This is a genomic window from Bacillus sp. V2I10 (genome assembly GCF_030817055.1).
In the GTDB taxonomy this organism is placed as follows: Bacteria; Bacillota; Bacilli; order Bacillales; family Bacillaceae; genus Bacillus_P.
In genome coordinates this window covers 1726358-1841700 of sequence record NZ_JAUSYV010000001.1, presented here as the reverse complement: position 1 = coordinate 1841700, position 115343 = coordinate 1726358, and the positions used below count along the sequence as shown (strand labels likewise).

The following is a 115343-nucleotide window of genomic DNA, read 5'->3' as shown; positions in this document are numbered from 1 at the left end:
ATTTAGGGAAGTAAGCGCGCCTGAAAGCAAAAATACGAGCATAAACCCGATAAAGCTGAGTGCAAATCCTTTTTTCAAGCTTGTCCCATTCAGAGTCACTATTATTCCGCGATTATTACGAGAATGCTTCATCTTCTTCCTCCTTCAAAGCTTGCCTGCTTAACTATATGCAGGAGCCGGAGAAAGTAGACTATTTTTTAATGGGTATATGACCTCGCGTTGCTGCTGTCCACCTGCTGATGAAGTGCCTCATTCAGCCCATTTGCCACTACAGTTGCCATGTCATCAATAAATGTATCCACTTCTTTTGGAGTCACCATTAAATTATGCCCAAGCGGAGATAGAACTTCATGAATCAGTCTTCTTTTTTCTTCATCTTCAAGGGTTCCAATAATCCCAAGGAACTGCTGTCTATGTTCATCAGAAGGAAGATCTTCATCAGACAGCACCCTCTTTTCTCCAAATGACATCCCAGCGGGAGTGAGGGACTTAGAAGGGCGGTCTCCTTCCTTCATCTCTCTTCCGAAGTGCTTTAAGATAAAGTCAATCGTATCACTTGTTATCGATACCGCATCAACAACCGTCGGAATCCCAAGCGCAATAACAGGAATGCCCAGAGTATCCATGCTCAACTCTTTTCGTTTGTTTCCTACACCAGATCCGGGATGAATGCCGGTGTCTGAAATTTGAATGGTTGTATTTACACGCTCTATCGATCTTGCAGCCAGCGCATCAATGGCAATGACAAAATCCGGTTTGCTTTTTTCAATAATACCGGTAATAATATCACTTGTTTCAATCCCGGTAATTCCCATTACTCCAGGTGAAATAGCGCTTACTGGCCTGAAGCCTTCCTGTACATTTTCAGGCTGCAGCTGAAATAAATGACGTGTAACAAGAAGGTTTTCAACAACACGGGGACCAAGCGAATCTGGTGTTACATTCCAGTTGCCAAGTCCCACAACTAGACAGCTTGCATCCTTTGGAATCTTCAGACCATCCATAAAACTGCTGAATTCTTTTGCAAAAACGTCGACAACTTGATTTTGCAAAGCTGTATCTTTTTGGCGAATTCCCTGTACTTCAAGTGTCAAGTAATTTCCCGGTTTCTTTCCCGTAAGCTCTGCACCCTTCTCAGTAATTTGGAGAGATGTTATTTTAACTCCATTATCGTTCTGCTCTTTGACAATAACGCCTTCCATTTCGGGTGATTTCTTTTCAGGCTCAGATGTTTTAGATTCAGCTGCCATATCGCGTGCTTCAATGGCCAAATCTGTTCGAACTGAATACATACTCAAATCTAAAGGTTCTTTCACTATCATAACCTCCTGGCTGCATAGTCTTTCTTATTATGTATTTTTGCCTTAATTTGCAGGTTTCATTCTTGACATGTATAAGCCGTGATAATTTCCTTTACAATTATATTGCAATCTATATGTCCGTTTGATAAAATATCACTTGTTCTTATTATTGATGAAAATGTCGAGTATAATAGATCTCGAATGCTTTTTAGGAGGTGAAACGAATGCCAAACATCAAATCTGCAATCAAACGCACAAAAACTAACGCTGAGCGCAATGCACACAATGTAACAATCAAATCTGCAATGCGTACTGCTATTAAAAAAGTAGAAGCTCTAGTTGTTAACAATGATGCTGACAATGCAAAAGCTGCACTAGCTGTAGCTTCTAAAAGAATTGACAAAGCTGCTCAAAGTGGTCTAATCCACAAAAACGCTGCTGCTCGTTACAAATCTCGTTTAACGAAATCTGTAAACGGTCTTTCAGCATAATAAAAAAATCCTCTTCCCGAGAAGAGGATTTTTTTTATGGACTTTATTTGAATAAGCGGAGTAGAAATAATTCAACAGCAAGTCTTTTGTCCGTTTTTCCGGTTTTCATTTCATAGTCTGCGTCACCAAGCTGATTCATGATCGATGTCAGTTCTGAGGATTGAAAAAGCTGTGCCTGCTGCATGGCCAGTTTCACACGGAATGGGTGCACCTTGAGGTTTCCCGCAATTTGCTGCTGTCCATATCCCAGAACAGACAGCTCTTTCACTTGAAGAATCAGTCTGAATTGATTAATCAGCAAGGATAAGATTTTTATCGGTTCCTCGTTTGCTTTCAGCAGATCATAAAAAATCTGCATGGCACGAGTTCTGTCTTTGCGGATAACCTTCTCAATCAATTCAAAAATATTCTGCTCAAGTGTTCTTGAAACAAGGGAAGAAACAATGTCTTCCGTTATTGTTCCGCCTTCACCCGCATATGTACCCAACTTTTTCATTTCTTGTGAGATGGCCATTAAATTGCCGGCTGACAGCATATAAAGCTGATCTCTTGCTGAATTTTCAAGTGCAATGGCATTTGCATCTGCCAATTCATTCATCCACTTCTTTGTTTCATGCTCAGAAAATCCATTTATCTCTACAGCTTCTGTCATTTTTTTAACAGCTTTTGTAATTTTTTTTCTTTCATCAAGTTTTTCGTAGGGGGCCACAATAACCAAAATGGTGTATGGAGCAGGACTTTTTAAATATTCCTCTAATTTTTCGATGCGGTGTTCTATTTTTTCTTTCTTTTTTTCACTCGTTAAAAATTGAGGATTCTTAAGAATAACCACTCTTTTTTCACCTAAAAAAGGAAGTGTTTCTGCATCTTCAATGGCGGACTCCAATGGGGTCTCTGACAGGTCATACTGTGCAAGATTAAAGTCCATCTCAGAAGGATCCAACGCAGCTTCAATAATAAGCTGAACGGTTTCCTGAATAAGGTAAGATTCCTTTCCAAGAAGCAGGTATGCCGGCTTCAGCTGTTTATTTTTTAAATCTTTCCAGACGTTTGATATCATTTTATCACCCAGTTTCAATCATTCTTTTCTAATCCTATCGGTACCCTGCCTGTTTAGCAAGTGCGGATTATATAAATGGGCAAAATGAATAGGGAACAGGCTCAGCCGGTTCCCATATATATAAACGCCACCGCATATGCCCCAGGATACATATGCAGGTAAGCGATCAATATGTTGTATATATTTTTCTCACTCTGATGAGTTTCTATTTGTGTAAAGTGTTGTCAAAACCTGATTGGAAAATGATAGATTTTTTAAATGATTTGGCTTATACTATAAGGCATATAGGAGGGGTAAATTGTGAATGAATTTGAAAAGAATGTTCAAAGCAAACGCAACGATGCAGTAGACTCAGGAGTTGGATTTGTCGTTTCTTTTGGCTTTTTTGCCACTATTTTCGTATTAGCGACAGTTATTAAGTTAATCGGTTCATGACAACCCTTACATAGAGACTGCAGAGCAGTCTCTTTTTCATTGTCCAGCACAAGCGCCTGACTTCTCGGTCAGAACGGATCTGCCTGACAGAACTGCCCAAGGCGCTTCCGCTTTTCTAATTGCAAAAATCATTTATCTGATACGTTATCGTATGGAGGCTGAACGGAAAACGTTCCACTATCTCCACTAAATTTAAAAGTAATCGAACCATGATCCTTCGTTTGAAGAATTTCCATCCCATATTTCTGAAGCAGCCCGATCACTTCATTATGAGGATGATGATACCGGTTGTTCTCCCCTGCTGAAATTAAAGCAATCTTTGGCTGAAGCTGCTTTAAAAACGAATCTGAAGTAGACCCCTTGCTTCCATGATGTCCAACCTTTAATACATCGGTTTTTAATCCTTTATATTTTTCTAGAATACGCTTTTCTCCTTCGTGCTCAAGATCACCTGTAAACAGCCAGTTTAAGCCCCCAATCTTAGCAAATATAACGAGTGAATCGTCATTTTTACTCTCTGACAACGCGATTGGAGATACGATGTTCAATTTGAAAAATGAGTCAGATACAGCGTCCCCGCTTTTCAATACGGACACCTCGGTTCCTTTACTTTTCGCTTTATCAATGATTTCCTGCTCAAATTCTCCTCTTAAAAAACCATATGGCACAATCAGCTCTCTGACACGAATTTCATCAAGAAGTTTGGTAACCTCACCCGCATGATCTGCATCTCCATGAGTCAAAATCAATTTATCAAGTGTTCTTTTGCCTTTTGATTTTAGAAAAGGAATAAGAGTATCTTCAGCGATCGAATAAGGATTGCTTTTTTCTTTCCATTTTTCCTGATTAAATGAGAGTATGCCGCCCGTATCAATTAAGTATGTCCCCTGATTATGCGGTGCTGAGAGATAAATGGAGTCACCCTGACCGACATCAAGCATCACGATCTCGCCTGTCTGTACGAAATACTCCGATTCGTACTGATAAAAAAGGAGAAGGACAATGAATAAAACGAATAGCCGCATTTCTATCAATCGATTGGACTTCTCGTAAACGATAAAAGCCAGGCAAAGGAATACGGTAAATAGAAAAAGAAACAGAAAAGATGGTTTGCCAAACAGAAGCATGAAGGAAGGCAAGCTGTTGATAAACAGAACAATGTTATTGCTTATTTTCAGCAAAAGATCCGTTACGGCTATGAGGATTGAGCCTAATGGAGAAAAAATAATCATCCCAAACACTGAGGCCAGTGATAAAGGGAGAATGACCACAGAATAAAAAGGCACAAATAGAATATTCATTGGCAGGCTTAAAATGGAAATTTGATAAAAGCTGTACAAAATAATCGGAAGGGATGCGAGCTGGGCTACTGACGAAACTGCCAGCAGCTGATAAAAGCGGTTGGGGATTTTTGAAAAAGCCCGGGCTGACAGGATGAGCGCAATACTTACAGAAAAGGACAATTGAAATCCAACATTAAATAAATAATATGGATCAGCAAATAGCAGAACAAGGAACGTAACAGAAATAACATCAATCGTGGAAAGCTGCAGCTTCATTTGTTTTGATGCAAGATAAAGCATGCTCATCCCTGCAGCCCTGAGAACGGAGGGTGCCCCTCCAGCGATTATGCAGTAAACCGGCAGGGACAAGATTAAAAGAAGTTTCGTTTTTTCATGTGTCATTCCCGTTCTGATCAGAAAATAGTATAGTCCAGAAACTAAAATACCGACATGGAGACCAGAGATTGCAAGCAAATGAACGATGCCCAGCTCCTGATATGCCTTGTTTATATCCTCGGAAATATGAGAACGTTCCCCGTACAAAAGAGCTTGTACAATCCCTTTGGATTCCTTTGGAAACACATCAGAAATAAATTGAATTCCATCTTGTCTGTATTCTTTCAATTTTTCTACTAATGTTTGATCTGAATTCCTGCATTGATCAATAGAATCGGCAGTCAGCACCCAATGGATTCTATTGTATTTTAGGTAATCTGAATAATCAAAAGCATTCGGGTTCGTTGCATGTTTAGGGGGCTTTAATTCCCCTTTAAATGTACAAGATGTACTTATTTCCAATAGTTTGAACCTGTTTTTCTCTTCCTCTGAACTGAAATAGTATACGGCAGTTATCTTTTCTTTGTTAACATTTATAACACCTTTCAATTGATTCCCGTCTATTTCAGGAAAGTCAGCGAATTTGCCTTGAACAGTAATTCTGCCTTCAGCGAATCCTGTAATATTGCCTTTTTCTTCTGCGTAAAAATGAAGAATGAAGAGGGTGAAAATGCCCATACAGCCAATCAGCAAAGTCATTTTTTTGCGTAAAAGAAGATGTGCATAAAAGAGAAGTATAATGAAGAGGGAAATCGGGTCGAATGGAAATTTTGCAGCAGCAACGGCTAAACCGGCTGCTGCCGCAAAATAGATGAGCTTTCCTTGATAGCTTATTTTAGACATGCCGAAATTATACGTTGCTTTTGAACAGCTTTTTTGCTTTTTCTAAAAGCGTATTCCGCTCAGGGTCATCATTTAATTTTTCAAGCAATTCATCAATAAATTTTCTCTGTTCGGAAGCTAAAGGGTCCTCATTCGTCTCAACCTGCTCTACATGAACACCTGCTTGTTCAAATAGCTCGGCTGCATACGGGTGATTTTTGTAGCTTTCAGCAAAATAGACCTTTTTGATGCCGCTTTGAATAAGGGCTTTGCAGCATTGCAGACAAGGAAAATGTGTTACATATATTTCTGCTCCTGCGGTCGGCACGCCAAATTTAGCACATTGCAGCAAAGCATTCATTTCTGCATGAATGGTTCTCACACAGTGATTATCGATTACATAGCATCCCTCATCAATGCAATGGACACCTCCTGCAATCGAACCGTTATATCCTCCGGCAATAATGCGCTTGTCCCTGACGATTGTTGCTCCTACTGCAAGGCGAGTACATGTGCTTCTTAGCGCAAGCAGATGACTTTGTGCCATAAAATACTGATTCCAGGAAATTCTGTTCATGTTATCCCCCATTTGTAGAAGTAGCTGTAGCTCTTCCTTTAGTGTATCGATAGAAGGAAAAGCCCGTCAATTCATTTTACAGAAATACTGTCTTTAAATTTTTCGAATGATTTTTCTCCTATCCCTGGAACGTTCATGAGATCCTCAATCGTTTTGAAACCTCCCGCTTCTTCCCGGTAAGAAAGAATGGCTTCCGCCTTTGCCGGGCCAATTCCTGTGAGCGTCTGGAGCTCTTCTGCTGTTGCATGATTAAGATTGACCTTCTGTTCTCCCGCGTCAACTCCAGCTGCTGCAGGCTGCTGAACGTTATCTTCTGCTGTCTCTCCGAGTTTTGGGATATAGACAACCATTCCGTCTTCAAGCATCGCTGCAAGATTGATTTGGACCGCATCCGCAGCTTTCGTTAAGCCGCCAGCTTTTTCAATAACATGATGAAACCTTTCTCCATGCTTCATTTCATATACACCAGGCTTTTGAACTTCCCCTTTTACATCAACAATGACTGTCTGCTCTTCATTGGCAGCATCTGAATCGGGATCCTCTTCTAAAACCTGTTCTCCGATTAATAAAGAAGCTTCATCTTTGTCCATTTGAGTGCTTTGTTCGGAAGGAATTGAGTTTTGCTGCATTTGATACAGAAACAGAGCTGCAGAAATTCCTATTAAACCAAGTAAGTATTTATATTTTTTTAGAATTTCCATTCATTACTCCTTCATGTGATTCATATTTTTTTAACTTTTTTCATAAAGTGTAGGAGAAAGTATGTTAAAGGAGGGGATGAAACATTGAACGCAGGCTTTATTGGAACAGGGAATATGGGGAAAATATTAATTGAAGCGTTTATTGAATCGAATGCACTTAAGCCCTCAGCCATTCATATTACAAATCGTACGTTTGAGAAAGCTGCAAACCTGAAAAAACAGTATCCAAGAATAAACTTATATTTAACGCCTGATGAAATCGCTCGGCAATCTGAGCTTATTTTTATATGCGTAAAGCCGCTTGACATTTACCCCCTTTTAGTTAAATTATCACCCTATTTACGAAAAGATCAGTGCATTATCTCTATAACTAGTCCCATTAATGTTGAGCAGCTTCAGTCTATTGTTGATTGTCAGGTCGCCCGTGCCATACCAAGCATTACAAATCGGGCTCTATCAGGTGTTTCTTTACTTACTTATGGAAACTGCAGCCCATCTATGCGGAAGTCAATCGAAGAATTATTTCAGGCCATTTCAAATCCTTTTACAATTGAAGATCACATAACAAGAGTTTCATCCGATATTGTCAGCTGCGGCCCGGCTTTTTTCAGCTATCTTCTCCAAAGATTTATTGATGCGGCAGTCAGAGAAACGGAAATTACAAAACATCAGGCTGTCCAGTTAACGAGTGAAATGGTAATAGGGCTTGGAAAGCTTTTAGAGAGCGAACTGTATACACTTCCAACTTTACAGGAGAAGGTGTGTGTAAAAGGCGGTGTAACAGGTGAAGGCATCAGTGTAATGGAGGCTGAAATTGGTGAGGTGTTTGAGCACTTATTTCAGAGAACCCACAGGAAATACAATGAGGACTTAAGAGAGGTAAAAGAACAATTCGAAAGGTATGAGTGATACCTAAGGAATTCTCCATCAAATTATATTTTCCTTCCTGCTCATAAAAAAAACCATCGAAAAAATCCGATGGTTTTTTATTTCTTTGCAGCAACAAAAAAGATTCTCTCAGAATGTTGTTCAGGAGGCTGATTTTTAAAATCTGCACTGACCTCAAGCAAAGTAAATCCAGCTTGACCAAGCATCTCTTCATATTGATTAACAGAATAAGTTCTTTGAATATGATATTCGTCGAATCGCTCATACATTGAGCCCCGTCTTACAAAAAAGGACAAATCGTGTTCAATGCTGTCCGGCGCATCTCCAATAAAGCTGTTCCATATATAGCTGACTTCATCGTTATTATCAGCAAATGTAGCTTCATTAAATATTTCATGTATTTTGTATAATGAATGCACATCAAAAACAAGAATCCCGCCAGGAGCAAGCTGCTCAAATGCAGCATGCAATGCCGCATGAACATCTTCTTCCGACTGAAGGTAATTAAGAGAATCACAGCATATGAAGATGCCGTCAAATAATTGTCCAAGTTCACCGGGCAATCTCATATCATGCTGAAAATAAGGAATGCTTAATCCCATTTCAGCCGTTTTCTGAAAGGCAATCGACAGCATTTCTTCGCTGATATCCATACCTGTAACTTGGTAACCTTTTTGTTTCAGCCTGATGGAAATTTCTCCAGTTCCGCAGCCTAAATCAAGCACATTGGTCCCGCCATTTCCGAACATGAACATCCTTTCATGAAGAAATTCTGTCCAAAGCGTATAAGGAGCCTCTTTCATCAGTTCATCGTAAATCTCGGCAAACCCTTTATAAATCATTGTGTAAGGACACTCTCCAGATTTTCAGAAGGTGCATCTCCCCAAAGTTTTTCAAGCTTGTAATAGTTGCGCTCGTCTTTATGGAAGACGTGTGCAACTACATCACCCATATCAATCAGAACCCATCGCGCCTCATCAAACCCTTCTAGACGTTTCACTTCAATGCCGTTTTGTCCCGCTTGATCCTTCATCTCTCGTGCAATTGCCTGAACTTGTTTATCTGAATTTCCGTGACAAATTAAGAAGTAATCTGCAATTAATGAGATTCCTTCCATTTTCAGAGCTACGATATCTTCTCCTCTTTTGTCATCTGCTGCTTTTGCTACAATTTCCAGCGTTTCTTTACCAGTCAATATAATGTTCCTCCTTTTTCTTCAAAAACCAAAAAATTATAAGATTGCAGAGTCTGCGGATAAATTGGCTGATTTTTTTTCAGCAAAAATAAAATCGTATTTTTCATTGACACTATCAGCGCTTTGTTTAAATCGTTCTTTGCAAGTTCTCTTACTTCATCTGCACCGGGAAAGATTCTGCCCGGTTCAATATAATCTGCTACATATATAACTTTATCAAGCAGCGTCATATTTTCTCTTCCTGATGTATGATACCTGATTGCATCCAGAATTTCTTTATCCTTAATTCCTGCTTCTTTTTCTGCAAGATAAGCACCAACAGGAGCATGCCATAGTTCCGGACTGTGAATCAACAATTCCTTAGTCATATTCTGCTCGATAATGATTTGTTTCATCTCATCTTTTCTGCGAAACTTTGCATAATCATGAAAAATGGCTGCTGTCTCGGCTTTTTTCACATCTGCTCCATATAGCCTTGCGAGTACAATTGCCGTTTCCATTACTCCGATTGTATGCTCATATCTGTGATCTGTTAAATGTTCCTTCACTAGTGCTAATGCTTTTTCACGGTCCATATAAGTGATTCTCCTCAATATAGCCTCTCACTTCATCCGGCAGTAAATAATCTGTGGCATGCCCAAGTCTTATCCGCTCTCTAAGCATAGTAGAAGATACTTCAAAGATTGGCGCATCGACTTCAATGATTGGATATTCTGTATCTGATTCAAAGCCTGCACGTTTAACGCCAACAAATTGAACAAGTTCAATCAGCTGATCAACTTTATGCCATTGGGGCAGAAACTCTATCATGTCTGCCCCAATAATAAAATAAAACGAGCAGTCTGGATATTGGTTTTTCAGCAATATAATTGTATCGTATGTGTACGACGGGCCATTTCTCTCAAATTCAATGCTCTGTACCTTAAACCCTGGCCGCTTTTCTGTACACAACTGAAGCATTTGCAGCCTATGTATGCTGTCAGTTGTGACGTCACTGTCCTTGTGGGGCGGATTTTGGTTTGGCATAAACCAAATTTCATGAAGATGAAGAGAATGCAATACTTCACTTGCCATTAATAAGTGTCCAAAATGGGGAGGGTCAAATGTACCTCCAAATATTCCGATTTTCCTCATCATCTCCACCTCTCTATTTATCTAGGCAGCTTAAGTTGTTTATTTTCTTTTGATTCTTTATATAAAACAATTGTGTTCCCGATCACTTGAACAAGCTCAGCTTTTGCCCCTTTTGACAGCGCTTCTGCTACTGAATCTCGATCCTCTTCACAGTTCTGAAGAACACTGACTTTGATCAATTCTCTGACTTCAAGCACATCAGCGATCTGCTGGATCATATTTTCATTAACCCCGCCTTTCCCCACTTGGAAAATCGGGTTTAAATGATGTGCTTCTGCACGTAAAAAACGTTTCTGTTTACCAGTTAACATGTAAATCCTCCTAATTGTTCGTAAACTAATTCACTCATTCTTGCTGTATCGGGCTTTTCACCGGTCCAAATTTCAAATGAAAGAGCTGCCTGATGAACAAACATCCCGACTCCATTCAATGTTTTTGCTCCGGCCTCTTCTGCTTCCTTTAAAAGGGCTGTCTTCACAGGATTATAGACGATGTCACTCACAATAGAACCTTTTTTAAGGTTTGTCACCTCAAAAGGCTTCTGCGAAGTATTCGGGTGCATCCCGATCGAAGTTGTCTGAATGATGACATCAAAGTTTGAAAGTCTCTGCTCTGACTCGCTGAGCGAAAGAACACTTCCGGCACTTCCGGCAGGACATTCCTCCATAAGCTGCTCTGCTTTTGAAAGGGTTCTGTTGGCAAGATCAATGTTCGCGCAGCCTTCAGCAGCCAGAGTAAAGTAAATCGCTCTTGCCGCTCCGCCTGCGCCAATAATTAAATATCTCTGCTCGTGCAGAGGCTTGTTCAGAAGATGTTTTAAAGACTGTAAATATCCCTGACCATCTGTATTATACCCTACTAAACAGCCATCTTTATTAAGAACGGTATTAACCGCTCCGAGGAGTTCAGCACTCTTATCAAGCTTGTCTAAAAATGGGATAATGGAAACCTTATGCGGAATTGTCACATTAAAACCCGCTATTCCTAAAGCCTTCATTCCTGCTATCGCAGCCTGTAAATCATCTTTCTCAACATGAAAAGCATGATAGGAAGCTTTTATCTCTTTTTGCAAAAAAGCATCATTGTGTATAAGCGGTGACATGGAATGCCCGACAGGACATCCAATCAGTCCATATACTCTATTCATAAAGTCTCTCCCAATCAGATTAATGATGGTCTTAATGTAACATTTACACCTTTAGGGGCATACGCCGTTACTTTCTTATTCCCTTCGTTTACCGTCACCCAGCCAAGTCCGGAGAAAACAATATCTGTTTTATCTTCCTTGATTGTAAATTCATGTGCAGTAAGTTCAGGGAATTCTTCCAGCTGCTCCATTCTTGGAGGCGTAAGCATATCGCCTGCGTGCCTTTTGTACAGATCATCTGCATTTTCCTGTTTCGTCCGATGAATATTCAGTTCGGAAGGGACATAGCATGTCAAAGAAGTTCTTCCGCCGCTTAAATAATCCAGGCGTGCAAGTCCGCCGAAGAATAAAGTCTGCATTTCATTTAATTGAAAAACCTTTGGCTTGACTTCCTTTTTAGGAGACAAAAGCTTGAGGTCGTTTTTATCTACGAAATGGGCCATTTGATGATGATTAATGATTCCAGGTGTATCATATAATGAGGACCCGTCATCAAGCGGGATCTCGATTAAATCGAGAGTAGTACCTGGGAAGTGAGAAGTCGTAATAACGTCTTTTTCTCCCGATACTTCTTTAATAATCCGGTTAATAAACGTAGATTTCCCAACATTCGTACAGCCCACTACATATACATCCTGACCTTCGCGGTATTGCTCAATCGCATCGGTTACTTCCGGAATACCCTGTCCTCTCGCAGAACTGATCAGGAAAACATCAACAGGATTTAATCCAAATTCCTTCGCTTCACGCTTCATCCAGCTGATTAATTTTTGCTTCTTAACGGATTTCGGCAAGATATCCGCTTTATTTCCAACAAGCAAAATTGGATTTCCTCCAACGAAACGCTGAAGACCATTCAGCCAGCTTCCGTTGAAATCAAAAATATCCACGATTTTCACGACAAGAGCATTTGTATCTCCTATACCGTGCAGGATCTTAAGGAAATCTTCATCAGTTAATGAAACATCTTGTATTTCATTGTAATTTTTCAGACGAAAGCATCTTTGGCAAATCATAACTTCCTTTTGCAGTGTACTCTCAGGCGCATATCCAAGCTCGTCCTGATTTCCCGTTTGAATCTTTACACCGCAGCCAATGCAAACAAATTGTTCTTCTATCACTAGTTTAATCCTCCCATTGAATTAAGCCTTTTCTTTTAAGAGCAGCTAAAATTCTGCGTTCAATTTTACGGTTAAACCTTGTCACAAGACCATCCGTAGAAGCTACTGGCACAACTAAAATGGTATGAAAACCATTGCGGTTTCCTCCGAGAACGTCTGTTAAAAGCTGGTCACCAATGACAACCACATCTTTTTTTTCCAGATTCATATTCTTCACAGCACGTCTGAACGCTTTGCCCATAGGCTTTCTCGCTTTATATATAAATGGAATGTTTAGCGGGTCTGAAAATGATTTCACCCGTTTTTCTACATTATTAGATACAATCGTTACAGCGATTCCATGATCTTTCACATCTTTAAACCATTCAATCAGCTTTGGTGTAGCGCTAGGACGGTCCCACTCCACAAGGGTATTATCCAAGTCTGTAATAATCCCTTTCACTCCGCGCTCTTTTAGAGCCGTTGGAGATATTTCAAAGATATTTTTTACATATTCACCGGGCAGGAATAGTTTTAACATTATATAAACACCTCATCGAACATTTTTTGGCCAAATTACATCATATCTGATTTTGCACGTTCTTTCAAAAGAAACTTGACATCCGAGGAAATCAACTGAAAGTATTCAATAAATTTTTCGACAAAACTTGTAAAAAATCAACACCTGTGGATAAGATTATACACATTATACACTCATATAAATTCCTCTACTAAAGAAATTATAAACAAGATATTAACAGCTTATCCACCATCTTCTGTGGATAAGAGAACGATTGTTCTATTTTTTAATTCGTGTTAAATTAAATTTACTAGCAGAAAATAACATATTAGTATATGCATGGTGTTGATATATAGAACCCTTACCTTATCCATAATTGGAGGTGCAAGCCGGAAATTCGGCGAAAAGTGATGCGTAAACTATCTGATGAACTATTGATTGAATCGTATTTTAAAGCAACAGAGATGAATTTAAGCGAAGATTTTATTGAATTGATAAAAATTGAAATTAAACGCCGCTCTCTGACTCACGTTTTAAAAGCGTCCAGCTAGCTTTTAAAGCGTGAAGTCCCCTCTTTTCATTTTTTCACAGCCAATACCTCTCCTGCTTTCACTTCCTTCTTCAGTGCAACTGAATCTGCAAAATCAGTTTTGTGTTTTTCAAACAGCAGAACAACTGTAGATCCAAAAGAAAAATAACCCAGCTCTTCTCCTTTTTGCACCTTTTCATTAGCATGAGTTAATTGAATCGTATTTATAAACATTGCCCCTATTTTAACAACTGCAAGATGATTATGATCTTCTTCTTTAATTTCTGTAATAGTCCGGAAATTCTTTGACAGTGGTGATTTTCCGTACATTAAGCCCCATCTGTTAACTGGATAGGATTTATTCCCGAGCTCATACTGTTTAACAACCGTTCCTGAAGCCGGACTATGTATGCGGTGATAATGACTCGGACTCAAATACAGAACAATAAACGAACCATTTATATACTTCTCTGCTAAAGCAGGATCTTCAAGCATATCGTGAATAGAATAAGGCTGATTTTTGACAATAATGGCATCATGTGAAGAAATAGTGCCGAATTGTTCTATGACGGCATCAACAGGACTTATGATATGATTTTGGTTATCATCAAATGTTCTTGCATCTTCTTTTAATTCCCGAATAAAAAAATCATGCAGAGACGGATAGGCATCTAACTGCTTTTTAGCTTCATTTACATTGACTTGATAAATCTTCACATATGACGGAATAATAAAACGGCTGCGGGATGATTCAGCAAATTTCATGATAAACTTTGAAACAGGCAGAGAGTTTGTTAATTCAATTAGATTTTGGTACAGTTTTTTTTTCAATTTAGTCCTCCAAAAAAAATTACTTTACTACATTGATTTTGATGCATAGAATAAAAGTAGGCTTAAATGGTCATTTATGCAATTATAAGGAAGTGCAATTATGTTTTTTATAAGTTATGTAGACGCAACAGTAAAAAAAATAAAAGCAAATACTGCCAATCTTCTTACGCTCGTCAATCTCGGCCTTGGCGGTTTTGCGATTCTGTATACAATAAATGATGTCTTAAAACTAAGTCTATTGCTTATTTTTCTCGCAGCACTTGCAGACCGGTTTGATGGGATGGTTGCCAGAAAGTTTAATATTGAATCCGAACTCGGTAAGCAATTGGATTCAATGAGTGATATTATATCATTTGGTGTAGCCCCCGCACTACTTCTTTATAAAGGAATTCTTTTTGAGTTAGGTGCTCCGGGCGCATTTTTTATCGTCTTATACATTGGATGCGGCGCTTTCAGACTGGCAAGGTTTAACATATCTGACAACTGCGGCTTCTTCAATGGGCTTCCAATTACAGCAGCAGGGTGTATTCTGACGTTAAGCTATCTTTGGAAGGATTTCATGCCGGCTTACTATTACATGTTTTTGCTTATGATTTTATCATTTTGTATGATTGCTTCATTCAAAATCAGAAAAATGTAGAAACACCTCATTCGATGAGGTGTCAGAGTATAGACAAACCCCTTTTCCAGAGAAATTATTGAAGAAAAAGGGGTTTTTGTTTCTTGAATTTTGCATATATTGATATCTATTCAAAAAAATCATACTATATCTTGAACCTCATCTAGATAAAGAAAATAGCTGCCGACTTTGTCGACAGCCTGACACCTCATTCGATGAGGTGTCAGAGTGTAGACAAACCCCTTTTCCAGAGAAATTATTGAAGAAAAAGGGGTTTTTGTTTCTTGAATTTTTGCATATATTGATATCTATTCAAAAAAATCATACTATATCTTGAACCTCATCTAGATAAAGAAAATAGCTGCCGACTTTGTCGACAGCCTGACACCTCATTCGATGAGGTGTTTTTTTTGGCTATTTGCAGTAGTTATTGTAGTAATAACCTCCTCCAAGAACAAGGAGAAGAATCAGAAGTACCACAATAAAGGCATACCAGTAGCCAAAACCGGTGTATGGTGCATAAGGATATGGGTACGGATATAAAGCAGGCGGTCCATAAAAGGGTGAACACGAGCGCATTAGAGAGACCTCCTTTATCTGACTGTACTGATAAAATATGTGACATGCATCTACTTTGTATAGGCAGCTGCCGCCGATAACAGTGTTTTCACCTGGTTTTCAAAAAAATTGTGCCTATTTTGTGAAAAAAGGGTTTACAATATCTTCTATTGTGGATATAATTACCAATGTAATCAAATTTATGAAAAGGGAGGTCGAATCAAATGTTGATCAGTCAATTAGAAATGAACCAATTAAATATCTCTCTATTCGACCGAACTGGTGCACAATCCTAATTTAGTATTGTCCTTTCCGCCACAGGTTGAGTAGTATCTGCCTGTGGCGTTTTTATGCTCATTTTCATATGAACGTTTCACGCCACAGGTATGCCCTGTGGCATTTTACATTTTAAGGAAAATATTTAAAGGAGGTGATAGGTATGACCATCCACTTATTATTTGTTACTTTAACAATTAAACGAAAGCAAAAATCAATCGATCAAGTGCAGCATGAAGAACAAGTTTTCAAGTCATATGAAGCAATGATGAACAAATGCTTTCAAATGTACAACGGCAACTAATCTATATTTTCACCACAACCATAAATAGAAAGGAGAGAGTTAAAATGATGATTCAAATGGTTTTAAGAATGCACCTCAATGTGGAGAAGGATACTGCATAGGCGCACCATCCATACATCCGCTGCATCTATCATTTCATTTATTATCAAAAAAAAGCGAAGAAACCTCACAGGTTCTTCGCTTTTTTATCCTTTGCTTTTTTGCTGGTTTTTCTTTTCTTTTTCTGCCCGGTAAAATTCATGAAACATCTTCATTAAGGCCCTTTTCTCGATTCTTGAAACATAACTCCTTGAGATCCCAAGCTCCTTCGCAATTTCCCGCTGCGTTTTCTCCTTCTGAAGATCTAGCCCGAACCTTCCGACAATTACTTCTTTCTCCCGTTCATCAAGAATATCAATGAATTCTTTCACTTTTTCAAGCTCCATATTCAGCTGAATGGTATCAATGACATCTTCTGATTCTGACTTTAAGACATCTATCAGGCTTATCTCGTTTCCTTCCTTATCCTGTCCAATAGGATCATGCAGGGAAACATCTTTCTTTGTTTTCTTCAGTGCTCTCAGGTGCATGAGAATCTCATTTTCAATACACCTTGCAGCATAGGTTGCAAGCTTTGTTCCTTTTCCTTCCGAGTAGCTTTCAATGGCTTTTATCAGGCCGATTGTCCCGATAGAAATAAGATCCTCTGAGTCCTCGCCGGTGTTTTCAAATTTCTTGACAATATGTGCTACAAGCCGCAGATTATGTTCAATCAGCATGTTGCGGGCATGTTCATCCCCAGTCGCCATAAGCCTGAGATACTTCTTTTCATCATTTGCTGACAAAGGCTGAGGGAAGGCATTGTTTTTTACATATGATACTAGAAAGACTAATTCCTTTAATAAGTATCCTAAAGCTGCTAAAACCCCTGACATTGACCCACCTCCACATACAGAATGTAGGCTTTAGCCTATAAAACATTTGTATGTAAAGCGGGGCATGTTTGTGTCTGTACTAAGAAAGATTGTACGGAATTATCCTGTATTTATTTAGAATTAAAACGCATACATTGTGACACTTTTGAGAACCCTATTGATTCTTCCATTTATTTGATTAATAATGGATTTTAGTGATTTGGAGGTGCTTTTTTTGAAAAAGTATTTGTCTCTTGCCGCTTTTCTTGTGATTTTACTATTAATGAGCTGCGGAAATCGATCAGAAAGATATACGATTGTGGCCTTTGGCGACAGCAATACGCGCGGCGCCAACTGGACCATCCGCAATTATCAAGATACAGATAAATGGGTAAATTTAATAAAATCCACTTTGCCTGTGAATAACGGGCAGGCTTTGATCCATAATGCCGGGGTTGGCGGTGAAACCACTGAGGATGCAAGGAAACGCTTTAAGCGTGATGTGCTGAAAATGGATCCGAATTTGGTTTTCATCATGTTTGGAACAAATGATGCAGTCATTTTGCCGAATGGGAAACCTAAAGTAGACCATGCACGTTTTAAAGAAAATCTTCTCTATTACGTGCGAGAAGTAAGGCATGCCGGCGGCACTCCAGTCCTTATGACCTGTTTGCCGATTGTAGAAGGAAAGGGCAATGACAAACTATACTACACCCGCTATCCGAAGAAGCTTTATGCTCATACTGATGGAGCCAGGAACTGGCATAACTCATACAACGATATTACCCGCGAAGTCGCATATAAAAATGATGTTACTTTAATAGATAATTGGACAAATATGGTGAAGTTTGCCGGCGGAGATTCGGATGAAGCTTTATTAAATTCAGGAATCATCGATCCATCAGGCAATCATATGACGCCACAGGGAGCAGAACTAATTTATTTATCCATCCTTGAAAGCAAAGTGCTCAATTCTAAGTAAAAGAACCCATCCTAAGGCTGGAATGGGTTCTTCTTTTTATATAAAATTACAGACAGAAAGCATGCATGTTCCTTCTTTAAGCATCTTCCTGCTCATCTAAACGCTTCTTATATGTGATGGATCGTTTAAAACAGAAAAAGGCTGCTGCCAAGAAGACTGAAGTCGTCCCCATCATCACATATTCTTTTATTGCACTGGGTTCTTGGCCCTGTGCGGGAATCAGCATGCCCATATATAAAAAGACACTGACTGCAAGCAGCACAAATGCGTATCTCTTGTAATCTGTCATTAGGTGCCGAACATGTTTTTTATTCATTTTACTTTTCACCTGCCATAAATGTGTCTCTACTAAAACATAACATATAGCAGCGGTGATTTATGCATGTAAATTCCGGCAAAAGAGGAATTAGTTTAAAGCATTTTTTAAGTCTTCAATTAAATCCTCTGAATCTTCTATACCTACAGAAATTCTTACTAAACCATCTGTTATGCCTAGCTCCATGCGGCGTTCTGCAGGAATCGAAGCATGCGTCATTTTAGCAGGCACGGAAATTAAACTCTCAACAGCACCTAAGCTTTCAGCCAATGTAAAATACTTAACTTTTGACAAGACTTCTTCTGCTTTCTCTTCGCTTCCTACATCAAATGAAACCATTCCGCCGAAACCTGATGCCTGTTTTTTGGCAATTTCATGGTTTGGATGATCTGCAAGACCTGGATAAAACACCTTTTTAACAGCTGGATGATGAACAAGAAACTGGACGATTGCAGCAGTATTTCTTTCATGTGCCTCCATGCGCAGCGCAAGAGTCTTAATGCCGCGAATAAGAAGCCATGAATCTTGAGGCCCCAGAACTCCTCCAGTGGAGTTTTGGACAAAGTGAAGCTGTTCAGCCAGCTCCTCAGAGTTAACGACAACAAGCCCTCCTACAACGTCACTGTGGCCGCCGATGTATTTTGTTGCACTATGAAGGACAATATCTGCTCCCATTAAAAGAGGAGTCTGCCAATACGGAGTGCTGAATGTATTGTCTACAATCGTAAGCAGCCCATGTTTTTTAGCCAGAGAGGCTGCAGCTTCTACATCCGTAATTTTAAGAAGCGGATTTGTTGGTGTTTCGATAAATAGCGCTCTTGTATTTTCTTTGACCGCTCCTTCAATGTTTGATAGATCACTTGTATCAACAAATGTAGAATCAATGCCAAGACGGTTTAACACTTTAGTCATAACGCGGTATGTTCCGCCATAAACGTCATCTGTTAAAATAACATGATCTCCGCTGTTAAAAAGCATCATAACTCCTGTTATTGCAGCCATACCTGAACCAAAAGCAAAGCCAGCGTGTCCTTCTTCAAGATCCTTAATCAGCTCTTCTAATGCGTGTCTTGTAGGATTACCGGTACGTGAGTACTCAAATCCTTTATGATTTCCGACTCCATCCTGTTTGTATGTGCTGACTTGATAGATTGGCGTTGATACGGCTCCTGTATGAGGATCTCCGACTATACCCCCATGAATCATCTTTGTTTTGCGTTTCATCCTATATTCCTCCTTCATAGATTTTTTTACTTAAGTAACGCTCACTGCTGTCAGCGAAAATGGTTACAATGTTTGTTCCCGATTTAGCTTTTTCTGCCTCTATTAGTGCTGCGTGAAGTGCTGCTCCTGATGAGCTCCCAACTAAAAGACCTTCTTTTATAGCAAGCTCCTTTACACGGTTAAATGCATCTATATCTAAAACGGTATGAATGCTATTAAAATATGACTCGTCCATATAACCTGGCAGGAATTCCATGCCGATACCTTCTGTTTTATGCGGGCCCGATTCACCGCCATTTAAGATGGAGCCTTCAGGCTCGACTATGGCAGTCCTGATATTTTCGTTCTTTTCTTTTAAATATTGGGCTGTGCCCATGAACGTACCGCCTGTGCCCGCTCCAGCCACAAATATATCAATGCGGCCATCCAGCTGCTCCCAAAGCTCGGGACCGAGCGTTTTGTAATAAGTAAGGGGGTTCGCGGGATTGGCAAATTGCTGCGGACAATAAGAACCAGGGATCTCTTCAAGTAGTTCTTGTGCTTTTTTAATAGCTCCCTTAATTCCTTCACTAGTTGGAGTATTGACCACCTTTGCTCCGAGAGCTCGCATAATATCCTGCTTTTCCATGCTGAATTTCTCAGGAACGCATACGACAACATTGACTTTGCGGTGAATCGCAGCAAGGGCGAGACCGATTCCGGTATTGCCTGCTGTAGGCTCGATAATGGTTCCGCCCTCTTTTATTTTGCCGGTTTTAATCGCCTCATCTATCAATTCAACGCCAAGACGGTCTTTAATGCTGCCGCCCGGGTTAAAAAATTCAAGTTTTGCAAAAAGGCGCACTCCTGCAGGCAGTTCAAATTGTGTAATCTCCATCAGCGGTGTATGCCCTATAAGTTCTTCAATGCCCTTTACAACTTTCATTTTAATCACTCCCCAGAGTTAAAAAGAGGATCACCCCGTCTATTAGCTTTTTAAAGCACTCACAATACTTAAAACAAGCTGTGCAGAGTTCTTCGCTGCTGTATCTAAATACTGTTCAAATGAAACATCAGATTCTTTGCCGGCAATATCAGATAATGATCTGATAATGACAAATGGTACACCAAATTGATGCGATACTTGAGCAATAGCTGCTGCTTCCATTTCTACTGCATAAAGGCTGTCAAATTTAGTGCGGATATATGCTACTTTTTCCGGATCATTCATAAATGAGTCACCCGTTGCAATCAGTCCTTTTACAACTTGAATGCCTGTTTGCCCTTCAGCTTGTTGGGCTGCAATTTCAACCAGCTTTGAATCCGGTAAAAAAGCTGGCGGCATTCCCGGCACCTGCCCGTATTCGTAATTGAATGCTGTAACATCAACATCATGGTGTCTCACTTCAGATGAAATGACTACATCCCCTACATTCAATGATTGATGAAAACCGCCTGCTGATCCTGTATTGATTACATAATCAGGCTTATATCGGTCAAGTAAAAGGGTTGTGCTCACTGCAGCGTTTACCTTTCCGATCCCTGATTTTAATAAAATCACATCAATTCCTTTGTATGTTCCTGTTGTAAATTCACTGCCTGCAATTGTTTCTGAAGAAGGATTTTCAAGCTGTTCTCTTAATATAGATACTTCCTCTTCCATTGCTCCGATAATTGCTGCTTTCATCATTTAGTCAAATCCTTTCCAAAAGGCGAATTATTGTTTCACTGCTTTCATTAACCAGACAAATTCATTCATTTGTGTAAAGGTAACTTCAAAAGAGTTGCTTTCAAAAATACGGCGCATGACAGAATGTGTTGTGTAGTATTCAGATTCAAGATCATTTGCCAGGTTTAAGAAATGCTGCTTTTTCGATTTTTCGATCATGGCTTGATACGCCTTCTGATCGGTAAAAACAGTGTCAGCAAAAACTATTTTACCACCTTTTCCAAGAAGACTGCTATAGATTCGGACAGCTTTCTCCTTTTCTTCATCTGTTAGATGATGAAAAGCATATGTGCTCACAATCGTTTCAATCTGTTCCTCAGGAACTGGAAATGTCAAAAAATCTCCGTCGCTGATGTGCACCGTACTGCCAAGCTTTTCTGCCGCCTTTTCACGCATTGTTTTCGATGGTTCAATTCCAAATACTTTTTTCCCTCTATTCAAAAGCTCATTCGTTAAATTCCCGGTACCTACACCAAATTCAAGAACCGTTTTTCCAGAAAGCTGTGTGACAGCTTTAAGAATTTGATCATAGCCTGCAAAAACTTCTTTGTATTCTTCATCATGTCCACCGACAGTTGAATCATACGAATGTGCCCAATCCTCAAATAACTCTACAAATTCTCTGCCCATTTATGCCACGCTCCATTATATGCTGCAAATTTAATAATTCCTATCTGTATACTATGAATTAAAAATTGAACTGTTCTTAATTTACCATAATCCCTTTCATTAAGGCAATGAAAAGACTTTCCATCGGTTATTTTGGTAAAATAATAGGGCATGAGAATGGAGGATTGCTTAATGTTTAAATTGGAGTTTATAAAAGATAAAGTAGAATTTTTTGAGGCAGAGAAAATCACAGATTTGGAAAGAAAGATCAATGAGCAAATCGAGGTAAATAAAGCCATTTTGCTTGAGCTTCATTCTGTTGCCCATCAAATGCATGTGACAGAGGAAGGCAGAAGGTTCTATAGTGCTGCTGTGCATTTTAAAGCTAAATAAATGAGAATAGTGCAAGCGCTCGTTTACTCAGGAAGGGAAGATAAGAATGCGGCAGAAAAGTCCGGTTTTGACTTTTTGCCGGTTTTTTTCTGGCCGAGGTGTTGGGTAATGGAACTAGACATTCAAGCGAAAAAAAGGTGAGACCCGGATATACCGGGTCTCACCTTTTACATTACCTTGTTTCTGTTTGCTTTAATTTTTCCACCTTAACAGGCTTCCAGCCCTCATTTTCCACCCAGGTAATTTCTACTTTGAAGTTCTGCGTTTTGTCCTTGGATGAAATGGTTCCTTTGGCATCATTAGGACTTCCGTTATTGCCGATAAACCAGATTGTCATATCTGATTCGCTTAAGCCGGTTGCATAGCTCATCGCTTTAATCATTTCCGCCCAGTCCTGTGAATTCTTGTCATACTGAGCTGCATGAGGTCCAGTTTGTGAAGTGCCTACTGGTTTCCAGCCCGGATTTTCTATAATCTGGTCAACATTGGAATTCGGATCTCCTTCTGTGACCACTTCTTCCCCTGCTTCTGATTCTTCTGGCTGTTCTTTTGCATTCTCTTCTTCTTCAGCAGCATCCACTTCTTCGCTGCTGTCTTGATCTGATTCAGCGTCTTCTTTCGCTGTTTGTTCTTTATCTTTTTCTTCTTTATTTTTTTCGTTTTCGATTTGATTTGAACCCGTTTCTTCTTCCGTATTTTTTGATGCCTGTTCACTGTCATCTCCGCCAAGCATCAGCTGCGATCCAATAACAAGAATAAGGATGACGACGATGCCAATTAAAACGTTCAGGACAACATTTGCTTTTCGGCGCTTATCACGATTTTCAAAACGAGATCCTTTACTTAGTTTGCTCAAGTGCATTACACTCCTTTATCCCTCTAACATTCTGTTTTATTCTATCATTAGAATGAATTTCTATCTAGTAGAAGCATTTTCTAGCCGTGCCAATTCATTAGCCATGTCATAAAAAATACTATTTGCCGAAGATTGCGCACTATGTGTATCAAGCTCTACTACAACCATGGCATATTTAGGCTGATGTGAAGGAAAAAATCCTGCAAACCATTTATGTACTGTACCTTTTCCTGTTTCTGCAGTCCCTGATTTACCTGATACCTCAAATGGCAAACTTTGAAACCTTCTGCCGGTCCCTTCTTGATCCGTTACGACTAATCGAAGCAGGTGCTGAAGCTTTGCAGCTGTATAAGGTGAAATATTGTCGCTTTCCGGTTCTTTATTCGGAAACTTAAACATGGTAGTGCCATTTTTATATAAGATACTATCTGCAATTTTCACCTGTTTTTTTTCGCCGCCCCGAGCGATTGCAGTCATCATGTTTGCCACTGACAGCGGTGTGACCCGGACATTTTTTTGTCCGATTGCTGTTTGAGCAATTGCCCGTTCTGCAGTTTTGTCCGTCTTATCTCCCCATAAATGCGGATTTTTCTCTTCAGGAAATTGCTTAAAATCTTCATAATGATACACCGGGCCGCTCCAGCCGGCTTTTTCGGTTAATCCCAGCTTTCCTGCATATTCATCTATTGTGTCTGGGTCTTTTTCCATTAACTCGTTAGCAATTGATGTAAATGTATAGTTGCAGCTTTCCGCAAAACTTCTTTCTAAATTTAAGCTGCCTTTATCGTTTTCTTCATCAGGTTCACCGTACATATTCAGACTGCAGTCATATATTCTGTTCTTATCAATTCCGTTTTCAATCCCAGCTGCAGCAATGACTGTTTTAAACACTGAACCGGGTGCAATTGGAGTGAGCATCAGATTCGCATAGGTTTCATGCTCAGATCGGTTCATTTCGGGTTTGCTGACCATGGCAAGTACTTCGCTTGTCTCTACATCAAGCAGCACGATGCCCCCTTTTTTCACGTTATACCGGTTCATAACATCATTCGCAATATCCTGCATAGATCTGTCTATAGTTGTTTTAACGCTTACAGGATAAAAAGGATTGGCATCAGCAATATATTTAACATTAATGCCGAACAGCGGATTTCCGTCCCCGTCAACGTGGTACAATAGTTTCGTTTCGGCATCCGGAAGCAGAAATTCATCAAATGCCTTTTCGAGTCCTGTAATCCCAAGCTGAGTTTTCGAAGATAAATTTTTCTTGTCTGGATATTTTTCTCTAAGTACTTCAGCATTTTCCCCTGTTATACCGATAAAATGATCAGCTGCCTGCCCTTTCTTTTTTGTTTGCTGGTAAATGGCAAATACACCTGGGATCTCCAAATCATTGATTTCTTTTATGGCGGATTCATTCAGCTCGAACCCTTCTTTTGATCCCAAGAGCAGCGGTTTATCGGCTTCTTCTAATAATCTCTCCAATTTGAATCCTGGCACATTGACAATTGCTGATAGTTTACTGATTGGCCAGTCAATCTTATTCAGAAACGGAAACAATACAAGCTTGGCCTCCTGATCGTGTCCAAGAGGGCTTCCATTTCTGTCTACAAAACGACCTCGCCCATCATCAATCATGACTTCCTGTGTTCGCTGACTGACGCTTTCCTCAATCAAATTTATGTTTCTGTCTGTAAAAGATTCTGTGTGAATCATCTGGATATCTGCAAGTCTCAAAATTAACGCAAGCATGGATAAAAAAATGCCAATCGCAATGAATTTCATTCTTTTTCTTGTTTTCATAGAAAAACACCTCGTCAGTAATTAGTGTCGACGAGGTGTTTTTTTATTAAACCTATATTATTTAACGTTTGTAATTTTCACATGCATTTCTCCGCCAGGAGTCTGCACATTGACTTCATCTCCAACTTGACGGCCCATCAGGCTCTTTGCAATCGGAGAATCATTTGAGATTTTGCCTTCAAATGGATCTGCTTCAGCGCTTCCTACGATTGTATATGTTTCTTCATCGCCATTTGGAAGTTCAACAAATGAAATTGTTTTGCCAAGTGTGACAACATTTGTATCGGCATCTTCCACGATGATCTTCGCATTGCGGATCATGTTCTCAAGCGTAGTCACTCGTCCTTCAACAAAAGCCTGCTCTTCTTTCGCTGAATCATACTCAGAGTTTTCTGAAAGGTCCCCGAAGCTGCGGGCAATCTTGATTCTTTCGACTACTTCTTTACGCTTAACGGATTTTAAATATTCCAATTCCTGCTCAAGCTTTTCTTTACCTTCAGTTGTCATAGGAAATACTTTTTCTTGTGCCATGATCTCACTCCTTCTAGTATAACTGTCCCCCAAAAAAATTAGGTATGTAAAAATGCACTGTGATTATGGGGAGGGCGAAAACTTTCAGCCCTCACACTGCAATATGCATATGCTGAACTTTTCAGGTGATCTTGTGAGGAATAGCCTTAAATGTAGCTTAAAAGCAAGCCTGCGGCTTGCTTTCCTCATAGAGCATACAATGCTCAAGTTTACTTTAAATGAGAATTTTTACTCAGTCAATGATGAACCCTGAGAAACTTTAACAGCCTATACATAATATGGTCACAGTAATCTTTATCTATGCTATGTTATTACAAAATTGCATTTAGTTCAAGAATTGTTTGAATTTTTGTAACCATAAGGTCAATCGCTACGTGATTTTGACCGCCTTCTGGTATGATGATATCCGCATAACGCTTAGTAGGCTCAATGAACTGATTGTGCATCGGCCTTACAACCGAAACATACTGCTCAATCACGGAATCAATTGTTCTTCCGCGTTCTTTAATATCACGGAGCATTCTTCTGATAATACGGATGTCTGCATCTGTATCCACATAAAGCTTCATATCCATCAAGTTGCGGAGTCTCTCGTCTTCTAGGACCAGGATCCCTTCAAGAATTATCACATCTTTAGGTTCTACTAAGAGAACATCTTCTGAACGAGTATGAAGCTTATAATCATATACAGGCTTCTCAATAGCTTCGTAATTCAGAAGCTGTTTAATATGCTCAATTAAAAGCGTGTTATCAAAAGCAAGCGGATGATCATAATTTGTATTCAGTCTCTCTTCATATGGAAGGTGACTTTGATCCTTATAATAGAAATCCTGTTCAAGCATCAGAATGGAATGTCCTTTGAAATGCTCATAAATGGATTTTGTAACGCTTGTTTTGCCTGAGCCGGAGCCGCCGGCAACGCCGATTACAATGGGCTTTTCCCCCATTTGTCACTTCCCCTTTCGCATCATGTTATTTGGGAAGACTTTTTGATCCGCTTTAAACTTCACAATTTGCAGTGGATGACGGGCAGCATCGAGCTCATTGCCGTCTTCATCCCATAGTTTATCAATGGTTTGCGTAAAGTTCGAAATTTCAGGACCAAAGAATTCGACTTCATCCCCTGGTTTGAAGTAGTTGCGCTGCTGAAGGGTAACCATACCTGTTTCCTCATTGTAATCAAGGACAAGTCCTGCAAAGTCAAAAGTCGTTTTCTTTCCATGAATTCCAAACATTTGCTCCTCTGTACCTGGAACACCTTCAAAGAATGCTGGCGCAGTGTCACGATTAGCACATTTATCAAGCTCATCAAGCCACTCTTTTTGAATGACGAAGTTCTCAGGATCCGCACAGTATGCATCAATGACCTTGCGATACACACTTACGACTGTTGCTACGTAGTGAATGGATTTCATGCGCCCTTCAATTTTCAGGCTGTCAATTCCAAGCTCAATCATTTTTGGAATGGATTGAATTAAATTTAAATCTTTTGGGCTCATCGCAAATGCTGCATCATCTTCACTAAACAGCGCTTCTTCACCATTATCAGCAAGTTTATAGAGATCATAATCCCAGCGGCAAGACTGACAGCAGCCACCGCGGTTTGAATCCCTTGCAGTCATATGGTTGCTTAGTACACAGCGTCCGGAATAGGCTATGCACATTGCACCATGGATAAACGTTTCAATTTCGATATCCACTTTTTCTTTCATTTCTTTAATTTCTTCAGCGCTCGTTTCGCGGGCAAGCACCACGCGCTCGAGACCTTCCTCTTTCCAGAACTGAACAGCTTTCCAGTTTGAAAGAGATTGCTGGGTGCTTAGGTGAACCTCAAGCTTTGGCGCTACTTTGCGGCATGTCTCAATAATCATCGGATCGGCTACTATGATGCCCGCTACACCTGCATCCTGCAGACCCATTAAATAATCTTCAAGACCGTCCATGTTTTCATTATGTGCAAAAATGTTTGTCGTTACATAAATTCTTGCACCATATTTGTTTGCAAATTGAACACCTTCAGCCATTTCTTCTTGTGAAAAGTTGTCTGCATTTGAACGCAGGCCAAATTCTTTTCCGCCGATAAAAACAGCGTCAGCCCCGTAATGCACGGCAATTTTAAGCTTTTCTAAATTTCCGGCAGGAGCCAGCAATTCAGGTTTTTTCGTAATGACGCGTTTGCCGTCTATAATTTGTGAGATGTTATTTTTAACAGTAACCATCCTTATTCCTCCTTCATTTCTTATTTTTCAGTACACTGTTTCCTTAAAGAAAAATCCTGTATCTAAAGGCCGGTTCTCAGGCTGAATTTCTTCTATGTCCGCAAGCAGCTGATCTTTTACATCTTCATACTGTTCACGGTCCTGGGTGCATAAATCCATAGCTTGGCGGTATTTTTTTGTAACCTCGATTAAATACTCAGATGTCTGAAGGACACCATCGATTTTAAACGAGTCAATTCCAGCATCAATCATATCTGAAAGCTCATCAATAATGCATATATCGTTGGGACTCATGATGTGGGTGCCGTTTGCATCTTCATAAATCGGGTACTTATTGCTGCGCTCTTTATCATGGAGGAACATCGTTTTTTCATCTTGGATGCTCTCAATTTTCATAGCTTTGCCCTGGTATTCATAGTAGTTTCCGATCAGGGAGCGTTTTGATTGGAACATGCATGTCATACCATGTACCTGCACTTCAATCTCCACTTCTGCATTTTCTTTTGTTTCAATGATTGATTCCATGCTTAATTCCCGTGCTAAAACAGCGCGTTTTGCGCCTTTTCTGCCCCAGTAATTGCACGTATACCAGTTGGTTGCTGTCGTTTCTGTATTCCAATGAAGCAACATATCAGGTGCTGCTTCCCGTGCAGCCATTAAAACAGCCGGATCACCAAACACGACCGCATCTACTTTTATCTCATTTAAGAATCGAAGATAATCATACAATTCTTCAATTTTCTCATTATGAAAAATGGCATTCATTGCAGCATATACTTTTACGTTTTTTGAATGAGCAAGAGATGTTGCTTCTTTCATTTGATCGCGGTTAAATTCACCTGCAAGACGGAGACCATAACGCTGTTCTCCGATAACGACTGCTGTAGCGCCTGCTTCAGCAAGAGGGAGAATATCTTCAACTTTTATCGGTGTTACAATTAATTCTGGTTTATTCATCTTTTTCACCTCGTTTTATACTTACAGCCATTCCGTCACCCACAGGAAAAATTGCTGTGTGATAGGATTTGTTTGACATCAGCCATTCATTGTATGTCCGTATTTTTCTTAAAAGCGCCCGCCGTCTCCGATGAAAGGACATATCTTCTTCTTCAGATGCAACTAAGCCTTTGAATAAGACGTTGTCTGTAATTATGCAGCCGTTATCTGAAAGCATTGGTTCGTACATTTCAAAGAAGCGCATATACTGTCCCTTTGCTGCATCAATGAAAATCACGTCATAAGGACCTTTTTCTTCTATCTGTTCTCTAAGCTCCAATGCGTCTCCATGCAGAACAGTAATACGGTCTGCTAACGCATTTGCTTCAATATTTATGGCTGCTTGCTTAAATCGTTCTGCATTTCTTTCAGCCGTTACGATTTCTGTTTCAGGGAGCGCTTTGCACATACGAATCGCAGAATAGCCGATTGCAGTGCCGATTTCTAAAATCTTTTTGGGATGTTTCAGCAAAAGCAGACTAATCAGAACTTCTATCCCTGTCTTTTCCATAATTGGCACAGCGTGATCAAGCGCGTATTGCTCCATTTGCCTGACTGCTTCGTCTTGATCAGGAAGAAGGCTCTCTATATATGATAAAATCGTGTCGTTTTTCATTGTCTTCTCCTTCAAACGGTGCGTTGTTCACCGTTAAAGTGTGTCTTAAGTCATGAAAATAAGAGTTCTTTCAGAGAACTCTTGTCATTATTTGTTATTTTGTTTATCTTTCTCTACACAACTCGATATATTTTACCACAACAGAAAAGGGAATGCGAATATTTTCACGTTCCCTTCTGTTCTTTATTTATTGGAAATATGCTCTGCTTTAGCTTTGTTGTGCTCTTCAAGTGTTTTCGTGAAAATGACTTCACCTTTTTTTGTTGCCAGGAAATAAAGAAAATCTGTTTTTTCAGGCTCCAATGCCGCTTTCATGGATTGATCTCCGGGATTTGCAATTGGTCCGGGAGGAAGTCCTTTCACCTTATACGTATTATAGGGTGATTTCACTTCTAGATCTTTATAATAAACTCTGTCCTTATGCTCCCCGAGTGCATACAGCACAGTAGGATCTGTCTGTAGTGGCATTTTCTTTTCAATCCGGTTGTAGAATACACTTGATATTTTATTCCGGTCAACTGATTTTGTAGCTTCTTCTTCAATCAGAGATGCCATTGTAAGAAATTGATGGACCGATATTTTCTTCTCTTCAAGCTGCGGAAGATAAGAGATTATAACAGTATGCGTCTTTTTAATCATCTCTTCTAAAATAAAATCAAGGGAAGGCTTTTTCTCATAAAAAGGATAGGTCGCAGGATACAAATAGCCTTCAAGAGGATATTTAATATTCTGTCCATAGATATCTTTCGTGATGGTTTCCGGATATTTCTTTTGCATCGCAGCTATGAACTCTTTATTATTCATCCTGCTGAGGACTTCTTTTTCGGTAAACCCTGAATGTTTGGCTATCGATTTAGCAATGTCCCTTATTTGGATTCCCTCGGGAACTCGAATTTGGAACACAACATCCGTAATCACTTTACCGGATTTAAGACTTGCCACGATATCTTCGATTTCCATCGAGGGTGTTAATTTGTAGTCTCCCGCCTGAAATCCTGACTCATTTTTAAATTTCACATAGTATTTAAATACTCTTTTATCCTTAATGATTTTCTTTTCTTCTAAAATGGCTGCAATTGAGGAAACGGATGATCCTATTGGAATGTTTACATTAATTGCATTTTTGTCCTTTTCATCTACAGGCTGCAGCGCAGACTTTATATATAAATAGCCGCCACCGATTAATCCTGTCATTAAAATGACTAAAACAACAAAAATCACAAGGACTATTTTTCGGATGACTTTAGCTTCCTGCTGTTTTTCAAGGAGTTTATTTTGGATTGAATGTTTGTTCGAATCAGCTTCTGACATTATAAGACGAGTCCCCCTTTCATCAAAATGATTATACTACATAATCATTGTTTTTTCGCCAAATTCCAGCATATTTTTTAAGGAAAGGTCACATTAAGAGTGAAAATTCATTATCGTTCCAGGTTTGGCAATCCTACCATAGAACTATTATCTCCTATGATAAACATTTTTCTTTTTCAGGCACAAAAAAACCGTCCTAAGACGGTTTCTTACTTTTCTTCCTCTTCGTTATCAAGGAATGTATTCAGCATCTCTTCTACAAGATCCCACTCTTCTTCTGTTTCAATCGGTGCTAATTCTCCATCTACCCCGTCTGCTGTCGGTTCGAAGCTTGATGCATGAATTTCGATTTCCTCTTCATCATCCTGCTCGCCAAGAGGGTAGTAAAGCACATATGATTTTCCAAATTCTTCAGATGCAAATGTGAAAAGAATTTCACAAAGCTGTTCATTTCCATTTTCGTCTACTACTGTAATTTGTTTTTCTCCGTGTTCCATTGCAGTCACCTCATCTATAGTTTGCTGTCAGTTTAATTCAGGCTATCTAAGTATCCCTGCAAAATCATCACTGCAGCCATTTTATCAATTACTTTTTTTCTTTTCTTTCTGCTGACATCTGCTGAAATCAAAACTCGTTCAGCCGCCATGGTGGACAATCTTTCATCCCATAGTATAACCGGGATCCCAAATTTTTTCTCAAGCTTTAAAGCAAATGTCTGGCTTGCTTCACCTCTTGGTCCAACCGTTCCATTCATGTTCTTTGGGAATCCAAGAACGATTTTTTCTGCTTGATGCTCGTTCACAATCTGAGTGAGACGCTCCAGCCCGAAGTTGCCGCCGGCTTCATCAATTTTAATCGTCTCAAGCCCCTGTGCTGTCCAGCCAAATTCATCGCTGACAGCAACTCCAAGGGTTTTGGAGCCAAAATCCAAACCAATAATTCGCATATTAATCCTCTCTATGATGGTGTAAGTACGATTTAACCAATTCCTCAATGAGTTCATCCCGTTCAAGCTTGCGAATTAAATTTCTTGCATCGCGATGACGGGGGATATATGCAGGATCTCCAGAGAGCAGGTACCCAACGATTTGGTTAATCGGATTATAGCCTTTTTCTTTCAAAGCATCGTATACAGTGAACAGGACTTCATTCACATTTGTTTCCACTGCTTCCTCAGAAAAGTTAAACTTCATCGTTTTATCAAAGGAACTCATCACTCGCACCTCTTTCCCAGATTCACCTGTGGAATCTGCTTGTCCATTCATACTACCATTCTACACTAACTATTGAAATTATAAAACGGATTTCACTTTCTGGCGAAATCTTTAGAGAAATTCCGCCAGAAAGCAACAGGTTCATTGATCCCTATATTAGATAGTTTTAACCCATTCTAATGCATACTTCAAAGCTTCTTCAAGTTTTTCAGGATCCTTGCCGCCAGCCTGTGCCATATCAGGACGGCCGCCTCCGCTTCCTCCGCATCTTACAGCTACCTCTTTAATTAATTTCCCTGAGTGGTAACCCTTTTCGACTAAATCACTTGTAACTCCTGCTGCAAGACTTACTTTTCCGTCATGAGCTGCTCCAAGAATGACAATGGCTGATCCTAATTTTTGCTTTAATTCATCGACCATTGTTCTAAGACTGTTCATGTCTTTTGCATTTACTTTGCTTGAAAGAAGGGTTACACCATCAATTTGTACAGCGCTGCCCAATAAGCTTCCAGCTTCTACATTACCCAATTTAGCTGTTAATGATTCATTTTCCCTTTGGAGAGAGCGAACTTCACTGAGCAGCGCATCTACACGGCTTGCAGCATCTTTAGGATTTGATTTCAGTTTTGATGAAACGTCAAAAAGAATGGATAGCTGGTCTTTTATCAGCTGATAAGCGGCTTGTCCGGTAACTGCTTCTATTCTTCGTGTGCCTGCACCTATTCCTGTTTCAGCTACAATTTTAAACAGGCCGATGGAAGCGGTATTGTCAACATGGCAGCCTCCGCACAGTTCAAGGCTGTAATCTCCTACTTGAACAACTCTGACAATATTTCCGTATTTTTCGCCAAAAAGAGCCATTGCACCCATTTCCTTCGCTTCAGCAATTGGTTTAAGCTCGATATTGACTCCGATGCTCTTCCAGATTTGTTCGTTTACAATTTGCTCAATCTGTTCAAGCTCTTCAGGCTGCACTTGACCAAAATGTGAAAAGTCAAATCGAAGTCTTTCAGCTGTTACAAGTGATCCTGCCTGATTGACATGTCCCCCAAGAACATCTTTAAGAGCCTGATGCAAGAGATGTGTTGCAGTATGGTTTTTAATGACCGCACTTCTAGTTGTTTCATTAACAGCAGCAGTTACTTCATCATTTGTTTTCACTGTGCCGCTGATCACAACTGCAGTATGCAGGTTTTGTCCATTTGGAGCCTTTTGTACATGCTTTACTTGCAATTTGACTGCATCATTTTCAATTGTGCCTTCATCCGCAATTTGACCGCCGCTCTCAGCATAAAAAGGCGTTTCATTTAAAATAAGCTGCACTTCATCTCCAGCATTTGCATTGTCTGTCAGCTTCCCGTCTTTCAGAAGAACAGACACTGAAGCTTTCGCCGTAAGCTGAGTGTATCCGACGAAAGTGCTGTCGGCTTTAATTTCGCCAAGTACTCCGCCCTGCACCTGCATAGAATCAACATCCTGCCTTGCAGCACGTGCACGCTCGCGCTGGCCTTCCATCTCTTTTTTGAAGCCTTCATGGTCGATTTCCATTTGCTCTTCTTGTGCGTACTCTTCTGTAAGTTCAACAGGAAATCCGTATGTATCATAAAGACGGAAAACGTCCGTTCCAGGAATGATGCGGCTTCCTTTAGCTTTTTGCAATTTTACAACTTCAGATAAAATGGACAATCCGTCATTTAACGTTTCATGGAAGCGTTCTTCTTCATTTTTTATGACTTTTTGAATAAACTCTGTTTTTGCTTTTACTTCAGGGTAGAAGTCAACCATAATTTCCCCGACAACCGGTACAAGCTCATACATAAACGGGCGGTTGATATTGAGTTTCTTTGCATATCTTACTGCTCTGCGCAAAAGGCGGCGCAGCACGTATCCGCGTCCTTCATTTGATGGAAGGGCACCATCTCCAACAGCAAATGTAACCGTGCGAATATGATCAGCTACAACCTTGAAGGCTTCATCTTTTTCATGATCAGTGCGGTATTTTTCGCCTGAAATCGTTTCAGTTGATTCGATGATCGGCATAAACAAATCTGTATCGAAGTTGGTCGGAACGTCCTGAATAACAGATACCATCCGCTCAAGTCCCATTCCTGTATCAATGTTTTTCTTTGGCAGCGGGGTATATGTACCGTCTGAATTATGATTGAACTCTGAGAATACAAGGTTCCATACTTCCAGGTATCGCTCATTTTCTCCGCCTGGGTATAACTCAGGGTCTTTAGGGTCGTTTCCATAAACTTTGCCGCGGTCATAGAAAATTTCTGTATTCGGTCCGCTTGGTCCCTCGCCGATATCCCAGAAGTTTCCTTCCAGACGGATAATCCGCTCTTCAGGCACACCAATTTTATCTTTCCAGATTAAGAATGCTTCATCATCTTCCGGATGAATGGTAACGGACAGTTTTTCTGGATCAAAGCCAATCCACTCTTCACTCGTTAAGAATTCCCATGCCCACTCGATGGCTTCTACTTTAAAATAATCACCGATTGAAAAGTTTCCAAGCATCTCAAAAAATGTATGATGACGGGCTGTCTTGCCGACATTTTCAATATCATTTGTCCGGATTGATTTTTGTGCATTGCAAATTCTTGGATTTGCCGGGATGACTCGGCCGTCGAAATATTTTTTCAATGTCGCAACTCCGCTGTTGATCCAAAGCAGGGACGGATCTTCATGAGGAACCAGAGAAGCACTTGGTTCCACTGCATGGCCTTTTTCCTTGAAGAAATCTAAAAACATTTGACGAACTTGTGCTGAAGTTAGTGTTTTCATCTTTTTTCCTCCTTTATTGCGGCTGTTTACATAAAGAAAGCTGTGTCTTTCATACACCTTCTCTTAAAATAGCCTTTAACAAAATAAAAAACTCCCGCCCCTGTGAAAATCATAGAGATTTTCACAGGGACGAGAGATTGCTCGCGGTACCACCCTGATTATGGACTTAATGTCCATCAGCTTCATTTAACCGTAACGGGGTTAAGACGGCAGGGTTTGCCTGCACTCTGGAATAGCCTTCTGTTTCCCTTCATCCTGGAATTCCTCTCAGCCTGGGAAATTCCTCTCTTGTCAGATGGTCTGAAACGTACTCGTTCCTTCATCGTTTTTATAAAATATATGCAGTGTATACGCAGAATTATAGTTCATAGGATGTGACGATGTCAATGCTGTCTTCTCAATTGTACGAGATGCAGCAAAGTCACTTTTAAAACAGCTAATACAGGAACCGCTAAAATCATCCCGATAATCCCTGCAATTTCTCCTCCTGCTAAAAGGGCCAGCATAATGACAATGGGATGCATGTGAAGACTTCTTCCAACGATTAAAGGACCAAGAATATTCCCCTCGATAAATTGCAGCGAAAAAATAATAATGATTACAATCAGGACAGTATCAAGAGACATGGATGCTGAAATAATGACTGCCGGAACGGCTCCAATAATCGGTCCGAAGTATGGAATGACATTCGTTACGCCAATTAAAATGCCAATGACTAAAGGATATTTAATATCGAAAAACCAAAGTGATATAAATGCCAAAAAACCAATTATAAAACAAACAAGAAGCTGCCCTCTTATGTAATTTCCCAATGACTGATCGACATCCCGGACAAAAATGACTGCCTCAGGTCTCCATCGCTTGGGAGTTAAATACCAGGCTGCTTTTTTAATTTGCTCATAATCTTTCAGCATATAGAATACCAGAAAAGGAATGAGAGCGATAATTAATACATAATCGAAAACCCTTCCTATGCTATTTAAGATTCTGTCAATCCAATAGGAAAACCAGGCTTCTATATTTTGAAAAGCTGATTCAATTCTAGCGTGAACCTCTTCAGGAAACCGGTCAGTCTGATTATGGATCGTGGATAGCCATCCCTGATATTTTTTCTCAAATACCGGAAAACTTTCAGAAAGATCCTTAAGCTGTTCAATCATGACTGGAATCCCCTTGTAAAAGCCATAACCGATCCCGCCAAAGAAAAGAGTGTAGATAATTAAGATTGAGAGTGTGCGCGGAACTCCAGTGGAATGCAGTTTCTCAATAACCGGATGCAGCAAATAGGTAATAAACCCGGCGATCAAAAATGGAAGAAGGATAGCTTTGATGATAATAAAAAAAGGATCCCAAAGGACACGGAGCTTCAAAAATAGATAAACAGATAGCAAACATAAAAGAAAAATACCGATTCTCATCAGCCATTTAATATAACGTTCCTTCAAAATGCATCACTCCTCATCTTTAGTTTGGGGAGGAGAGGACGAAATATGCATTGAAATTTTAATAGCGAAAGCGCCATGTTCTGCTCCTGAAGAAGATAAGAAACCGGTGGACCGCTTTGATGCACTTTTTTCTACTAAGAAGCACTTTTTCTGTTGTACGCGCTTTGTCCAAGGCATAGCGAAGGATTAGGGCCGCTAAACGATTATTTTATTTCTAAAAAATGAAAAATCCCCTGCTTTATTCACAGCAGGGGACAACGCATTAAAACCTTTTCATCATTCGTTTTCGCATTCTTTTCATGGAACGTTTGGACATCGGAATGCGTCCAATCAGATCTGAAAGCATTGAGGACATTCTGCGGTTCATTGCTGGTTCCCCCTTCATTATGTCTACATGCTGATTGTCCGATCATCATCTGTAAAAAGATCATCAAGAGAACTTAAAGAACCGTCCTCTTCCACTTGATGGGTAAAGATTTGGCCCTTGGATATGGACAGCTCAATAAAGCAGCCCCAGCAATAATACTGATTCACGCCAATCTTCCCAATATCCTTACTTTTACAATTCGGGCATTTTAACAATGCGGTGCACCTCGCTAATGAATAAAATCCATGACGATTGCATCTTTGCTAATGGTTAAAGACCCAGGAGGGTCAAGCTTTCGTTTTCCCTCCATCATATCTGCAAAGAATCCGTCCGTCAGTTCATATGCTACAATGGTGCCCACTTGTTCAGAAAAGTATACATCAGCAAGAAGCCCAAGCTTTTCTCCTTCCGTAGAATAGACTGCTTTGTACTGGATCCTCCGGTGTGATTGCAGGAAATAAGCCTCTCTAAATTCAGACATCGATTTCAGACTGCTTCTGCCGTTAACCATAATCCCGTCCTTGCCTATTGTACAAATCGTCTCTGCCGGAACGATGCGCCCTTTTCTGAATATCCCTTTTTCATTTAATAACAGCCCTATAAAAGAGCCATTTGCATCAAAACAAACATCAGATACAAAACCAGCGATTGATCCATCTTCAACATCAACTGCCGGCATTCCTCTGAGCTCTGTAAATGTCCGCAGGAGAAACTCCCCCTTTCCGAACATTCTTAGATTTTGTTGTCTTCCATAAAGTCATACGGGGTAATGCCTTCCATTCCGATCATGGCATCAGCAAGGTCAAAAGGAAGCTCCCCTGTATGCTCTTCAATAATAGGCTGTTTTTCTGAAAGCTTCATTTTTAAAGAAGTCTGACGGTTTAAATGATCTCTGTTTTCAATTCCCCGCAAAAGGGCGTCTTGTTCTCCGCAAAGGATTAAAAACTGCTTGCTTCTTGTAATGGCCGTATAAATTAAGTTCCTTCTAAGCATTCTGTAATAGCTTTTGACGACAGGCACAACAACAATCGGGAATTCGCTGCCCTGTGATTTATGGATCGAACAGCAAAAGGCATGCGTAAATTGATTGAAATCTGATTTTGTATATGTGACATCATTGCCATCAAAAGAGATGACAATCATATCTTCTTTTTCAGTGTTTTCCTTTGCATAAAAAATGGACACAATCTCGCCGATATCGCCGTTATAAACATTGCTCTCAGGCTGATTAACGAGCTGAAGGACTTTATCACCCGATCTGTATACAGTCTCGCCAAATTTCATTTCCCTTTTGTTTTCAGCTTTAGGATTAAACAGCTGCTGCAGCATAATATTAAGCTGATCTATGCCAGCAGGCCCGCGGTACATCGGAGCAAGCACTTGAACATCTCGGGCTGTATACCCTTTTTTGATGGCGTTTGATATGACTTTCTCGACGACTTCCTTTACCTGTGCACCGCTGCAGCGAATAAAGGATCTGTCTTTAGTAGGTGCAGTCAGATTATCCGGCAGCCTTCCTTTTTTAATATCATGTGCAAGCTCTATTATGGATGAACCCTCTGCCTGTCTATAAATATCCGTCAGTCTTACAACGGGAACTGCTTGAGATTCAAGCAAATCACGCAGCACTTGACCGGGTCCTACAGAGGGCAGCTGATCTTCATCTCCAACCATTATGACCTGAATATGTTCAGGCAGAGCTTTAAACAGCTGATTTGCAATCCAAGTGTCCACCATCGACATTTCATCAACAATCAGCAGTTTTGCACCGATCGGATTATCTTCCCCGTGGTCAAATCCTTCTGCACCGTTCCACTTTAACAGCCGGTGAATCGTTACAGCCGGTAGGCCTGTTGCTTCTGTCATTCTTTTTGCTGCCCGTCCTGTCGGAGCAACTAATGAGATTGGAAAAGGCTCTTCTTTTTTATAGTCTTTTTGCTCAAGCGAACAGCCATGCAAATCTGCGTAAAGCTCTACGATCCCTTTAATAACGGTTGTCTTGCCTGTACCAGGTCCTCCCGTCAGCAGCAGCATAGGGGACATCAGAGCCGTTTGTATGGCTTCTTTTTGAGTCGGCGCGTACTGCACTTTCATTCTCTCTTCCAGTTTTCCGAGTGAAAGCAAAAACTCTGATTCAGGGAAAATGCTGTCATATTCTGTCTGCAAAAGGACACGCTGGATACTTTTCACAAGCCCCTGTTCAGCAAAAAAGAGGGACGGCAGATAAGCTCTGTCTTCTTCAATAATAATCCCTTTATCTTCTGCAAGTTTGATTACTTGCTCCGAGATATCTGTTTCAATGATTCCTGAACTCTTCGATGAATTCAGCAATTCCATTGATTTTATAATTAACTGCTCCAGTGAAACATATGTATGGCCCTCTTGAAGGCAAAGATGTTCAATTGTATAAAAGCAAGCCGCTTTAATCCTCTCAGGATGGTTTCCGCCGAGGCCCATTTGTCCTCCAAGCTCATCAGCGCGCACGAAGCCAATTCCCTCGATATCTTTAACTAGCTGAAAAGGATTTTCCTGAATCACTTGGATCGTTCTTTCCTGATAGGACTGGTAAATTTTCATGGAAAGCTGAGGGCCAAACCCAAGCTGATTTAAAATAATCATTGCCTGCTCTAGACCCTGATGCTCCTTCAGCTGATCAAGAAGCTGTTTTGCTTTGTCTTTGCCGAGCTTCGGCACTTTGTCAAGCACCGAAGGATCTTCCATTATTTTAGAAATCGCGCCTTCACCTAGAACATCCACTATGGCTTCAGCTGTTTTTCTGCCAATCCCTTTAAACAGATCGCTTGAAAGGTATTGAATGACACCGTCGCGCGTTTTTGGAATTTCTTTCCGATAATGTTCAGCCTGAAATTGCTGGCCAAATTTCGGATGCTGCGTCAGCATCCCAAAAAAGGTATATGTCTCATCTTCATGCAGAAGAGGAAAATAGCCTGTCACGGTTATTTCTTTTTGATCATAATTTTCGCTCGTTTCAAGAACCTCCGTCTTTAAAACGGTATAATGGTTTTGGTCATTCTGATAAATAACCGTGATGATCTTTCCTTTTAAAAACCGTTCCTGCTCTTGAAACAGGTCCGCCTTTTGCTGCACAAGATCTCCTCCCCCTGATTGCCTTCTTCTTACAGTGTTTGCATAAGCTGCTTCAAATTAGCAGCCATATCATGATCCGGCTGTATGCTCAAAGCTAGGTCCAGCATGTCCATGGCTTTTTTTGCATCCTCTTTAAATGCGTAGCCAACACCTAAATTATAGTATGCGTCCGCATGATTAGGGTCCTGCTCCACTACAATCTGAAATTGACGAATGGCTTCATTCAGTGATTCCTGCTGGGCTAAACATAATCCATATTGAAAGCGCGCTTCCGTGTCCTCTTCATTTAATTCCACTGCTCTTTGCAGATATGGAAGGGCAGGCAGCGGCTGTTCCATTTGCACATAGCTCATTCCGAGCATGAAAAAGACATCCGAATGATTCATCCCTTTTTGAATCGCTTTTAAAAACATTTTTTGCGACGCTTGAAACTGTTCGCTGTTGTAATAAACATTGCCTGCACCATAGTAGGCAGTTGTCGTGTTTGCATCTAATTCAATAGCCTTCTCAAAAAAAGAAATCGCTTTTTCAAGTTCTCCTACTGCTGCCAATAAATTTCCGAAATTCACATAACAAACAGCGTCCTTGGGGTTTTTTTCAATAGCCTCTGAAAAATATCCTGCTGCTTTTTCAAAATCGCCTTTTTGCATTGCTTCTATTCCTAATGTACTTTTATCACTCATTATCAACAGCACTCCCGGCAACAAAATTTTTAAAAGAAAAGCGCAAGCGCCTTGATCCGTTCTGACCGAGGAGCCAGACGCTTGCGCTAGACATAAATGTGGGTATATTTTTATTCGTTCCTATGACTTAAAGAAAAAACCTCAACCGACGTTGAGGTTTTAACAAAGGTTGCATCTTTAACCAACATACCAGATTTTATCATTCTTTTTAAATACTTCATCAATGGTTCCGCCGCCCAGACATTCGTCATCCTTGTAGAAAACAACAGCCTGTCCAGGTGTGATCGCACGGATCGGTTTGTCAAAAATCACTTGTGCAGTTGTTTCATCCATCATTTTCACTGTGACAGCATGATCTTCCTGACGATACCTGAATTTTGCTGTGCAGACAACTTCTCCTTCTGGCAGTTTGTCTGAAACCCAGCTGATGTTTGTAGCTGTAATCGATTCCGAATAGAGCAGTTCATTGTCAAAGCCCTGATCCACGTATAACACATTCTTTTCAAGGTCCTTCCCTACCACAAACCAAGGATCGCCGCTGCCGCCAATGCCCAGTCCATGACGCTGTCCGATGGTGTAATACATCAGGCCATCGTGCTTGCCTTTTACTTCTCCTGATAGAGTCTGCATTAAACCAGGCTGTGCAGGAAGGTAGCCGCTTAAAAACTCTTTGAAATTCCGCTCTCCGATAAAGCATATGCCCGTACTGTCTTTTTTCGCTGCGGTTGCAAGATTTGCTTCTTTTGCAAGCTCGCGTACTTTTGACTTAGGAATATTTCCGATTGGGAACATGACTTTTGATAATTGCTCTTGGGTCAGCTGATTGAGGAAATAAGTTTGATCTTTATTTTCATCAGCGCCTCTGAGCATTTTGTATTCCCCGTCGCGGTACTCAACTTGTGCATAGTGCCCTGTAGCAAGGTAATCTGCGCCAAGGGATATTGCATGCTCTAAAAATGCTTTAAACTTAATTTCTTTATTGCACATCACATCAGGATTCGGGGTTCTCCCTGCTTTATATTCATCTAAAAAATAAGTGAACACTTTGTCCCAATATTGTTTTTCAAAGTTTACTGCATAATAGGGGATTCCGATTTGATTGCAGACCTGAATCACATCATCATAGTCTTCAGTAGCCGTACAGACTCCGTTCTCATCCGTATCATCCCAGTTTTTCATAAAGATGCCGATCACGTCATAGCCCTGCTGTTTTAAAAGAAGGGCCGCAACAGAGGAATCTACCCCTCCTGACATTCCAACAACAACGCGTGTGTCTTTAGGTGCTTTTTGCATCTTTTTCACCTCCAGTGTCCATTATTCTAAGCTGTTAAACGTTTTACAATTCGTGCGGTTTCCAAAGCCGCCTTCTCAACTTGCTCCATCGTATTTCCAAGACCAAAACTAAAACGGATAGAAGCTTTTGTACGTTCAGCATCCTTCCCGTACATGGCAGTCAGAACATGTGAAGGCTCAATTGAACCTGCCGTGCATGCTGATCCGCTTGAGACAGCAATCCCTGCTATATCCATGTTCACAAGCATCGACTCCACATTTGTACCGGGAAAATAAAGATTCAGAACATGCGGAAGGCTGCTTTCCATCTCTCCATTAATTTCAAATGGAACATCTTCAGTCTTTAAAATATCAATCATTTTATCTTTGAACTCTTTATAAAGTACAGTTTTTTGTTTTCTTGTTTCAAGCGCAAGCACAACCGCGGATTTCAGCCCGGCAATGCCGGGTACATTTTCCGTTCCTGCTCGCCGTTTCAGCTCTTGTTCTCCGCCGTGAGAATGCTGTTTAAGCGAGATTCCTTCTTTAACATATAGAAAACCAGTCCCTTTTGGTCCATTAATCTTGTGGCCAGAAGCAGAGAGCAAATCTATATAGCTCTCTTTAACATTCAAATCAAGTATTCCGAATGCCTGTACAGCATCTGTATGGAAGAAAGCCTGATGATCCTTCAGAGCCTTGCCGATCTCCTCAATCGGCTGAATCGAACCAGTTTCATTGTTCCCATACATGATTGTGACCAATATTGTTTCAGACGTCAATTCTCTTTTCAGATCTTCAATTGAAACAGCCCCATTTTGATCAACCGGTAAATAGGTGACCTGAAATCCGTGTTTCTCCAAATGCTTGCATGTATTTAAAACAGCATGATGCTCAATCTGCGTCGTAATGATATGCCTGCCTTTATGCTGATTTGCAAGAGCAGAGCCGATTATGGCTAAATTATCAGCCTCTGTTCCTCCGCTCGTAAAAATAATTTCCTTCGGATTTGCATGAAGACTCCTGGAAATAACCGCTCTCGCCTCATCCAGCAGTCTTCTGCTTTCTCTTCCGAATGAATGAATGCTTGAGGGATTTCCGAATACATCCTGCATGTGAGGAAGCATTTGGTTAATCACTTCCGGATGCATGGGGGATGTAGCGGCATGGTCCAAATAAATTCGCTCCATTTTACTCCCTCCTTTTTAAATATAAAACATATAAGATTCCTGCTCGCCATCTGTGTAGTTTGCTAGATCTTCAAGAGTTGTATTATCCAGTACATCTTTCACTGCATCGCGTATGCGAATCCATAAATGGCGCTTAGCAGGCTCTTCATCTTCCAGTACTTCTACAGGGCTGATCGGTCCTTCAAGAACTCTGATAATATCACCTGCAGTAATGGCATCAGGTTCATTTCCGAGCACATATCCTCCGTATGCTCCACGAATACTCTTGACTAAACCGGCATTACGGAGCGGTGCAATTAATTGCTCTAAATAGTGTTCAGATAAATCATGCGTCTGAGCGATGCTTTTTAAGGAGGTTGGCCCTTCCCCGTGTTTCTTTGCAAGCTCTATCATAATTGTAAGACCATAACGGCCTTTAGTTGAAATTTTCATATATACACCCCTATAATTCTAGCTAACTTGGTGAACATGCGGTTCTTTTCTGACTGTCTCTTTTCTGACTGTCTTTTCAAGCAGTGCATTCGTTGTCTTCTGACATTGCGGAAGGGTAAATCCAATGACGTACCCAATAGATAGTGTGCAGACGATTGTTCCGATAAAGACAGGTCCGCCAAGGATCCAGCCGAAAAAAAGAACAATCAATTCAATGGCTCCGCGTATCCTTGACACCTTTATGCCGGTCTTTTCAACCAAAGCAAGCATTAAAGTATCACGAGGACCGGCGCCGCATCCTGCAGAAATATACAAGCCAATTCCATATCCCATCACAATAATTCCAAGCAAAAGCATCAGTGCTTTTCCGGCATAGCCGGTTGGGGTCTGTATAAAAGGCAAAAGCAAGTATAAATCTATAAACAAACCTACAGTCAGCATATTGACAAACGCACCTGCCTGAGGCAGCTTTCTTGTGAAGATTGATGACAATAGAAGAATGGTTCCTCCTACAATAATTGCCCAAGATCCAATCGTTAAACCAAGCTGGTAATATAAACCTATATGAAGCACATCCCACGGAGATGTGCCAAGTTCTGCTTTTATTGTAAGGACGATGCCTAAAGACATGATGAGCAGGCCTATGAAATAAATGCTCCACCTAATACTTAGCTCTTGATTCTTTTTACTGCGGAAAGCGCCCATCTTTCTTCACTCCGCCTTTCTTCGTTTGAAAATCTGAAACAATCTATTTTTTTCGCTGTTAATAATTGCTATTTCATAAATGAACCTATGCCATTATAGCATATTATCCTTCATCAGAGCATTCAAATTGACTTATCGTTTTACTATAAGGTATATATATCAATTTTTATGACTAAGCGGGAAAGTCATGATAAGCTTAGTTAAAATAAGATTAGTGCTTCTCCCTAGGGAGGGATAACATGAAACCTCTGGCATTTCGAATGAGACCAGAAAACATTGATGAAATCATCGGGCAGGAACATTTAGTCGGCAAAGGAAAAATGATTGAGCGGATGGTAAAAGCAAAACATTTGAGCTCCATGATTTTGTACGGCCCTCCCGGAATTGGAAAAACATCCATCGCAACAGCAATTGCAGGAAGCACAAATACAGCTTTCCGAAAGCTTAATGCGGTTGTGAATAATAAAAAAGATATGGAGATTGTTGCAGAAGAAGCGAAAATGTCCGGCAAGGTCATTTTAATTCTTGATGAGGTCCATCGTCTTGATAAAGCAAAACAGGATTTTCTTCTTCCTTATTTGGAGGATGGAAAAATCGTTTTAATTGGAGCAACAACAAGCAACCCCTATCACGCGATCAATCCTGCTATCAGAAGCAGATGTCAGATTTTCGAATTAAAGCCACTTGAAGCTGCTGATATAAAAACAGCACTTGAAAGAGCTTTAAAGGATGAAAAGAAAGGACTTGGCAAATACCGGGCCGTTATTTCCGAGGAAGCTCTCATGCATTTTGCTTCAAGCTGTGCAGGTGACGTCCGGTCTGCTCTGAATGCCCTGGAGCTTGCGGTCATCTCAACAGATCCCGATGAAAATGGCGAAATACACGTATCACTTGATACAGCAGAAGAATGTCTGCAAAAAAAGAGCTTTGTCCATGATAAAGACGGGGATGCTCACTATGACGTCCTTTCCGCGTTTCAAAAATCAATCCGCGGTTCTGACGTGAATGCAGCTCTACATTATCTTGGCAGACTGATAGAAGCTGGAGATCTAATAAGCATCAACCGCAGGCTGTTAGTCATCGCATATGAAGACATTGGTCTTGCAAGTCCTCAGGCTGGAGCAAGAACATTGGCCGCCATTGAAGCGACCGAAAGACTCGGATTGCCGGAAGCGCGAATCCCGCTAGCAAATGCAGTCATTGAGCTTTGCTTATCACCAAAATCCAATAGCGCGTACAAAGCACTGGATGCCGCGATAGCAGATATTCGTTCCGGGAAAAGCGGTGAAATTCCGGCTCACCTGAAAGATGCCCATTACAAGGGAGCAGAAAAGCTTGGGAGAGGCATTGACTACAAGTACCCGCACGATTTTGAAAACGGATGGGTCAAACAGCAGTATCTCCCTGACTCTTTAAAGAAGAAGAAATACTATGAGCCAAAGCAGACAGGGAAATTTGAAATGTCCCTCTCGCAGATTTATAAAAAGCTGATTAGGCAGCAATAGGGAAAAGCGGAATCACTCGTTTAGCGCTGACAGACAGATAAGAATTCCTGAGGGTGTTTGACTTTTTGCAGGAATTTGTCCTGGCAGAGTGACTAGGAGTGTTGGGCTGGACAATAAGAAAAACGGCATGATTTCACATCATGCCGCTTTTTTTTGTTCAGTCGTTTACACGTGTAATTTTAATATCTTTTAAAAGCTCCATAATAACATGTCCGCCCATGATTAAACCTGCTACAGAAGGTACCCACGCATTAGATGATGGCGGCATTTTCGCTTTGCGGATCTGCGCTGCATCATTGCCTACCTTCAGACGTACATCTTCGCGAATGACAATCGGGCTTTCATCAGAGAAAACAACCTGAATGCCTTTTCTGATTCCTTCTTTGCGAAGTCGGGTTCTGACCACTTTGGCAATCGGATCTGTATGTGTTTTGGAAATATCCGCAATTTGAAATCTTGTCGGATCTGTCTTATTCGCTGCACCCATGCTTGAAATAATCGGAATGCCCCTATTTAAGCATTCTTTCATTAGATGAATTTTATATGAGATCGTATCAGAAGCGTCAATAACATAATCAAGGCCATAGCTGAAGAATTCCTCATATGTTTCTTCCGTGTAAAACATTTTCAGTGAAATACAATCGCATTCCGGGTTAATTTCTTTAATGCGGTCTCTCATCAAATCAGCTTTTGGTTTGCCTACTGTTGATACGAGTGCATGAATTTGGCGGTTTACATTTGTGATATCCACATCATCTTTATCTACAAGCAAAATCCGTCCTACACCAGAACGAGCAAGCGCTTCCGCAGAGAAAGAACCTACTCCTCCAATTCCAAGGACTGCAACTGTGCTGTTTTTCAAAATTTCAATGCCTTCTTTGCCTATCGCAAGTTCATTGCGGGAAAATTGATTCAGCAAAACTCTCAACTCCATTTATTTAATTCATGACTGTATTTTTCCTGAAAATGAATATATCATACTTTTCATGAAAAACAAGTGCTGCTCCCTATTTAATCAGAATTTCCTTCAAATAAAAACCTGCATAAGCAGTAAGCTTATGCAGGCTGAATTCTCGTTCGTCAAGTAGTCCCAATTATGCCGTCGCTGCTATCTTGGTTTTGAACCCGCTCACAGCAGGTGGGTGTCCTGTTTCATGTATGACAAGTCCTCTGATCGAATGATGAGGCATTTACATAACGATGAAAACGTGAACTCCCGGATCAAGTAATGTTGGATCAAAACTAAGTGTACGACGTACACATCAGGACTTCTTTTTATCTTGTAAAAAGATTACCACAACAAGGTGCGGTTTTCAAGTAAATCATACTGGGCATTATTCACTCTTTTTCAGGTTTAATGCAAGATGAAGATCCGTTAATTGTGCTGTGCTGACCTCACTTGGAGCATGTGTCAGAAGGTCGCTTGCACTTGCCGTTTTAGGGAATGCAATCGTATCGCGCAAGTTCGTTCTGCCTGCCAAAAGCATGACTAAACGGTCAAGTCCAAGGGCAATTCCGCCATGAGGAGGGGTGCCGTATTCGAAAGCTTCTAACAGGAAGCCAAACTGTTCCACCGCTTCTTCCTCAGAGAAACCAAGCAGCTTAAACATTTTTTGCTGGATCTCTTTTTCGAAAATACGAATGGATCCCCCGCCAAGCTCGTATCCATTTAAAACAAGGTCATAGGCCTGAGCTTTCATGCCGCCTGGGTTCGTTTCAAACAGCTCAAGATCCTCGCGTGCAGGCATTGTAAATGGATGATGCGCTGCAAAGTAGCGTCCCGCTTCTTCGTCATATTCAACTAGAGGCCAGTCAACTACCCAAAGGAAATTGAATTTGCTTTCGTCGATTAACCCTAATTCTTTTCCAAGTTTTAGACGTAAAGCACCAAGTGCATCTGCCACTACTTGCTTTTTGTCTGCAACAAACAGCAATAAGTCGCCTGGTTCTGCTTCACTCACTGTTTTTAAGCTTACCTGTTCTTCAGAAGGGAAGAATTTAGAAATAGGGCCTTTCAGCTCCTGTTCCTCTACTTTCAGCCAGGCAAGACCTTTTGCACCATATTGAGAAACAAACTCGGTTAATGCATCAATATCTTTTCTTGAATAAGAAGCAGCTGCTCCTTTAACATTAATCACTTTTACTTCTCCGCCGTTTTGCACAGCACCGCTGAACACTTTAAAGCCGCTGTCTTTCACGAGTTCGGAAACATTGACGAGCTCTAGTCCGAATCGTGTATCAGGCTTATCAGAACCATAGCGGCTCATTGCTTCGTCAAACGTCATGCGTGGAAGAGGAAGAGTTAAATCCACACCTTTTGTTTCTTTCATAATACGCGTCATCATTTCTTCCATTAATGACATGATCTCATCTTGGCTCATAAATGACATTTCAATATCAACTTGAGTAAATTCAGGCTGACGGTCAGCCCGCAGATCCTCGTCTCTAAAGCAGCGTGCAATTTGGTAATAACGGTCAAAGCCCGATACCATAAGCAGCTGTTTGAAAATTTGCGGAGATTGTGGAAGCGCATAGAATTCGCCTTCATGCACACGGCTCGGCACTAAATAGTCGCGCGCTCCCTCAGGAGTGCTTTTCGTTAAAATAGGCGTTTCTACATCTAAAAATCCTTTTTCATCAAGGAAATTGCGGATGGATTTTGAAACGTTGTGGCGCATTTTGAATGTATCAAGTAAAGCAGGTCTTCTTAAGTCTAAATAACGGTATTTTAAACGCACATCTTCTGATACTTCTTCAGATTTATCTTCAATCAGGAAAGGCGGATTTTTTGCAGCATTGATGATTGTGACATTTTCAACTTTCACTTCGATTCTTCCAGTCGCAAGATTAGGGTTTACCGTTCCCTCTGTGCGTCCGACAACTGTGCCTTCAATATTCAATACATATTCGCTGCGGATTTTTTCTGCGATTTTTAATGCATCCTCAGAAACCTCAGGATTGATCACAATTTGAACAATTCCTGTTCTGTCTCTTAAATCGATGAAGATGAGCCCGCCAAGATCGCGGCGTTTTTGCACCCACCCTTTTAATACTACTTTTTCACCAATTGCTGTTTCTGTTACTTCACCGCAATAATATGTTCGTCCAAACATCTTTGTCACTCTCCTTTAAGCTATGCTTTTATATAGGCTGTAAGCTCATCTAATGCTACTTCTACTTGGCTGCCTGTTTCCATGTTTTTTACAGATATGATGTTCTTTTCAATTTCATCGTCACCCAATACAGCGACAAATTTAGCCTTTAAGCGATCTGCTGCCTTAAATTGAGCTTTCATTTTTTTGTCCTCGTAATCTTTTTCAGCAGTCAATCCAGCTTTTCTGAGTTCATATACGAGTGATACAGAACGGTCTTTCGCTTTATCCCCAAGTGCTACGACGAAGCAATCGATTGATTGTTCAATTGGAAGCTCCACGTTTTCCGCTTCGAGTGCAGCAAGAAATCTTTCGATACTGAGACCAAATCCGATTCCTGGTGTTTCAGGGCCGCCAACGTCTTCAACAAGGCCATTGTATCTGCCGCCGCCGCAAAGTGTTGTGATCGCTCCGAATCCTTCTGCGTCGCTCATGATCTCAAATGCCGTGTGATTGTAGTAATCTAATCCTCGTACTAGATTAGGATCTACTGTAAACTCAATATTCAAATCTGTTAAGTATTGCTGAACTTTATTGAAATAGGCTCTTGACTCGTCGTTTAGGTAATCCATAATCGAAGGGGCTGTTGCCATAAGCTCATGATTCCGGTCTACTTTGCAATCCAGGATTCGAAGGGGATTTTGCTGTAATCGTTTCTGGCAATCCGAGCAAAATTCACCGATTCTTGGTTCAAAATGAGCAATTAATGCTTCGCGGTGAGCTTTTCTGCTGTCTGCATCGCCAAGACTATTGATAATCAGCTTCAGCTTCTTTAATCCAACTGCGCTATAAAGCTCCATTGCAAGAGATATGACTTCTGCATCAATTGCAGGACTGTTGCTTCCAAGCGCCTCAACCCCAAACTGAACGAATTGGCGGAAGCGTCCTGTCTGCGGGCGCTCATAACGGAACATTGGTCCGATATAGTAAAGCTTTGTCGGCTGTGCCGGCTGAGCGTACAATTTCTTTTCAACAAATGCACGAACTGTTGAAGCCGTTCCTTCAGGGCGAAGGGTCAAGCTTCTTCCTTTGCGGTCCTGGAAGGTATACATTTCTTTTTGAACGATATCTGTTGATTCACCTACTCCTCTTTGAAAAAGCTCAGTGTGTTCAAAGATTGGTGTGCGGATTTCTTTATATTGATATAATCTGCAAATTTCACGTGCTGTATTTTCAATATATTGCCAGCGTTCAACATCTCCAGGAAGGATATCCTGTGTGCCTCTCGGAATTTGAAATGACATGTTTTACTCCTCCAATTTACATAAACCTTCATAATTTTTGAAAATAAAAAAACTCCCGTCCCTACATAAAAATGTAGGGACGAGAGTTAGATCCCGTGGTGCCACCCTAGTTGAAGCAAAAAATGCTCCCACTCAGACAGTTAACGCCTGTCACGTCCTCCTCCTATTAAATACAGCCAGTATCGTTCAGAGGGAAACCTAAGGAGTGTTTTCTTCATCAAGTCATCATGCGAAAAGCTTTCAGCCACGGCTTTTCCTCTCTTATCATGTGTCATCTTGACTACTCTTCTCCATCAATGGTTCAAAATTATGTAGTTCTTGCTAAGATTTATATACTATCATACGAATGTTTCTGGCTTTGTGTCAAGAGCGATTTAATTGTTTTTTTAATTTCTTTACTTCTCTCAAACTTAAACCATATTCACTTGCAAGCTCAAACAAATTAGAATGCTGTTCTTTTTCCGCGAATTCATGAAAATTAACTCCAAATACATCATTATTGTTATAATGGGTTGTCTCGCCTTTATCACTGTGCCTCATGGTCATTGCTCCTTTTTAACTGTCTATCCTATAGCATTTCCTTTTTCCTGAAAAAATATATCAAATGTCACAAGGGATAGCCGATATAAAAAGCGAATGTACTATAAGTTATCTATAAAAAAGGAGGATAGGTCATTGTTTCGAAAACTACTCTTTTCCATCATTTGCACACTGCTTATTATAAGCCAGATTCAATTGATGCCAAAGCCTGCATCAGCTGAATCAAAAAAAGCAGTCATCGCAGTTGACGGATTAAACATCAGAAGCGGCCCTGGATTAAGCTATTCTGTCATCGCCAGTGTAAAAAAAGGGGCTGTGTACAGCATCACAGACCAGAAAAAAGATTGGTATCAAATTCAATTATCGGGTAATAACAAGGGCTGGGTAGCCTCATGGCTTATAACCCTTCAGCACTCTTCTGAATCTCAAAAAACAAGCTCAGGCACTTCAGACACGGTCAAATCAAATGCTGAAGACTTGAGAATACGCAGCGGTCCTGGAACAAGCTTTCAGGTAACAGGCACATTTGACAAGGGACAAACAGCATCATTTGTCCAGCAAAACTCAAATTGGGTTGAGATCTCTTTTAACGGAAAAAGAGGCTGGATTTCCAGCCAGTTTGTTATCTTTCTAAAGAAGGAACAAGCCAAAGCACCTGCTTCATCAGGTGCAACGAGCGGCAAGGTCATTGCCACTTCACTGAACGTGCGAAATAAGCCTTCAACATCAGCCGCCACCATTGGAAGCTTGAAAAAGAATGCTTCTGTTTCGATCACAAAGACACAGGATAAATGGCACGAAATTCAATTTAACGGCCAAAAGGGCTGGGTACATAGTGATTTTATTTCCACTGGTTCCGTTCAATCGCCTGTGAGCGGCGGCAAAAAAGGAAAAGTAACAGCAAGCTCACTTAACGTCCGCAGCAGCGGCAGCTTAAACGGCTCTGTAGTCGGTTCCATCTTAAAAAATGCGGAAGTAACTATTCTTGAAACTAAAAAAAGCTGGCATCATATTCAATACTCGGGAAATAAAAAAGGCTGGGTTTCCAGTTCCTATATTTCAATTGTTAACGGGCAAGGAAATACTGGCAATGAAAAACCAAGTCAATCTAAAGTCAGTATTTTGCAAGATGGGACTAATATTCGAAAAGGTTCATCTACAAATCAAAGTATTCTGAGACGTGCTAATGCAGGTGAACAATTTTCTGTTATCAGCAAAGAAGGAGATTGGTTTAAAATCCAGCTCTCCGGCAATATCTCAGGGTATGTGGCAGGATGGGTGGTATCACAATCAGGTGAAGGAAGTTCTGTTACAAGGCCTGGCGGAGATGTTACCTCATACTTAAAAAATAAAACCGTTGTTTTAGATCCTGGCCATGGCGGACGTGATGGCGGGGCAATCGGCACCAGAGGAACCCTTGAGAAGAACCTGACGATGTCTACAGCCAAGCTCGTCTTTGATAAACTGAAAGCTTCTGGTGCAGACGTGCATCTGACGCGCAGCTCTGACAGCTACATCAGCTTAAGCTCACGGGTAAGCACATCCCACTACAGAAATGCAGATGCTTTTATTAGTCTCCATTTTGACAGTATTGATAATAGAAGCGTCAATGGAATGACGACTTACTATTACAGCGGATCTAAAGATAAGCCGCTGGCATCACCAGTACATTCTGAATTATTGAAACAAACGAAGTTAAAAGACCGCAGAACGAAATTTGGAGATTATCATGTTATCCGTGAAAATAAGCAGCCTGCCATTCTTCTGGAACTAGGGTATGTCAGCAACAGCACCGAAGAACTGACTGTCCGTTCAAGTGCGTATCAGGAAAGAGTTGCACAAGGGGTTTATTATGGACTGGCACAGTATTTTAAATAAGCATAAAAAAACACTCAGGCTCTGCCCTGAGTGTTTTTTTACATGCGGTTGGTTGTGAACTTGCCCGGTAAGGATGTTGAAGCACTTTTTTTCAGGATGGAGACGATTTTTCTGTTCCATACACCGCTTTGACCCACTTTTTTCAGGATGAAGATGATTTTTCTGTTCATACACCCGCTTTGACGCATTTTAATAATACCGCTTTTTGGCATTATTCAATTTCGTTCCTCATTTTTTCACAAAACATTCCAAAAAAAAAGAAAAAACCGCCAGGCACAGTGCCCGGCAGTCTTCTTATTTCGCTTGCGATTCGAGAATCAATGTAACAGGACCGACATTTGTAAAGGATACATCCATCATTGCGCCAAACTCTCCTGTTTGTACTGTAATCCCTTTTTCACGAAGCTTTGCATTGAAGTAATCATATAACGGCTGTGCTTGATCAGGTTTAGCAGCTGCCATGAAATTTGGTCTTCTTCCTTTTCTGCAATCTCCGTAGAGAGTAAACTGCGAAATGGATAAGGCTTGTCCCCCCACATCAATCAGGGAAAGATTCATTTTTTGCTCTTCGTCTTCAAAAACTCTCAGATTGGCAATTTTATCTGCAAGATAATCAGCATCCTGTTCAGAATCCTCATGAGTGACCCCCACTAAAAGCATAAATCCTTGAGAAATTTTGCCGACCGTTTCGTTATTTACTTTTACTTCTGCATGTTTGGCACGCTGTACAACTATTTTCAAGACAGAAAAACCCTTTCTAGTTCATGATTCTTCTTACAGAATAAATATCAGAAATTTGCTTAATCCGCTCCACTACTTTGTGAAGATGGCTTATGTTGGAAATGGCAATCGCCATGTTTATCGTAGCTACTTTGTTGCGGTCAGATTTGCCTGCAACAGACGAAATGTTTGTCTTTGTTTCGTTGACAGCCTGAAGAACCTCGTTAAGAAGTCCTCTGCGGTCATAGCCGAGAATCTCGATTTCAACATTGTACTCTTTGCGGCCATCAAGCTGTGTTTCCCATTCAACAGGTATAAGACGGGCCTGTGCTTCATCCGTATGCACATTAGGGCAATCGTCCCGATGAACAGAAACTCCGCGTCCTTTTGTGATAAAACCGACAATTTCATCACCTGGTACAGGATTGCAGCATTTTGATAAACGGATCAGCAGATTGTCAATCCCTTTAACACGGACCCCGCTGTCACGTTTTTTAGATGTATAAGGACGCACTTCAGAAATCACTTCAGAAATATCTTTCTCTTGTTCCATATCACGTTTTTTGCGCCATTTTTCAGTTAACCGATTTGCAACCTGGGCTGCCGTGATGCCGTTATAGCCTACAGCCGCATACATGTCCTCATCGTTTGAGAAATTGAATTTTTCAGCTACACGCTTTAAATTATCACTCGTTAAGACTTCTTTTAATTCAAAGTCGAGATTTTTAATTTCTTTCTCAACCATTTCTTTGCCTTTGTCTACATTTTCCTCACGGCGCTGCTTTTTGAAGAATTGGCGGATTTTATTTTTCGCCTGAGACGTTTGGGCAAGCTTTAGCCAATCCTGACTAGGTCCGTAGGAATGTTTGGAAGTCATGATTTCAATGATGTCGCCTGTTTTTAATTTATAGTCCAGGGTGACGATTTTGCCGTTTACTTTTGCACCGATCGTCTTATTGCCGATCTCTGAATGGATGCGGTATGCAAAATCAATCGGAACAGAGCCTGAAGGCATTTCGATCACATCACCTTTAGGTGTAAAAATAAATACCATATCTGAAAACAGGTCGATTTTTAATGATTCCATAAACTCTTCTGCATTGGTTGTGTCATTCTGGAACTCCAGAATTTCGCGGAACCATGTTAATTTTTGTTCAAGAGTTGATTGCTCTTCGGCCTCTTTGCCTTCTTTGTATGCCCAGTGAGCAGCAATCCCGTATTCTGCAATCGTGTGCATATCCTTTGTGCGGATCTGAACTTCAAGAGGATCGCCTTTTGGGCCGATCACTGTTGTATGCAGGGATTGATACATATTAGGTTTTGGCATGGCTATATAATCTTTGAATCTGCCCGGCATCGGCTTCCAGCATGTGTGAATAATGCCGAGAACAGCATAGCAGTCTTTAATACTGTTTACGATAATCCGAACGGCCAATAAATCATAAATTTCATTAAACTGCTTGTTCTGAAGTGCCATTTTTCGGTAGATGCTGTAAATATGTTTTGGGCGGCCTGAGAAATCGGCTTTTATATTTACTTCATGAACACGATTTTTCACTTCATCAATGACTTCTTCTAAATAAAGTTCGCGTTCTGCACGCTTTTTCTTCATTAAATTTACGATGCGGTAATACTGCTGCGGATTCAAATAGCGCAGAGCTGTATCCTCAAGCTCCCACTTTATTTTTGAAATCCCCAGCCGGTGTGCAAGAGGCGCGAAAATTTCAAGGGTTTCATTAGAGATTCTCCGCTGCTTTTCTTGCGGCAAATGCTTAAGTGTGCGCATATTGTGAAGACGGTCAGCAAGTTTAATTAAGATCACACGAATGTCCTGTGCCATTGCGACAAACATTTTACGATGATTTTCAGCCTGTTGTTCTTCGTGAGATTTATATTTAATTTTTCCGAGCTTTGTAACCCCGTCCACTAGCATGGCGACTTCATCATTAAATGTTTGTTTCAAGTCATCAAGTGTCACGTCCGTATCTTCTACGACGTCATGTAAAAATCCACCCGCGATAGTCGACGGATCCATGTCCAAATCAACTAAAATCCCTGCGACCTGTATAGGATGAATAATATATGGTTCACCCGATTTTCGGTATTGTTCACGATGCGCCTCTTCTGCAAAATCATAGGCTTTCTGAATGAAAAGCAAGTCTTCATCCGTTAAATATTGTTTTGCCTTCTCTATGACCTGCTCAGCAGTCAGTACTTGTTCATTAGCCATGGAATCACCTTTACAATGAAAACTTTATTGTACCTATTATCATTAAAAACACAGAAGATGTAAAGAGTTATACAGTCTTTTCTATGTCCAATTAATGGCTGGTACCTGCCTTAATATAGAAAAAGCACCCATTCCCGAGTGCTTTTCACTATGCGATTAAAACTTCATCAGTGTCAAAATATCGTAATCATCCAATTTGCTGCGTCCGTCAAGGTAGCTTAATTCGATTAAGAAAGCGATGCCGGCTACGACTCCGCCAAGCTCTTCTACCAATTTGATTGTTGCTTCAATCGTTCCGCCTGTAGCAAGCAAATCATCTGTGATTAACACACGCTGACCTGGTTTTATGGCATCTTTATGCATTGTAAGCACATCTTTGCCATACTCAAGTCCATACTCAACGCGTACAACCTCGCGAGGAAGCTTGCCTTCTTTGCGGACTGGCGCAAAGCCTACTCCGAGTGAATAAGCTACAGGACAGCCGATGATAAATCCGCGGGCTTCAGGTCCTACAATTATATCAACGTTTTGTTTGCGCGCATATTCAACAATTTGATCTGTTGCATAGCGGTAAGCTTCACCGTTGTCCATTAGAGTTGTAATATCTTTAAACTGAATACCCGGCTTCGGATAATCTGGAACCACTGTTACATATTTCTTTAAATCCATATTAAGTTTGTCCTCCTCATGCATTGACAAGCGTTGACGATATTTTCATTCTTTCATCAAACCATGTTTTTAAATCCTGGTATGACGAATATAGTAGCGTATTTTCAAGCTCTAATTGCTGAAGCTTAGAAGCATACGCAGTAGATTCGGCTAGATCTCTTTTTGGCGGATGATGATTGACAGAAATAATGCCATTCTCTATTGTAGCAAATTCCAGGTCAAAAAACACCTGTGACATGAAATCTATTGTTTCTTTCGACCAGCCTTTATGCCGGGCAAGCGCTTCTGCATGTTTTTTTAAGTCAAATGACCCTTTTTGTTTCAAAAATCCATAATACCATTTGAAGTGTTCCCTTGTCGGTATTGTGGCAAAAAAATGTTCCGTATGCTGATGGAAAATAGCATAGATCCGGTCCGGGCGCGCTCCTTCAAAAAGAGCATTCAGATGTTCGATAGAAGATGGCGTGTCAATGAATGTGACATATTTATCTTTTAAATCCAAGTCGTCCGCAGCTTGGCCGCTTTCCAAATATAGAATATTGAGATCCGAGCCTTCAAGCAAAGAGAGCGTTTCTTTTTGGAAAACTATATGGACATTTTTTTCATCATTTATTTTTTCAATCGCTTTTTGAAGATTGCGGGTTCCTCTTGCATCAAAAAGCTGCCACTCATTGACAGCGAGATCCTGGATCATGAATTGCGGCTTTCGGAAGTTATTCCATTCATTAATAGATAATTCACCAACCAGTGACACTTTTGCAAGAGGAGCCATATGATCATGAAGATGTCCGAATCCAAATCCAATACAATCGAGCTGCTGATGATTTTGTTCAACCGCCAGTTTCAAATGTGATTGATCTGACCCTATCTTCCTCATCGATCCTAATTGAACGGAGTCAAGCAGGAAGAGAGGCTTTGGGTTGCTCATGCCAAACGGAGCGAGCAGCCCAATTTCTTCGATGGAGTCCGTAGTGATTTCGGAAAGAGTACATTCTGCATCAATTGTTTTGATGGGTATGAAATCTTTGTCAGTCAGCTTCTCAGCCGCAAGAGCATTCAAGCGCTGTCTCAATTGGTCAACATCATCAATGTCAAGTGTCATTCCAGCTGCCATTGGATGACCTCCGAAATGCGGCAGAATGTCCCGGCACGTTGACAAATTAGCAAATAAATCAAAACCCGCAATGCTTCTTGCAGATCCTTTAGCCATTCCCTTACCGTGGTCAATACTTAAAATAATCGTAGGTCTATAATATTTCTCTACCAATCTCGAAGCTACAATTCCGACAACGCCTGGGTTCCAATCTTCTTTTACCAGAACAAGAACCGGATTTTCTTCAATCGGATACATTGATTCTACTTGTTCGATTGCTTCTTCCGTAATTTGAGAGACGATTTTCTGTCTTTCTTTATTGAGCAGGTCAATGTCTTTTGCAAGACTTTGAGCCTCATCATCGTCTTCTGACATTAGGAGATGAACAGCCGGATCAGCAGATTCCAGCCTTCCTACGGCATTTATCCGCGGCCCGATGGCAAATCCGATCGTCTCTTCATTTATATCTTTTCCGTCAGCTCCTGCTGCTTTAAGCAGCGCTTTTAACCCTTTTCGTTCTGTTCGTTTTAATTGCTGTATACCAAGGCGTGCAATCAGGCGATTCTCGCCGTGAAGCGGTACAAGGTCCGCGATGGTTCCTATTGCGGCAATTTCAAGCAAATGCTCTGGTGCTTTGCCAAGCAGTGCGTGGGCAAGCTTAAATGCTACGCCAACACCGGCTAACTCTTTGAAAGGATATTGGCAATCGGGCTGCTTTGGATGGATAATCGCATAAGCATCTGGAAGAACCGGTCCTGGTTCATGATGATCAGTTATGATCAGATCAATACCCAGCTCTTTTGCAAGAGCAGCTTCATTCACAGCCGAGATCCCTGTATCAACCGTAATGATTAAAGAAAAACCTTCATCATGAGCATGGCGGAAAGCCATCTCATTTGGACCATAGCCTTCAGTAAAACGATTAGGTATATAAAAATCAGCATTAGCTCCGAGTGAGTTAAGCGTTTCTAGCAGAACCGTCGTAGAACTCACTCCATCTGCATCATAATCTCCAAAAATCAATATCTTTTCATGATTCGCCATGGCATCGTTTATACGCTTAACAGCTTGTTCCATTCCAAGGAGCATGAATGGATCAAAAAAACCATGCTTTTCAATATTCAGGAATTGGTCGGCCTGCTCAGCAGTCTCAATTCCGCGGTTTAATAACAATGAAGCAATCAGAGGAGTAACATTCATCGTATTTATCAATTCATCAGCTTTATCTGAATGGTGTTTAGAAACATCCCATCTAGTCTTCGCTTTCAGCAAAAAAATCACCCCTTAACCTCACTATTATACTAGAGTGGGTAAGGGGTGACAAACTGGAAATTATAATTCCTCTGATGTCTGGCCGATTTGCTTGGCTCCGTGCGCACTGCTTGTTGTTTCATGTACAAGCGGATCTTTTTTGAGCGCTTCGTTTTCATTTATAAGCTCTGCCTTTTCCTTTTCGAGAACTTTCACTTTGCGCTGAAGAGCATAAATTCTCGTCAGTCCTGCAGAAGCAATCATAAGTCCTCCAAGCAGAACGGAACCCAGAACAATCAGAATAAGCGGCCATTCAGCTTGACCGAATAAATAGTCAACTTCAACTGGATCCACATTTATGACAGCAAAAACCGCAACAATAAGTGCAAAAAGAATCGCAAAAATAAAACTCCATTGCCTCTTCATTTTCTTTCCCCCTTCTGAAAATCTCTCTTCTTTATACCCTTTTATTAAAATCATTCAAACAATTATAGGTAAAGGGATATTCTTTGGCCTAATAATATCTTATCCAGCAGATACGGTCAAAATTAAAAAACCGCGATTGCTCGCGGTTTCTCTTTTTATACGACGGGTTCGTCATTTTCCTGCACTTTTTTCATCGTGCTTTTCTTCTTAATCTCTTTCCATTTCCAGATCATCCATAGCTGTGCTGCTATAAATAATGAGGAGTATGTGCCGGAAATTAATCCGATAAGCAGTGCTATTGAGAAATTCAGAATCGACTCGCTTCCTAATATCATCAAAGCAATAACACAGAATACGACTGTCAATACAGTATTTACTGATCGTGTGAATGTCTGCTGCAAGCTTCTGTTTACAATATTTTTTAGATCATCATACGTTTTGACCTTTGTCTTTTTATATAGCTCCCGAATCCTGTCAAAGGTTACGATCGTGTCATTAATAGAGTAGCCCACGATAGTCAGAACCGCTGCTATGAACGTAACATCCACTTCCAGGCGGGTGATACTGAAAACGGCGATAATGAAAAATGCGTCATAGAGCAGGGCAATAACAGAGGCTATTGCCATTTTATATTCAAATCGCAAGGAAACATAGATGATGATTCCAAGTGAAGCGATTAAAACACCATACATCGCATTTCTCGCCAATTCTTTCCCAACTGTAGGCGAAACCGTGCTGACACTTGGTTCCTTCCCATATTTTTCATTGAAATACTCTTTTACTTCAGCGATCTCATCTTTATCAAGTACTCCGATAAATCTGGCTACCGCGGTTTGATTTTGACTGCCGGATAAAACGATATCCTTCGCCTCAAGGTCAAGATTCGCAAGCTCTGCTTCAACTTCTTCAGCTGTTAAGGTCTTTTCCGCTCCAATCTCTATCCGGGTTCCGCTTGAAAAATCAATCCCAAGATTCAATCTGAACACAAGGAGGAGAACCACCCCTGCAGCAAGCAATATTCCTGAGGCAGCAAAGAATTTTTTCCGGTGCTTAACAAAGTCTACCTTATCAAACTTTGTAGGAGCATCAACATCTTCTGTTGATTTGCTCAAATCTATAATGTCTTTCTTATTTACTCCAAAATACCCTGGCTTTTTATCAAGCCACTTGCTTTCCACCAATAATCCAAGCAGGATTCTGCTTAAGAAAACAGATGTTAAAAAGCTCACAAGTATACTTAATACAAGACTTGTTGCAAATCCTTTGACCGCACTGGTACCGAAGAAAAACAGGACTCCGCCTGCAAGCATCGTAGTGATATTCGCATCGAAAATAGTGGCAAACGAACGGCGGTTTCCAGCTCTGTACGCTGATCTTATGGACTTGCCAAGCTTGATTTCCTCTTTAATTCTCTCGTATGTAATGATATTGGCATCAACTGCCATCCCGACTCCCAAAATCAGGGCTGCTATACCTGGAAGTGTTAAAACAGCATTCATCCAATCAAAAACTTGAAGGACAAGATAAAGGTATGCACTTAAAGTTACGATTGCAATGAACCCCGGCAATCGATAGAAGTAGAGCATAAATAAGAAAATAAAGCTGATCCCGATAACTCCCGCAAGAACCGTTTTCTGCAGCGCTTCTTCACCAAACTGCGCTCCTACCGAAGTAGAATAGGTTTCATCAAGTTTAACAGGAAGTGATCCAGCATTTAGAAGATTGGCAAGATCTTTTGCTTCTTCAACTGTAAACTGGCCTGTAATCGTTACATCGGTTGTATTAAAAACTTCTCCGACGTTTGGATTTGATAAAAATTTTGGTGATTCTTTTGTAACTTCTTCTTTATATGAGTCACCTTTTTCGTAATCAAGCCAAATAACAAGCTGATTTTCGGGCTGCATCGCCACGATTTGCTCTGTTACGTTTTTAAACTTTGCAGCATCCTTAAGTTTAACTGCTACGATAGGTTCTTGTGTATCTGGATCAAAGGTCTGTTTTGATGCGCCTTCCACAAGATCCGAGCCATTCATCATGACTTTATCATTTACATCCCGAAATGTGAGCTCTGCCTGAGTGGAGAGAATTTCCCTTGCCTGGCTTTGATCCTTGACTCCTGCAAGCTGAACTCTGATTCTGTTTTCTCCTTCGATTTGGATGTTAGGTTCACTGACACCAAGCACATTCGCTCTCTTTTGAAGAGCATTCACTGTACTTACCAGTGCATTGCGGTCGATCTTATCGCCTTCATTTGCAGGCTTTACATCATATAGGATTTCAAAGCCGCCCTGAAGATCAAGTCCAAGCAAGATATTATCTGCAGTTTTGTTTCCAAAAGCTCCAATCAAACTGCCTACGCAAAGGACGAGTAAGAAAAAACCGATAATGCGTCCTTTTTTCACCATGTTGTTTCCTCCTTAGAAAAAAAACCATTCAATATGTATTAACTTTCATTGATGCCGAGTTTTTTGCCTTCTTCACTTTCAAACCAGCTACCCGCCTTATAAGATTCAATCGTTGCGAATGTCATGAATTCATTAGGTTTGATGGCCATAATATCAGCAACCATTTCATACACCATCAGCTCATTTTTTTTCTTCCATTTTTTATTTCTTAGGAAATTCCAAAGCTCTGCTACTGTGACTTCGCCATAATCGAGGATTTTAAATTCCTCTGCTTTGCTGACTAGCGCCGGCTTTACGTGATGGCGATATTTTTCAATTTCGTCTTTTTCCATCATGACACGCTCCTTCACCTGATCATTTGCGGGTTAATATATCTTGAATAAGCCTTTGCTTGAACATACTTGTCATGCTTGGCCAATCATAGCGCATATAGTAATTGTATATGATTACAAGCTATTTGAGAAGGCAGGGAAAGCCATGTCCAAGCAAACATTTTTACAGGGAACATTAATATTGATAGCTGCCGGTCTGATTACCAGGGTTCTGGGGTTTATAAACCGAATCGTTGTGGCGCGCTTTATAGGGGAAGAAGGCGTTGGATTATACATGATGGCGATGCCCACACTGGTCCTTATTATTACGATTACCCAGTTCGGTCTGCCTGTTGCAATATCAAAATTAGTTGCGGAAGCTGAAGCCGAAGGAAATCAGCGGAAGATCAAAAAAATCCTGATCGTCTCTCTTGCGATTACAGGGTCACTTAGTCTTTTATTCACTCCGGCAATCATTCTCCTTGCTCCCTATTTGTCAAACTCATTGCTGACAGACCCAAGAACGCTGTATCCGCTGCTTGCGATTACTCCAGTCGTTCCCATTATCGCGATTTCATCTGTTCTCAGGGGCTATTTTCAAGGAAAGCAAAACATGAGGCCTGCTGCGATATCCCAGGTGCTTGAACAAATTGTCCGGATATCTTTAATTGCTGTTTTTACAAAAACGTTCCTTCCGTACGGGATTGAATACGCTGCAGCAGGGGCCATGGCATCAGCCGTCATCGGAGAACTGATTTCCCTGCTTTACTTATTCTCGATGTTTAAGATGAAAAAGAAATTCAAAATCAGAAGAAAGTTCTTCAAATCATTGCACGACGGAAAAGATACGTTTCAAAACTTAATGAGCATTGCACTCCCAACAACAGGAAGCCGCATGATCGGTTCCATTGCCTGGTTTTTTGAACCGATTGTTGTCGCACAAAGCTTGGCCATTGCAGGATTTACAGCAGTGACGGCAACAAAACAGTACGGTGAATTGACAGGGTACGCCCTTCCGCTGCTTATGCTGCCGTCATTTATTACATACTCCTTATCAACCGCACTTGTCCCGGCAATCAGTGAAGCCATGGCTCAAAAAAAGCTGCACCTTGTTCAGCACAGACTTCAGCAGGCATTCAGACTGTCTTTAGTGACAGGCGGTTTCGCCGTAGTTATTTTATATATCTATGCCAATCCGATGATGATGGTCATGTACGGCAGCAGCCACGCTGCGATCTTTGTCCAGGTCATGGCTCCCTTTTTCATCTTTTACTATTTCCAGGGTCCCCTTCAGGCAGTTCTGCAGGCACTTAACCTTGCAAAAGCAGCAATGATCAATAGTTTTATCGGTTCAGCCATTAAAACCGCCCTGATTTTCCTATTAGCAACCCGCCCTTCACTCGGTATTATGGGAGCTGCCCTTGCCATTGTAGCGGGAATTATGCTTGTCACGCTGCTTCATTTAGCAACTGTCATGAAGGTGGTCTCCCTGACCTTTCGGATTGGAGAATATGCCAAGTGCTTTTTGACAATGATTCTCTCAGGAATAGCGGGTTATTATTTCTATCAAATGCTCTCTCTAAGCATGGGTATTAATTTAATCATTTCTGTTACCTTTACTTTCACGATTTATTGCATCCTTCTGGTCGTCTTCCGCTTAGTTCTTAAGGAAGAATTGAAAAGAATTCCTTATGTAGGAAACACACTTTCTAAGCTGGCACCGCGGCGTTAATGTTTATTTTTCATCTGTCAGGTCGATAAAAAATGCCCCCTTATTATGTGTGCACAAGGAAATATTCTTTAAATCTATGTAGCCAAGTTCTCTAAGCTGCTGCCTTAGCCACAAGTTTGTCTTTCCGATTCTGAATAAATTTTCCTCTTGAATCAATCCGTCAATTATTAATGGCAGCTGCAGTTCCTGACGTTCATTGTCATGTTCTTTTTTTATAACAGATAACTTCCCTGATGGTTCAAGGATGGCAAAATCCACTTCGCTGATATCGTTAATATCCTTTTCCCTTAGCTGGATGAGAAGATCATCAAAATTATAGCGCTGCGTTTTCATGGCATGTTCATTGATTTTGCCTCTATCTATGATGATTGTCGGCTTTCCGTCCAGCAGTTTTCTTACTTTATGATTTTTTAGCGACAGATAGGCAAGGCCAATCTGGATGCCAAGCAGCAGAAACATGGGAATGACGGTATGTATCAATGGATCCTCCGTATTTTCAATGGCCATAACTCCCATTTCTGCGATCATTAAAAAGACAACAAGATCCAGAATGCTTAATTCGCCAATTTCCCGTTTTCCCATCAGTCTGAAGATAATAACGATCATTACATATAAAAAAATCGTCCGTGCCATTATGATTATAGCATCTTCCACCAAATAGCCCCCTTTGCTTACACAGTTACATTTATTTTGAACGGATAAATCATTTTCATGTAAAGCAAATTGATTCTATTTTCATTTGATGTGAATAGGATGGTAATAAGACGAGCAAAAACAAGCTGACTGGAATAAGGGGGAGATTGCAATCGAAACGCGAAGATGGAGTAAAGCCATTCTTTACGGATTAACCAGTATTTTAATGGTAGCACTTGCAACAAGCTTACTTTTTTCATTGCTGCTTAAATTTACGGGGTTAACGGAAGATTCTATTAAATGGTTTATACTGGGACTCTCATTTTTATCCGTTTTCATTGGCGGATTTATTGCCGGAGGAAAAGGAAAAGAGCGCGGATGGCTGATCGGAGGCACAACAGCAATCCTCTATACATTAATTATTTTTTTATTTCAATTTTTAGGCTACGGGAAAACATTTACAATGGAGCAGACCATGTATCATGGGGGCTTCCTTGCCATAGCTATGCTAGGCGGGGTAATGGGAGTGAACTTGTCCGGCTCGTCCAAATAGCATCTTGAGACGTTCGTTCTATAAATAAAAACCAAAAAGAAGCGCATCAATAGCGCTTCCTTTTGCTTATGCCTTATGTAATTAGGCCTTTTCCATTGTGATGCCTTTTTGCTCAACAACGTCGCGAACAGCGCGGCGGTCAAATGTCAGGCGTGAGCCATCACCAGCTTTGATGATTACTTTTTCTTCATCGATTGAATCAACGATGCCATGCATACCGCCAATCGTTACGACTTTGTCGCCTTTTGACAGACTTTCCTGCATTTCACGCACTTTCTTCTGCTGTTTCTGCTGAGGACGGATCAGTAAAAAGTAAAAGATCGCAAACATTAAGATTAACGGTCCAACCGTAGTCAATAATTCCATATTTTTCACCCCTTTCAAATATTAAAAGTTTTTAGCATTCGGCTTGTTAAAACCATATTGTTCAAAGAATTCATCTCTGAAATCCCCTAATCGGTCTTCACGGATTGCCTGTCTGACCTGCTCCATTAATTTTAACAGAAAATGAAGGTTATGGTAAGAAGTTAATCGGATGCCGAATGTCTCGTCACACTTCATTAAATGACGGATATAAGCGCGGCTGTAATTGCGGCAAGTGTAGCAGTCGCAATTCTCATCAATCGGACCGAAGTCACGGGCATATTTAGCATTTTTCACAACTAAACGTCCGCTGCTTGTCATTAATGTGCCATTTCGCGCAATTCTCGTTGGAAGCACGCAGTCAAACATATCAACCCCTCTAACTGCTCCGTCAATCAATGAATCAGGAGAGCCAACACCCATCAGGTAACGGGGTTTATTGGACGGAAGCAAAGGCGTTGTCGATTCAAGCACACGGTTCATTATGTCTTTTGGTTCTCCAACGGAAAGGCCCCCGACAGCATAGCCCGGGAAATCGAGTGAAACTAAATCTCTGGCACTTTGCTTTCTTAATTCCTCATATTCGCCGCCCTGTACAATCCCGAATAATCCCTGATCGTGAGGACGCTCATGCGCATTCAAGCAGCGCTCTGCCCATCTGCTTGTCCGTTCTACAGATTTTTTCATATAGTCATATTCAGCCGGGAACGGAGGGCATTCATCAAATGCCATCATAATATCAGAACCGAGCGCATTTTGAATTTGCATCGCCTTTTCCGGCGAAAGAAACAGCTTGTCGCCGTTCAGATGATTTCTGAAATGAACGCCTTCTTCTTCTATTTTCCGGAATTCACTTAAACTGAAGACCTGGAAGCCGCCGGAATCTGTTAAAATGGCACGGTCCCAGTTCATAAATTTATGAAGCCCGCCAGCTTCCTTTACAATCTCATGGCCAGGGCGCAGCCATAAATGATACGTATTGCTCAAGATGATACCAGCGCCCATCTGCACGAGTTCTTCCGGGGACATTGTCTTTACAGTAGCCAATGTGCCAACCGGCATAAACACTGGCGTTTCAAATGAACCATGAGGGGTATGAACACGGCCGAGTCTTGCACCGGTTTGTTTACATGTTTTAATTAACTCATAACGTATTGGTGATGATGACACCTTTTTTCCTCCTTCAAGGCTGTTTTTCTTCAGATGATAAGCATAGCATCGCCAAAGCTGAAAAATCGGTATTTTTCCTTGACTGCCGTTTCATAGGCATTCATTACATGTTCTCTTGTTGCTAACGCACTGACCAGCATAATCAAGGATGATTTTGGCAAGTGGAAGTTTGTGACCATACCGTCAATCGCACGGAATTCATAGCCAGGATAGATAAAAATATTTGTCCATCCGCTCTCTTCAATGAATTTCCCTTCATTTTTCGAAGCTATTGTCTCAAGAGTGCGTGTTGAAGTTGTCCCAACCGATATAATCCGCCCGCCTTCAGCGCGCACTTGATTTAGCAGCTGAGCTGTTCCTGCACTCATTTGATAAAATTCAGCATGCATTTCATGTTCTTCTACTACATCAGCGTTTACAGGCCGGAATGTTCCCAAACCAACGTGAAGAGTGATAAACGCAATATGAACCCCTTTTTCTTTCAATTGATCTAAGATCTGCTCAGTAAAATGAAGTCCTGCCGTTGGGGCTGCAGCTGATCCTCTCTCTCTTGAGAAGACCGTCTGGTACCGCTCCTGGTCATCCAGCTGCTCTTTGATATACGGAGGCAGCGGCATTTTACCCAAAGCATCTAAAGCCTCATAAAAAATCCCTTCATATTTGAACTCAAGCAATCTCCCGCCGTGTTCAGACTCGCCAGTGCACACAGCATGCAGAACGCCGTCTCCAAATACTAGTTCAGTGCCAATTTTTACACGTTTTGCCGGTTTCGCCAGAACTTCCCAGACATCGCCTTGCTCTTGCTTCAGCAAAAGCAGTTCAATTTTTGCCCCCGTGTCTTTTTTCTCCCCAATTAAACGGGCAGGCAGCACACGGGTATTATTAAGAACAAGACAGTCTCCCTTATGGAAATAATCAATGATTGTTCTGAATTGTTCATGGTGAATGGAGCCTGTTTCTTTATCTAGGACCATCAGCTTGGAAGCATCGCGTTCTATAAGCGGCACTTGTGCAATTAGTTCCTCTGGCAAGTTAAAATCAAATAAATCTACTTTCATTGTTTTTCACCTTTTCTATTATTTGAACCGTCCGAAAACATTAAACAAGATTGTCAATAAGATACTGATCACAATGGATGTAACAATCGGAAAATAAAAAGTCGCACTTCCTTTTTTGAATACAAAATCTCCAGGCAGCCTTCCAATAAGCTGCATAAATAATCCTGCGAAAAAAAGAACGGCACCCATCATCATCAGCATTTTGGGAAATTGGGTCATTTTTCAGGAGCCTCCATTTGAAAGTGATGGTAAACTGCTTCCGTTACCATTCTACCCCTTGGAGTGCGTTGTATAAAACCGATTTGTAAAAGATATGGTTCATATACGTCTTCAATCGTATGGGATTCTTCTCCGATTGTAGCTGAAATCGTATCAATTCCAACTGGTCCGCCCTTATACTTTTCAATTATCCCCATTAAAAGCTTGTGATCAATATGATCGAGTCCCAATCTGTCGACCTGAAGTTTTTCCAATGCATCCTTAGCAAGCTTTCCCGATACAATTGACTCGCCGCGCACTTGGGCAAAGTCTCTTACCCGTCTTAGTAATCTGTTGGCAATTCGCGGAGTCCCCCTCGATCTTCTTGCAAGCTCGAGCGAAGCTTCTTTTTCCATGCCAATTCCTAAAATGTCTCCGGTCCGTTCAACAATAAGAGACAGCTGCTGTTCATTATAATATTCAAGTCTGCTTAGAACTCCAAACCGATCTCTCAGCGGAGCCGTGAGCAAGCCGACACGGGTTGTGGCTCCGATAAGTGTAAACGGAGGCAAATCCAGACGGACAGATCGGGCCGAAGGGCCCTTTCCAATCACAATATCGAGACAGAAATCTTCCATCGCCGGATACAGCACTTCTTCAATAGAGCGCTGAAGACGATGTATTTCATCAATAAATAACACATCCCCAGGCTCAAGAGCTGTTAAAATCGCAGCGAGGTCACCCGGCCTTTCAATAGCTGGTCCTGATGTTGTGCGGATATTTACGCCCATTTCGTTTGCAATAATTGTTGCAAGCGTTGTTTTCCCAAGGCCCGGAGGACCATATAAAAGGACGTGATCCAGTGTTTCGCTTCTAAGTTTAGCCGCTTCAATAAAGACTTTCAGGTTTTCTTTTACTTTATCCTGGCCGATATATTGAGATAAAGTCTGAGGTCTTAAGCTTAGCTCGATTGCACCTTCATCTAAGTCCGCTTCACTTGATACAAGACGTTCATCCATGTCTTTTCACCTTACTTTAATAGCTTTTGCAAAGCTTTTTTCACATACTGATCTGTCGATAAATCTTCTTCCATCAGTGATGGAACGACCTTATTTATTTCTCGTTCAGCATAGCCGAGCACCTTCAGAGCTTCAAGCGCTTCGTTCAGTGCTTTTGAGGCAGTTTCTTTTTGTACGTGCTCTTCATGGGTAAACAAGTCCGGAGCAAGCTCCCCTGCTACATCGGCAAGTTTCCCTTTTAGATCAAGGATTATCTGTCTGGCAGTCTTCTTTCCTACACCAGGAAACTTAATAAGGAACTTCTCGTCCTCATTTTCAATCGCACCGACTACTTGCGAAGGGTTTCCTGAAGCAAGTATGGCGAGAGCTCCTTTTGGCCCGATTCCTGTAACGTTCAGGAGCTTCATAAATAAAGCTTTTTCTTCTCTCGTATGAAAACCATATAAAGCGAGGATATCTTCTCTAACATACTGATATGTAAAAATCGTCACTTCTGAAGAGCGATTGCGCTGATAGCTGAATGGATTTGGAGTGTGCACCTGATAACCGATTCCGCCATGGTCAATGACAATATATTCCGGAGTAACAAAATCAATATAGCCTTTAATAAATTCAATCAAAACGTTATTCACCTCTTTACAACTGTACCTCATTGTATCATAATTTTTTCTTTTGCCTGTAGTAATAATCATTAAAAAACAGAAAAAGCCAGCGCTTTTGCACTAGCTTTCTTTATTTCACATCTGCGGGTGAAGAATATGCTTTATATGACTGAATGACCTCTAAGTATTGATCCTTTGATTGTATGCGGATTCCCTGCCTTAATTCATCATGCTTTCGTGTTTCAAGTTTTCTGACATCAATCTGAAAGAATGACTGAATAATTTCCGAAGCATCGTCAGGCCTTCCATTAAAAATAGAAAAAACACCTTCCGATGAAATGCCGAAATACCCGTTTGCTTTTAGTAAAGGGGAGATATCATCCATTTCTTTTTGAAAAATGATCTGATTATCGTCCTGATCAATTAATTGCCAACCTTCATATTTTGCCCAGAAATCTTCCATTGCCAAGATGGTTTCTGTTTTCACTTCTTCACTGATTTCCCCATCCAAATAGATTCGTTCGAGCACCACTGTAACGGTCAGCGGACCGCTTACCTCATAGACTTCATTTTTCTTTTCCGCCTTATTCTCTGATGCACTGGATTCATCCTGATGGAAAGAAGGAATGATGAAAAACGATGTGACTATGACGCAGGCAAAGGCAACAATCAGTAAACGATGAGACGACATCATCACATACACCCCATATCATGAGCTATTTACCCTAAAGGTAATTATTCGTCATTTCTAGTTTGACCAAAAATAGAAATTTTAACCTTTCATGATTTTTTTCTTTGATTATGCAGTGAATGGGGAAAACATAAAAAAGGGGCATCTTTACAGATAACCCCCTTCATTATTTATCTGGCCTGTTGAAATGGTTCTCTCATCACATTGCCCATATCATCGAAAAGATCCCTGATATCGGTATCAATTGTTTTTTTCGGCTGTCCGTTCTCAATATTGTCATTAATTGTTCTGACGCGAGTAAAGGTTCCTTCATCTGTGACAACCTGAATTTCTTTTCCCTTTGCAGCTGAACGCACAGCATTTTTAACGGCATTTTTAACATCTTCGTCGTTTTTATCATCTGTGTCAATCGCCACGAGCACCTGATCTCCATTTACAACAGTGCGGACATCATCCACTTCTTTGACATCTGCAGCTTTTTCAGAAACATTTTTAGCAATGGCTTCTTCTTTGTCGCTGTAATAATTAACTTGCTTTACTTGGCCATGATAGTTCTCATCTGTTCTGCTGAAACGGTTATTTTTTTCAAGCATGCCGTCTTCATTAGAAAGCGGGGCGGTCGGATTATCCATTCTTCCATTATGAAAAGCATCATCGCGATCATTTACTTTTGTGAAGTAATTATCATTCATGTCGCCTTCCATCATTTCTGTAAATGGTCCATCGTTATCCACGTTATCCACGCCATCGTTATCGTTGCGGTGCTCATCTGAATAATAACCGATTGGTCTTGTGGAATCATCATATCTTGTGTCAAGTGCGCCTTCATTATTGTTGCACCCTGCAAGTCCAGTTGCAGCTATAGCAATTGCAGCAAATGCAGTAACTTTATGCCTCAATATTAAAACCCCCCTGATTTTCTAACGCGAGCAAATCCCGCTCTTATATAGGTTGCTCGTTCAAAGAAGCATTAATCTGTTAGGTTAACGGTAAGTTCTTAAAATAATGGAGGGGATTTTGTATTTGAGCAGAACTCGTTTTAATCGTTCATTTTATTACTTGTATATTGGGGCAAAATAAATCAGGGAATTTAAAGTCCCAATTTTTTAACGGCTGGCCATAAAACATTTTGAGATAAAATGCGGAGGCACCGGATCAGATCCATTACGTCAGCAATGAATTCTTTTGTAGCGAATAAAAGCATTTTATTTGAAAGTGTTCAATTTATTAGCGGTTATTTCATTATGAAAGCTAGCAAGTACTGATTTTCGCTAAAAAAAGTCCTTTTCAGCTTATTAATAAGAATAAATGCTGAATCCATAAAATCCACTCGCTCATACATATCATTAAACTGCACATTCAATTTTTTGGGGCATCCCTTGCATCAATGGGGAAATTTTTATTCCTAACTAAAAAAAGAGACGAACTATATGTCTCGTCTCTTACATCTATATTAATCGTCGTCTTCATCATCAAATCTCGGCATCCCAAATTGGCTGTCCTGACCGAACTGGCCGCCCTGGTCAGACTGTCCAGGCATTCCTCCGAACTGGCCGCCCTGGCCAAACTGTCCAGGCATTCCGCCAAACTGGCCGCCCTGGCCAAACTGTTTAGGCATTCCGCCAAACTGGTCGCCCTGGCCAAATTGTTCAGGCATTCCGCCATATTGGCCGCCCTGACCAAACTGACCCGGCATTCCGCCATATTGGCCGCCCTGACCAAACTGACCCGGCATTCCGCCATATTGGCCGCCCTGACCAAACTGACCCGGCATTCCGCCATAGCCTTGGTGTCCTCCAAATCCTTGGCCTGGACCTCCGCATCCGCAATCTTCTTTATCCATAGCTGGGCTGACTGCCGGCGGCTGATTGTTCATTCCCTGATCCCATGCACCGGCTACACCATGTGGCATGTTTGGACCTCCGCTGAATGCTCCCTGTACTTGCGGCGGAAAGCCATAACCCGGCATCGGAGGAAAGCCGTAACCCGGCATCGGCGGAGACACTGGGTAACAGCCCGGCGGATATCCTCCTGGACCTCCATATCCTGGACCCCAAAATCCTGGACCTCCAAATCCTGGGCCGCCATATCCTGGACCTCCAAATCCTGGGCCGCCATATCCTGGACCTCCATATCCTTGCTGCCCATATGGCATATGCATTTGCTGTTGAGGCATATATGCTCCCATTACGTCGTCATCGTCATCGTCATCATCAAAAGGCTGATAAGGCTGCTGCGGCATTCCTCCAAATGGAGCCTGCTGATTAGGCATGCCATGTGGCTGCATTTGCGGGCCTCCGAATCCTGGGCCTCCGAATCCTGGGCCTCCGAATCCTGGACCTCCGAACCCTGGACCTCCGAACCCTGATCCGAATCCAGTACCTGGCATGACTGGTGAAACAGGGTAACAATCATCTGCGCCGGGACCTGGACCTTCAGGTGCCTGATCCTGCGCACCGGCTACAGCACCCTGGTTCTGATTCGGAACCCCGCCTTGGCCACCGGGAAATCCTTGTGGTCCGTGACCGCCTTCATAAGCCCCCATCACTCCTTGCTGCAGCATGCTCGGCTTGTTTTCCATATCCTTTGTAGCCTCCTCTTTCTTAGCAGGTGAAACAGATTTTGGCTTTTCAGCCGGTTTGTGGGCTGGCTTTTCAGCCGGCTTCATCATCTCCGGCAGAACATTAGATGGCTTTGGCGGAAGCTGCGGCTGTGGAGCCTGCGGCATCATCGCCATATTCAGCATATAGTAGTTATTAATATCAAGCTCTGGATATGCTGGCTGTTTAATGTCCGGCACTGGCGGAACATATGGCACCGATGGCTTTTCTTTCGGCACTTCCTTTGGTTTGGTTTCTGTGACTTCCATCACTTGTTTAGGTTTTTCTTTTGCAAAAGGATGCTCAGATTTCGGCATTTCCTTCGGTTTGGTGTCTGTGACTTCCATCACTTGTTTAGGTTTTTCTTTTGCAAAAGGATGCTCAGATTTCGGCATTTCCTTTTTCCCTGAAAAGCTAACTTTTGTTTCATTTTTAACAGGAACTCCGCTGCTTGGAACTTTTATTTTCATACCAGGCATGATTAAGTCAGGGTTGCTTAGCTGGGAGTTCATTTTTTTCAATTCTTCAAAATCTACCCCATATTTTTTGGCAATTTTCCAAAGCGTATCGCCTTTTTGAACAATGTGGATTTTCAACCTTTCCCCCTCCTATGCTTGAAACTTTATCGCATATGATCAGCAGGCAAGTATGCCATTCTTCTTCATCACAACTTATGCTTAAGAAGACAAATATATGTTTCACGCACAATAAAAAAACTGACAAACTTAAGATGATGGCAGCTCGTGTCTGCACTTATTTCATCTTATTTTGCCAGTTCAAATTTATACGTGTGCAAGCATGCGCTCTAAAGCAAGGACAGCATGCTCTGTTGTTTTTGGATCAACTTTTATTTGATTGATAATCTTTCCTTCTTCAAGTCCTTCGAGCGACCATAATAAATGCGGAAGATCAATTCTGTTCATCGTTAAACATGGACACATAAATGGATTTAGCGATACAATTTCTTTGTCCGGATGCTGATCAATGATCCGTTTGACAAGGTTCATTTCCGTTCCGATAGCCCATTTGCTTCCTGCAGGAGCTGTTTCAATCGTGTCGATTATATATTTTGTAGATCCTGCCAGATCACTTGCAGCCACAACTTCTCTGCTGCATTCCGGATGGACGATGATTTTCATATCAGGCTTGGAATGGCGTAAATCATCTATATTTTTCACTGTGAATTTTTCATGAACTGAACAATGGCCTTTCCATAAGATCACGATAACATCCTCTGGATTTCCTTCATATTCAAGCTCGTTTGTCATTGGATTCCAAATCGCCATTTTATCAAGAGGAACACCTAAGTTAAAAGCCGTATTTCTGCCTAAATGCTGATCAGGCAAAAATAAGATTCGCTGTTTCTGTTCAAAGGACCAGCGCAGCATTTTTTCTGCATTTGAGGAAGTGACGGTTGCACCGCCATTTTTTCCGACAAATGCTTTAATGGCCGCTGTAGAATTTACATAAGTCAAAGGCAGAACTGTATCCCCATACATTGCCTGAAGCTTTGTCCATGCCCGCTCAGTCTGCTCTATATCTGCCATGTCAGCCATTGAGCAACCTGCTCTCATATCCGGCAGCAGCACATTTTGACCTTCACTCGTGAGCATGTCTGCTGTTTCGGCCATAAAATGCACTCCGCAAAAAACAATGTATTCTGCCTCTTTATTTTCTGCCGCAGCCTGTGCAAGCTGCAGGGAATCCCCGGTTATATCAGCAAACTGAATAACCTCATCTTTTTGATAATGATGGCCAGGTATCAGCAAACGGCGGCCAAGCTTTTCTTTTATCCGTTTTACCCTGCCAATCATTTCCTCTTCTGAAAGTTCTTTATAATGATGCGGCATTTTTTCATTTGTCTCAAATTGAAGCATATCCAATACGTTCACTGTAACTTCCTCCTTATTCTGCATTCATGCTGAGATCAAGAGATTTGGCGGAATGAGTTAGCATTCCAAGTGAAATAAAATTCACTCCGGTGTCACCGTATTCAGCCAGATTTTGAAGGGTAATTCCTCCCGAAGCTTCTGTAATAATTGACGGCGGTGTAAGACTTGCAAAAGCTTTAACTTCTTCAGGTGTCCTGTTATCAAACATGATGATGTCCGCCTTTGCTTCTATTGCCTCAAGCAGCTGCTCTTCAGATTCAATTTCAACTTCTACTTTAATCATGTGCCCTGCATGAGCCCTTACCTTTTTCACAGCTTCAAAAATAGAACCGCTGCTTGCAATATGGTTATCTTTAAGCATGATTCCGTCATACAAGCCAAATCTATGATTGTATCCGCCGCCGCACCGGACTGCATATTTTTCGATCATTCTCAAACCAGGTGTCGTTTTCCTTGTATCACAAATCTTCGTATGAGCAGAATTCAGGCTTTTTTACTGCCTGATTTGTAAGTGTAGCTATTCCGCTCATTCTCTGAAGCAAGTTTAATATGACTCTTTCTCCAGTAAGCAGGGAAGCGATTGGACCTTCAATGACAGCTGCATGTTCGCCCTTTTTTATCTGTTCACCATCACGTTTCAGCAATCTGACTGCTACGCTTTGATCCAGAATTTCATACCCGGTTTTGATTACATCGGCACCCGCAAAAATTCCGTCTTCCTTAGCTGTAATAGTGGCTTTTCCTCGCTGAGCATTTGTAAAAATATACGAGCTCGTAGCGTCATGATCACCAATATCTTCAATAAAGAAAGCTTCTAATTGTTTTTTCAGTTTAAGTAAATTCAATTTCCATCACCTCTGAATCATTCTTTAATTCTGTATTGTATTTAGAAAGAAGAATTTGTTTTTTTAGCCATAATCGGTCATCTTTATAGGGATGATCTGTTCTAAAGTGACCTCCCCTGCTTTCTGTTCTCTGCAGTGCGGAAGTCACTATAAGCAAGCCTGCTGTCAGCATATTCATTCTTTCATATTCTATATTTGTGAAGTTATTCACATTGATATCCCAAAAAGAGATTGGCCATAAGAATTTTTCAAACCAGCATTTCGCAATTAAAAGTCCTTCTTCAGAACGCTCAATGGCAGCATAGTTTGTCATCATCCATTTTATCTCCTCTTCGGAAGGGAAAATAACATCCTGTTTCCTGCTGGTTCTGATGTTTACTATTTCAGTTTTTTTAATTGCATTTTGAGAAAAGTTTAAGATATGCACACCTAGACGGCTGCCAAACACAAGACCCTCAAGCAGCGAATTGCTTGCCAGCCTGTTTGCACCGTGAACTCCTGTACAAGCAGCCTCTCCTACAGCATATAACTGGCCGACAGAGGTTTTTCCATCCACATCTGTTTTAATGCCGCCCATTAGAAAATGCATTCCCGGGGCTACAGGGATTAAGCCTTCATCTATACTGACACCATATTTTTTACACATAGCTGAAATAGTTGGAAAGCGGCTTTCAAAGGCTGGAATGGACGAGATATTAAGGAAAATGCGATGTCCTTTTTTCATCTGTGAAAAAATAGTTCTTGCAACGATATCCCTTGGAGCAAGATCTCCAAATGCATGAACACCTTCCATGAACCGGATTCCATTCTCATTTTGAAGAAAGGCTCCTTCTCCTCTTACAGCTTCAGATATAAGCCCTACACATTGGCCATTAATCAGAAGCATCGTCGGGTGAAATTGAGTAAATTCCATATCGGTGAGGACAGCACCTGCTCGAAATGCCATTGCAAGTCCGTCACCTGTTATGACGCTTGAATTGGAAGTATGTTTGTAGAGACTGCCGCAGCCGCCGGTAGCGAGAATGGTATGTCCGGCAAAATGCTGCTGAATGTCACCTTTTGCATTCCGAGTAAACACTCCTCTGCATACTCCGCCGCTGATGATGAGATCAAGCGCCATTTCATCTTCAATAATTTCTACGTTTTTACCTAGCTGCGATAATAAAAAATGTACAACTGCTTTTCCTGTGGCATCTCCGCCTGCATGGAGGATTCTGCTGAATCTGTGTGCACCCTCCTGTCCAAGCAATAATTTCCCGTTTGAATCTTTGTCAAATTGAAATCCGCCTCTTATAAGGGTGAGTACTTCCTTTGTCCCTTGTCTTACAAGCAGTTCAGAAGCAAAAGGATCATTATGATGAGATCCCGCCGTCATCGTATCTTCGTAATGACTCTGCCAGCTGTCATATTTATCCACAGCTGCTGCAATTCCCCCTTGGGCCAGCATAGAATTGCTCTCGTATTTACTTGATTTTGTCAGAATGGTTACTTTTTTAGAAGATTGAAGCTGAAAGGCTGCAGACAGCGCTGCAATTCCGCTTCCAATAATTAATACATCCGTTTGAGGCACAAAATAACCCCCTATTCTTTACAAGTGTCTTGACACTTATATTTACACAAAACTAAAATAATGACAAGAGATTTTTTTAACCCAGAGAGGAGATTAAATTTTGATTTATCTAGATTATGCAGCTACAGCACCAATAAGCGATGAAGCACTTCTTGTATTTGCCGAGGCATCAAAAAAAGCGTTCGCAAACAGCAATAGCCTGCATGATGAAGGAGATGCCGCCAGAACGATCTTAGAAGCTTGCCGCAGGAAGATTGCATTGCTGATTGGCGGTACTGCTTCAGGGATTTGCTTTACGGGTGGAGGCAGTGAATCCAATGTGCTTGCCATTGAAACACTCCTTAAAAATGCAGGAAAACATAAAAATCATATTATTGCCTCTGCCCTAGAGCATTCTTCTATCTATAATTATTTAAAAACACTTGAGCAAACAGGATTTGAGGTAACATTTTTATTGCCGGACAAACATGGTAAACTACATGTAGAAGCAATAAGAGATGCCGTTAGAGATAAAACAGCGCTTGTTTCAATTCAACACGCAAATTCTGAAATAGGCTGTATTCAAAATTTAGAGGAAATCGGTCATTTTTTACATGATAAGCCGGTTTATTTTCACAGCGACTGTGTTCAGTCGTTTGGAAAGATCCCCATCAAAGCGGATGAATGGAAAGCGGATGCCATTTCACTTTCCAGCCATAAGGTGTATGGACCAAAAGGTGTCGGCTGTCTCTATTTGAATCCGCGTGAACATTTTAATCCTGTTATACCCGGAGGCACTCATGAAAACGGCTTTAGAGCAGGCACGGTGAATGTGCCGGGAATTGCCGCATTTACATCTGCTGCCGCAACCGCTTGTTCTGTCATGCACACGGAATTCAGAAGACTGAAATCATTGAAGGAAAGTTTTTTTGCCATGCTCAACCACTATAGTGAACACGTTCACATTATTAATAAAGATTTAGATGATCAGCTGCCGTCTATTATCGGCCTGATTATTCGGGGCATTGAGGGGCAATATATGCTGCTGGAGAGTAATCGCAGAGGGGTAGCCATTTCCACAGGTACAGCCTGTCAAATTGGCATGCAGATTCCTTCTAAGACACTGACGGCTGTCGGGCTGACTAATGATGAAGCCCTGCAGTACATTCGCATTTCAACCGGAAAACATACAAAAGCCGAAGATCTTGATAAAATGGCTGGCATCATTGGAAAAGCAATCAGCGAGAAATATATGGAAAGGACGTAGGGTCATTATGAACGAAGGTAAAATCCCTGGAACGAAAAGAAGAGAATTAATCCTGAATTGGCTGAAAGAAACGAACGTGCCTATGAAAGGGAGCGAAATGGCCAAAAAAACAAATGTCAGCAGGCAAGTTATTGTTCAGGATATTTCTTTGTTAAAAGCACAAAACGAACCGATTCTTGCAACAAGCCAGGGCTATATATATATGAGACAGGAAAATGATGCCCTGCCTGCATTTAAGCGCATCATCGCCAGCAGCCATAAACCGGAAGCAACGGCTGAAGAACTGAATATCATTGTTGATTACGGTGTAACGGTCAAAGATGTCATTATTGAACATTCTGTCTACGGGGAATTGACAGCATCCATCATGGTGAGCAATCGCAAGGAAGTACGGGATTTTATCGAAAAAATTGAAGAAACAAAGGCAGCCTATTTATCACAGCTGACAGAAGGATTGCACTTGCATACATTAGTAACGGACCGAGAGGAAAAATTAGAAGAAGTGTGTACTGCTTTGAAGGCAGCAGGATTTCTTGTTAGTGAAGAAGATTGAAAAAAATTAAGACCGGCTAGCATATGCGAGCCGGTTATTTTTTATATTATATAAGCGCTGTACGTTCCGAGAGTCCGAACACCGCAGCCCAAAGCTTCAAGCTCTGCCATTGCCCCGGGAATAAGGACTTCATCCATCTTCATATCAATGTCAATGATAAAAAAGTAGTTTCCAAGACCCGTTTTCATTGGTCTTGATTCAATTTTTGATAAATTCAGCTTTCTCCACGAAAAAGCAGATAGAACCTGGTGAAGAGCCCCCGACTGATCTGAAGGCAATGTAATCATTAGAGTTGTCCGGTCTGTTATCTTATTTGTTTTGGTCTTGATATATGTATGCTGGTCCGGATGCAGCACCGCAAACCGAGTATGATTATGGGTATAATCATGGATATTTTTACGGACAATTTTGAGATTATATTCTTTTGCTGCTAAATCATTTGCGACAACCGCCATATTTTCCTCTGGATGCTCCTGAATGTATTTTGCAGCTGCACCTGTAGATGTCGCGTACTCAAACTTCGCTTTAGGCAGCTGATGATGAAGAAATTTATGACATTGTGCAATCGCATGGGAATGAGAATAGACTCTCTCTGCATCTTCCCACGATTCTTCCCTGGATGGGTGGACCATCAAGTGCTGCTGAATAGGCGCCACAATTTCCCCAATGATGGAAAGCGGCTGTTCATGAACGAGGTAATCAATTGTTAAGTTAACAGAACCCTCTAACGCATTTTCGAGCGGGACAACAGCTACGTCAATTTTCCCCTCAGCTACTGCATCCATGCACTGCGGAATGGTCAGATATGGAACATGCTCTGCATGATCTTCGAAAAATTTTGTAACAGCAAGATGTGTAAAGGTTGCCGCCGGACCTAAATATCCAATTTTATATGTCATAAGAAATCCTCTCCCCTAAGCTCCAGATCCTAATATCTCTACTTTCTCTACAAATTCAAGTCGTTTCAGCTTTGCCATGACGCTGTTAATATCTTCTTTCATTCCATTAGTATTTAATGACAGCGTTACATTTGCCCGCCCCTGCAGCGGGATCGTCTGATGAATGGTCAGTACATTGCACCCAGCTGTTGCAACAACAGCAAGCAGCTGTGATAATGTGCCTGATCTGTCTTCAAGGTGAAAAAAGAGTGTGATAATGCGCTCGTTTACCATTGTGTGAAATGGGAAAACGGCATCACGGTATTTATAATAAGCGCTTCTGCTCATATCTACACGCTGAACAGCTTCAGCAACAGAATCCGCTTTTTTCCGTTCAATCAGTTTTTTAACCTCAAGCGTTTTTCTCATCGCCTCAGGCAGAACGTCTTCCCGCACTAAAAAAAAGGTTTCTTCCTTCATGACCTTCTCCTTTTCTCCATCTGCCTGTGAAAAAAGAAGAGCGGATTAAGGCTCTTCTTCTTTAGGCTACTCAATAAATTCAAATTCGAATTCAAGCAATCGTACGATATCGCCGTCTTTTGCCCCTCTTTGACGAAGCGCTTCATCGATACCCATTCCGCGCAGCTGTCTTGAGAAGCGTCTGATTGACTCTTCGCGCAGGAAGTTTGTCATCTTGAAGAGATACTCCACTTTCTCTCCTGATACGACAAATGTTCCGTCACTGTCACGGGTAATTTCAAATTCTGCTGCTTCTTTATCGAATTTATAAAGAACACGATGATCGGAAAGATCCTCTTCCTCATAAAGCGGGAATTCAGGTGTCTTTTCAATTGTGTTCATAATTTCAAATAAAAGTTCGCGAACGCCCTCACGGGTAATAGCAGAGACAGGGAAGATTGGAAGATCATCCTCAAGCTTTTCTTTAAAAGCTGCAAGGTTTTCTTCTGATTCCGGCATGTCCATTTTATTTGCAACAATGATTTGCGGCCTTTCTGTGAGACGCAGATTGTATTCTTTAAGCTCAGCATTGATAGTCAGATAATCTTCATAAGGATCACGGCCCTCGCCGCTTGACATATCAATCACATGAACGATGACGCGTGTTCTTTCGATATGGCGCAGGAATTGATGACCAAGTCCCACTCCTTCATGTGCACCTTCAATTAATCCAGGCAGATCCGCCATAACGAAGCTGCGGCCATCTCCGGTTTCAACAACACCAAGGTTCGGTACAAGCGTTGTAAAATGGTATTCGGCAATTTTCGGTTTTGCCGAGCTTACTACAGACAGCAGCGTTGATTTTCCAACACTAGGGAAACCCACTAAGCCAACATCTGCAAGAAGCTTAAGCTCCATGATAATGTTTCGTTCTTGTCCTGGTTCTCCATTCTCAGAAAGCTCAGGAGCAGGATTTGAAGGTGTGGCAAAACGGCTGTTCCCGCGTCCTCCGCGTCCGCCTTTTGCAATCACAGCCTGCTGTCCATGCTCAGTCAGGTCAGCAATAACCGTTCTTGTTTCTTCTTCCATAACCACTGTACCCGGCGGAACTTTAACAATCATCGGCGTTGCATTTCTGCCATGCTGATTTTTCGACATGCCGTGCTGTCCGCGGTCTGCTTTGAAATGACGCTGATAGCGGAAATCCATTAATGTGCGCAGGCCTTCTTCAACTTCAAAAATAACGTCAGCGCCTTTACCGCCATCGCCTCCTGCAGGACCGCCCTTTGGTACATATTTCTCGCGGCGGAACGCAACAAGCCCGTTTCCTCCGTCGCCGCCTTTTACATATATTTTCACCTGATCTATAAACATGGTAATCCTCCGCTCCAAGCCAATTATGCGACACCGACCGCAACGGTCAGTTCATCCGGGGAAAGTTCATAATGCATTACTGACACTTGATTTTTTTCATTTGATTTTAACCAATTTAATAACAAAGCTTTCTCTGTTATTATGCCATTAAAATCAAAAAAGAATCGAACTTGTCCCTGATTGGCTTCTGTTTCTATTGTGATGCTCAAATGATTCTCTGTACACCTGTCAACGGAATCGTCAAGAATCTGAAAGAACTGCTTACACCACTCGGTAACCTTCAGATCGTATTCCGACAAGTCATAAATGGCCCCAAGGACTTCATACTCCAGAGAATAGTGATGCCTTTTCCAGTTGAACGTCATTAAGAGGCTTGCAAATGACAGCATTTTTAAATTGCAAAGCTTCGATTCGCTTTGTGCTTCAATGACGATTTCTTCAATAATCTGCTGTACGCGATCGTGTCTATTTAATGATAAGTTTCCTTTGATTAATTGCAGTTTATTCATCCAATCGTGACGTGAATGACTTAACACATCGACAATATTCCACTCTTCATTTGTTTTTTTCATGTCGGCACTCCTACTCCCTTTTTCTCTATTCTTTTCTTTAGGAGCTTCAAGACTTGGAAACTGAATGTCGTACTAAATTATAACAAACTATCCGGGGGAAAATAAGTGCAATTTGAAAAAAGCAAGAGGAAATCAATGATATGGGGAGGTTTCCCTGAGAATAATGACTGTTTTCACTAAGATTGCCGCTTTGCGTATTTGAATCAGTCCGCATTATTTCGTTAACATCCCCGATCTAAATAATTGGTGATTTAACATTTGGGGCAAAAAAACAGCGCTTAAAAATAAAGAAAAACTCTAACCAGAGGCTAGAGTTTTCCTAAAAGAAATTATGCTTCTTGTGCTACAGGATATACGCTAACTTTTTTACGGTCACGTCCGAAACGCTCGAAACGTACAACTCCGTCCACTTTCGCGAAAAGAGTGTCGTCACCGCCGCGGCCAACGTTTTCACCTGGGTAAATTTTCGTTCCGCGTTGACGGAAAAGGATAGAACCACCGCTTACGAATTCGCCATCCGCACTTTTAGCACCAAGGCGCTTTGAGATTGAATCACGACCGTTCTTAGTAGAACCTACTCCTTTTTTAGAAGCGAAGAACTGAAGATCTAAACTTAAAAACATTCTAGTCCACCTCCTGCTGATTGTTATTTATCGTTATTTTTATGAAATGTCCATAGTTCAATTCTATTGACTGCAGCGATATGAGCATGCCTTCAAGCAGCAGCTGAGCCTGTTCGCCCGCTTTTTGCCCGAGTTCATGGGGCAGCTGAAACGAAAGAAATCCTCCGTCTCCTCCCTGCTCGACAATCGGCGTTATCCCTGTTAACTTATGTATCGCATTAACAGCGCCAAATGTGACAGCAGATGCTCCAGCACAGACAATATCCTTTCCATGTACATCGAAATCGGCATGTCCAGATAATGTAAAGGATTCAATTAAACCGCTTCTATTGCGGTTAATGACTGCTTTTATCATCTTAAAAGGCCTTAAGCGTTGATTGCGTCAATAACAAGTTTCGTGTATGGTTGACGATGACCTTGTTTTTTGCGGTAGTTTTTCTTAGCTTTGTATTTGAATACAGTGATCTTTTTAGCGCGGCCTTGTTTTTCAACTTTCGCTGTAACAGTCGCACCATCAACGATCGGGCTACCAACTTTCACGTCATCTCCGCCAATGAATAAAACTCTGTCAAAAGTAACAGTTTCGCCTTGTTCACCAGCAAGCTTTTCAACGTAGATCGCTTGACCAGCTTCTACTTTGATTTGTTTTCCACCAGTTTCAATAATTGCGTACATTCCTATGCACCTCCTAATTAGACTCAGACTCGCCAGCAAACAGGTGATCCGGAGCAATCCGAAAAACTTTATACCTGCATCTGTGCGGTTGTAGCACGGGTGCTACAATCAATAACATAACAATACTATCAAAATAGGCTTATGAATGTCAATTATATTTTATCTTTATTTTTCATAAGCCGTATAATCATTTCACGGTCTCCAAGCTGCACAATTTTATATTGATCGCTCCATTCTGCCTTCTCTGTTAAAAAGATCTCAAAGTGCAGGGCCTTTTCTAACCGTTTAAGATGCTCATCATTTTTGCCTCTGAATGCTTCTGCAGCATGAGAAGGAAGTTCTATTAAAGCAGCCTCTTGCTCCATGTACTGCAGTTCCCATAACTCTCGTTCAATTTTAAAAGCAATTGTTTCAGGCGACAGCACTTGGCCTGTCCCGCTGCAGACCGGGCAAGGACACGTGATAAGCGATGCCAAATCGGGACGCACACGTTTTCGGGTCATTTGAAAAATGTTCATTTGGGAAAAACCAATCATTCTAGATTGAACTCTGTCACTCTTCGATTCCCTGAGCATTTCACGCAAAATGGTCTGCTTGTCCTCCTGCCGGGGCATATCAATGAAATCAATGATAATCATTCCGCTCAAATTGCGCAGTCTGATCTGTCTTGCAGCTTCTCTTGCCGCTTCTAAATTCGTCTTCATCACCGTATCCTGCAGGGAGGACTTTCCTGAAAATTTTCCTGTATTAACATCAATAGCTGTTAATGCTTCTGTCTGATCAATAACCAAGTAGGCGCCATTTTTCAGCCAGACAATGCGTTTCAGCGCTTTTTCTATTTCCTGTTCTATTTTGTACGCATCAAAAACAGACTGTTTTGAATGATGAAACAGCACTTCCAGGGTCTCATACCTGCTTTTCAAATCCCGCGCAAGATCGCTGTCATCACAAACGATCTGATGAACCGTATCAGGATCTATTTCCCGGATTATCCGGTCAAAGAAAGGCGTACCTTCTGTTAAAAGAGCAGGAGCCTTTGTATTTGTATGAAGCAAAGCCACGTATTTTTTCTTCAAATAACAAAATTCTTTATCCAGGGTTTCTTCTGCCTGTCCACTTGCAGCAGTCCTGAAAACAAGTCCTTCATTTTCTTCGCAAAAATGAGATCCAATGGATTGGAGCCGCTCCCTTTCAGATGGATCCTCTATTTTTTTTGAAACAGCGGTATAGCCGGAAGTCGGCATATATACGAGATATTGTCCGCCAAATTCGAGGTTTGCTGTCAGTTTTGGCCCCTTATGTTCAGTTGCTTCTTTTGCAACCTGTACCAAAAGCTGCTGTCCTTCTCTAAGCTTGGCTGACTTCAATACAGGAGGGAGATCATTTACTGAAAGATATCCGTTCTTTTCCTCCCCGATATCGATGAAAGCAGCCTGCATTCCCTGAAGAACATTCAAAACACGGCCCGCATAAATGCTGCCGGCCGTTTCATTTATATGATGGATGTGAATTTCTTGAACAAGATTTCCTTCAAGCAGCACGCAGCGATTTTGACTGCCTTTTGCATTTAAAACTAACGTACGCAATGATCATCCTCTTTTCTATAGATGTGCTTTCTCATATTTACTCATTTTATCAGGCCCGCGTCAATAATCATAATTCAGCTCGCCGACAGTCGATTGTGTTCGCTTATCAGCAAAAAAGGCATGAAGAAGCTCATTTTCATCCAGCTCAAACAGCTTTTTTCCATTTCGTTCAACAATAATGGGGTGCTTGCACCCTCTTCTGAATTTCAGCAGCGTTTGATAGATGGACTCTCCTTCATCTACAATAATCGGCTTTAAGGTCCGTGGATCCTGCTGGTTTCCATAATACCTCTCGAGCAAAAACCTCATGCTCACAAAACTGCGGTGTTTATATTCCATATATATTGAATAAATAAGGAAACAAGCAATTACCCACACGTTAAGCTGCTGCGGGCTAAAAACAAGAAAAATGAGAAGATACAAACCTAAGCACAAAGCAGAAACCACAAGCATAGTCTGATGTGCATCCTGATAAGACCGTTTCATGGACACAAGCAAAAACAGCAATTTCCCTCCATCCAGCGGCCAGATAGGCAACAGATTGAACAGGAGAATCATCACATTATAAAAGGTGAAGAGCTGATACGTCTCATAACTAAATAACCCTGAAGCCTGTAAAAGATAAGCTGCTCCCTGAAGCGGAATATGCTGCAGGGGCCCGGCAGCAATCGTCAGCAACTCTTCCTTCAATGGTCTATTGCCGTGCTCCTCCACTTCAGCCACACCTCCAAAAGGCAGGAGAACAATAGATTTCAGGCGCCAGTTGAAATGCCTGGCTGTCATGGCATGGCCCAGTTCATGAATGAGAATAATGGACAGCAGGATCAGCAGTGACTGAAAATGAGCCGTCATAATCGAAATCCCCATAATTAACCACAGAATAGGGTGAATATGAATGTGCAGTAAAACAGAGAGATATTTAGTCAAAGGATATCACCTGAATTGGGTCGATAAATTGATCACCCTTCTTAATAGCGAAATAATACGTTCCTTTTTGATCTTCTGCCGCTTTGATTTTACCGATTTCTTTTCCGCTTTCTACAAAATCATAAAGTGACACCTTCACTTCTTCAAGGTTGCCGTACCAGCTCTCAGTTGAATCATCATGCTGTACAACCACCGTCAAGCCTGAGCCCTCTTTCTTTCCAATCTCAACTACAATTCCTTCATTCATTGCTTCCACAAGATTGCTGCTAGTCTCAACCATTACACCCTGGCCATTATCTTCAAACGTCTCAAGCACTTTTCCTGAAGCCGGAGCCGTAAATTTGGTATCTTCAGGCTTAGGAGCCTGATCGGAAGTTTTTATCAGGGCCAGCGGGTCGCCAAACTGCTCTCCGTACCACTTTGAAATCATCGCAAACTGAAAATCCTCTTCAAATGTCCTGTTGACCACACTCTGAACCTTTTCAAAAGGGGGCGAATCATTCTTAAAAACAATCGCGGCCACGAGAACTAAACATGCACCAATCAGCAGCTTAAACATAAACACATCCGGTTTAAATAATGGATGGGAGCCGCCTCCGTCTCCTCCCGGATCATATGTGTGATAAGCGGAGCCTCCATATTTTTCTTCATCATCTGTAAATGACAGATTGGGCAGCTGTTTTTGAGGTTTCATCCTCTCATGCCCTAAACTGCGGTCCCGTTTTCTTTTTGCCATTCTCCTGCGCAAATCATCCGCTCGATTCCCCATTGCCACACCCATCCCCTCGGATCACATTTACTCAATTTTATGCCTTGTCCTCACGGAATATGACAAGCCTCAGGAGAACAGGATCACTGTGTTTAAATGAGAAGCAGAAAAATTTCAATACAAAAAAAGCAGCCTCTGAACATTCAAAGGCTGCTTTTTAATACCTATACTCTAACGCCGAAAAAGCGTTTAATTTTTGTAATGACACCTGGATTTGCATCTTCTAATGATTGCAGAGGAATCGATTCGCCCAAGATGCGGCGGGCAATGTTCCGGTATGCAATGGATGCGCGGTTGTTTGAATCCATTGCGATCGGCTCACCATTATTTGAAGCTTTAATGACATCATCATCATCTGCTACGATTCCGATTAAATCGATCGAAAGGTGCGTAACAATTTCATCCACATCCAGCATATCCCCATTTTTCACTAAATGATTGCGGATTCGATTGATTACTAGCTTCGGAGGCTCAATGGCCTCTTCTTTTTCAAGCAGGCCGATAATGCGGTCTGCATCGCGTACGGCTGATATTTCAGGAGTCGTCACGACGATGGCCTTGTCAGCTCCTGCAATAGCGTTTTTAAAGCCTTGCTCGATGCCAGCCGGACAATCAATTACAATATAGTCATAGTCCTGTTTCAGCTCATCCACAAGCTTTTTCATCTGCTCAGGATTAACAGCTGATTTATCGCTCGTCTGTGCAGCAGGGAGCAAATAGAGCCTGTCTTCAAAGCGTTTATCTTTTACAAGCGCCTGATGAATTTTACAGCGGCCTTCAACAACATCCACCAAATCGTAAATGATGCGGTTTTCAAGCCCCATTACAACATCGAGGTTGCGCAGGCCGATGTCTGTATCAATGAGACATACCCGTTTTCCTAAAATCGCTAAAGATGTTCCTAAATTAGCAGAAGTCGTTGTCTTTCCAACTCCGCCTTTGCCAGAGGTAATAACGATAGCCTCACCCACGGTCAAATTCCCCCTTCAAACCTTGTCAAGTTAGGTCGTAAATGAGTCAACTGCTGCAGTCGATCAATAATGATAGATTCACTTTCATCTATGTAAGCACATTCCATCTCGTGCTTTTCTGTCTGAATATAATCAGGGGCACGGTTTACGATGTCACAAATTCTGATTTGCGACGGCTTCATCACCGATGCGGCGATGACCGCAGATTTGTTCCCGTTATATCCAGCATGCGCAATTCCTCTAAGCGTCCCCATAATAAAGATGTTTCCTCGGGCAATAACAGTGCCTCCCGGGTTAACATCTCCGATCAGGAGCAAATCGCCTTCAACTTTAAGAACCTGTCCGGAGCGAATCATTTTAGCAACAGAGACCACCTCTGCTTCTTTTTTCATTTGCAGGGCATGATCTTTTGTAACAACATTGCTTTCAAATGTTTCAACAACCAGATTTCGTTTTTTTTGTATAACAGCTTCAATTTGATCCTGCTGTTTTTTATGAAGCAGACGGTTACCCGCTTTGACGTTAACGGTGATATATGGCCCATCTTCATGAATGTATTGCTTTAAGGACAACATTTGCTCAAGTTCATTCAGCAGCTCTTCAAAAGAACATGAATCATCGAGATGCAGCGTTAATCCATCTTTTGTACCTTTTATTGTGACAAATTGCTGTTTCTGAGCCTTCATGACGTTCACCTCAACGACTATACTATTTCGACAGATAGATGCAATCTTCCTCTTTTTTATAAGAGAATTTTGATAGAAACCGGCTGATGATCCAACATGTCTGCCGCAACGATAGTAGTCTGCCAGAATGTGATTCATCAATAAACGCTAATCATCCAGATAATCACTTTTGACTTTAGATATAAAGCGGCTCATTGGGTAAATCAGGACGATCGCCCCGACAGAATTAGCAGCCAGTGTAGGCAAAAGTCTCAAATTAGTAAAATCATAGAATGACAAATTGGAGTAGCCGATCAGCAATTGAATGCCATACGAGTAGAATTCCAAAAGTGTAACAGCAAGCAAAGACAAGAAAAGCACAACGAGCATATTTCCCTGCAGTGCCTTTAAAGCTTTTGAAATTAAATAAGCGAACAATGGATAGGCAAATAAATAAATGCCCAGTATTTCTGTGTACACAATGTCATGCAGCAGTCCAAAAACCATACCGTAGATCAGCCCTGATTTTTGACTGTAATAGGCCGTAATATAAACAATCGAGAGCATGACAAATCGCGGGATGATGACTTGGCTATCATTTGTGAATGGAAGCTCAATCAAATCAACAAAGGTGCTTTCGGAAATAAAAATAAATAAGATCAAAAGAGGAAGGAGAATACGATTCATTATTCTTCCTCCTCCTCTGGATCCATATTATCGATATCAATCGTTTCTTTCACGCGTTCGGTTACAAAAACACGGTCAATATTATAAAGATCAGCTTCAGGTTTGATATAGGCCATTTGCGAAAGTCCGTAGGAATCAGGCTCTACCTCCATTACTTCACCAATAACAAGACCTTCAGGGAATATTCCGCTGCTCCCTGACGTGACTACTTTCTGCCCTTTTTCGATTTTAACATCCGATTCAATTTTTTTGAGCAGCAGCGCTTTTTTCTTCTCATCATATCCTTCGATCAATCCGAAAATATTTGGCTGCCCGTCCTTGCCCTGTATTTCAGCTGCAATCCGGTTTTTGCGGTCCGGAGAGCTTAATAGCTGAACCGTAGAATTGAATTTTGATGTATTTTTTATTTTTCCGATTAATCCTTTATCCGTGATCACGGCCATATCCTTTTGAATGCCGTGCTGCGATCCCTTATCAATGGTAATCAGATCAAACCAGCGGCCCGGATCTGGATTTCGTGCAATTAAAGTGGCTACGATTGGATTGTATTCTCTAAGTGATTCTTCGGCACCGATTTCGGCCCGCAGCTTTTCGTTGTCACGTTTCAGCTCCTGAAGCTCGGTCTCGATTTTCATATGCTCGTCAATTTTGCTTTTAAGCAATTTATTTTCTTCATATGTATTTTTCAAATCGCCGACATTCTCAAAGAAGCCCGCTACATATTGTGCGGGCTTATGAAATACAGTTTGGAATAATCCTGTTGAATCTTTAACAAATTGTTCTGGCCATGTTAGCTGTCTGTCTTCTTTTAAAGAATACCCAATCAATGCCACTAAAAAGATGATACTAACCAGCAACAATATAAGACGTTTATTCAAGAAAAACTGTGGCATGTGACTTTTACACCCTCTTAATGTTTATTTCACAATTAGCGGCTGTCTCTTGCTTTTGTTTTGAACAAATGAATATGCTCAAGAGCTTTCCCTGTACCGATTGCAACACAATCAAGCGGGTTTTCTGCAATTAAAACAGGCATGTTTGTTTCTTCGCTGATCACTTTATCAATGTTGCGAAGCAAAGCTCCGCCTCCAGTAAGAACGATGCCGCGGTCCATAATATCTGCCGCAAGCTCAGGCGGTGTTTTTTCAAGTGTGTTTTTAACAGAATCAACAATTGAGTTGACCGTATCGCGTAAAGCTTCTGCAATTTCCTTAGCCGTAATTTCAATTGTCTTTGGAAGGCCTGTCAGTAAATCACGGCCGCGAATGTCCATATTATCGACACCCTCAGCTGATCCGGCAGAACCAATTTCCATTTTAATAGATTCTGAAGTGCGGTCGCCAATCATTAAGTTATATGTCTTGCGGATATAATTGACAATCGCGTCGTCCATTTCGTCACCTGCAACGCGAATAGATTGGGAAGTAACAATTCCGCCAAGAGAAATAATGGCTACTTCTGTAGTACCTCCGCCGATATCAACAACCATGCTTCCAGTCGGTTCCCAGACAGGAAGATTCGCACCGATTGCAGCTGCAAACGGCTCTTCAATCGTATAAGCATCGCGTGCGCCAGCTTGTCTTGTCGCATCAATGACTGCACGCTCTTCTACTGCTGTAATGCCGGAAGGAACACAGACCATAACATAAGGCTTTCTGGAGAATACACCTTTACCTTTTGTTGCTTGTTTTATGTAATACTTCATCATTGTTGCAGTTGTTTCATAATCAGCAATTACGCCATCTTTCATCGGTCGGAGCGCCACAACATTACCAGGGGTGCGTCCAATCATATTCTTTGCGTCATTTCCTACTGCTACGATAGACTTAGTGTCTGTCTGCATCGCTACAACCGAAGGCTCGCGAACCACAATTCCTTTTCCTTTAACGAAAACAAGGGTATTTGCTGTACCCAAATCTATACCAAGGTCTCTTGTCCCAATTCCAAACATCAGATGTATCTCCCTTTCTAAAAACCAAATTACTTTCTACTAGTTATTTTCAAATGTCATATGAGAACTAAAAAAACTCATAAACATTATTATAGCGTAATTACGCAAAAATAAAAGTGTTACAAATATCCTTTTTCTTTTTAAACTCACAAATTTTTGCTCACCGATAATAAGATGGTCCAAAAGCTCTATCCCCAACATTTTACCACACTCTGTTAATCTTTTTGTGACTTCTATGTCTTCTCGGCTTGGAGACGGGTCTCCCGAGGGGTGATTATGGATGCAAATAATTGAAGCGGCCGATCGTTTCAGAGCTTCTTTGTACACTTCGCGAGGATGGACAATCGAGGCATTGAGGCTGCCGATAAAAACAGTTTGTTTATGAAGCACTTGGTTTTTCGTATTTAAATAGAGGCATACGAAATGCTCCTGTGATAAAAAGCGCATTTCTTCCATTACATAATTCGCACCGTCTTGAGGAGACTTGATGACATATCTGTCTTCGTATGTGAGGCGGTTAATTCTTCTGCCCAGCTCAAGTGCAGCGAGGATCTGCACGGCCTTCGCTTCCCCGATTCCAGAGATGCTTGTCAGTTCCGCAACAGATGCTTCTTTAAGAAACCTTAATCCCTCAAAGTGATTGAGCAGCCTGTTTGAAAGCTGGAGAACAGATTCCTTTTTTGAACCTGTTCTAAGCAATATAGCAAGCAGCTCGTGATTTGCAAGACTTTCAGGACCGTCGTGAATTAACCTTTCACGCGGCCTGTCTTCTTCAGGAAAATCATGGATTTTCAAGGCTTCCAATCGCCGTCTCCTCCTATTTCCCCTCTCTGCTTCTGCTCTTTTATTTAAGTGAAAACCCTGCCTTCTTCAGCTCTCTGACGGTACGTGCGACAGGCAATCCGACAACGGAAAAGTAGTCGCCTTTTATTTCTTTTACAAATAACGAACCAAGCCCTTGAATTCCATATGATCCAGCTTTATCCATCGGCTCTTCTGTATCAATGTAATCTTCAATCTCTTCAGCTGAAATTGGCCAGAAGGTTACATCTGTCTGTTCATAAAACACAATTTTCTCTTCTTGAAATAAAATGGCAACCCCAGTTAAGACCTGGTGGGTATTGCCTGATAATTTAGCAAGCATCTGCTTTGCTTCTTCTGCATTGGCCGGCTTGCCTAAAATTTCATCATTATAGACAACAACTGTGTCTGCTCCAAGAACAAACGATTCCTTGAAACGCTCTGCAACTGCTGCAGCTTTTTGTTCTGCAAGCGACATCACAATGTCAGAAGGCGTGAGCAATGGATTCACAACTTCTTCCACATCACTGATTACAACTTTAAAAGGCACATGTACATTCTCAAGCAGTTCTTTTCTGCGCGGAGAACCTGATGCCAAAATAAGGTTCTGCTGCATCCTTCAACATCCTTTCATTCGGTTTAAAAGGGAGATACATTCGTATCGTAGCAAACCCTGCAAGGATACACAAATAGGAAAAATCAAATTTTCGGGTTGGTCCGTTTCTAAAAAACAAAAAAAATTGCCCTCATGAGGACAACCTTCATTTTAATGAAACTAAGAGATCCATAAGCTTTTGCTGTGCAGCCCACCCTGTTTTTTCGCTACCATCTTCTTTAAGAAGCATGGATATATCTGTTAAATCTTTTTTGACGGCAAGAAGATTCTCATCTTTCAGTTTTAGTTTGTTCAGGTCTGTCAGGATTGCATCAGATTTCGTGTCAATATCATCTGCCTGGCCTGTGACTGCTGATGAAGATAATGTTACCAATGATTTAAAATGATTGATAAGGGCACTTGCGTCTTCATTCGTTTTCATTGAAAATACAGCACTTTTCCCGCTCCACGGTTCGATGTCACTGGTTTGGTAAACATTGCTCAAACCATCTGTTTCCTGTTTTGCATTTCCGACTCCGCCATACACAAAGTATGAGCCGTCTTCCTCAACTGCTATAGCGGGAAACCCCTTGCTTTTCATGTCAGCCGCTGTTGTGTCTGCACCTTCCTTAGATGAAAATTTTCCAATTTGCGTGAAGTACAGCTGAATGTCAGCAGAAGATTCACCAGAACCTGTCGCTTCGTCTTTTGAATCGGCTGGAGCCTCCGCTTGGCCTGACTCAGCGCCTGCGCCGGCCTGCTGAAGTGTTGCCGGCAAATCCTCATTTGAAATAAAATTCAATGCAACGAATCCAAAGCTCACACCAAGCACAATCGCCAGTATGATGGTAACCGCGTATTGCTTAAATGGATAGGAGCTTAATGGATTCTTTTTGCCAGTGCCGAAGTAAGGTGAGCCCTTCCCTTTAGATGATGTTTTTTTAGGAGCGACTACTTTTGGATCATCCTGAAACACCTCACCGTCGTCCTCAGGCAAAACCCAGGAAAAATCATCCTTTTTCTTGGCATTGGAAGCCGCTACTTCTTTTTCAGCCATTACTTTCTCATCCCAGCTCAGAACAGGAAAATCCAAAGAGACCCCTTCTTGGTCTTTTTCGTCCGTCTTCTTTTTCGGCTGTTTCACACTTTTCAGTTTGCGTTCTTCCCCATTGATCTTGATCTTAATAGCATTTGCCCGCTGCTTGTCCAATTTAACACCGCCCATCTGAAACGATTCTCATATCTGAATTCCATGCTAGCACACGAAAATAAAAAAAGAACAAGACATTTGTCGTCTTATTCAGAAAGGTTTTCGTCAAATAATCACCCTATTCGTCATCCTCACTTACAAGTGACTGAGTAAGAGGGTTAAATTTATTGCCTGGCTGTGGAGCAGCGACCTTTGGCGTTTCCTCCTTCAGATCCTGCAAGCCATCTGCATAAAAAGCTGAAACCTGCATTCTTGACTTGGAAAAAAGCAGAAAGCGTGTCAAACAGCAGGATACAGAATGTGACATTTGCCAAAAGTGAAGACGCTTTGCTGCCGCCTGTTGCTTCCGTTGAACCTGCTGCAGAAACCAGCCGGAAGCATCAAAAACGGACAGGCACAAGAAGCAGCTGAGCTGCTCCACCATAGGGGACACCGGGACCATTCGCTGTAATTCTACAGAATTTACACCAGGCTTGCTTTCTGTCGAAGTCTTGCCGCTTGTTAATAGTGAAAACTGAATTTGCTGCATTTTTCTTGAAGAAACCAGTGTCTGTTTGATTACTAAATAATAGGCGCCTGCATACAGGCAACAAGTAAAAGGACAGCTGCAATCAAAAGGATAAATGGGATTCTTTGTTCCCCAGAATCACTTTCACGCACTCCATCGACTCAGACTTTCTCTGTTTTTTCTCCTTCAGTTATATATAGATGTCCTCTTATTTCATTATCCTTCAAGTCTCCTTACACCGAAAGTCTGCGGATTACGACAAATGGATCCGGGCAGTAAAGCTGCCTTTCCTCTTTATTGACCCATTCCTGAACGTATTCATCCAAAATCAGTGATAGAGTCTCAAAATCCTGAATGACACCGTCCCGAATAAGCCCTTCCAGCAGAAAACGCTCCTGCAAAAACTGGGGTATAAAAGGACTTGCCTGATTCATTTCAACTACCGGATAACCTTATCCTTAATCGTGAAATTATCTGTTTTTACTGAACAAAAATGAACATATACCCATTACTTTACCTCCAAGCTTAATAACCGATTATTTTGAAATACCACTGAAGCAGCTCTTGCCCATAAAAATAAGCTGCGATGGTTCCAACCATAATTGACGGACCAAAAGGAATCGGCTGCTTACGCTTCACTTTACCCGTCATAATCGCAAGTACACCAATGATGGAACCAACAACACAAGATAAAAAGAAGGATAGCAGAACGAGCTTCCAGCCGATTGCAAGACCAAGTACTGCAAACAGTTTAATATCTCCTCCTCCCATACCCTTCCCTTTACTCAATATGGCGATTCCATAAAGCAAAATGAAACCGGCAGCAGCGCCAATCAGCGGATTCCACCATGGTGTCAGCGGAATGAAAATCCTCTCTATAACAAACAACCCGGCAAAAAACAAAAGAACTTTATCCGGAATAATCATATATTTCATATCCGAAACGAAAATTATCATGAACAGAGAGATCAGAGTTAATGCAATAACCAAATCTTTTGACCATCCCGCCAGCAGAGGTGATATCGCAAAAAGAATTGCCGTCTTCAGCTCCACAAACGGATAAAGCGGAGATATCCGCATCCTGCACTTCCGGCATTTTCCGCCCTGTAAAAGATAAGAAATAACAGGAATAAGCTCACCTGCTGTTAAAGTATGATGACACCCCGGACAAGCTGAACGGGGCGCAGCAATGGATTCTTTATTTGGTATACGGAGACCGACTACGTTGAAGAAGGATCCTAGTAGGAGACCGTAGAAGAATAAAAAAATATTAGCCATTTTTATTATTCCAAAATTATTCAGATACAGAAATTTTATTAGGTGGATTATCTAAATCATCAAGGTTACTAATAGCTTCTAATGTACTGTTAGTAAATGTAATTGTTCCGTCATTTACATTTGCATTACCTGATAAAGTCATTGGATTTAAATTTGCTTTTACAGAAAAATCCACTATGAAATTTACGTTTTCCAAATTACCTCCCAGGTCACCATCTTCTACGATTCCATCAGCTGGAACTTCTTCAGTAGAAGAAAATAGTCTTGCAACATTTAATATATTTGCAGCTTCAGCTTTACCTGCATCTTCGCACGAATTTTGTATTACATTCCCAATACCAGGCACAGCAATAGCAGCGATAATCCCCAAAATAACAACAACCGCAATAAGCTCGATCAGGGTTAATCCTCGTTCGTTCTTTAACACCTTTTTAAACATATCTTTCTCTCCTTTAACTAGTAAATTAGCAATATATCCCTTTATATAAAACATAGTCATTATAGCATGTAAAATTGGGTTAAATTGTTAATTTTTTGTTGAGATTTAATTATTATTGTTGAATATACCAAACATTTATTAGTACTAGATGAAAGTCACTACTCATCCTACAATTCCTGCAAGAAAACAATTATTAGCGGTTCGATCAGAGATTTTAATCTATCTGCTGCCTGTTCGGCTTCGCCTTCACAAAAATCGGCCATTTTAGAATACATTTCATTAAGTAAACCCGATTCTTCTCCTATTGCGATCATACGGGTCACAAGAGGCGGAAAAAACCAATGATCTTTCATCGATTCTGTTAATGAATTTCCTTTTCCAGCGGTTTCGTGATTCCTTCTCTTGAAATCACTTCATTTTCCACGATATTTTCAACAATGGAGATTACCTGCAATATCTGAACTGAACTTGAAAACAAAAAACTAAAAGTTATGTGTGCGTGACGGACAGCAGTATGCTTGCAGCAAATAATAATGAATTCAGTACAGAACCAAAAAAGGGCTGGTTATGGGAGAGTGGGAATACATACGTGACCCGGCAACTAAAATCATATTGGAAGTTTGTATTTCTCTAAAAATCAAAATGATTTAGCACTAAATTCACGCCTGGCAAATTGAATTTAAGGAAGGTCTTATCCTACATCCCCCAAAGTGTAGAAACAATCGATCAAAAAATTGAACAAACCAAAAACCAGCACCCAAAAGGACAATGTCATTAAGTTAAGGCACAGGGCCAAAAAATCAAGAAAAAAGAGCAGGTTATCGAAAAGATAGCCCGCTCTTTTTTTGCATGGAAACGAAAAAAGAACTTGACAAGCGGATGGGAATGTGTGGCGAAGCCCCTTGAAAAAACGAGGAGGTTTCGCCAATGAATGAGTACGCCAATAAGCTAAAAGAAACGCTGACATCCCTCATACGAGAAATGGCAGCCGCACCAGCACCTTATGTCAAAAACCCTGAAAAAGATTTTACCCGGAAGAAAAAGCTGCCCTTTGAAACGGTTATGCAACTCCTGATCTCCATGGGGGGCAACAGCCTCTATAAGGAACTCCTGGAATCGCAGGGTTATGACGTAAACACCGCAACCACTTCTGCTTTTGTACAGCAGCGCAATAAAATCCTGCCGTCTGCTGTAGAATTCTTGTTTCACAAATTTACACAATCGTATACGAATATCAAGGACTACCGAGGGTATCGATTGCTTGCCGTTGATGGTTCGGATTTGCATATCGCAACGGATTCTACGGACACGGACTCCTATTTTCAAAGTCAGCCGGACACGAAAGGCTATAATCTTCTGCATTTGAACGCAGCCTATGACCTCTGCAACAGACTTTACGTCGATGCCATTGTACAGCCGCGAAGGCTATGCAACGAGGGAAGGGCGCTGGCGGCTATGGTTGATCGTTCCCCGATGAAGGGCAAAGCCATTGTTACTGCCGATAGAGGCTATGAAAGTTACAACAATTTCGCGCATATTGAACGCAAAGGGTGGAACTACGTCATACGGGTAAAGGATCTGGATTCCAATGGCATTCTTTCGGGCTTGCGTTTACCTGCTAGCAGAGAGTTTGATATTAACGTTCATCTGACACTCACCAAAAAACAAACCAAAGAGGTCAAGGCTCATCCCGAGATTTACAAGTTTGTCCCTTCTACTTCTACCTTTGATTTTTTGGATTTGCAGGATAACTTATTTTACCCGATTTCTTTTCGGGTTGTTCGTTTCGTCCTGCCAAATGGCGCTTATGAAACCGTCATTACGAATCTTTCTACCGCTGAATTCCCACCCGATGAAATCAAGTCCATTTATAACATGCGATGGGGCATTGAAACCTCTTTCAGGGCATTAAAATACACCGTAGGTCTGACGAGTTTTCATGCAAAGAGACGGGAGTCCATCACCCAAGAGATTTTCGCAAGAATGATCATGTACAATTTCGCTGAAAGGATGACCTCGCACGTCGTCATTTCCCAAATGGATAAACGGCACCCCTACCAAGTCAACTTCACGGTTGCCGTTCACGTATGTAGACATTTCCTGCGCTCACGAGGCAATGTGCCCCCGCCCGACGTTGAAGCGCTGATTCGCAAAATCCACTCGAAATCATCTGTTAGCTTCGTCTACAGAGTATCATAATTCGGTTCCCATGAACATTTTTTAAGCGGATATTCCATCCGCTTTGTTTGCTGTACGCTTTTTCCTTGCTTGCAAAAAAAAACAAACGGCACAGGGCTTTTTCCCATGCCGTTTCGGATTCCATTTTAACTTAATGACATTGCTTTTCGAGGGGGTCATTTTTTTTTAGGAGGGATTACATGCGAACCATTAAAACTTGGCAGGACGTCTTCGACCTATATAGTGCCAAAACCATCCCCGAATCATTAGTTGAACACGTTGAAGGGTTAACTATATGTGCTTCCTGGCCATTTTGGATACGACTATGCCTAAAGGCTAAAGCTTGCGACAACATAACATCAATCTTTTTCATAGCATGCGCGATCACTCACTGGGCGTATGTTCGTGTTTTTGATCAAAGGTTCCTTCGTAGGTAGTCAAGGTGAGCTGCCTTTCGGCGTGCTGTGTTAACAGACGGTCCATTGCACTTTATCAACTGGGTAGCTGTTTGTGTTGATAGTAATGATCTGCCCGGTTGAGCTAAGCTTTAGCGGGTCTGTAGGTTACCAAGAGGGAACCAACCTTAAGTGTTTTGACGTCCACGAGATGGAATTCCTTCTGCTCCTTAAGATTGTCAAACAAATGCTCACCTACGTTGACCACAACCGGGTGCATGACTATCTGATATTCGTCAATAAGATTTGCGTTTGCAAGTGATCGCACGAGCGTTGGACTACCGAAAATAACAATGTCGCCACCGTCACCATTTTTTAGGTCCTTAATTTGCTCTTCTATATTACTGCCGGTCAATTGTTTTGGAGCTTCAAATTCTCCCCATTTTAGCTTGTCGAGCGGGCGGGCGCTTGTTACAACTAGTTTGTGGGCGTTGTTTATCTTATCACCCAGGCTTGAACCTCCATCGTCCCGTTTGGACCCTCGAATAGTCGGCCACTTTCTAGAGAGGTCTTCGTAGGTTCCGCGGCCAAGCAAAATGGTATCAGCTGTCTCGAAAATATTTAATAGATACTGAGAACCTTCCTCAATGCCGGCGCTATTTCTCCAGACCCCCCAGTTGGTTTTGTCCTCGCTTGGGTCGCCAGTGACAACTCCATTAAAAGTACTGTGAATGAATAGAATGATTTTACGCATGAACTATCATCCTTTCTATCTTTGATAATCGTAATTTTGTTTCTCATTTATTTAGACGAAATTAGATTACGATATTCATCGGTGTATTTGTGCAGGAAGCCCAAATCGGGAAAATAATTTTGTATTAATGAAATTTTGGACGTGGTATATTTGCTTGTCCTTTATTTCAATAATGTGAATACCCCAGGGTACCAAGTAGGAGTCTTCACCGCTTGGCACATACTGTGCGAAAGCAGGATAACCCCCATTCGCCGTAATCGGCAAAAACCGGGATCCCTCACAATGCCAGCGTGTAAGCGCAAAAAACTTGAACAAATCGTCTTTGCCGCGTACCCACATTGCGAAAGGCGGCATTGACAGACGGCCTTCCTCATGAAACAACGCTACCAGCGCATTGATATCAAATTGTTCGAAGGCTTCCACATACCGTGATAGCAGCTCACGATCAGGTTCGACATCCATCATGCTAAACTCGTTAGAATGAAGTTTCGCTCGGTCCATCGTTTCTCTGGCTCTTTGCAGGGCGCTGTTAACCGCTGCCGGCGATATTCCTAAAGTTTCTGCGATCTGTTTGGAGGACCATTCGAATACATCCTTCAAAATAAGAACCGCACGTTGACGGGGGGGTAAGATCTGTAAGAGTGTAATAAAACAGAGTTCAAGGGTATCTTTGCGAATGAAAATATCTTCCGGACTCCCCGAGAAATCAGGGGCAGGCCAATCCAAGCTGAGTCAGGAAACTTTTCGCGGAGTTCGACGATGAGTACCGCTGGGTCGGATAGGTCAACGGGACGCGTGCGGCGTTTGGCTTGTCTTAGCTTGTCCAGGCATAAGTTTGATGCAATACGATAAACCCATGTTTTGAATGAGGAATCCTGCCTGAATGAATGCCAACTTTGCCAAACACGAATAAAGGTTTCCTGAACAGCATCGTCTGCGTCATCGATGGATCCTAGCATTCGGTAACAGAACGATGTTAACTCAGGCTTTAAGTTCTCAAATAACTGAAGCTCTAATGCTGTTTCGTTCATCTTGGCCTCCTTTTGATGGGCGAAACACCCTTTTCACACATGCCACAGAACCGATCGTCTCCATTATATAAGCCACTTATTCGTCTTTAATAAAATGAGAAAGCACTACCTGAATAATGGGGGGGGGGAAACTTCCTCACGCATCTCTGAATCTATATAATCTGACTATATTATATCCTTAAATCAACACTAACTGCCACTCTCCGCTTTACCACTATTTGTGATACGGTTCTCCGCGCTCTTTATAACGGCAAGTTTTAAGGCCATTCTTTGCGGGATGGCCCTTTCTTTTCCTCACTTTGTTCAACCTCAAAACATATACTTTGGGATACTCTCACTATTGAGCTGACTGTGTTGAAACCTGCCATGTAACACCAAATTTATCTATTACTTGTCCGTATAACGGTAGCTTCGTCTACAGAGTAGCATAATTCGGTTCCCATGAACATTTTTTAAGCGGATATTCCATCCGCTTTGTTTGCTGTACGCTTTTTCCTTGCTTGCACAAAAAAACAAACGGCACAGGGCTTTTTCCCATGCCGTTTCGGATTCCATTTTATTCCCGGTGTTGTCTCTGGGCTTAACTTAATGACATTGCCCAAAAGGATGCTGGTTTTTTATTTCACATATTCCGCTACACGGTTCCGTCCTGCCTGTTTGGCTCCAATGTACATGGCACGGTCTGCATGTCTGATAAGGTCAAGCGGTCCCTCTGCATCATAAGGAGCAGTTGCGTATCCTATGCTTGCAGTGATTGAGATGGAATGTCGCTTGCCGAAGGTTTGAATGTCCTGGTCAATCATGAATGGCCGGTTTGCAATGGTTTTTCGAATTCCTTCAGCGAAGGCAAAGCATGCCATCTTGTCCACATTTGGGAGGAGAATGACGAATTCTTCACCGCCATACCGCGCAACGGTGCCCCGGTCTCCAATAAACTTTACAAGCCGGTCTGAGAGTGCAATCAGGATTTCATTTCCCGCCTGATGACCGTACGTATCATTTACTTTTTTGAAGTGGTCAATGTCCAGCAGAATGAGAGATAAATGATTAAGCTGATAGCTGCCAAGTTTCATATACTCCGATTCAAGCAGCTTCTCCATGTACCGATAGTTATAGAGACCTGTGAGCGCACAGCGTTCACTTTGTTTTTTCGTCTCCTCATAGCTTCTTGCATTGTCAATCGCAACGCCGAGATAGGCAGTTAACAAATCAACAATCATCAGCTGTGAATGGTCGTAGGACCGTTTTTTGTTAGAGGCAAGAACGACAATGCCTACGACTTTTTGGTTTCTGACAATCGGGACGCCAATCATGCTTTCAATGGTTTCAGGCAGCAGCGTTTTCTCAAGCTTTGCCCAATGTTCCCTTTTTTTGTAAAGAACGCTTTTCTTTTTTGCATACACTAATCCGCTGATTCCATGATGGACAGAGAGCGTTTCTTTCGTACCAGTTAAAATCTGTCCATTTTCAAGCTTTCTGATAACTTTGAGCTCGTAGTCATTCACGACATCAATGATATAAGCATAATCAGCATTGATCATGGAGGTCAGTTTGTCAATATAGACATCCAATACTTCTTTTACTTCCAGTCTTTCTGTAAGCTGATGCCCAATCTCACTTGCTTGCTGTAGATAAGAATTCAATCGCTGGCTATTGGACAGAAGGAGCAGGATAAAGGAGATTCCGACGAACGGTATTCCCACATAGAACAGAGCTTCTAAACCTAAATCTGCATATAATATGTACAGCATTATTCCCACCGGCAGGAACATGAGCGTCGTAAAAATCTCCCATAAAAAATCCTTTGAAAAGAATTTTTCTTTGTTTTTATAGAAAAAGCCTCTGATCACATGCTGAAGAAAAAAGTGATTTGTCAGGCAAATTGTGAACGCATATATGATAACTTTAGATAAGAACTCAAGAGTGATATCTGTTTGTCCATGTATTCCGCCAATGGCATAATAGACAGCAGCCCCTGCAACAGAGACGATTAGAAACATCAATGAATTTGTAGGATAGCGGTGGATTTCTCTTAAACCTACGCGAAGCTTGATAAGAAGAACAGTAAGGGAAACCTGCATTAGAATAATTTCAACAAATGGCCCGAAAAGCAGGAAGACTGAAATTGAAACACCCTGAGCGAAAAAAACAGGAGTTTCGTTCACGATAATAGGAAAGATGGAAACAATACACATTAATAACAGGAATGTTGCAATAGCCAGTTCATTTCCCGCTATCATCGGCGGCCAAAAATAATAAGCTGCACATAAAGCTGCCGGAAATAGAATGGCCCACGACACCCATAATACAATCTTAAGATTTTTTTCCATGTACTGTTCCCCCCTCTCTCTATCTTTAAAAATATTATTTTTATATTTTAACAAAAATTCAGATATCTGTCATTTATTATTAGGACTATCAACCTAATCTTTCGATAAGAAATTTCGACAAAAAGGCCTAACTTCTGAGATGAAGTAAAGAGAACCGGTCACTAGGAAAACATCTTTTGCTTCGCCTGCTTCCATCATTTTTAGAAAAGCAGCTTTCCAGTCATCTTCAAAATCCTTTTTTCCATGTCTGCATGCCTGAAAAAGCTCTTCAGCAGGAGCAGCTCTTGGAAAATCAAAAGTCGTAAAATACATCCTATCCGCAATAGATGAGAGAATATCAATCATCGGAGTGTATTCCTTATCTTTTAAAGCCGAAAAGAGAATATGAATCTTTTTGCCGTGATAATGACGCTTCATCGCAGCAGTCAGGCTCTCTGCGCCCTCTTTATTATGAGCCCCGTCCACAATGACAGCTGGATACTCTGATAGCTGTTCAAATCTGCCGTTCCAGCTGGTCTGCAAAAGTCCTTTAATTACATGCTGCTCATCAATATGAAATAATTCCTTCGAACGCAGATAATCAAGTGCCATCACTGCAAGAGCCGCATTCTGAACTTGATGCTCTCCGCGCATCGATATTTCAAGGTTTTTATAATAGCTGAACGGCGTTTTCATTTCGAATCTCTCTCCCCTGGGAAGGGGCTGATGAGTCAAAACCGGAAACGTATCATGGTAAAGGGCAGAGTTCATGTCCTTTGCCTTTTGCTTTATTACATTTAATGCCCGTTTATCTGTAACAGATGTCAGCATAGGAATGCCCTCCTTGATGATTCCCGCTTTTTCAAGGGCGATTTCTTCTATTGTATTGCCGAGAATATTCATGTGATCATAACCGATGCTTGTAATCATTGTTAAGATCGGATCTGCAATATTGGTTGAATCATATGTGCCGCCAAGACCTGTTTCCAGCAGCAGAATATCTGTTTTTTCATGTCTTCCAAAATAATAGAAAGCCATGGCTGTGATTACTTCAAATTCGGTCGGTCCGCCAAGCTCCGTGTCTTCAAGTTCATCTGCAAGAGGCCTAATCATATTAACTAAAAACAGCATTTCTTCATCAGATATAGGTTTGCCGTTCATGCTGATTCTTTCGTTGAATGTTTCCAGGAACGGAGAGGTAAACGTTCCTGTCGTGTACCCTGCTTCTTGAAGAACATTGCGCATATATGCAATGGTTGACCCCTTGCCATTTGTACCTGCAACATGAACTACGCGAATTTGTTTATGGGGATTATTTAATTTTTCCATCATCCAGGTCATCCGCTTTAATCCGGGTTTAATGCCGAATCTGAGACGCGAATGGATCCAATCTACCGCTTCCTCGTAAGTTTGAAACATAAGCATCTGCCCCTTTTCTCTCTATTTACATGAAAACTCGGGTGTGATTCTGCCGATCACAACCCGAGCCTATTAAAAAGCTTACCCTTTTAATTCACTGATTCTAGAAAGAACAGCTTCTCTTTTCTCTACATAATCGCTTTCTTTCGCACGTTCTTCCTCAATTACTTTTTCAGGGGCTTTTTTCACAAAGCCTTCGTTGCTCAGTTTCTTTTGAACACGTTCGACTTCTTTATTCAATTTATCAAGCTCTTTTTGAAGACGTGAGATTTCTTCATCAATATTGATTAAGCCTTCAAGCGGGAAAATAAGCTCAGCACCCGTTACGACAGAAGTCATCGCTTTTTCGCCTGATTCTGCATCCGTGCTGATTGAAAGGCTGCTTGTGCTGCAGAAACGCTCAATGTATGCACGGTTATCATCAAGCTGCTGACCAACATCCGCATTTTTCGCTTTAATCATCATTGGAATCTGCTTGCTCATCGGAGTATTTACCTCGGCTCGGACATTTCTTACAGAACGGATTACTTCAACAAGCAATTTCATATCTGCAGCAGCTTTTTCGTCCGTTAATGAAGCGTTCACTTCAGGCCATTTTGCAATTGTAATGGATTCTCCGTTGTGAGGAAGGTTCTGCCATATTTCCTCGGTAATGAAAGGCATGAATGGGTGAAGAAGTCTCATTGTGTTATCAAGCACATATGCAAGAATGGAACGAGTTGTTTTCTTTGCTTCTTCATTGTCCCCATATAGCGGAAGCTTCGCCATTTCGATATACCAGTCACAGAAATCATCCCAGATGAAGTTATAAAGCAGGCGGCCTACTTCACCGAATTCATATTTATCAGCAAGCTTGGTCACATGCTCAATTGTTTCGTTTAATCGAGTAAGAATCCATTTGTCCGCTACTGATTTTTCTCCGCTGATATCGATCTCTTCATATTTCAGGCCATCCATGTTCATTAAAGCAAAGCGTGAAGCATTCCAGATCTTATTTGCAAAGTTCCAAGTCGCTTCTACCTTTTCATAGCTGAAACGCAAGTCCTGGCCCGGAGAGCTTCCTGTAGACAGGAAGTAGCGCAATGAATCTGCGCCATATTTCTCGATTACTTCCATTGGATCAACGCCGTTTCCAAGAGATTTACTCATTTTGCGGCCTTGCTCATCTCGTACAAGCCCGTGAATCAGCACATCTTTAAATGGACGCTGACCTGTAAATTCAAGACCCTGGAAAATCATGCGTGAAACCCAGAAGAAGATAATATCGTATCCTGTTACAAGCACGTCTGTCGGATAGAAGCGCTGATAATCGATCGATTCTGTGTCAGGCCAGCCCATTGTCGAGAACGGCCATAGCGCAGAACTGAACCACGTATCAAGAACATCTGTATCCTGCTCCCAGTTTTCAATATCTGCAGGCGGTGAGTGATCGACATGAACCTCACCTGTTTCTTTGTTATACCACGCCGGAATTCTGTGTCCCCACCAAAGCTGTCTTGAAATACACCAGTCACGGATATTTTCCATCCAGCGCATATACGTATTTTCAAATCGGTTTGGCACAAAGTTTACTTTCTCTTCTTTGCCTTGAAGCTCGATTGCTGCATTAGCAAGCGGCTGCATTTTAACAAACCATTGTGTTGAAAGATATGGTTCAACAACTGCGCCGTTTCGTTCACTGTGCCCTACAGAATGAAGATGCTCTTCAATTTTGAATAAAACATCCAAATCTTGAAGGTCTTTTACGATTTGCCTGCGGCAGTCAAAACGGTCAAGACCATTGTATTTTCCTGCGTTAGCATTCATTGTTCCGTCTTCATTCATAACAAGAACACGTTCTAAGTCGTGGCGGTTTCCGATTTCAAAATCATTCGGATCATGTGCAGGCGTAATTTTAACTGCCCCTGATCCAAATTCCATATCCACATAGTCGTCGCCGACAATCGGAATCTCGCGGCCAACGATTGGAAGAACAACTGTTTTTCCGATCAAATGCTTGTAGCGGTCATCTTCCGGATGAACGGCAACTGCTGTATCGCCTAGCATTGTTTCGGGACGGGTTGTAGCGATTTCAATATGTCCTGATCCGTCAGAAAGAGGATAGCGCATATGGTAAAAAGCGCCTTGAACATCTTTGTAGATAACTTCAATGTCCGATAAAGCCGTTTTCGTTTGTGGATCCCAGTTGATAATATATTCACCGCGGTAAATAAGTCCCTTTTTATACAGAGATACAAATACTTCATTTACCGCTTTTGATAAACCTTCATCTAAAGTAAAACGCTCTCTGGAGTAATCAAGTCCAAGCCCAAGTTTAGACCATTGAGTACGAATATGAGATGCATACTCTTCTTTCCACTTCCATGTTTCTTCAACGAATTTTTCCCGTCCAAGATCATAGCGTGATTTGCCTTCCTCGCGCAGCTTGCCTTCTACTTTTGCCTGAGTGGCAATTCCTGCATGGTCCATGCCCGGAAGCCATAGTACGTCATAGCCCTGCATTCTTTTCATGCGGGTTACAATGTCTTGAAGCGTTGTGTCCCACGCGTGCCCAAGATGAAGCTTGCCCGTAACGTTAGGCGGCGGAATAACGATAGTATAAGGCTGTTTTTCCTGGTCATTGGTCGCTTCAAAGTATTTGCCCTTCAGCCAGAACTCATAGCGGTCACGCTCGATTGCCTGCGGATCATATTTTGTAGAGAGTGTTTGTTCATTGTTCTCCATTTTTCTTCCTCCTTAAAAATAAACCGGTGATGAAATTAGAAAAGCGCAAGCGCCTTGTTCAGCTCCGACAGGCAGATCCGTTCTGACCGAGGAGTTAGGCGCTGGAGCTAGACAGAATAAAAAACTCCAATCATCCAATAAAAGGACGAAAGGAGTTGATTTCGCGGTGCCACCTTTTTTCATAGGCAAAAATAAGCCTATGCTCTCAAATGGGATAACGGCGTTCATGCCGATTCTCTCTACTGCAAGTTTTCAAGAGAATTACTCAAGGGCGACCTTCAAGCGAGCTAGTTTAAGAAATCTTTCAGCACATGATTTCTCTCTCTAAAAACAGCTTTCTGCTTTACTCTTCCCTGTCAATGTATGTTGATTTTTTAAATAAAAGATATATGTATTATTGTATACAATCTTATCATTTTACGTCAATCATCTTCTCCAATTTTCCTGCCCTTTATTCACAAGAATCACAAATTTGGGTAAATGCACATATCTTGTTAGCATGAACCATCAGGTTAGGAGAATTTGTATGCGCAGAAAAATTAATTACTACAATATGTCACCATGGGTAAAGCAGTTCAAAGTAATCGCAGGCCAGTTCATCGTTCCGATTACGATTTTCCAGACTGTACGGACCTTGATCTTCCCGTCTCCAGTAGATCTTATTCTTTTATCACTGTTGATATTGCTTGGATTAGCCCTTCATATGGAGTGGATTTAAAGAACCCAATCAGAGAGATGATTGGGATTTTTTATGATGATTGCTCTGCCGCTATTTTTTTATTCTCTTCAATTTGCGTCACTTTCATAACAAAATATTCAATGTTTTTAAAAGTCCAGTAGGATTTGGTGAGATCCTGATTCCGTTTGAGCTGAGGGACACTCCGGTTTGAGTCGTTCATATGCTTTTTCAAATTTCTGTAGATAAAATCCGGGTATGCGAGATAGCAAATGAATAAAAGCATTTCTTCTTCCCGGAACGGAAAATGCTGCTGATACGTATAGAGCCAATCCACACAATCATCATCTGCAAATGGATACGTATGGAACGTCCGATGATAGAAGAGAAGCAGATCGTCGATGGGAGATGAGTATCCGGATTGTTCAAAGTTTGTTAAAAATCCAGTGCCCTGTTCATCATATAAAAAGTGATGAATGGAAGCTCTCCCATGAATAATAACCTGGCGGGCATCTTCTTTTTCCTTCATCATTTCATACCATTCATCAAGTTTCTTCCGCGCAAAATCAGTCGCTCTTGCTGTTTCAAAATAATAAGTAACCGCCTGCAGTTCAAAAGGGGACAAGTACCATTTTTTTTCGCATTCTTCCACATATTTTTCGTAAGCGGCTTTGTTGTCATCCCACTGCTTTGATAACGTATCATAATGAATTTTAAGTGCATCCTGATTCAATTTTTCCGCAGCTGCTGTTTTCTGATGGAGCACCGCGAGTTCCCTGAACATGTTTTTATGACGCTCATCTCTCTCCTCTTCCGGTTCATTGTGAAGCCATGGCATGATGTAATACCATTTCTCGCCATCTGAGGTGAAAAATTGGCGGTGTTTATTTCTGAAGATCGGCACATAGCCGGAAAATCCTTTTTGATGAGCAGTATGAAGTGTTTCAATAAAATGGCCATTTCGGTTTGCTGTGACTCTTTTTAATGCATATGATGCTCCAGAGCTTGCATAGATTTTGGTCAGCTTATCACTGATTGACTCCGCGTACTCGCAAGTTAAATCATATTGGCTGATTACAGGCACTAGCTTATCCATAATTTCTCTCACCACTCTATAACTCACCTTCCTTTAAGAAGGAATAAGTGAACGATTTTACCCTGTTTTCAGTAAAGAATGACAATTGATTCTTACAAAAAAAACAGCTGAGGAATACTCCTCCCCAAGCTGTCTGTCCATCTTAATGCGTGTTTGCATAAACCGGAATATATAAAGTCTGCCCTTCATGCACATCAGCAGTTGAGCTGAATTGATTCACCCTGTGCAGCTGCTGGACCGTGATATTATAACGGCCGCATATGCTGTCAATTGTATCCCCTTGCTGAACAATGCAGATTTTCAGTTTTGAAAACTCCTCTTCATCTTCACGGCCAAAAAGCTTTGTTAAATACAGAGAGTTTTCAGTTTCCTTCGGCTGCTCCTGTTTTTTCGCTTCTTCTTTTCGGCTTTTTGGACTTTGTTTAGGCGGTGCTGAGTAAGATTCTTCGAAATCTGCTTCTGCTGGCCTTCCTGCACTATAATGAATTTCAGGCTGTGCGATTTCTTCTATTGCTTGCTTTCTGACTTCTACATCTTCTTCTATTGCCTGCTTTCTGACTTCTACATCTTCTTCTATTGCCTGCTTTCTGACTTCTACATCAAAAGGCTGATAAACCTCTTCTTTTTCACGAGTGTCGCTGATCTCAGCAAGTACAGCATCATAGCTTTCTGAATTTGCTTCCTGAGTCTCCTCTTCATGGAGCAAAGCCTGAGATGAACGGTACAGCGGCTCAAGCTCTTCTTCAGATGAGTGATTATATATGTGCTCTTCCTCTTCCTGAACTTCTTCAAATGAATCCTGACTTGAAATTCCGCTTATTTCTAAATCTGCAACAAGCTTCAGATTTCTGCTTTCAGATAGATCATAATCAAACGATTCAATCGTCACATATACTTCTTCTAAATCTCCAATTCTATTTCTTGGGATCGTAATATCCACTGGGAACCGGTGAACAAGCTGTGATATGCCATCATCCTCCCGGGTTTCAACACTGTTTACAAACCGGAGATTGGCATATTCAAATTCCTCTTCATTATAATCCTCATCTATTTTGTACTCACCCATTAACTGCAGTGCACCCCGAATGGAGATGTACTGGTCAAATTCCTGGATGGTGATGTCTGGATCTAATGAGATGGATAACAGCTCACCTACTTCCTGTCCCTTTTGAAACCAAACGGATTCTTCAACAGAAAACCGTAATGATGATTGTTGATCCTGTGACAACTTGAACTCCTCCTTTCAATGGCCTAACCAAATAAGCTATGACATTAAAGGTTTATGTTCCAGATTCAAAGATTATGAGTGATTTTTAGAATACGACTTATTTCTAACAGGGGATATTGAATGGTTAAATGTTCATTTATGCTTTCTTTTAGTCAGTGTTTCAACTGACCGCTGACCGGAAAAATAGTCTGTACCATAAACAAAGGAGTGATCTGCAATGTCAAAAGATCAAGGTTTAAGCGATAAAATTAAAGGCAAGGTAAACCAGGCCAAAGGTGAAGTGAATGACCAGATCGGCAATGCAGCAGACAATCCGAACATGCAGCGGGAAGGCAAAAAAGATAAGCTGAAAGGCAACATCCAAGAAAGCGCAGGAAAAGCGAAGGATGATTCATACCGTTATTAATGTACATAAAGAGAGTCGGGCCAAAGCCGGTTCTCTTTTTTATTTTTTGAGATACCTGCTATACTAAAGGAAAAAACACAGGAGATTCTATGAAACCCTTATTTTTTATTCTTATTGGTTTGATCTTTTTACTTCAAATCCCATTATGGTTCAATATTGTCGATGACTGGCTGATGGCTGCAGTCGGCTTAATCGGTCTCATCATTATTTTTTCAAGCAAGTGGTTAAGCCGGAAATCCGGCTATAAAGAGAAATAAAAACAACCCCCTTCACATTTTCTTAACGGCTTCACTTGTGAGGGGCAAAAAGTAAGTTGGCAAGTAAATTTAAATTTCATAAAAAATGGCTCGGAGTTTTTCTCCAAGCCAATTATCCTTTTATTATCCGCCTTTCGGTAAAGCACCCTCCGTTCAACCCTACTTACAAAGTACCTTGCTAGACATCTTACAAATAAATCGAGAAATCATAAATTCCTGCATATGGCACTGAATTCTTGATTTTGTCTTCTAAGTTATAGCATTGTGATTTACCATGAGAGTTTGAAATCAAATTAAAAATGCACACTTCATTTCATATTTGAAATGAAGTGTGCATTATATTTTTATTTCACCTCTAAGCAAACACTATGTCTTCTTCAGAGGTTTCACTTACTTACTTTAATTTAGAAAAAGCTTTTTCTGCGGCATCAATGGTTTTATTCAAATCTTCATCTGTATGGGCTGTAGATAAGAATAGACCTTCAAATTGAGAAGGCGGAAGGAAGACACCTTCATTTGCCATTTCGCGGTAGAATTTCGAGAAAAAGTCTAAATTAGATGTTTTCGCAGTCTCAAAATTTGTTACTTTTTCATTCGTAAAAAAGAAACCAATCATTGAGCCTGCTCTGTTGAATGTGATAGGAATATCATGCTTTTTCGCTGCAGCCGTTAAGCCTTCTTCGAGTATATCTGCTTTGCGGCCAAACTCTTTATAAGAATCTGGTGTCAGCTGTTTTAAAGTTGCATATCCTGCAGTCATAGCAAGCGGATTTCCGGATAAGGTACCTGCCTGATAAATTGGTCCGCTTGGAGCTATCTGCTTCATAATGTCTGCACGCCCGCCGTACGCTCCAACAGGCAATCCTCCGCCAATGACTTTTCCGAGACATGTAATATCAGGCGTTACACCGAAGTAGCCCTGTGCACAGCCATAATCAACACGGAACCCCGTCATCACTTCATCAAAAATAAGCAAAGATCCGTATTGAGTTGTGATTTCTCTCAGGTTTTCCAAGAATCCTTGAAGCGGCGGCACGACCCCCATATTTCCTGCTACAGGTTCGACAATCACACCTGCAATATCGTCTCCGAATTGTTCAAATGCGTATTTGACGCTTTCCAAATCATTGTAAGGAACCGTGATCGTGTTTTTCGCAATCCCCTCCGGTACCCCGGGACTGTCCGGCAGACCGAGTGTTGCAACACCTGACCCTGCTTTGATTAATAAAGAATCACCATGCCCGTGGTAGCAGCCTTCAAATTTGAGAATTTTGTTTCGTCCGGTAAAACCGCGTGCAAGGCGCAATGCACTCATTGTTGCTTCTGTTCCTGAGCTTACCATGCGAATCACTTCAATTGAAGGGACGCGGTCGATCACAAGCTTTGCCAGTTCATTTTCAATTAATGTAGGAGCACCGAAGCTTGTGCCGGATTCCGTCACCTTTTTTATCGCTTCAACCACTTCATCATTTGTATGTCCTAAAATAAGCGGTCCCCATGATAAAACATAATCAATATATTCGTTTCCATCGATATCATAAATCTTGGAGCCTTTTCCGCGTTCCATGAAGATTGGATCCATCGCAACCGATTTAAATGCGCGCACCGGGCTGTTTACACCGCCTGGCATTAAACCTTGCGCTTCTTTAAATGCCTGCTTTGATTTTTCATAATTGCGCATAAGTATTCTCCCTTACGATTAGTGTTGTTCCAAAAGCCAGCGGGCAGCATCTTTTGCGTGATATGTCAAAATCATATCAACGCCCGCGCGTTTCATGCTGATCATCATTTCCATCACGATCGCTTTTTCATCAACCCAGCCATTTTGTGCAGCCGCTTTGATCATGGCATATTCTCCGCTTACATTATAAGCAACGATTGGAACATTGAAGTTGTTTTTTACATCACGGATAATATCAAGATACGATAAAGCAGGCTTCACAATTAAAAAGTCAGCGCCTTCCATTAAATCGGATTCTGCTTCTCTGAGAGCTTCCATGCGGTTAGCAGGATCCATTTGGTACGTTTTGCGATCGCCAAATTGCGGTGTGCTGTGGGCAGCATCGCGGAATGGGCCGTAAAAGGCACTTGAATATTTGATTCCATATGACATAACCGGCACATCTTCAAAGCCTGCTTCGTCTAATCCGTGGCGGATTGCCGCTACAAATCCATCCATCATGTTAGATGGTGCGATAATGTCAGCCCCTGCTTTTGCCTGGCTTACGGCTGTACGTGCAAGCAAATCAAGTGTAGGGTCATTTAATATTTTGCCTTCTTTGACAATGCCGCAATGCCCGTGGTCAGTGAACTGACATAAACAAGTATCGGCGATGACAACCAAATCGGGGAAGTTTTCTTTAATTTGAGTAATCGCTCTCTGAACAATCCCGTGATCATGATAGGCTTGTGAACCGACCTCGTCCTTTTCATCAGGAACACCAAACACGATAACCGATTTAATCCCCAGATCAGATACTTCCTGCATTTCTGCGTTCAAATAATCAAGTGAAATCTGTTCAACCCCCGGCATTGATTTTACTTCATTTCTCTTCTTTTCTCCCTCTACTACAAAGATTGGATAGATGAAGTCTTCAGCATGCAAGTGAGTTTCACGGACAATTGATCTCATGCTGCTTGTGGTGCGGAGTCTGCGGTGTCTTGTAAATTGAAGATCCATAGTTATTCATTTCCTTTCAGATTGAATATGAGTTTTCATTCTATTTATCATGGCATCGATTGTGTATATATTACAAACAATCCCCTTAAATCCGTAATTGGACAGGGTCTGGTGCGTGATTGGTCCGATGCTTACCAAAGTAACCCCAGATAACAGCGAATCCAGATCCCTGTTTTTCATCACTTTCATAAAACCATCTACGGTTGATGAGCTTGTAAATGTGATATAATCGAGCTCATTTTGCTTCAGTAAACGCTCGATTGTTTGTCCGTCATTTATATTATGTATTGTTTCATACAGCGCTGCATCTGTCACGGAGAAGCCCTTCTGAGTAAGCTCCCTGATTAATATTTCACGGGCCAGATTTCCCCTGAACAAAAAAATATGCTGTGCGGTACTAGTCTTAGCTGCAATTTCCTCTGCTAATTGCTCAGCTACATATTCTTTTGGAATGATGGTAACCGGGAAGCCTCTGTCTTCTATTAATTTCTTTGTTTTTCTGCCGACTGCCGCAAAGGTGCATTCTGATAATTTGCTTATATGTATTTTATGTTCTGTCAGAAAGTCAAAAAAGTAAGCAACACCATTTGTGCTTGTAAAAACAAGACAGTCCTTCGGTCTGATGCTGTCTATGATCTCATGGATTTGCTTTTCATTCTTTGCCTTTTCAAAACGGATAAGCGGGGAAACAATGGGAACTCCGCCGGCCTTTTTAATTTTCTCGGCAAATGTGGTCGCCTGTGTATGCTCTCTCGTAATTAAAATTTTCTTCCCGGAGAGGTCAGGAGCCATTATAGATCAAGCTCCTCTTTCACTCGGTCAATCAAGGCTTTTGCCCCCTGCCGGATCAGGCGGTCCGATACTTCTTTGCCGATAGCCTCTGGATCTTTTCCAACGATTCTTTCTTTATAAATCTCTTTTCCATCAGGTGAGGCAATTAACGCAGTAAGAGAGATTTCGTTATCAAAAGCAACTGTAGCATAGCCTGCAATCGGAACCTGACATCCGCCTTCCATGACGTGGAGGAATGTTCTCTCTGCCTGAACAGCGAGCTTTGTTGCTTCATCCGTAAAATGAGACAAGAGTTCAAGCAGTTCGTGATCATCTTCTCTGCATTCAATTGAAAGTGCACCTTGTCCAACTGCTGGTACACAATCATTTGCATCTAAGAATTCTGTTACAACATCCTGACTCCAACCCATTCTGGCCAAACCAGCTGCAGCTAAAATGATAGCGTCATATTCTTCATGCTGAAGCTTTGCTAGACGTGTATCAATATTTCCCCGAATCCACTTAATCTCAAGATCCGGTCTCATCGCAAGCAGCTGTGCGCTTCTTCTTAAACTGCTTGTACCAACAATTGCGCCGTCAGGAAGCTCTGAAAGTTTTACATGGTTTTTTGAAATGAACGCATCTCTTGGATCCTCACGGAAAGGAATGCAGCCGATTGTCAGCCCGTCTGGTAATACAGCGGGCATATCTTTCATGCTATGTACTGCCATATCAATTTCCCCGTCAAGCATGGCTTGCTCAATTTCTTTGACAAAAAGACCTTTTCCGCCAACCTTTGACAGCGTCACATCTAATATCTGATCGCCCTTTGTCACAATTTCACGCACTTCAAAATCAAAAGGCAGCCCTATGTTTTTTAACTGATCGATCACCCAGTTCGTTTGAGTTAAAGCCAATTTGCTGCGTCTAGAACCTACAATTATTTTCCGCATAATGAGTACCTCCAACTTTCAGCCTGATGTATGGTGCATTTATTATGAATCCCATATATGAAACCGGGATAAACTTCCAAATAAAAAGAAATTAATCAATAAAATTAAAAAGGATGCTGCATTCAAGTAAGCAACCTGCTTACCCTGCCACTCTTTCACAATGCGGCTGTATAAATAAAAACTATAAACAAGAAGCATCATAAAGGATCCAAGCACTTTTGCATCGTACCAATGGAAATTTGGAAGTTTTAAATATGCCCAAATAACCCCTAGAATTAAGCTTAATAACAGCATCGGTACTCCAATGACATTTAATACATATGACATATGATCAAGCTTTGCCAAATCATCGATTCTCAGTAATTGCTTTCCCCACTTCTTCTTTTTAAGCAGGTTGAATTGAATCAAGTAAAGCAGCGAAAAAACGAATGACAGCGTGAATGCTCCATATGAGAGAATCGCCATCGTAATGTGAATAAACAGCAGTTCAGAGATCAACTGACCCGAAACTGCCGCCGATTCATACTGTGAAGGAGCAAATGTATGAATAGAGAGCATAATAAACCCTAAAACATTTGTAAAAAAGATAATAAAATCCACTCTCAAAAAACGGTTTAATACAACTGATAGTGTAACTAGCACCCACGAATAAAAGTACAAGCCTTCAGAAATATTTAAGATTGGAAATCTTCCGGTTGTAAACATTTGATAAAACAAAAAAATTGTTTGCAGCAGCCAAACAATAGAAAGCAACCAGAAGGCAATCTTGTTTGCCTTCCGGTTGTTATGAATAAAATCTATGAAAAAAAAGAGAACGCTAAACGCATATATAATAATGATTAATTCATTGATTCTTGTTAAACTCATCTCTGGCATAAATCAAATTCCTCTCACTTACGATTGAAGTGAAGCTTTTGCTTGATCAATCGGTGATCTTGAGCTGCTTAAAGAAATTGAGTTGTCTTTTCGTTTTTGCTCTTCTACCGCTTCTTCAATATCAAAGATTTTCATGAAGAGATCAAGCGTGTGATCTGCATCAGGAGCTGAAGACAATTCTTTCACCTTCAAGATTGGATCACGGAGCATTTGATTGATGATGCTTTTCGTATGCTTGTTTAAAAGTTTTAATTCACGGTCAGTCAGGTTTGGCATTTTCCGTTCAAGGCTTTGCATTGTTTCTGCCTGTATACCAAGAGCTTTTTGTCGAAGAGCGGAAATGACTGGGACAACGCCAAGTGTGCTGAGCCACTGTTTAAAGGCAACAATTTCACCTTCAACCATAATTCCAATCTCTTCAGCTGCTTTTTGTCTTTCTTGAAGATTAGCATCCACAATTCCCTGCAGGTCATCAATATCATATAAGAAGACACTTTCAAGCTCATCCAGTCCCGGATCAAGATCACGGGGCACCGCAATATCAACCATGAACAATGGTTTGCCTTTTCTCATCTTTTCAACTCCGGCCATCATGTCTTTTGTCACAACAAAATCTTTTGAGCCTGTGGAGCTGATTAAAATATCTGCTTCTACTAGAGCACATTGCAATTCGCTCATGCTTTTGGCACTGCCGCTGAATTTC

Annotated in this window: 119 protein-coding genes, 1 other RNA gene, 3 pseudogenes and 4 other annotated features (2 of these 127 running past the window's edge); of the genes and pseudogenes, 19 read left to right on the top strand and 104 right to left on the bottom strand. The window is 41.3% G+C overall.

Annotation, left to right across the window (positions count from 1 at the left end; all coding sequences use genetic code 11):
• Together spoIIP and gpr are read right to left on the bottom strand one after the other, a co-directional pair.
• Positions 1 to 132 carry the 5' portion of a stage II sporulation protein P gene (gene spoIIP / locus QFZ72_RS09250; protein WP_307432196.1) on the bottom strand. The gene continues 1068 nt to the left of window position 1, outside the view, so the window shows 132 of its 1200 coding nt (coding positions 1–132); it begins with the start codon at positions 130 to 132; the stop codon falls past the left edge of the window.
• Between the two features lie 65 nt (positions 133 to 197).
• Positions 198 to 1316, bottom strand: coding sequence for a GPR endopeptidase (gpr, locus tag QFZ72_RS09245; protein ID WP_307432193.1), 1119 nt, complete (start codon positions 1314 to 1316; stop codon positions 198 to 200).
• Positions 1317 to 1525: 209 nt separating this feature from the next.
• Between gpr and rpsT the strand changes: the two genes are divergently transcribed.
• Complete coding sequence (gene rpsT / locus QFZ72_RS09240; protein WP_307432190.1) at positions 1526 to 1792, top strand: 30S ribosomal protein S20; 267 nt, start codon at positions 1526 to 1528, stop codon at positions 1790 to 1792.
• A 43-nt stretch (positions 1793 to 1835) separates the two neighbouring features.
• On the opposite strand, the gene holA is transcribed toward rpsT, so the two are convergent.
• A complete protein-coding gene (gene holA / locus QFZ72_RS09235) occupies positions 1836 to 2852 on the bottom strand; it encodes a DNA polymerase III subunit delta (RefSeq protein ID WP_307432187.1) in 1017 nt (338 codons plus the stop codon).
• 300 nt (positions 2853 to 3152) lie between these two features.
• Between holA and QFZ72_RS09230 the strand changes: the two genes are divergently transcribed.
• A complete protein-coding gene (locus QFZ72_RS09230) occupies positions 3153 to 3287 on the top strand; it encodes a YqzM family protein (RefSeq protein WP_223436824.1) in 135 nt (44 codons plus the stop codon).
• 128 nt (positions 3288 to 3415) lie between these two features.
• Here QFZ72_RS09230 and QFZ72_RS09225 read toward each other — a convergent pair whose 3' ends face one another.
• The 3 genes from QFZ72_RS09225 to QFZ72_RS09215 all read right to left on the bottom strand — a co-directional run bounded on the left by QFZ72_RS09225 (position 3416) and on the right by QFZ72_RS09215 (position 7006).
• The gene (locus QFZ72_RS09225) at positions 3416 to 5749 is read right to left on the bottom strand and encodes a DNA internalization-related competence protein ComEC/Rec2 (protein WP_307432184.1); all 2334 of its coding nucleotides are present in this window, start codon (positions 5747 to 5749) and stop codon (positions 3416 to 3418) included.
• A 7-nt stretch (positions 5750 to 5756) separates the two neighbouring features.
• Complete coding sequence (locus tag QFZ72_RS09220) at positions 5757 to 6305, bottom strand: ComE operon protein 2 (RefSeq protein WP_307432181.1); 549 nt, start codon at positions 6303 to 6305, stop codon at positions 5757 to 5759.
• Positions 6306 to 6376: 71 nt separating this feature from the next.
• Positions 6377 to 7006: a helix-hairpin-helix domain-containing protein gene (locus QFZ72_RS09215; RefSeq protein WP_307432177.1), complete on the bottom strand. Its 630-nt coding sequence runs from the start codon at positions 7004 to 7006 to the stop codon at positions 6377 to 6379.
• Positions 7007 to 7090: 84 nt separating this feature from the next.
• Here QFZ72_RS09215 and comER point away from each other — a divergent pair, with 84 nt between their 5' ends.
• A complete protein-coding gene (comER, locus tag QFZ72_RS09210) occupies positions 7091 to 7915 on the top strand; it encodes a late competence protein ComER (RefSeq protein WP_307432175.1) in 825 nt (274 codons plus the stop codon).
• Positions 7916 to 7992: 77 nt separating this feature from the next.
• Here comER and QFZ72_RS09205 read toward each other — a convergent pair whose 3' ends face one another.
• The 8 genes from QFZ72_RS09205 to QFZ72_RS09170 are packed head-to-tail and all read right to left on the bottom strand — an operon-like array spanning position 7993 to position 13014.
• Complete coding sequence (locus QFZ72_RS09205; RefSeq protein WP_307432173.1) at positions 7993 to 8736, bottom strand: class I SAM-dependent DNA methyltransferase; 744 nt, start codon at positions 8734 to 8736, stop codon at positions 7993 to 7995.
• Positions 8733 to 9089, bottom strand: coding sequence for a ribosome silencing factor (gene rsfS / locus QFZ72_RS09200; protein WP_307432170.1), 357 nt, complete (start codon positions 9087 to 9089; stop codon positions 8733 to 8735). The genes QFZ72_RS09205 and rsfS overlap by 4 nt, the downstream gene beginning before the upstream one ends.
• A complete protein-coding gene (gene yqeK / locus QFZ72_RS09195; protein ID WP_307432167.1) occupies positions 9086 to 9664 on the bottom strand; it encodes a bis(5'-nucleosyl)-tetraphosphatase (symmetrical) YqeK in 579 nt (192 codons plus the stop codon). The genes rsfS and yqeK overlap by 4 nt, the downstream gene beginning before the upstream one ends.
• Positions 9654 to 10223: a nicotinate-nucleotide adenylyltransferase gene (locus QFZ72_RS09190; RefSeq protein ID WP_307432164.1), complete on the bottom strand. Its 570-nt coding sequence runs from the start codon at positions 10221 to 10223 to the stop codon at positions 9654 to 9656. The genes yqeK and QFZ72_RS09190 overlap by 11 nt, the downstream gene beginning before the upstream one ends.
• Before the next feature lie 17 nt (positions 10224 to 10240).
• Entirely contained in the window at positions 10241 to 10534 is a 294-nt protein-coding gene (yhbY, locus tag QFZ72_RS09185) for a ribosome assembly RNA-binding protein YhbY (protein ID WP_252201665.1), read from the bottom strand.
• The gene (gene aroE / locus QFZ72_RS09180; RefSeq protein WP_307432160.1) at positions 10528 to 11370 is read right to left on the bottom strand and encodes a shikimate dehydrogenase; all 843 of its coding nucleotides are present in this window, start codon (positions 11368 to 11370) and stop codon (positions 10528 to 10530) included. The genes yhbY and aroE overlap by 7 nt, the downstream gene beginning before the upstream one ends.
• Before the next feature lie 14 nt (positions 11371 to 11384).
• On the bottom strand, positions 11385 to 12488 hold the full coding sequence (gene yqeH / locus QFZ72_RS09175) for a ribosome biogenesis GTPase YqeH (protein WP_373464673.1): 1104 nt from the start codon (positions 12486 to 12488) through the stop codon (positions 11385 to 11387).
• A gap of 7 nt (positions 12489 to 12495) precedes the next feature.
• Positions 12496 to 13014, bottom strand: coding sequence for a YqeG family HAD IIIA-type phosphatase (locus QFZ72_RS09170; RefSeq protein WP_223443571.1), 519 nt, complete (start codon positions 13012 to 13014; stop codon positions 12496 to 12498).
• 386 nt (positions 13015 to 13400) lie between these two features.
• Here QFZ72_RS09170 and sda point away from each other — a divergent pair, with 386 nt between their 5' ends.
• Entirely contained in the window at positions 13401 to 13541 is a 141-nt protein-coding gene (gene sda, locus QFZ72_RS09165; protein WP_223436849.1) for a sporulation histidine kinase inhibitor Sda, read from the top strand.
• A gap of 26 nt (positions 13542 to 13567) precedes the next feature.
• Here sda and QFZ72_RS09160 read toward each other — a convergent pair whose 3' ends face one another.
• Positions 13568 to 14350, bottom strand: coding sequence for a phosphatidylserine decarboxylase (locus QFZ72_RS09160; protein ID WP_307432155.1), 783 nt, complete (start codon positions 14348 to 14350; stop codon positions 13568 to 13570).
• Between the two features lie 100 nt (positions 14351 to 14450).
• Here QFZ72_RS09160 and pssA point away from each other — a divergent pair, with 100 nt between their 5' ends.
• Positions 14451 to 14990, top strand: a complete 540-nt coding sequence (gene pssA / locus QFZ72_RS09155; RefSeq protein WP_307432152.1) for a CDP-diacylglycerol--serine O-phosphatidyltransferase — start codon at positions 14451 to 14453, stop codon at positions 14988 to 14990.
• Positions 14991 to 15383: 393 nt separating this feature from the next.
• Here pssA and QFZ72_RS09150 read toward each other — a convergent pair whose 3' ends face one another.
• Positions 15384 to 15548: a hypothetical protein gene (locus QFZ72_RS09150; protein ID WP_223436854.1), complete on the bottom strand. Its 165-nt coding sequence runs from the start codon at positions 15546 to 15548 to the stop codon at positions 15384 to 15386.
• Between the two features lie 418 nt (positions 15549 to 15966).
• Here QFZ72_RS09150 and QFZ72_RS09145 point away from each other — a divergent pair, with 418 nt between their 5' ends.
• Entirely contained in the window at positions 15967 to 16107 is a 141-nt protein-coding gene (locus tag QFZ72_RS09145; protein WP_307432146.1) for a YrzI family small protein, read from the top strand.
• Between the two features lie 185 nt (positions 16108 to 16292).
• Here QFZ72_RS09145 and sigK read toward each other — a convergent pair whose 3' ends face one another.
• The gene (gene sigK, locus QFZ72_RS09140; RefSeq protein WP_070874405.1) at positions 16293 to 17021 is read right to left on the bottom strand and encodes an RNA polymerase sporulation sigma factor SigK; all 729 of its coding nucleotides are present in this window, start codon (positions 17019 to 17021) and stop codon (positions 16293 to 16295) included.
• Between the two features lie 214 nt (positions 17022 to 17235).
• On the opposite strand from sigK, the gene QFZ72_RS09135 reads away from it, so the two are divergent.
• On the top strand, positions 17236 to 17982 hold the full coding sequence (locus QFZ72_RS09135) for an SGNH/GDSL hydrolase family protein (protein ID WP_307432142.1): 747 nt from the start codon (positions 17236 to 17238) through the stop codon (positions 17980 to 17982).
• Positions 17983 to 18058: 76 nt separating this feature from the next.
• Here QFZ72_RS09135 and QFZ72_RS09130 read toward each other — a convergent pair whose 3' ends face one another.
• The 5 genes from QFZ72_RS09130 to QFZ72_RS09110 form a co-directional block, all read right to left on the bottom strand.
• Positions 18059 to 18298: a YrhC family protein gene (locus QFZ72_RS09130; protein WP_307432138.1), complete on the bottom strand. Its 240-nt coding sequence runs from the start codon at positions 18296 to 18298 to the stop codon at positions 18059 to 18061.
• 90 nt (positions 18299 to 18388) lie between these two features.
• Positions 18389 to 19522 (bottom strand): bifunctional cystathionine gamma-lyase/homocysteine desulfhydrase, encoded by a 1134-nt coding sequence (locus QFZ72_RS09125; protein ID WP_307432135.1) that lies wholly within the window; start codon positions 19520 to 19522, stop codon positions 18389 to 18391.
• A gap of 1 nt (position 19523) precedes the next feature.
• Entirely contained in the window at positions 19524 to 20447 is a 924-nt protein-coding gene (locus tag QFZ72_RS09120) for a PLP-dependent cysteine synthase family protein (RefSeq protein ID WP_307432132.1), read from the bottom strand.
• A gap of 42 nt (positions 20448 to 20489) precedes the next feature.
• Positions 20490 to 21188, bottom strand: coding sequence for a 5'-methylthioadenosine/S-adenosylhomocysteine nucleosidase (mtnN, locus tag QFZ72_RS09115; RefSeq protein WP_307439675.1), 699 nt, complete (start codon positions 21186 to 21188; stop codon positions 20490 to 20492).
• A gap of 30 nt (positions 21189 to 21218) precedes the next feature.
• Entirely contained in the window at positions 21219 to 21860 is a 642-nt protein-coding gene (locus QFZ72_RS09110) for a class I SAM-dependent methyltransferase (protein ID WP_307432129.1), read from the bottom strand.
• A 171-nt stretch (positions 21861 to 22031) separates the two neighbouring features.
• On the opposite strand from QFZ72_RS09110, the gene QFZ72_RS09105 reads away from it, so the two are divergent.
• Positions 22032 to 22232, top strand: coding sequence for a DUF2536 family protein (locus QFZ72_RS09105; RefSeq protein WP_223436869.1), 201 nt, complete (start codon positions 22032 to 22034; stop codon positions 22230 to 22232).
• A 172-nt stretch (positions 22233 to 22404) separates the two neighbouring features.
• On the opposite strand, the gene QFZ72_RS09100 is transcribed toward QFZ72_RS09105, so the two are convergent.
• The 21 genes from QFZ72_RS09100 to QFZ72_RS09000 all read right to left on the bottom strand — a co-directional run bounded on the left by QFZ72_RS09100 (position 22405) and on the right by QFZ72_RS09000 (position 43770).
• Positions 22405 to 23094, bottom strand: coding sequence for a DUF1510 family protein (locus QFZ72_RS09100; RefSeq protein WP_307432125.1), 690 nt, complete (start codon positions 23092 to 23094; stop codon positions 22405 to 22407).
• Between the two features lie 54 nt (positions 23095 to 23148).
• A complete protein-coding gene (locus QFZ72_RS09095) occupies positions 23149 to 24891 on the bottom strand; it encodes a peptidoglycan D,D-transpeptidase FtsI family protein (RefSeq protein WP_307432121.1) in 1743 nt (580 codons plus the stop codon).
• A 57-nt stretch (positions 24892 to 24948) separates the two neighbouring features.
• Entirely contained in the window at positions 24949 to 25422 is a 474-nt protein-coding gene (gene greA, locus QFZ72_RS09090; RefSeq protein WP_070879795.1) for a transcription elongation factor GreA, read from the bottom strand.
• Positions 25423 to 25733: 311 nt separating this feature from the next.
• A complete protein-coding gene (udk, locus tag QFZ72_RS09085; protein WP_252201681.1) occupies positions 25734 to 26369 on the bottom strand; it encodes a uridine kinase in 636 nt (211 codons plus the stop codon).
• Between the two features lie 3 nt (positions 26370 to 26372).
• Entirely contained in the window at positions 26373 to 27641 is a 1269-nt protein-coding gene (locus QFZ72_RS09080) for a peptidase U32 family protein (protein WP_307432118.1), read from the bottom strand.
• 27 nt (positions 27642 to 27668) lie between these two features.
• Positions 27669 to 28598, bottom strand: a complete 930-nt coding sequence (locus QFZ72_RS09075; RefSeq protein WP_307432117.1) for a peptidase U32 family protein — start codon at positions 28596 to 28598, stop codon at positions 27669 to 27671.
• A complete protein-coding gene (locus tag QFZ72_RS09070; protein WP_307432114.1) occupies positions 28591 to 29253 on the bottom strand; it encodes an O-methyltransferase in 663 nt (220 codons plus the stop codon). Before QFZ72_RS09070 ends, QFZ72_RS09075 begins: the two co-directional genes overlap by 8 nt.
• A 183-nt stretch (positions 29254 to 29436) precedes the next feature.
• Positions 29437 to 30564, bottom strand: coding sequence for an endolytic transglycosylase MltG (gene mltG, locus QFZ72_RS09065; protein ID WP_307432111.1), 1128 nt, complete (start codon positions 30562 to 30564; stop codon positions 29437 to 29439).
• A 209-nt stretch (positions 30565 to 30773) separates the two neighbouring features.
• Complete coding sequence (locus QFZ72_RS09060) at positions 30774 to 31061, bottom strand: DUF1292 domain-containing protein (protein WP_252201686.1); 288 nt, start codon at positions 31059 to 31061, stop codon at positions 30774 to 30776.
• 32 nt (positions 31062 to 31093) lie between these two features.
• Positions 31094 to 31510 (bottom strand): Holliday junction resolvase RuvX, encoded by a 417-nt coding sequence (gene ruvX, locus QFZ72_RS09055; protein WP_252201687.1) that lies wholly within the window; start codon positions 31508 to 31510, stop codon positions 31094 to 31096.
• 1 nt (position 31511) lies between these two features.
• The gene (locus QFZ72_RS09050) at positions 31512 to 31778 is read right to left on the bottom strand and encodes an IreB family regulatory phosphoprotein (RefSeq protein WP_029279472.1); all 267 of its coding nucleotides are present in this window, start codon (positions 31776 to 31778) and stop codon (positions 31512 to 31514) included.
• Positions 31779 to 31934: 156 nt separating this feature from the next.
• Positions 31935 to 34568: an alanine--tRNA ligase gene (gene alaS / locus QFZ72_RS09045; protein WP_307432100.1), complete on the bottom strand. Its 2634-nt coding sequence runs from the start codon at positions 34566 to 34568 to the stop codon at positions 31935 to 31937.
• 122 nt (positions 34569 to 34690) lie between these two features.
• Positions 34691 to 34900 (bottom strand) — a binding site (T-box leader).
• Positions 34901 to 34951: 51 nt separating this feature from the next.
• Entirely contained in the window at positions 34952 to 36013 is a 1062-nt protein-coding gene (locus tag QFZ72_RS09040) for an AI-2E family transporter (protein WP_307432098.1), read from the bottom strand.
• Positions 36014 to 36403: 390 nt separating this feature from the next.
• Entirely contained in the window at positions 36404 to 36595 is a 192-nt protein-coding gene (locus QFZ72_RS09035; protein WP_070879785.1) for a hypothetical protein, read from the bottom strand.
• 14 nt (positions 36596 to 36609) lie between these two features.
• Positions 36610 to 37110 carry a PRC-barrel domain-containing protein gene (locus QFZ72_RS09030; protein WP_307432094.1) on the bottom strand — a complete coding sequence of 167 codons (501 nt, stop codon included), beginning with the start codon at positions 37108 to 37110 and terminating at the stop codon, positions 36610 to 36612.
• A 2-nt stretch (positions 37111 to 37112) separates the two neighbouring features.
• Positions 37113 to 39488 (bottom strand): SF1B family DNA helicase RecD2, encoded by a 2376-nt coding sequence (gene recD2 / locus QFZ72_RS09025; RefSeq protein WP_307432091.1) that lies wholly within the window; start codon positions 39486 to 39488, stop codon positions 37113 to 37115.
• A 29-nt stretch (positions 39489 to 39517) separates the two neighbouring features.
• Entirely contained in the window at positions 39518 to 40171 is a 654-nt protein-coding gene (locus tag QFZ72_RS09020) for a tetratricopeptide repeat protein (protein ID WP_307432088.1), read from the bottom strand.
• A 177-nt stretch (positions 40172 to 40348) separates the two neighbouring features.
• Positions 40349 to 41464: a tRNA 2-thiouridine(34) synthase MnmA gene (gene mnmA / locus QFZ72_RS09015; protein ID WP_307432087.1), complete on the bottom strand. Its 1116-nt coding sequence runs from the start codon at positions 41462 to 41464 to the stop codon at positions 40349 to 40351.
• A gap of 26 nt (positions 41465 to 41490) precedes the next feature.
• On the bottom strand, positions 41491 to 42633 hold the full coding sequence (locus QFZ72_RS09010; RefSeq protein WP_307432084.1) for a cysteine desulfurase family protein: 1143 nt from the start codon (positions 42631 to 42633) through the stop codon (positions 41491 to 41493).
• A gap of 15 nt (positions 42634 to 42648) precedes the next feature.
• Positions 42649 to 43065, bottom strand: a complete 417-nt coding sequence (gene cymR / locus QFZ72_RS09005; RefSeq protein WP_223436903.1) for a cysteine metabolism transcriptional regulator CymR — start codon at positions 43063 to 43065, stop codon at positions 42649 to 42651.
• Between the two features lie 18 nt (positions 43066 to 43083).
• Positions 43084 to 43770, bottom strand: coding sequence for a YczE/YyaS/YitT family protein (locus QFZ72_RS09000; RefSeq protein ID WP_307432080.1), 687 nt, complete (start codon positions 43768 to 43770; stop codon positions 43084 to 43086).
• A gap of 239 nt (positions 43771 to 44009) precedes the next feature.
• Between QFZ72_RS09000 and QFZ72_RS08995 the strand changes: the two genes are divergently transcribed.
• Positions 44010 to 45275, top strand: coding sequence for a replication-associated recombination protein A (locus QFZ72_RS08995; protein ID WP_307432077.1), 1266 nt, complete (start codon positions 44010 to 44012; stop codon positions 45273 to 45275).
• 157 nt (positions 45276 to 45432) lie between these two features.
• On the opposite strand, the gene QFZ72_RS08990 is transcribed toward QFZ72_RS08995, so the two are convergent.
• The 5 genes from QFZ72_RS08990 to QFZ72_RS08970 all read right to left on the bottom strand — a co-directional run bounded on the left by QFZ72_RS08990 (position 45433) and on the right by QFZ72_RS08970 (position 50211).
• Entirely contained in the window at positions 45433 to 46194 is a 762-nt protein-coding gene (locus tag QFZ72_RS08990; protein WP_307432073.1) for a tRNA threonylcarbamoyladenosine dehydratase, read from the bottom strand.
• A 164-nt stretch (positions 46195 to 46358) separates the two neighbouring features.
• Positions 46359 to 46547, bottom strand: a non-coding RNA gene (ssrS, locus tag QFZ72_RS08985) — 6S RNA.
• 62 nt (positions 46548 to 46609) lie between these two features.
• Positions 46610 to 48388, bottom strand: coding sequence for an aspartate--tRNA ligase (aspS, locus tag QFZ72_RS08980; RefSeq protein ID WP_307432072.1), 1779 nt, complete (start codon positions 48386 to 48388; stop codon positions 46610 to 46612).
• A 20-nt stretch (positions 48389 to 48408) separates the two neighbouring features.
• Positions 48409 to 49671 carry a histidine--tRNA ligase gene (gene hisS / locus QFZ72_RS08975; RefSeq protein WP_307432069.1) on the bottom strand — a complete coding sequence of 421 codons (1263 nt, stop codon included), beginning with the start codon at positions 49669 to 49671 and terminating at the stop codon, positions 48409 to 48411.
• Between the two features lie 72 nt (positions 49672 to 49743).
• Positions 49744 to 49977: a binding site (T-box leader), on the bottom strand.
• A gap of 57 nt (positions 49978 to 50034) precedes the next feature.
• Positions 50035 to 50211, bottom strand: coding sequence for a hypothetical protein (locus QFZ72_RS08970; RefSeq protein WP_307432066.1), 177 nt, complete (start codon positions 50209 to 50211; stop codon positions 50035 to 50037).
• 135 nt (positions 50212 to 50346) lie between these two features.
• Between QFZ72_RS08970 and QFZ72_RS08965 the strand changes: the two genes are divergently transcribed.
• Positions 50347 to 52089 carry an N-acetylmuramoyl-L-alanine amidase family protein gene (locus tag QFZ72_RS08965; RefSeq protein ID WP_307432063.1) on the top strand — a complete coding sequence of 581 codons (1743 nt, stop codon included), beginning with the start codon at positions 50347 to 50349 and terminating at the stop codon, positions 52087 to 52089.
• 294 nt (positions 52090 to 52383) lie between these two features.
• Here the strand turns inward: QFZ72_RS08965 and dtd are convergent, their stop codons facing one another.
• From dtd to QFZ72_RS08930, 7 genes are all read right to left on the bottom strand, one after another.
• The gene (dtd, locus tag QFZ72_RS08960) at positions 52384 to 52830 is read right to left on the bottom strand and encodes a D-aminoacyl-tRNA deacylase (protein ID WP_307432060.1); all 447 of its coding nucleotides are present in this window, start codon (positions 52828 to 52830) and stop codon (positions 52384 to 52386) included.
• A gap of 16 nt (positions 52831 to 52846) precedes the next feature.
• Complete coding sequence (locus QFZ72_RS08955) at positions 52847 to 55039, bottom strand: RelA/SpoT family protein (protein WP_307432058.1); 2193 nt, start codon at positions 55037 to 55039, stop codon at positions 52847 to 52849.
• Positions 55040 to 55195: 156 nt separating this feature from the next.
• Positions 55196 to 55708 carry an adenine phosphoribosyltransferase gene (locus tag QFZ72_RS08950; protein ID WP_252201705.1) on the bottom strand — a complete coding sequence of 171 codons (513 nt, stop codon included), beginning with the start codon at positions 55706 to 55708 and terminating at the stop codon, positions 55196 to 55198.
• A gap of 16 nt (positions 55709 to 55724) precedes the next feature.
• Positions 55725 to 58073 (bottom strand): single-stranded-DNA-specific exonuclease RecJ, encoded by a 2349-nt coding sequence (gene recJ / locus QFZ72_RS08945; RefSeq protein ID WP_307432054.1) that lies wholly within the window; start codon positions 58071 to 58073, stop codon positions 55725 to 55727.
• Positions 58074 to 58133: 60 nt separating this feature from the next.
• On the bottom strand, positions 58134 to 58478 hold the full coding sequence (locus QFZ72_RS08940) for a LapA family protein (RefSeq protein ID WP_307432051.1): 345 nt from the start codon (positions 58476 to 58478) through the stop codon (positions 58134 to 58136).
• Between the two features lie 155 nt (positions 58479 to 58633).
• Positions 58634 to 60880: a protein translocase subunit SecDF gene (gene secDF / locus QFZ72_RS08935; RefSeq protein WP_307439673.1), complete on the bottom strand. Its 2247-nt coding sequence runs from the start codon at positions 60878 to 60880 to the stop codon at positions 58634 to 58636.
• A gap of 41 nt (positions 60881 to 60921) precedes the next feature.
• Positions 60922 to 61215, bottom strand: a complete 294-nt coding sequence (locus QFZ72_RS08930; protein WP_307432048.1) for a post-transcriptional regulator — start codon at positions 61213 to 61215, stop codon at positions 60922 to 60924.
• 145 nt (positions 61216 to 61360) lie between these two features.
• Between QFZ72_RS08930 and spoVB the strand changes: the two genes are divergently transcribed.
• Positions 61361 to 62926, top strand: a complete 1566-nt coding sequence (gene spoVB / locus QFZ72_RS08925; RefSeq protein ID WP_307439671.1) for a stage V sporulation protein B — start codon at positions 61361 to 61363, stop codon at positions 62924 to 62926.
• A 3-nt stretch (positions 62927 to 62929) separates the two neighbouring features.
• Here the strand turns inward: spoVB and QFZ72_RS08920 are convergent, their stop codons facing one another.
• Positions 62930 to 63580, bottom strand: coding sequence for a DUF421 domain-containing protein (locus QFZ72_RS08920; RefSeq protein ID WP_307432046.1), 651 nt, complete (start codon positions 63578 to 63580; stop codon positions 62930 to 62932).
• Positions 63581 to 63731: 151 nt separating this feature from the next.
• On the opposite strand from QFZ72_RS08920, the gene QFZ72_RS08915 reads away from it, so the two are divergent.
• The gene (locus QFZ72_RS08915; RefSeq protein WP_307439670.1) at positions 63732 to 64112 is read left to right on the top strand and encodes a TIGR04086 family membrane protein; all 381 of its coding nucleotides are present in this window, start codon (positions 63732 to 63734) and stop codon (positions 64110 to 64112) included.
• Between the two features lie 81 nt (positions 64113 to 64193).
• Here the strand turns inward: QFZ72_RS08915 and yajC are convergent, their stop codons facing one another.
• The 12 genes and pseudogenes from yajC to nadB form a co-directional block, all read right to left on the bottom strand.
• Entirely contained in the window at positions 64194 to 64478 is a 285-nt protein-coding gene (yajC, locus tag QFZ72_RS08910; RefSeq protein WP_223436937.1) for a preprotein translocase subunit YajC, read from the bottom strand.
• Between the two features lie 21 nt (positions 64479 to 64499).
• Positions 64500 to 65645, bottom strand: a complete 1146-nt coding sequence (gene tgt, locus QFZ72_RS08905; RefSeq protein WP_307432043.1) for a tRNA guanosine(34) transglycosylase Tgt — start codon at positions 65643 to 65645, stop codon at positions 64500 to 64502.
• 29 nt (positions 65646 to 65674) lie between these two features.
• Positions 65675 to 66703, bottom strand: a complete 1029-nt coding sequence (gene queA / locus QFZ72_RS08900) for a tRNA preQ1(34) S-adenosylmethionine ribosyltransferase-isomerase QueA (RefSeq protein ID WP_307432040.1) — start codon at positions 66701 to 66703, stop codon at positions 65675 to 65677.
• A gap of 18 nt (positions 66704 to 66721) precedes the next feature.
• Complete coding sequence (locus QFZ72_RS08895) at positions 66722 to 66922, bottom strand: DUF2905 domain-containing protein (protein ID WP_307432035.1); 201 nt, start codon at positions 66920 to 66922, stop codon at positions 66722 to 66724.
• Positions 66919 to 67920, bottom strand: a complete 1002-nt coding sequence (gene ruvB / locus QFZ72_RS08890) for a Holliday junction branch migration DNA helicase RuvB (RefSeq protein WP_307432032.1) — start codon at positions 67918 to 67920, stop codon at positions 66919 to 66921. The genes QFZ72_RS08895 and ruvB overlap by 4 nt, the downstream gene beginning before the upstream one ends.
• A gap of 11 nt (positions 67921 to 67931) precedes the next feature.
• The gene (ruvA, locus tag QFZ72_RS08885) at positions 67932 to 68540 is read right to left on the bottom strand and encodes a Holliday junction branch migration protein RuvA (RefSeq protein ID WP_307432030.1); all 609 of its coding nucleotides are present in this window, start codon (positions 68538 to 68540) and stop codon (positions 67932 to 67934) included.
• 112 nt (positions 68541 to 68652) lie between these two features.
• Positions 68653 to 69216 (bottom strand): intercompartmental signaling factor BofC, encoded by a 564-nt coding sequence (locus QFZ72_RS08880; protein WP_307432028.1) that lies wholly within the window; start codon positions 69214 to 69216, stop codon positions 68653 to 68655.
• Positions 69217 to 69383: 167 nt separating this feature from the next.
• On the bottom strand, positions 69384 to 70112 hold the full coding sequence (locus QFZ72_RS08875; protein WP_307432026.1) for a YhcN/YlaJ family sporulation lipoprotein: 729 nt from the start codon (positions 70110 to 70112) through the stop codon (positions 69384 to 69386).
• A gap of 554 nt (positions 70113 to 70666) precedes the next feature.
• Entirely contained in the window at positions 70667 to 72409 is a 1743-nt protein-coding gene (gene safA, locus QFZ72_RS08870; protein ID WP_307432023.1) for a SafA/ExsA family spore coat assembly protein, read from the bottom strand.
• A gap of 186 nt (positions 72410 to 72595) precedes the next feature.
• Entirely contained in the window at positions 72596 to 73690 is a 1095-nt protein-coding gene (nadA, locus tag QFZ72_RS08865) for a quinolinate synthase NadA (protein WP_373464672.1), read from the bottom strand.
• Between the two features lie 28 nt (positions 73691 to 73718).
• A pseudogene (gene nadC / locus QFZ72_RS08860) lies at positions 73719 to 74550 on the bottom strand (carboxylating nicotinate-nucleotide diphosphorylase).
• Entirely contained in the window at positions 74537 to 76120 is a 1584-nt protein-coding gene (gene nadB / locus QFZ72_RS08855; protein ID WP_307432016.1) for an L-aspartate oxidase, read from the bottom strand. The pseudogene nadC and the gene nadB overlap by 14 nt, the downstream one beginning before the upstream one ends.
• Positions 76121 to 76217: 97 nt before the next feature.
• Here nadB and QFZ72_RS08850 point away from each other — a divergent pair, with 97 nt between their 5' ends.
• Together QFZ72_RS08850 and QFZ72_RS08845 are read left to right on the top strand one after the other, a co-directional pair.
• On the top strand, positions 76218 to 77366 hold the full coding sequence (locus QFZ72_RS08850) for an IscS subfamily cysteine desulfurase (protein ID WP_307439668.1): 1149 nt from the start codon (positions 76218 to 76220) through the stop codon (positions 77364 to 77366).
• A gap of 4 nt (positions 77367 to 77370) precedes the next feature.
• Positions 77371 to 77919, top strand: coding sequence for a transcription repressor NadR (locus QFZ72_RS08845; protein ID WP_307439666.1), 549 nt, complete (start codon positions 77371 to 77373; stop codon positions 77917 to 77919).
• A 41-nt stretch (positions 77920 to 77960) separates the two neighbouring features.
• Here QFZ72_RS08845 and pheA read toward each other — a convergent pair whose 3' ends face one another.
• From pheA to QFZ72_RS08755, 18 genes and pseudogenes are all read right to left on the bottom strand, one after another.
• On the bottom strand, positions 77961 to 78818 hold the full coding sequence (pheA, locus tag QFZ72_RS08840) for a prephenate dehydratase (RefSeq protein WP_307432014.1): 858 nt from the start codon (positions 78816 to 78818) through the stop codon (positions 77961 to 77963).
• A gap of 15 nt (positions 78819 to 78833) precedes the next feature.
• Positions 78834 to 79277: an ACT domain-containing protein gene (locus QFZ72_RS08835; protein ID WP_070879467.1), complete on the bottom strand. Its 444-nt coding sequence runs from the start codon at positions 79275 to 79277 to the stop codon at positions 78834 to 78836.
• 66 nt (positions 79278 to 79343) lie between these two features.
• On the bottom strand, positions 79344 to 80630 hold the full coding sequence (gene obgE / locus QFZ72_RS08830) for a GTPase ObgE (protein ID WP_307432010.1): 1287 nt from the start codon (positions 80628 to 80630) through the stop codon (positions 79344 to 79346).
• A gap of 23 nt (positions 80631 to 80653) precedes the next feature.
• Entirely contained in the window at positions 80654 to 81202 is a 549-nt protein-coding gene (locus QFZ72_RS08825) for a sporulation initiation phosphotransferase B (protein WP_307432007.1), read from the bottom strand.
• A gap of 329 nt (positions 81203 to 81531) precedes the next feature.
• Positions 81532 to 81825: a 50S ribosomal protein L27 gene (gene rpmA, locus QFZ72_RS08820; protein ID WP_070879464.1), complete on the bottom strand. Its 294-nt coding sequence runs from the start codon at positions 81823 to 81825 to the stop codon at positions 81532 to 81534.
• Between the two features lies 1 nt (position 81826).
• Complete coding sequence (locus tag QFZ72_RS08815) at positions 81827 to 82180, bottom strand: ribosomal-processing cysteine protease Prp (RefSeq protein ID WP_307432002.1); 354 nt, start codon at positions 82178 to 82180, stop codon at positions 81827 to 81829.
• Positions 82181 to 82191: 11 nt separating this feature from the next.
• Complete coding sequence (gene rplU / locus QFZ72_RS08810; protein WP_307431999.1) at positions 82192 to 82500, bottom strand: 50S ribosomal protein L21; 309 nt, start codon at positions 82498 to 82500, stop codon at positions 82192 to 82194.
• A gap of 15 nt (positions 82501 to 82515) precedes the next feature.
• Positions 82516 to 82600 (bottom strand) — a sequence feature (ribosomal protein L21 leader region).
• Between the two features lie 52 nt (positions 82601 to 82652).
• The gene (locus tag QFZ72_RS08805; RefSeq protein WP_307431997.1) at positions 82653 to 84086 is read right to left on the bottom strand and encodes an Rne/Rng family ribonuclease; all 1434 of its coding nucleotides are present in this window, start codon (positions 84084 to 84086) and stop codon (positions 82653 to 82655) included.
• Positions 84087 to 84146: 60 nt separating this feature from the next.
• Positions 84147 to 85013 (bottom strand): M50 family metallopeptidase, encoded by an 867-nt coding sequence (locus QFZ72_RS08800; RefSeq protein ID WP_307431994.1) that lies wholly within the window; start codon positions 85011 to 85013, stop codon positions 84147 to 84149.
• Positions 85006 to 85782, bottom strand: coding sequence for a M23 family metallopeptidase (locus tag QFZ72_RS08795; protein ID WP_307431991.1), 777 nt, complete (start codon positions 85780 to 85782; stop codon positions 85006 to 85008). Before QFZ72_RS08795 ends, QFZ72_RS08800 begins: the two co-directional genes overlap by 8 nt.
• Positions 85783 to 85946: 164 nt before the next feature.
• Complete coding sequence (minD, locus tag QFZ72_RS08790) at positions 85947 to 86753, bottom strand: septum site-determining protein MinD (protein ID WP_307431989.1); 807 nt, start codon at positions 86751 to 86753, stop codon at positions 85947 to 85949.
• Positions 86754 to 86755: 2 nt separating this feature from the next.
• A complete protein-coding gene (minC, locus tag QFZ72_RS08785; protein WP_307439664.1) occupies positions 86756 to 87439 on the bottom strand; it encodes a septum site-determining protein MinC in 684 nt (227 codons plus the stop codon).
• 147 nt (positions 87440 to 87586) lie between these two features.
• Complete coding sequence (mreD, locus tag QFZ72_RS08780; RefSeq protein ID WP_307431986.1) at positions 87587 to 88105, bottom strand: rod shape-determining protein MreD; 519 nt, start codon at positions 88103 to 88105, stop codon at positions 87587 to 87589.
• Positions 88105 to 88998, bottom strand: coding sequence for a rod shape-determining protein MreC (mreC, locus tag QFZ72_RS08775; RefSeq protein WP_223436982.1), 894 nt, complete (start codon positions 88996 to 88998; stop codon positions 88105 to 88107). The genes mreD and mreC overlap by 1 nt, the downstream gene beginning before the upstream one ends.
• Positions 88999 to 89033: 35 nt before the next feature.
• Complete coding sequence (locus QFZ72_RS08770) at positions 89034 to 90056, bottom strand: rod shape-determining protein (protein WP_307431983.1); 1023 nt, start codon at positions 90054 to 90056, stop codon at positions 89034 to 89036.
• A gap of 119 nt (positions 90057 to 90175) precedes the next feature.
• Positions 90176 to 90860, bottom strand: a pseudogene (gene radC / locus QFZ72_RS08765) (RadC family protein).
• A gap of 40 nt (positions 90861 to 90900) precedes the next feature.
• A complete protein-coding gene (locus QFZ72_RS08760; RefSeq protein WP_307431980.1) occupies positions 90901 to 91473 on the bottom strand; it encodes a Maf family protein in 573 nt (190 codons plus the stop codon).
• Positions 91474 to 91618: 145 nt separating this feature from the next.
• On the bottom strand, positions 91619 to 92677 hold the full coding sequence (locus QFZ72_RS08755; protein ID WP_307431977.1) for a hypothetical protein: 1059 nt from the start codon (positions 92675 to 92677) through the stop codon (positions 91619 to 91621).
• Between the two features lie 177 nt (positions 92678 to 92854).
• On the opposite strand from QFZ72_RS08755, the gene QFZ72_RS08750 reads away from it, so the two are divergent.
• Positions 92855 to 93073 carry a hypothetical protein gene (locus QFZ72_RS08750; protein ID WP_307431974.1) on the top strand — a complete coding sequence of 73 codons (219 nt, stop codon included), beginning with the start codon at positions 92855 to 92857 and terminating at the stop codon, positions 93071 to 93073.
• Positions 93074 to 93403: 330 nt separating this feature from the next.
• On the opposite strand, the gene QFZ72_RS08745 is transcribed toward QFZ72_RS08750, so the two are convergent.
• The 4 genes and pseudogenes from QFZ72_RS08745 to QFZ72_RS29430 form a co-directional block, all read right to left on the bottom strand.
• Positions 93404 to 93604: a hypothetical protein gene (locus QFZ72_RS08745; RefSeq protein WP_307431971.1), complete on the bottom strand. Its 201-nt coding sequence runs from the start codon at positions 93602 to 93604 to the stop codon at positions 93404 to 93406.
• Positions 93605 to 93695: 91 nt separating this feature from the next.
• Complete coding sequence (locus tag QFZ72_RS08740) at positions 93696 to 94448, bottom strand: prepilin peptidase (RefSeq protein ID WP_307431967.1); 753 nt, start codon at positions 94446 to 94448, stop codon at positions 93696 to 93698.
• A gap of 16 nt (positions 94449 to 94464) precedes the next feature.
• Entirely contained in the window at positions 94465 to 94887 is a 423-nt protein-coding gene (locus QFZ72_RS08735; protein ID WP_307431965.1) for a type IV pilin protein, read from the bottom strand.
• A gap of 167 nt (positions 94888 to 95054) precedes the next feature.
• Positions 95055 to 95377 (bottom strand): annotated as a pseudogene (locus tag QFZ72_RS29430) (type II secretion system F family protein); the annotation flags it as partial.
• Between the two features lie 437 nt (positions 95378 to 95814).
• Between QFZ72_RS29430 and QFZ72_RS08725 the strand changes: the two are divergent.
• A complete protein-coding gene (locus tag QFZ72_RS08725) occupies positions 95815 to 97086 on the top strand; it encodes an IS4 family transposase (protein WP_307431958.1) in 1272 nt (423 codons plus the stop codon).
• Between the two features lie 519 nt (positions 97087 to 97605).
• Here QFZ72_RS08725 and QFZ72_RS08720 read toward each other — a convergent pair.
• The 6 genes from QFZ72_RS08720 to QFZ72_RS08695 all read right to left on the bottom strand — a co-directional run bounded on the left by QFZ72_RS08720 (position 97606) and on the right by QFZ72_RS08695 (position 105697).
• On the bottom strand, positions 97606 to 98214 hold the full coding sequence (locus tag QFZ72_RS08720) for a dihydrofolate reductase family protein (RefSeq protein ID WP_056634466.1): 609 nt from the start codon (positions 98212 to 98214) through the stop codon (positions 97606 to 97608).
• Positions 98215 to 98289: 75 nt separating this feature from the next.
• Entirely contained in the window at positions 98290 to 98814 is a 525-nt protein-coding gene (locus QFZ72_RS08715; RefSeq protein WP_307431955.1) for a sigma factor-like helix-turn-helix DNA-binding protein, read from the bottom strand.
• Positions 98811 to 99245 (bottom strand): sigma-70 family RNA polymerase sigma factor, encoded by a 435-nt coding sequence (locus QFZ72_RS08710; RefSeq protein WP_307431953.1) that lies wholly within the window; start codon positions 99243 to 99245, stop codon positions 98811 to 98813. Before QFZ72_RS08710 ends, QFZ72_RS08715 begins: the two co-directional genes overlap by 4 nt.
• Positions 99246 to 99862: 617 nt before the next feature.
• Positions 99863 to 101575: a sensor domain-containing diguanylate cyclase gene (locus QFZ72_RS08705; protein WP_307431950.1), complete on the bottom strand. Its 1713-nt coding sequence runs from the start codon at positions 101573 to 101575 to the stop codon at positions 99863 to 99865.
• Positions 101576 to 101668: 93 nt separating this feature from the next.
• On the bottom strand, positions 101669 to 102973 hold the full coding sequence (locus QFZ72_RS08700) for a bifunctional folylpolyglutamate synthase/dihydrofolate synthase (protein ID WP_307431946.1): 1305 nt from the start codon (positions 102971 to 102973) through the stop codon (positions 101669 to 101671).
• Between the two features lie 81 nt (positions 102974 to 103054).
• The gene (locus QFZ72_RS08695) at positions 103055 to 105697 is read right to left on the bottom strand and encodes a valine--tRNA ligase (protein WP_307431943.1); all 2643 of its coding nucleotides are present in this window, start codon (positions 105695 to 105697) and stop codon (positions 103055 to 103057) included.
• A 138-nt stretch (positions 105698 to 105835) separates the two neighbouring features.
• Positions 105836 to 106066, bottom strand: a binding site (T-box leader).
• Positions 106067 to 106223: 157 nt separating this feature from the next.
• Between QFZ72_RS08695 and QFZ72_RS08690 the strand changes: the two genes are divergently transcribed.
• A complete protein-coding gene (locus QFZ72_RS08690; RefSeq protein WP_252201756.1) occupies positions 106224 to 106415 on the top strand; it encodes a hypothetical protein in 192 nt (63 codons plus the stop codon).
• Positions 106416 to 106446: 31 nt separating this feature from the next.
• Here the strand turns inward: QFZ72_RS08690 and ysxE are convergent, their stop codons facing one another.
• Both ysxE and spoVID read right to left on the bottom strand, forming a co-directional pair.
• A complete protein-coding gene (ysxE, locus tag QFZ72_RS08685) occupies positions 106447 to 107469 on the bottom strand; it encodes a spore coat protein YsxE (RefSeq protein WP_307431940.1) in 1023 nt (340 codons plus the stop codon).
• A gap of 142 nt (positions 107470 to 107611) precedes the next feature.
• The gene (gene spoVID / locus QFZ72_RS08680) at positions 107612 to 108697 is read right to left on the bottom strand and encodes a stage VI sporulation protein D (protein WP_307431939.1); all 1086 of its coding nucleotides are present in this window, start codon (positions 108695 to 108697) and stop codon (positions 107612 to 107614) included.
• Positions 108698 to 108914: 217 nt separating this feature from the next.
• Between spoVID and QFZ72_RS08675 the strand changes: the two genes are divergently transcribed.
• Both QFZ72_RS08675 and QFZ72_RS08670 read left to right on the top strand, forming a co-directional pair.
• Positions 108915 to 109103 carry a CsbD family protein gene (locus QFZ72_RS08675; RefSeq protein WP_307431936.1) on the top strand — a complete coding sequence of 63 codons (189 nt, stop codon included), beginning with the start codon at positions 108915 to 108917 and terminating at the stop codon, positions 109101 to 109103.
• Positions 109104 to 109192: 89 nt separating this feature from the next.
• Positions 109193 to 109360: a hypothetical protein gene (locus QFZ72_RS08670; RefSeq protein ID WP_307431933.1), complete on the top strand. Its 168-nt coding sequence runs from the start codon at positions 109193 to 109195 to the stop codon at positions 109358 to 109360.
• A gap of 394 nt (positions 109361 to 109754) precedes the next feature.
• Here QFZ72_RS08670 and hemL read toward each other — a convergent pair whose 3' ends face one another.
• The 6 genes in view from hemL to hemA are tightly spaced (at most 42 nt apart) and all read right to left on the bottom strand, a layout consistent with a single transcriptional unit that may run on beyond the window.
• Positions 109755 to 111041, bottom strand: a complete 1287-nt coding sequence (hemL, locus tag QFZ72_RS08665; protein ID WP_307431931.1) for a glutamate-1-semialdehyde 2,1-aminomutase — start codon at positions 111039 to 111041, stop codon at positions 109755 to 109757.
• An 18-nt stretch (positions 111042 to 111059) separates the two neighbouring features.
• Positions 111060 to 112040, bottom strand: coding sequence for a porphobilinogen synthase (gene hemB, locus QFZ72_RS08660; RefSeq protein WP_307431928.1), 981 nt, complete (start codon positions 112038 to 112040; stop codon positions 111060 to 111062).
• A gap of 6 nt (positions 112041 to 112046) precedes the next feature.
• Entirely contained in the window at positions 112047 to 112832 is a 786-nt protein-coding gene (locus tag QFZ72_RS08655; protein ID WP_307431926.1) for a uroporphyrinogen-III synthase, read from the bottom strand.
• Complete coding sequence (hemC, locus tag QFZ72_RS08650; RefSeq protein ID WP_307431924.1) at positions 112832 to 113764, bottom strand: hydroxymethylbilane synthase; 933 nt, start codon at positions 113762 to 113764, stop codon at positions 112832 to 112834. Before hemC ends, QFZ72_RS08655 begins: the two co-directional genes overlap by 1 nt.
• A gap of 42 nt (positions 113765 to 113806) precedes the next feature.
• Positions 113807 to 114640, bottom strand: a complete 834-nt coding sequence (locus tag QFZ72_RS08645; protein WP_070876414.1) for a cytochrome C assembly family protein — start codon at positions 114638 to 114640, stop codon at positions 113807 to 113809.
• An 18-nt stretch (positions 114641 to 114658) separates the two neighbouring features.
• On the bottom strand, positions 114659 to 115343 hold the 3' portion of the coding sequence (hemA, locus tag QFZ72_RS08640) for a glutamyl-tRNA reductase (RefSeq protein WP_307431921.1). Its footprint extends 671 nt past the window's final position; only the last 685 of its 1356 coding nucleotides appear in the window; its start codon lies off the right edge, out of view — the gene reads right to left on this strand; it ends in the stop codon at positions 114659 to 114661.

What these genes read in the sequence shown, in the direction of transcription:
- yqeK (WP_307432167.1), bottom strand. Translation starts at nt 9,664, where the DNA reads ATGGACCGTGAAAAAGCATTAGCACTAGTGAAGGAACATTTAACAGAT.
- alaS (WP_307432100.1), bottom strand. Translation starts at nt 34,568, where the DNA reads ATGAAAACACTAACTTCAGCACAAGTTCGTCAAATGTTTTTAGATTTC.
- rpmA (WP_070879464.1), bottom strand. Translation starts at nt 81,825, where the DNA reads ATGTTTTTAAGTTTAGATCTTCAGTTCTTCGCTTCTAAAAAAGGAGTA.
- mnmA (WP_307432087.1), bottom strand. Translation starts at nt 41,464, where the DNA reads ATGCAAAAAGCACCTAAAGACACACGCGTTGTTGTTGGAATGTCAGGA.
- QFZ72_RS08720 (WP_056634466.1), bottom strand. Translation starts at nt 98,214, where the DNA reads ATGCGTAAAATCATTCTATTCATTCACAGTACTTTTAATGGAGTTGTC.
- pheA (WP_307432014.1), bottom strand. Translation starts at nt 78,818, where the DNA reads ATGACATATAAAATTGGATATTTAGGTCCGGCGGCAACCTTTACACAT.
- QFZ72_RS09110 (WP_307432129.1), bottom strand. Translation starts at nt 21,860, where the DNA reads ATGGGCAGAGAATTTGTAGAGTTATTTGAGGATTGGGCACATTCGTAT.
- rplU (WP_307431999.1), bottom strand. Translation starts at nt 82,500, where the DNA reads ATGTACGCAATTATTGAAACTGGTGGAAAACAAATCAAAGTAGAAGCT.
- QFZ72_RS09225 (WP_307432184.1), bottom strand. Translation starts at nt 5,749, where the DNA reads ATGTCTAAAATAAGCTATCAAGGAAAGCTCATCTATTTTGCGGCAGCA.
- QFZ72_RS09030 (WP_307432094.1), bottom strand. Translation starts at nt 37,110, where the DNA reads ATGTTCGGAAAGGGGGAGTTTCTCCTGCGGACATTTACAGAGCTCAGA.
- greA (WP_070879795.1), bottom strand. Translation starts at nt 25,422, where the DNA reads ATGGCACAAGAAAAAGTATTTCCTATGACAACTGAAGGTAAAGAAAAG.
- QFZ72_RS09130 (WP_307432138.1), bottom strand. Translation starts at nt 18,298, where the DNA reads ATGAATAAAAAACATGTTCGGCACCTAATGACAGATTACAAGAGATAC.
- QFZ72_RS09020 (WP_307432088.1), bottom strand. Translation starts at nt 40,171, where the DNA reads ATGAGTGATAAAAGTACATTAGGAATAGAAGCAATGCAAAAAGGCGAT.
- QFZ72_RS08835 (WP_070879467.1), bottom strand. Translation starts at nt 79,277, where the DNA reads ATGAAGGAAGAAACCTTTTTTTTAGTGCGGGAAGACGTTCTGCCTGAG.
- QFZ72_RS08930 (WP_307432048.1), bottom strand. Translation starts at nt 61,215, where the DNA reads ATGGAAAAAGACGAAATTGAAAAATATCGCCATCACGTAAAGCCGGCG.
- QFZ72_RS09105 (WP_223436869.1), top strand. Translation starts at nt 22,032, where the DNA reads ATGTTTAAATTGGAGTTTATAAAAGATAAAGTAGAATTTTTTGAGGCA.
- QFZ72_RS08880 (WP_307432028.1), bottom strand. Translation starts at nt 69,216, where the DNA reads ATGATGTCGTCTCATCGTTTACTGATTGTTGCCTTTGCCTGCGTCATA.
- QFZ72_RS08675 (WP_307431936.1), top strand. Translation starts at nt 108,915, where the DNA reads ATGTCAAAAGATCAAGGTTTAAGCGATAAAATTAAAGGCAAGGTAAAC.
- minC (WP_307439664.1), bottom strand. Translation starts at nt 87,439, where the DNA reads ATGAAGGCTCAGAAACAGCAATTTGTCACAATAAAAGGTACAAAAGAT.
- hemL (WP_307431931.1), bottom strand. Translation starts at nt 111,041, where the DNA reads ATGCGCAATTATGAAAAATCAAAGCAGGCATTTAAAGAAGCGCAAGGT.
- pssA (WP_307432152.1), top strand. Translation starts at nt 14,451, where the DNA reads ATGTTTTTTATAAGTTATGTAGACGCAACAGTAAAAAAAATAAAAGCA.
- cymR (WP_223436903.1), bottom strand. Translation starts at nt 43,065, where the DNA reads ATGAAAATTTCAACTAAAGGCCGTTATGGTCTTACAATTATGATAGAG.
- udk (WP_252201681.1), bottom strand. Translation starts at nt 26,369, where the DNA reads ATGGGGGAAAAGCCCATTGTAATCGGCGTTGCCGGCGGCTCCGGCTCA.
- mreC (WP_223436982.1), bottom strand. Translation starts at nt 88,998, where the DNA reads ATGCCACAGTTTTTCTTGAATAAACGTCTTATATTGTTGCTGGTTAGT.
- ysxE (WP_307431940.1), bottom strand. Translation starts at nt 107,469, where the DNA reads ATGGATAAGCTAGTGCCTGTAATCAGCCAATATGATTTAACTTGCGAG.
- QFZ72_RS08725 (WP_307431958.1), top strand. Translation starts at nt 95,815, where the DNA reads ATGAATGAGTACGCCAATAAGCTAAAAGAAACGCTGACATCCCTCATA.
- QFZ72_RS09190 (WP_307432164.1), bottom strand. Translation starts at nt 10,223, where the DNA reads ATGAGGAAAATCGGAATATTTGGAGGTACATTTGACCCTCCCCATTTT.
- QFZ72_RS08655 (WP_307431926.1), bottom strand. Translation starts at nt 112,832, where the DNA reads ATGGCTCCTGACCTCTCCGGGAAGAAAATTTTAATTACGAGAGAGCAT.
- QFZ72_RS09220 (WP_307432181.1), bottom strand. Translation starts at nt 6,305, where the DNA reads ATGAACAGAATTTCCTGGAATCAGTATTTTATGGCACAAAGTCATCTG.
- aspS (WP_307432072.1), bottom strand. Translation starts at nt 48,388, where the DNA reads ATGTTTGGACGAACATATTATTGCGGTGAAGTAACAGAAACAGCAATT.
- QFZ72_RS09205 (WP_307432173.1), bottom strand. Translation starts at nt 8,736, where the DNA reads ATGATTTATAAAGGGTTTGCCGAGATTTACGATGAACTGATGAAAGAG.
- QFZ72_RS08670 (WP_307431933.1), top strand. Translation starts at nt 109,193, where the DNA reads ATGAAACCCTTATTTTTTATTCTTATTGGTTTGATCTTTTTACTTCAA.
- QFZ72_RS09080 (WP_307432118.1), bottom strand. Translation starts at nt 27,641, where the DNA reads ATGGTTACTGTTAAAAATAACATCTCACAAATTATAGACGGCAAACGC.
- QFZ72_RS08745 (WP_307431971.1), bottom strand. Translation starts at nt 93,604, where the DNA reads ATGAATCAGGCAAGTCCTTTTATACCCCAGTTTTTGCAGGAGCGTTTT.
- mltG (WP_307432111.1), bottom strand. Translation starts at nt 30,564, where the DNA reads ATGTCAGAAGCTGATTCGAACAAACATTCAATCCAAAATAAACTCCTT.
- QFZ72_RS08815 (WP_307432002.1), bottom strand. Translation starts at nt 82,180, where the DNA reads ATGATAAAAGCAGTCATTAACCGCAATAGAAGCGGTTTAATTGAATCC.
- yajC (WP_223436937.1), bottom strand. Translation starts at nt 64,478, where the DNA reads ATGGAATTATTGACTACGGTTGGACCGTTAATCTTAATGTTTGCGATC.
- QFZ72_RS08895 (WP_307432035.1), bottom strand. Translation starts at nt 66,922, where the DNA reads ATGACCCAATTTCCCAAAATGCTGATGATGATGGGTGCCGTTCTTTTT.
- QFZ72_RS08770 (WP_307431983.1), bottom strand. Translation starts at nt 90,056, where the DNA reads ATGTTTGGAATTGGGACAAGAGACCTTGGTATAGATTTGGGTACAGCA.
- QFZ72_RS08955 (WP_307432058.1), bottom strand. Translation starts at nt 55,039, where the DNA reads ATGGCTAATGAACAAGTACTGACTGCTGAGCAGGTCATAGAGAAGGCA.
- QFZ72_RS08950 (WP_252201705.1), bottom strand. Translation starts at nt 55,708, where the DNA reads ATGGATTTAAAGAAATATGTAACAGTGGTTCCAGATTATCCGAAGCCG.
- QFZ72_RS09120 (WP_307432132.1), bottom strand. Translation starts at nt 20,447, where the DNA reads ATGAAAGTTGTAAAGGGCATTGAAGAACTTATAGGGCATACACCGCTG.
- sda (WP_223436849.1), top strand. Translation starts at nt 13,401, where the DNA reads ATGCGTAAACTATCTGATGAACTATTGATTGAATCGTATTTTAAAGCA.
- nadA (WP_373464672.1), bottom strand. Translation starts at nt 73,690, where the DNA reads ATGCTTCAATTTGAGACAAATGAAAAAATGCCGCATCATTATAAAGAA.
- QFZ72_RS08690 (WP_252201756.1), top strand. Translation starts at nt 106,224, where the DNA reads ATGCGCAGAAAAATTAATTACTACAATATGTCACCATGGGTAAAGCAG.
- QFZ72_RS08760 (WP_307431980.1), bottom strand. Translation starts at nt 91,473, where the DNA reads ATGCAGCAGAACCTTATTTTGGCATCAGGTTCTCCGCGCAGAAAAGAA.
- mreD (WP_307431986.1), bottom strand. Translation starts at nt 88,105, where the DNA reads ATGAATCGTATTCTCCTTCCTCTTTTGATCTTATTTATTTTTATTTCC.
- yhbY (WP_252201665.1), bottom strand. Translation starts at nt 10,534, where the DNA reads ATGTTAACTGGTAAACAGAAACGTTTTTTACGTGCAGAAGCACATCAT.
- spoVB (WP_307439671.1), top strand. Translation starts at nt 61,361, where the DNA reads ATGTCCAAGCAAACATTTTTACAGGGAACATTAATATTGATAGCTGCC.
- QFZ72_RS09070 (WP_307432114.1), bottom strand. Translation starts at nt 29,253, where the DNA reads ATGAAAAACGACACGATTTTATCATATATAGAGAGCCTTCTTCCTGAT.
- QFZ72_RS08995 (WP_307432077.1), top strand. Translation starts at nt 44,010, where the DNA reads ATGAAACCTCTGGCATTTCGAATGAGACCAGAAAACATTGATGAAATC.
- hisS (WP_307432069.1), bottom strand. Translation starts at nt 49,671, where the DNA reads ATGTCATTTCAAATTCCGAGAGGCACACAGGATATCCTTCCTGGAGAT.
- QFZ72_RS08755 (WP_307431977.1), bottom strand. Translation starts at nt 92,677, where the DNA reads ATGGGCGGTGTTAAATTGGACAAGCAGCGGGCAAATGCTATTAAGATC.
- QFZ72_RS09000 (WP_307432080.1), bottom strand. Translation starts at nt 43,770, where the DNA reads ATGGGCGCTTTCCGCAGTAAAAAGAATCAAGAGCTAAGTATTAGGTGG.
- obgE (WP_307432010.1), bottom strand. Translation starts at nt 80,630, where the DNA reads ATGTTTATAGATCAGGTGAAAATATATGTAAAAGGCGGCGACGGAGGA.
- QFZ72_RS08735 (WP_307431965.1), bottom strand. Translation starts at nt 94,887, where the DNA reads ATGTTTAAAAAGGTGTTAAAGAACGAACGAGGATTAACCCTGATCGAG.
- sigK (WP_070874405.1), bottom strand. Translation starts at nt 17,021, where the DNA reads ATGTCAGGGGTTTTAGCAGCTTTAGGATACTTATTAAAGGAATTAGTC.
- QFZ72_RS08825 (WP_307432007.1), bottom strand. Translation starts at nt 81,202, where the DNA reads ATGAAAAAAACAAATGAAGAGTGGAATATTGTCGATGTGTTAAGTCAT.
- QFZ72_RS08645 (WP_070876414.1), bottom strand. Translation starts at nt 114,640, where the DNA reads ATGCCAGAGATGAGTTTAACAAGAATCAATGAATTAATCATTATTATA.
- ruvB (WP_307432032.1), bottom strand. Translation starts at nt 67,920, where the DNA reads ATGGATGAACGTCTTGTATCAAGTGAAGCGGACTTAGATGAAGGTGCA.
- queA (WP_307432040.1), bottom strand. Translation starts at nt 66,703, where the DNA reads ATGAAAGTAGATTTATTTGATTTTAACTTGCCAGAGGAACTAATTGCA.
- QFZ72_RS09150 (WP_223436854.1), bottom strand. Translation starts at nt 15,548, where the DNA reads ATGCGCTCGTGTTCACCCTTTTATGGACCGCCTGCTTTATATCCGTAC.
- QFZ72_RS08705 (WP_307431950.1), bottom strand. Translation starts at nt 101,575, where the DNA reads ATGGAAAAAAATCTTAAGATTGTATTATGGGTGTCGTGGGCCATTCTA.
- QFZ72_RS09050 (WP_029279472.1), bottom strand. Translation starts at nt 31,778, where the DNA reads ATGAGTTCCTTTGATAAAACGATGAAGTTTAACTTTTCTGAGGAAGCA.
- aroE (WP_307432160.1), bottom strand. Translation starts at nt 11,370, where the DNA reads ATGAATAGAGTATATGGACTGATTGGATGTCCTGTCGGGCATTCCATG.
- QFZ72_RS08970 (WP_307432066.1), bottom strand. Translation starts at nt 50,211, where the DNA reads ATGAGGCACAGTGATAAAGGCGAGACAACCCATTATAACAATAATGAT.
- rpsT (WP_307432190.1), top strand. Translation starts at nt 1,526, where the DNA reads ATGCCAAACATCAAATCTGCAATCAAACGCACAAAAACTAACGCTGAG.
- hemB (WP_307431928.1), bottom strand. Translation starts at nt 112,040, where the DNA reads ATGGATCTTCAATTTACAAGACACCGCAGACTCCGCACCACAAGCAGC.
- QFZ72_RS08795 (WP_307431991.1), bottom strand. Translation starts at nt 85,782, where the DNA reads ATGGGGAATCGAGCGGATGATTTGCGCAGGAGAATGGCAAAAAGAAAA.
- QFZ72_RS08700 (WP_307431946.1), bottom strand. Translation starts at nt 102,973, where the DNA reads ATGTTTCAAACTTACGAGGAAGCGGTAGATTGGATCCATTCGCGTCTC.
- QFZ72_RS08940 (WP_307432051.1), bottom strand. Translation starts at nt 58,478, where the DNA reads ATGAAGAGGCAATGGAGTTTTATTTTTGCGATTCTTTTTGCACTTATT.
- QFZ72_RS08710 (WP_307431953.1), bottom strand. Translation starts at nt 99,245, where the DNA reads ATGAACGAAACAGCATTAGAGCTTCAGTTATTTGAGAACTTAAAGCCT.
- QFZ72_RS08695 (WP_307431943.1), bottom strand. Translation starts at nt 105,697, where the DNA reads ATGGAGAACAATGAACAAACACTCTCTACAAAATATGATCCGCAGGCA.
- QFZ72_RS09095 (WP_307432121.1), bottom strand. Translation starts at nt 24,891, where the DNA reads ATGAAAACAAGAAAAAGAATGAAATTCATTGCGATTGGCATTTTTTTA.
- QFZ72_RS09145 (WP_307432146.1), top strand. Translation starts at nt 15,967, where the DNA reads ATGACCATCCACTTATTATTTGTTACTTTAACAATTAAACGAAAGCAA.
- QFZ72_RS08740 (WP_307431967.1), bottom strand. Translation starts at nt 94,448, where the DNA reads ATGGCTAATATTTTTTTATTCTTCTACGGTCTCCTACTAGGATCCTTC.
- QFZ72_RS09125 (WP_307432135.1), bottom strand. Translation starts at nt 19,522, where the DNA reads ATGAAACGCAAAACAAAGATGATTCATGGGGGTATAGTCGGAGATCCT.
- holA (WP_307432187.1), bottom strand. Translation starts at nt 2,852, where the DNA reads ATGATATCAAACGTCTGGAAAGATTTAAAAAATAAACAGCTGAAGCCG.
- QFZ72_RS09060 (WP_252201686.1), bottom strand. Translation starts at nt 31,061, where the DNA reads ATGGAACACGGAGAAAAACAAATTACAGTAGTAGACGAAAATGGAAAT.
- QFZ72_RS09100 (WP_307432125.1), bottom strand. Translation starts at nt 23,094, where the DNA reads ATGCACTTGAGCAAACTAAGTAAAGGATCTCGTTTTGAAAATCGTGAT.
- QFZ72_RS09010 (WP_307432084.1), bottom strand. Translation starts at nt 42,633, where the DNA reads ATGGAGCGAATTTATTTGGACCATGCCGCTACATCCCCCATGCATCCG.
- QFZ72_RS09075 (WP_307432117.1), bottom strand. Translation starts at nt 28,598, where the DNA reads ATGAATAAACCAGAATTAATTGTAACACCGATAAAAGTTGAAGATATT.
- QFZ72_RS09215 (WP_307432177.1), bottom strand. Translation starts at nt 7,006, where the DNA reads ATGGAAATTCTAAAAAAATATAAATACTTACTTGGTTTAATAGGAATT.
- ruvX (WP_252201687.1), bottom strand. Translation starts at nt 31,510, where the DNA reads ATGCGAATTATTGGTTTGGATTTTGGCTCCAAAACCCTTGGAGTTGCT.
- mtnN (WP_307439675.1), bottom strand. Translation starts at nt 21,188, where the DNA reads ATGAAAGCAGCAATTATCGGAGCAATGGAAGAGGAAGTATCTATATTA.
- hemC (WP_307431924.1), bottom strand. Translation starts at nt 113,764, where the DNA reads ATGCGGAAAATAATTGTAGGTTCTAGACGCAGCAAATTGGCTTTAACT.